The 115,041-nt window shown below is 56.7% G+C and carries 108 protein-coding genes and 1 pseudogene (1 of these 109 only partly in view); 76 read left to right on the top strand and 33 right to left on the bottom strand.

Annotated features, from left to right (window positions below; translation table 11 throughout):
- The 11 genes from livH to ugpQ all read left to right on the top strand — a co-directional run.
- A protein-coding gene (livH, locus tag PGR10_RS20055; RefSeq protein WP_015369323.1) for a high-affinity branched-chain amino acid ABC transporter permease LivH crosses the window boundary here: on the top strand, positions 1-245 show its 3' end. The gene continues 682 nt to the left of window position 1, outside the view; the window shows 245 of its 927 coding nt (coding positions 683-927); its start codon lies beyond the left edge, outside the window; its stop codon occupies positions 243-245.
- Positions 242-1,519, top strand: a complete 1,278-nt coding sequence (gene livM / locus PGR10_RS20050) for a branched chain amino acid ABC transporter permease LivM (RefSeq protein ID WP_015369324.1) — start codon at positions 242-244, stop codon at positions 1,517-1,519. The genes livH and livM overlap by 4 nt, the downstream gene beginning before the upstream one ends.
- Positions 1,516-2,283 carry a high-affinity branched-chain amino acid ABC transporter ATP-binding protein LivG gene (livG, locus tag PGR10_RS20045; protein WP_015369325.1) on the top strand — a complete coding sequence of 256 codons (768 nt, stop codon included), beginning with the start codon at positions 1,516-1,518 and terminating at the stop codon, positions 2,281-2,283. The genes livM and livG overlap by 4 nt, the downstream gene beginning before the upstream one ends.
- Positions 2,284-2,300: 17 nt before the next feature.
- Positions 2,301-3,014, top strand: a complete 714-nt coding sequence (livF, locus tag PGR10_RS20040; protein WP_086538103.1) for a high-affinity branched-chain amino acid ABC transporter ATP-binding protein LivF — start codon at positions 2,301-2,303, stop codon at positions 3,012-3,014.
- Positions 3,015-3,177: 163 nt separating this feature from the next.
- Complete coding sequence (locus PGR10_RS20035) at positions 3,178-3,399, top strand: type II toxin-antitoxin system Phd/YefM family antitoxin (protein WP_004174006.1); 222 nt, start codon at positions 3,178-3,180, stop codon at positions 3,397-3,399.
- Positions 3,396-3,764: a type II toxin-antitoxin system death-on-curing family toxin gene (locus PGR10_RS20030; RefSeq protein WP_213317315.1), complete on the top strand. Its 369-nt coding sequence runs from the start codon at positions 3,396-3,398 to the stop codon at positions 3,762-3,764. The genes PGR10_RS20035 and PGR10_RS20030 overlap by 4 nt, the downstream gene beginning before the upstream one ends.
- Before the next feature lie 297 nt (positions 3,765-4,061).
- Positions 4,062-5,378 (top strand): sn-glycerol-3-phosphate ABC transporter substrate-binding protein UgpB, encoded by a 1,317-nt coding sequence (gene ugpB / locus PGR10_RS20025; RefSeq protein WP_430923994.1) that lies wholly within the window; start codon positions 4,062-4,064, stop codon positions 5,376-5,378.
- 106 nt (positions 5,379-5,484) lie between these two features.
- Positions 5,485-6,372, top strand: coding sequence for a sn-glycerol-3-phosphate ABC transporter permease UgpA (gene ugpA / locus PGR10_RS20020; RefSeq protein WP_015369328.1), 888 nt, complete (start codon positions 5,485-5,487; stop codon positions 6,370-6,372).
- Positions 6,369-7,214 (top strand): sn-glycerol-3-phosphate ABC transporter permease UgpE, encoded by an 846-nt coding sequence (gene ugpE, locus PGR10_RS20015; RefSeq protein ID WP_015369329.1) that lies wholly within the window; start codon positions 6,369-6,371, stop codon positions 7,212-7,214. Before ugpA ends, ugpE begins: the two co-directional genes overlap by 4 nt.
- A gap of 1 nt (position 7,215) precedes the next feature.
- Positions 7,216-8,286 (top strand): sn-glycerol-3-phosphate import ATP-binding protein UgpC, encoded by a 1,071-nt coding sequence (locus PGR10_RS20010; protein WP_015703701.1) that lies wholly within the window; start codon positions 7,216-7,218, stop codon positions 8,284-8,286.
- Positions 8,283-9,023, top strand: a complete 741-nt coding sequence (ugpQ, locus tag PGR10_RS20005) for a glycerophosphodiester phosphodiesterase (protein WP_430923993.1) — start codon at positions 8,283-8,285, stop codon at positions 9,021-9,023. The genes PGR10_RS20010 and ugpQ overlap by 4 nt, the downstream gene beginning before the upstream one ends.
- Positions 9,024-9,046: 23 nt before the next feature.
- Here the strand turns inward: ugpQ and PGR10_RS20000 are convergent, their stop codons facing one another.
- Complete coding sequence (locus PGR10_RS20000; protein WP_430923992.1) at positions 9,047-9,367, bottom strand: DUF2756 family protein; 321 nt, start codon at positions 9,365-9,367, stop codon at positions 9,047-9,049.
- A gap of 124 nt (positions 9,368-9,491) precedes the next feature.
- On the opposite strand from PGR10_RS20000, the gene ggt reads away from it, so the two are divergent.
- Positions 9,492-11,237 (top strand): gamma-glutamyltransferase, encoded by a 1,746-nt coding sequence (gene ggt, locus PGR10_RS19995; protein WP_113373960.1) that lies wholly within the window; start codon positions 9,492-9,494, stop codon positions 11,235-11,237.
- 52 nt (positions 11,238-11,289) lie between these two features.
- Here the strand turns inward: ggt and PGR10_RS19990 are convergent, their stop codons facing one another.
- The 3 genes from PGR10_RS19990 to PGR10_RS19980 form a co-directional block, all read right to left on the bottom strand.
- Positions 11,290-12,186 carry a hypothetical protein gene (locus PGR10_RS19990; protein WP_430918659.1) on the bottom strand — a complete coding sequence of 299 codons (897 nt, stop codon included), beginning with the start codon at positions 12,184-12,186 and terminating at the stop codon, positions 11,290-11,292.
- A gap of 49 nt (positions 12,187-12,235) precedes the next feature.
- Positions 12,236-12,724, bottom strand: coding sequence for an N-acetyltransferase (gene yhhY / locus PGR10_RS19985; protein ID WP_430923991.1), 489 nt, complete (start codon positions 12,722-12,724; stop codon positions 12,236-12,238).
- 226 nt (positions 12,725-12,950) lie between these two features.
- Complete coding sequence (locus PGR10_RS19980; protein ID WP_213317312.1) at positions 12,951-13,598, bottom strand: bactofilin family protein; 648 nt, start codon at positions 13,596-13,598, stop codon at positions 12,951-12,953.
- A 265-nt stretch (positions 13,599-13,863) separates the two neighbouring features.
- On the opposite strand from PGR10_RS19980, the gene PGR10_RS19975 reads away from it, so the two are divergent.
- The 13 genes and pseudogenes from PGR10_RS19975 (at position 13,864) to PGR10_RS19915 (ending at position 30,994) form a co-directional block, all read left to right on the top strand.
- The gene (locus PGR10_RS19975; RefSeq protein ID WP_430923990.1) at positions 13,864-14,901 is read left to right on the top strand and encodes an oxidoreductase; all 1,038 of its coding nucleotides are present in this window, start codon (positions 13,864-13,866) and stop codon (positions 14,899-14,901) included.
- Positions 14,902-15,022: 121 nt separating this feature from the next.
- Positions 15,023-15,718: a pirin family protein gene (locus PGR10_RS19970; RefSeq protein ID WP_015369337.1), complete on the top strand. Its 696-nt coding sequence runs from the start codon at positions 15,023-15,025 to the stop codon at positions 15,716-15,718.
- A gap of 114 nt (positions 15,719-15,832) precedes the next feature.
- Complete coding sequence (gntR, locus tag PGR10_RS19965; protein WP_015369338.1) at positions 15,833-16,828, top strand: gluconate operon transcriptional repressor GntR; 996 nt, start codon at positions 15,833-15,835, stop codon at positions 16,826-16,828.
- A gap of 193 nt (positions 16,829-17,021) precedes the next feature.
- Positions 17,022-17,552, top strand: coding sequence for a gluconokinase (gntK, locus tag PGR10_RS19960; RefSeq protein WP_015369339.1), 531 nt, complete (start codon positions 17,022-17,024; stop codon positions 17,550-17,552).
- On the top strand, positions 17,552-18,892 hold the full coding sequence (gene gntU, locus PGR10_RS19955; RefSeq protein WP_015369340.1) for a gluconate transporter: 1,341 nt from the start codon (positions 17,552-17,554) through the stop codon (positions 18,890-18,892). Before gntK ends, gntU begins: the two co-directional genes overlap by 1 nt.
- Before the next feature lie 474 nt (positions 18,893-19,366).
- Complete coding sequence (gene asd / locus PGR10_RS19950) at positions 19,367-20,473, top strand: aspartate-semialdehyde dehydrogenase (RefSeq protein ID WP_015369342.1); 1,107 nt, start codon at positions 19,367-19,369, stop codon at positions 20,471-20,473.
- A gap of 237 nt (positions 20,474-20,710) precedes the next feature.
- Entirely contained in the window at positions 20,711-22,894 is a 2,184-nt protein-coding gene (gene glgB / locus PGR10_RS19945) for a 1,4-alpha-glucan branching enzyme (protein ID WP_213794140.1), read from the top strand.
- Positions 22,894-24,870 (top strand): glycogen debranching protein GlgX, encoded by a 1,977-nt coding sequence (gene glgX / locus PGR10_RS19940; RefSeq protein WP_430923988.1) that lies wholly within the window; start codon positions 22,894-22,896, stop codon positions 24,868-24,870. Before glgB ends, glgX begins: the two co-directional genes overlap by 1 nt.
- A 68-nt stretch (positions 24,871-24,938) precedes the next feature.
- On the top strand, positions 24,939-26,234 hold the full coding sequence (gene glgC / locus PGR10_RS19935) for a glucose-1-phosphate adenylyltransferase (RefSeq protein ID WP_015703688.1): 1,296 nt from the start codon (positions 24,939-24,941) through the stop codon (positions 26,232-26,234).
- Positions 26,234-27,667 carry a glycogen synthase GlgA gene (gene glgA / locus PGR10_RS19930; RefSeq protein WP_045375801.1) on the top strand — a complete coding sequence of 478 codons (1,434 nt, stop codon included), beginning with the start codon at positions 26,234-26,236 and terminating at the stop codon, positions 27,665-27,667. Before glgC ends, glgA begins: the two co-directional genes overlap by 1 nt.
- A 17-nt stretch (positions 27,668-27,684) precedes the next feature.
- Entirely contained in the window at positions 27,685-30,132 is a 2,448-nt protein-coding gene (gene glgP / locus PGR10_RS19925) for a glycogen phosphorylase (RefSeq protein WP_047047942.1), read from the top strand.
- A gap of 214 nt (positions 30,133-30,346) precedes the next feature.
- Positions 30,347-30,695: pseudogene (locus PGR10_RS19920) on the top strand (type II toxin-antitoxin system RelE/ParE family toxin).
- Positions 30,695-30,994: a helix-turn-helix domain-containing protein gene (locus PGR10_RS19915; protein WP_045394831.1), complete on the top strand. Its 300-nt coding sequence runs from the start codon at positions 30,695-30,697 to the stop codon at positions 30,992-30,994. The pseudogene PGR10_RS19920 and the gene PGR10_RS19915 overlap by 1 nt, the downstream one beginning before the upstream one ends.
- 121 nt (positions 30,995-31,115) lie before the next feature.
- On the opposite strand, the gene glpD is transcribed toward PGR10_RS19915, so the two are convergent.
- Positions 31,116-32,624, bottom strand: a complete 1,509-nt coding sequence (gene glpD / locus PGR10_RS19910) for a glycerol-3-phosphate dehydrogenase (protein ID WP_430923987.1) — start codon at positions 32,622-32,624, stop codon at positions 31,116-31,118.
- A gap of 206 nt (positions 32,625-32,830) precedes the next feature.
- Between glpD and glpE the strand changes: the two genes are divergently transcribed.
- The 3 genes from glpE to PGR10_RS19895 are packed head-to-tail and all read left to right on the top strand — an operon-like array spanning position 32,831 to position 34,821.
- Positions 32,831-33,160 carry a thiosulfate sulfurtransferase GlpE gene (glpE, locus tag PGR10_RS19905; RefSeq protein ID WP_015369349.1) on the top strand — a complete coding sequence of 110 codons (330 nt, stop codon included), beginning with the start codon at positions 32,831-32,833 and terminating at the stop codon, positions 33,158-33,160.
- 52 nt (positions 33,161-33,212) lie between these two features.
- Positions 33,213-34,043, top strand: a complete 831-nt coding sequence (gene glpG, locus PGR10_RS19900) for a rhomboid family intramembrane serine protease GlpG (RefSeq protein WP_015703685.1) — start codon at positions 33,213-33,215, stop codon at positions 34,041-34,043.
- A 19-nt stretch (positions 34,044-34,062) separates the two neighbouring features.
- The gene (locus tag PGR10_RS19895; protein WP_015369351.1) at positions 34,063-34,821 is read left to right on the top strand and encodes a DeoR/GlpR family transcriptional regulator; all 759 of its coding nucleotides are present in this window, start codon (positions 34,063-34,065) and stop codon (positions 34,819-34,821) included.
- 6 nt (positions 34,822-34,827) lie between these two features.
- On the opposite strand, the gene malT is transcribed toward PGR10_RS19895, so the two are convergent.
- Complete coding sequence (gene malT / locus PGR10_RS19890; RefSeq protein ID WP_045394833.1) at positions 34,828-37,533, bottom strand: HTH-type transcriptional regulator MalT; 2,706 nt, start codon at positions 37,531-37,533, stop codon at positions 34,828-34,830.
- 621 nt (positions 37,534-38,154) lie between these two features.
- Here malT and malP point away from each other — a divergent pair.
- Together malP and malQ are read left to right on the top strand one after the other, a co-directional pair.
- Positions 38,155-40,545 (top strand): maltodextrin phosphorylase, encoded by a 2,391-nt coding sequence (malP, locus tag PGR10_RS19885; RefSeq protein ID WP_430923986.1) that lies wholly within the window; start codon positions 38,155-38,157, stop codon positions 40,543-40,545.
- Between the two features lie 10 nt (positions 40,546-40,555).
- On the top strand, positions 40,556-42,631 hold the full coding sequence (gene malQ / locus PGR10_RS19880) for a 4-alpha-glucanotransferase (protein WP_430923985.1): 2,076 nt from the start codon (positions 40,556-40,558) through the stop codon (positions 42,629-42,631).
- Between the two features lie 238 nt (positions 42,632-42,869).
- Here the strand turns inward: malQ and gntT are convergent, their stop codons facing one another.
- The 3 genes from gntT to gntX all read right to left on the bottom strand — a co-directional run bounded on the left by gntT (position 42,870) and on the right by gntX (position 45,838).
- Entirely contained in the window at positions 42,870-44,186 is a 1,317-nt protein-coding gene (gntT, locus tag PGR10_RS19875; RefSeq protein ID WP_015369355.1) for a gluconate transporter, read from the bottom strand.
- A 343-nt stretch (positions 44,187-44,529) separates the two neighbouring features.
- Positions 44,530-45,105 carry a Fe-S biogenesis protein NfuA gene (gene nfuA, locus PGR10_RS19870; RefSeq protein ID WP_015369356.1) on the bottom strand — a complete coding sequence of 192 codons (576 nt, stop codon included), beginning with the start codon at positions 45,103-45,105 and terminating at the stop codon, positions 44,530-44,532.
- A gap of 58 nt (positions 45,106-45,163) precedes the next feature.
- The gene (gene gntX / locus PGR10_RS19865; protein WP_430923984.1) at positions 45,164-45,838 is read right to left on the bottom strand and encodes a DNA utilization protein GntX; all 675 of its coding nucleotides are present in this window, start codon (positions 45,836-45,838) and stop codon (positions 45,164-45,166) included.
- A 37-nt stretch (positions 45,839-45,875) separates the two neighbouring features.
- Here gntX and bioH point away from each other — a divergent pair, with 37 nt between their 5' ends.
- Positions 45,876-46,658, top strand: a complete 783-nt coding sequence (bioH, locus tag PGR10_RS19860) for a pimeloyl-ACP methyl ester esterase BioH (protein ID WP_430923983.1) — start codon at positions 45,876-45,878, stop codon at positions 46,656-46,658.
- Positions 46,659-46,770: 112 nt separating this feature from the next.
- Positions 46,771-47,040, top strand: coding sequence for a YdgH/BhsA/McbA-like domain containing protein (locus PGR10_RS19855; protein ID WP_015369359.1), 270 nt, complete (start codon positions 46,771-46,773; stop codon positions 47,038-47,040).
- Positions 47,041-47,139: 99 nt separating this feature from the next.
- Here PGR10_RS19855 and feoC read toward each other — a convergent pair whose 3' ends face one another.
- The 6 genes from feoC to PGR10_RS19825 form a co-directional block, all read right to left on the bottom strand.
- Positions 47,140-47,376 (bottom strand): [Fe-S]-dependent transcriptional repressor FeoC, encoded by a 237-nt coding sequence (gene feoC / locus PGR10_RS19850; RefSeq protein ID WP_430923981.1) that lies wholly within the window; start codon positions 47,374-47,376, stop codon positions 47,140-47,142.
- Between the two features lie 12 nt (positions 47,377-47,388).
- Complete coding sequence (gene feoB, locus PGR10_RS19845) at positions 47,389-49,707, bottom strand: Fe(2+) transporter permease subunit FeoB (RefSeq protein ID WP_087859060.1); 2,319 nt, start codon at positions 49,705-49,707, stop codon at positions 47,389-47,391.
- Positions 49,708-49,737: 30 nt separating this feature from the next.
- The gene (gene feoA / locus PGR10_RS19840; RefSeq protein WP_087859061.1) at positions 49,738-49,965 is read right to left on the bottom strand and encodes a ferrous iron transporter A; all 228 of its coding nucleotides are present in this window, start codon (positions 49,963-49,965) and stop codon (positions 49,738-49,740) included.
- Positions 49,966-50,353: 388 nt separating this feature from the next.
- The gene (locus tag PGR10_RS19835; protein WP_047065870.1) at positions 50,354-52,684 is read right to left on the bottom strand and encodes a Tex family protein; all 2,331 of its coding nucleotides are present in this window, start codon (positions 52,682-52,684) and stop codon (positions 50,354-50,356) included.
- A 100-nt stretch (positions 52,685-52,784) separates the two neighbouring features.
- Positions 52,785-53,258, bottom strand: coding sequence for a transcription elongation factor GreB (greB, locus tag PGR10_RS19830; RefSeq protein ID WP_015703675.1), 474 nt, complete (start codon positions 53,256-53,258; stop codon positions 52,785-52,787).
- Positions 53,259-53,343: 85 nt separating this feature from the next.
- A complete protein-coding gene (locus tag PGR10_RS19825) occupies positions 53,344-54,102 on the bottom strand; it encodes a FadR/GntR family transcriptional regulator (protein ID WP_430923980.1) in 759 nt (252 codons plus the stop codon).
- Between the two features lie 234 nt (positions 54,103-54,336).
- Here PGR10_RS19825 and PGR10_RS19820 point away from each other — a divergent pair, with 234 nt between their 5' ends.
- The 9 genes from PGR10_RS19820 (at position 54,337) to envZ (ending at position 62,872) form a co-directional block, all read left to right on the top strand.
- Complete coding sequence (locus tag PGR10_RS19820; protein WP_015703673.1) at positions 54,337-55,077, top strand: SDR family oxidoreductase; 741 nt, start codon at positions 54,337-54,339, stop codon at positions 55,075-55,077.
- Positions 55,078-55,112: 35 nt separating this feature from the next.
- The gene (locus PGR10_RS19815; protein ID WP_087859063.1) at positions 55,113-55,964 is read left to right on the top strand and encodes a fumarylacetoacetate hydrolase family protein; all 852 of its coding nucleotides are present in this window, start codon (positions 55,113-55,115) and stop codon (positions 55,962-55,964) included.
- Complete coding sequence (locus PGR10_RS19810; RefSeq protein WP_087859064.1) at positions 55,961-57,256, top strand: L-fuconate dehydratase; 1,296 nt, start codon at positions 55,961-55,963, stop codon at positions 57,254-57,256. Before PGR10_RS19815 ends, PGR10_RS19810 begins: the two co-directional genes overlap by 4 nt.
- A complete protein-coding gene (locus PGR10_RS19805) occupies positions 57,243-58,094 on the top strand; it encodes an amidohydrolase family protein (RefSeq protein WP_213794133.1) in 852 nt (283 codons plus the stop codon). The genes PGR10_RS19810 and PGR10_RS19805 overlap by 14 nt, the downstream gene beginning before the upstream one ends.
- Positions 58,078-58,854, top strand: coding sequence for an SDR family oxidoreductase (locus PGR10_RS19800; protein ID WP_087859066.1), 777 nt, complete (start codon positions 58,078-58,080; stop codon positions 58,852-58,854). The genes PGR10_RS19805 and PGR10_RS19800 overlap by 17 nt, the downstream gene beginning before the upstream one ends.
- Positions 58,851-59,198, top strand: coding sequence for an L-rhamnose mutarotase (locus PGR10_RS19795; RefSeq protein WP_087859067.1), 348 nt, complete (start codon positions 58,851-58,853; stop codon positions 59,196-59,198). The genes PGR10_RS19800 and PGR10_RS19795 overlap by 4 nt, the downstream gene beginning before the upstream one ends.
- 31 nt (positions 59,199-59,229) lie before the next feature.
- On the top strand, positions 59,230-60,453 hold the full coding sequence (fucP, locus tag PGR10_RS19790) for an L-fucose:H+ symporter permease (RefSeq protein ID WP_047079916.1): 1,224 nt from the start codon (positions 59,230-59,232) through the stop codon (positions 60,451-60,453).
- Between the two features lie 341 nt (positions 60,454-60,794).
- Positions 60,795-61,514 carry an osmolarity response regulator transcription factor OmpR gene (ompR, locus tag PGR10_RS19785; protein ID WP_001157751.1) on the top strand — a complete coding sequence of 240 codons (720 nt, stop codon included), beginning with the start codon at positions 60,795-60,797 and terminating at the stop codon, positions 61,512-61,514.
- The gene (envZ, locus tag PGR10_RS19780; protein ID WP_015369373.1) at positions 61,511-62,872 is read left to right on the top strand and encodes a two-component system sensor histidine kinase EnvZ; all 1,362 of its coding nucleotides are present in this window, start codon (positions 61,511-61,513) and stop codon (positions 62,870-62,872) included. Before ompR ends, envZ begins: the two co-directional genes overlap by 4 nt.
- 221 nt (positions 62,873-63,093) lie before the next feature.
- Here the strand turns inward: envZ and pckA are convergent, their stop codons facing one another.
- The 5 genes from pckA to PGR10_RS19755 all read right to left on the bottom strand — a co-directional run bounded on the left by pckA (position 63,094) and on the right by PGR10_RS19755 (position 69,245).
- Positions 63,094-64,713: a phosphoenolpyruvate carboxykinase (ATP) gene (gene pckA / locus PGR10_RS19775; RefSeq protein WP_045375850.1), complete on the bottom strand. Its 1,620-nt coding sequence runs from the start codon at positions 64,711-64,713 to the stop codon at positions 63,094-63,096.
- Positions 64,714-65,069: 356 nt separating this feature from the next.
- On the bottom strand, positions 65,070-65,948 hold the full coding sequence (gene hslO / locus PGR10_RS19770) for an Hsp33 family molecular chaperone HslO (protein ID WP_015703666.1): 879 nt from the start codon (positions 65,946-65,948) through the stop codon (positions 65,070-65,072).
- Positions 65,949-65,974: 26 nt separating this feature from the next.
- Positions 65,975-66,376 carry a ribosome-associated heat shock protein Hsp15 gene (gene hslR / locus PGR10_RS19765; RefSeq protein ID WP_015369376.1) on the bottom strand — a complete coding sequence of 134 codons (402 nt, stop codon included), beginning with the start codon at positions 66,374-66,376 and terminating at the stop codon, positions 65,975-65,977.
- Positions 66,373-67,056 carry a GMP/IMP nucleotidase gene (gene yrfG, locus PGR10_RS19760; protein WP_047047984.1) on the bottom strand — a complete coding sequence of 228 codons (684 nt, stop codon included), beginning with the start codon at positions 67,054-67,056 and terminating at the stop codon, positions 66,373-66,375. Before yrfG ends, hslR begins: the two co-directional genes overlap by 4 nt.
- 59 nt (positions 67,057-67,115) lie before the next feature.
- Positions 67,116-69,245, bottom strand: coding sequence for an intracellular growth attenuator family protein (locus PGR10_RS19755; protein ID WP_087859069.1), 2,130 nt, complete (start codon positions 69,243-69,245; stop codon positions 67,116-67,118).
- 285 nt (positions 69,246-69,530) lie between these two features.
- On the opposite strand from PGR10_RS19755, the gene nudE reads away from it, so the two are divergent.
- The gene (gene nudE / locus PGR10_RS19750; protein ID WP_015703662.1) at positions 69,531-70,091 is read left to right on the top strand and encodes an ADP compounds hydrolase NudE; all 561 of its coding nucleotides are present in this window, start codon (positions 69,531-69,533) and stop codon (positions 70,089-70,091) included.
- A 52-nt stretch (positions 70,092-70,143) separates the two neighbouring features.
- Here the strand turns inward: nudE and mrcA are convergent, their stop codons facing one another.
- A complete protein-coding gene (gene mrcA, locus PGR10_RS19745; protein WP_430923977.1) occupies positions 70,144-72,702 on the bottom strand; it encodes a peptidoglycan glycosyltransferase/peptidoglycan DD-transpeptidase MrcA in 2,559 nt (852 codons plus the stop codon).
- 214 nt (positions 72,703-72,916) lie between these two features.
- Between mrcA and PGR10_RS19740 the strand changes: the two genes are divergently transcribed.
- The 12 genes from PGR10_RS19740 to trpS all read left to right on the top strand — a co-directional run bounded on the left by PGR10_RS19740 (position 72,917) and on the right by trpS (position 82,875).
- On the top strand, positions 72,917-73,702 hold the full coding sequence (locus tag PGR10_RS19740) for a pilus assembly protein (protein ID WP_430923976.1): 786 nt from the start codon (positions 72,917-72,919) through the stop codon (positions 73,700-73,702).
- A gap of 2 nt (positions 73,703-73,704) precedes the next feature.
- Complete coding sequence (locus tag PGR10_RS19735; protein ID WP_430923975.1) at positions 73,705-74,244, top strand: PilN domain-containing protein; 540 nt, start codon at positions 73,705-73,707, stop codon at positions 74,242-74,244.
- Positions 74,228-74,665 carry a hypothetical protein gene (locus PGR10_RS19730; RefSeq protein WP_430921892.1) on the top strand — a complete coding sequence of 146 codons (438 nt, stop codon included), beginning with the start codon at positions 74,228-74,230 and terminating at the stop codon, positions 74,663-74,665. Before PGR10_RS19735 ends, PGR10_RS19730 begins: the two co-directional genes overlap by 17 nt.
- Positions 74,655-75,059 carry a HofP DNA utilization family protein gene (locus tag PGR10_RS19725; RefSeq protein ID WP_430923974.1) on the top strand — a complete coding sequence of 135 codons (405 nt, stop codon included), beginning with the start codon at positions 74,655-74,657 and terminating at the stop codon, positions 75,057-75,059. The genes PGR10_RS19730 and PGR10_RS19725 overlap by 11 nt, the downstream gene beginning before the upstream one ends.
- Positions 74,968-76,212, top strand: coding sequence for a DNA uptake porin HofQ (gene hofQ, locus PGR10_RS19720; protein ID WP_430923973.1), 1,245 nt, complete (start codon positions 74,968-74,970; stop codon positions 76,210-76,212). The genes PGR10_RS19725 and hofQ overlap by 92 nt, the downstream gene beginning before the upstream one ends.
- Before the next feature lie 269 nt (positions 76,213-76,481).
- The gene (gene aroK, locus PGR10_RS19715; protein WP_002920267.1) at positions 76,482-77,003 is read left to right on the top strand and encodes a shikimate kinase AroK; all 522 of its coding nucleotides are present in this window, start codon (positions 76,482-76,484) and stop codon (positions 77,001-77,003) included.
- A 53-nt stretch (positions 77,004-77,056) separates the two neighbouring features.
- Positions 77,057-78,151 (top strand): 3-dehydroquinate synthase, encoded by a 1,095-nt coding sequence (gene aroB / locus PGR10_RS19710; RefSeq protein WP_015369386.1) that lies wholly within the window; start codon positions 77,057-77,059, stop codon positions 78,149-78,151.
- Positions 78,152-78,235: 84 nt separating this feature from the next.
- Positions 78,236-79,522 carry a cell division protein DamX gene (gene damX, locus PGR10_RS19705; protein WP_430923972.1) on the top strand — a complete coding sequence of 429 codons (1,287 nt, stop codon included), beginning with the start codon at positions 78,236-78,238 and terminating at the stop codon, positions 79,520-79,522.
- 79 nt (positions 79,523-79,601) lie between these two features.
- Positions 79,602-80,429, top strand: coding sequence for an adenine-specific DNA-methyltransferase (gene dam, locus PGR10_RS19700; protein ID WP_015369388.1), 828 nt, complete (start codon positions 79,602-79,604; stop codon positions 80,427-80,429).
- A gap of 17 nt (positions 80,430-80,446) precedes the next feature.
- Complete coding sequence (gene rpe, locus PGR10_RS19695; RefSeq protein ID WP_015369389.1) at positions 80,447-81,124, top strand: ribulose-phosphate 3-epimerase; 678 nt, start codon at positions 80,447-80,449, stop codon at positions 81,122-81,124.
- Positions 81,117-81,878 (top strand): phosphoglycolate phosphatase, encoded by a 762-nt coding sequence (gph, locus tag PGR10_RS19690; RefSeq protein WP_213794126.1) that lies wholly within the window; start codon positions 81,117-81,119, stop codon positions 81,876-81,878. The genes rpe and gph overlap by 8 nt, the downstream gene beginning before the upstream one ends.
- Complete coding sequence (gene trpS / locus PGR10_RS19685) at positions 81,871-82,875, top strand: tryptophan--tRNA ligase (RefSeq protein WP_015369391.1); 1,005 nt, start codon at positions 81,871-81,873, stop codon at positions 82,873-82,875. Before gph ends, trpS begins: the two co-directional genes overlap by 8 nt.
- Positions 82,876-82,944: 69 nt before the next feature.
- Here the strand turns inward: trpS and cysG are convergent, their stop codons facing one another.
- The 3 genes from cysG to nirB form a co-directional block, all read right to left on the bottom strand.
- A complete protein-coding gene (gene cysG / locus PGR10_RS19680; protein WP_087859077.1) occupies positions 82,945-84,318 on the bottom strand; it encodes a siroheme synthase CysG in 1,374 nt (457 codons plus the stop codon).
- Between the two features lie 152 nt (positions 84,319-84,470).
- Positions 84,471-84,797: a nitrite reductase small subunit NirD gene (nirD, locus tag PGR10_RS19675; protein ID WP_015369393.1), complete on the bottom strand. Its 327-nt coding sequence runs from the start codon at positions 84,795-84,797 to the stop codon at positions 84,471-84,473.
- A complete protein-coding gene (gene nirB, locus PGR10_RS19670; protein ID WP_430923971.1) occupies positions 84,794-87,337 on the bottom strand; it encodes a nitrite reductase large subunit NirB in 2,544 nt (847 codons plus the stop codon). Before nirB ends, nirD begins: the two co-directional genes overlap by 4 nt.
- Positions 87,338-87,552: 215 nt before the next feature.
- Between nirB and PGR10_RS19665 the strand changes: the two genes are divergently transcribed.
- Complete coding sequence (locus tag PGR10_RS19665; protein ID WP_045361162.1) at positions 87,553-88,875, top strand: cytosine deaminase; 1,323 nt, start codon at positions 87,553-87,555, stop codon at positions 88,873-88,875.
- Here PGR10_RS19665 and tsgA read toward each other — a convergent pair.
- Complete coding sequence (gene tsgA, locus PGR10_RS19660; protein ID WP_015369396.1) at positions 88,872-90,050, bottom strand: MFS transporter TsgA; 1,179 nt, start codon at positions 90,048-90,050, stop codon at positions 88,872-88,874. The two genes, PGR10_RS19665 and tsgA, sit on opposite strands and share 4 nt — an antisense overlap.
- Before the next feature lie 277 nt (positions 90,051-90,327).
- Here tsgA and ppiA point away from each other — a divergent pair, with 277 nt between their 5' ends.
- The 5 genes from ppiA to argD all read left to right on the top strand — a co-directional run bounded on the left by ppiA (position 90,328) and on the right by argD (position 93,669).
- The gene (ppiA, locus tag PGR10_RS19655) at positions 90,328-90,897 is read left to right on the top strand and encodes a peptidylprolyl isomerase A (protein WP_015369397.1); all 570 of its coding nucleotides are present in this window, start codon (positions 90,328-90,330) and stop codon (positions 90,895-90,897) included.
- Positions 90,898-91,003: 106 nt separating this feature from the next.
- A complete protein-coding gene (locus PGR10_RS19650) occupies positions 91,004-91,171 on the top strand; it encodes a YhfG family protein (RefSeq protein WP_087859080.1) in 168 nt (55 codons plus the stop codon).
- The gene (locus tag PGR10_RS19645; protein WP_430923970.1) at positions 91,161-91,763 is read left to right on the top strand and encodes a putative adenosine monophosphate-protein transferase Fic; all 603 of its coding nucleotides are present in this window, start codon (positions 91,161-91,163) and stop codon (positions 91,761-91,763) included. Before PGR10_RS19650 ends, PGR10_RS19645 begins: the two co-directional genes overlap by 11 nt.
- 32 nt (positions 91,764-91,795) lie before the next feature.
- Entirely contained in the window at positions 91,796-92,359 is a 564-nt protein-coding gene (gene pabA / locus PGR10_RS19640) for an aminodeoxychorismate synthase component 2 (RefSeq protein ID WP_430923969.1), read from the top strand.
- 89 nt (positions 92,360-92,448) lie between these two features.
- A complete protein-coding gene (gene argD / locus PGR10_RS19635; protein ID WP_430918616.1) occupies positions 92,449-93,669 on the top strand; it encodes a bifunctional acetylornithine/succinyldiaminopimelate transaminase in 1,221 nt (406 codons plus the stop codon).
- On the opposite strand, the gene PGR10_RS19630 is transcribed toward argD, so the two are convergent.
- Both PGR10_RS19630 and crp read right to left on the bottom strand, forming a co-directional pair.
- Entirely contained in the window at positions 93,659-95,737 is a 2,079-nt protein-coding gene (locus tag PGR10_RS19630; RefSeq protein ID WP_015369402.1) for a YccS/YhfK family putative transporter, read from the bottom strand. The genes argD and PGR10_RS19630 overlap by 11 nt on opposite strands.
- A gap of 50 nt (positions 95,738-95,787) precedes the next feature.
- Entirely contained in the window at positions 95,788-96,420 is a 633-nt protein-coding gene (crp, locus tag PGR10_RS19625; protein ID WP_000242758.1) for a cAMP-activated global transcriptional regulator CRP, read from the bottom strand.
- A 304-nt stretch (positions 96,421-96,724) separates the two neighbouring features.
- On the opposite strand from crp, the gene PGR10_RS19620 reads away from it, so the two are divergent.
- Positions 96,725-97,129, top strand: coding sequence for an OsmC family protein (locus PGR10_RS19620; protein WP_015703648.1), 405 nt, complete (start codon positions 96,725-96,727; stop codon positions 97,127-97,129).
- Between the two features lie 62 nt (positions 97,130-97,191).
- On the opposite strand, the gene PGR10_RS19615 is transcribed toward PGR10_RS19620, so the two are convergent.
- The 4 genes from PGR10_RS19615 to PGR10_RS19600 all read right to left on the bottom strand — a co-directional run bounded on the left by PGR10_RS19615 (position 97,192) and on the right by PGR10_RS19600 (position 100,171).
- Complete coding sequence (locus PGR10_RS19615) at positions 97,192-98,061, bottom strand: phosphoribulokinase (protein WP_015369404.1); 870 nt, start codon at positions 98,059-98,061, stop codon at positions 97,192-97,194.
- Positions 98,062-98,133: 72 nt separating this feature from the next.
- Positions 98,134-98,352: a YheU family protein gene (locus tag PGR10_RS19610; protein ID WP_015369405.1), complete on the bottom strand. Its 219-nt coding sequence runs from the start codon at positions 98,350-98,352 to the stop codon at positions 98,134-98,136.
- Positions 98,349-99,371, bottom strand: a complete 1,023-nt coding sequence (locus PGR10_RS19605; protein ID WP_045375901.1) for a hydrolase — start codon at positions 99,369-99,371, stop codon at positions 98,349-98,351. The genes PGR10_RS19610 and PGR10_RS19605 overlap by 4 nt, the downstream gene beginning before the upstream one ends.
- Before the next feature lie 80 nt (positions 99,372-99,451).
- Entirely contained in the window at positions 99,452-100,171 is a 720-nt protein-coding gene (locus PGR10_RS19600) for an NUDIX hydrolase (protein WP_047043185.1), read from the bottom strand.
- A 197-nt stretch (positions 100,172-100,368) separates the two neighbouring features.
- On the opposite strand from PGR10_RS19600, the gene prs reads away from it, so the two are divergent.
- Positions 100,369-101,238 (top strand): ribose-phosphate diphosphokinase, encoded by an 870-nt coding sequence (gene prs / locus PGR10_RS19595; protein ID WP_042893909.1) that lies wholly within the window; start codon positions 100,369-100,371, stop codon positions 101,236-101,238.
- Positions 101,239-101,242: 4 nt separating this feature from the next.
- A complete protein-coding gene (locus PGR10_RS19590) occupies positions 101,243-102,733 on the top strand; it encodes a nicotinate phosphoribosyltransferase (protein WP_042893925.1) in 1,491 nt (496 codons plus the stop codon).
- 56 nt (positions 102,734-102,789) lie between these two features.
- Here PGR10_RS19590 and PGR10_RS19585 read toward each other — a convergent pair whose 3' ends face one another.
- Complete coding sequence (locus PGR10_RS19585) at positions 102,790-104,694, bottom strand: ABC transporter ATP-binding protein (RefSeq protein ID WP_015703646.1); 1,905 nt, start codon at positions 104,692-104,694, stop codon at positions 102,790-102,792.
- Positions 104,695-104,867: 173 nt separating this feature from the next.
- Between PGR10_RS19585 and kefG the strand changes: the two genes are divergently transcribed.
- From kefG to slyD, 4 genes are all read left to right on the top strand, one after another.
- A complete protein-coding gene (gene kefG, locus PGR10_RS19580) occupies positions 104,868-105,431 on the top strand; it encodes a glutathione-regulated potassium-efflux system ancillary protein KefG (protein WP_015369408.1) in 564 nt (187 codons plus the stop codon).
- Entirely contained in the window at positions 105,418-107,223 is a 1,806-nt protein-coding gene (gene kefB, locus PGR10_RS19575) for a glutathione-regulated potassium-efflux system protein KefB (protein ID WP_087859085.1), read from the top strand. Before kefG ends, kefB begins: the two co-directional genes overlap by 14 nt.
- A 13-nt stretch (positions 107,224-107,236) precedes the next feature.
- Entirely contained in the window at positions 107,237-107,437 is a 201-nt protein-coding gene (locus PGR10_RS19570) for a YheV family putative zinc ribbon protein (RefSeq protein WP_004106389.1), read from the top strand.
- Positions 107,438-107,531: 94 nt separating this feature from the next.
- Positions 107,532-108,122 carry a peptidylprolyl isomerase gene (gene slyD / locus PGR10_RS19565; RefSeq protein WP_015369410.1) on the top strand — a complete coding sequence of 197 codons (591 nt, stop codon included), beginning with the start codon at positions 107,532-107,534 and terminating at the stop codon, positions 108,120-108,122.
- 57 nt (positions 108,123-108,179) lie between these two features.
- Here slyD and PGR10_RS19560 read toward each other — a convergent pair whose 3' ends face one another.
- Positions 108,180-108,398 (bottom strand): protein SlyX, encoded by a 219-nt coding sequence (locus PGR10_RS19560; RefSeq protein WP_015369411.1) that lies wholly within the window; start codon positions 108,396-108,398, stop codon positions 108,180-108,182.
- Between the two features lie 221 nt (positions 108,399-108,619).
- Here PGR10_RS19560 and fkpA point away from each other — a divergent pair, with 221 nt between their 5' ends.
- The 9 genes from fkpA to PGR10_RS19515 all read left to right on the top strand — a co-directional run.
- Positions 108,620-109,438 (top strand): FKBP-type peptidyl-prolyl cis-trans isomerase, encoded by an 819-nt coding sequence (gene fkpA / locus PGR10_RS19555; protein WP_015369412.1) that lies wholly within the window; start codon positions 108,620-108,622, stop codon positions 109,436-109,438.
- 166 nt (positions 109,439-109,604) lie between these two features.
- Positions 109,605-110,327 (top strand): helix-turn-helix transcriptional regulator, encoded by a 723-nt coding sequence (locus PGR10_RS19550; protein ID WP_004868391.1) that lies wholly within the window; start codon positions 109,605-109,607, stop codon positions 110,325-110,327.
- Positions 110,327-110,713 (top strand): sulfurtransferase complex subunit TusD, encoded by a 387-nt coding sequence (tusD, locus tag PGR10_RS19545; RefSeq protein WP_430918608.1) that lies wholly within the window; start codon positions 110,327-110,329, stop codon positions 110,711-110,713. Before PGR10_RS19550 ends, tusD begins: the two co-directional genes overlap by 1 nt.
- Positions 110,713-111,072 (top strand): sulfurtransferase complex subunit TusC, encoded by a 360-nt coding sequence (gene tusC, locus PGR10_RS19540; RefSeq protein WP_430923968.1) that lies wholly within the window; start codon positions 110,713-110,715, stop codon positions 111,070-111,072. The genes tusD and tusC overlap by 1 nt, the downstream gene beginning before the upstream one ends.
- 7 nt (positions 111,073-111,079) lie before the next feature.
- A complete protein-coding gene (gene tusB / locus PGR10_RS19535; RefSeq protein ID WP_087859087.1) occupies positions 111,080-111,367 on the top strand; it encodes a sulfurtransferase complex subunit TusB in 288 nt (95 codons plus the stop codon).
- 124 nt (positions 111,368-111,491) lie between these two features.
- Positions 111,492-111,866 carry a 30S ribosomal protein S12 gene (gene rpsL, locus PGR10_RS19530; RefSeq protein WP_000246815.1) on the top strand — a complete coding sequence of 125 codons (375 nt, stop codon included), beginning with the start codon at positions 111,492-111,494 and terminating at the stop codon, positions 111,864-111,866.
- Between the two features lie 95 nt (positions 111,867-111,961).
- Positions 111,962-112,432, top strand: coding sequence for a 30S ribosomal protein S7 (gene rpsG / locus PGR10_RS19525; protein WP_015369416.1), 471 nt, complete (start codon positions 111,962-111,964; stop codon positions 112,430-112,432).
- Between the two features lie 96 nt (positions 112,433-112,528).
- Positions 112,529-114,643 carry an elongation factor G gene (fusA, locus tag PGR10_RS19520; RefSeq protein WP_015369417.1) on the top strand — a complete coding sequence of 705 codons (2,115 nt, stop codon included), beginning with the start codon at positions 112,529-112,531 and terminating at the stop codon, positions 114,641-114,643.
- A gap of 69 nt (positions 114,644-114,712) precedes the next feature.
- Positions 114,713-115,041, top strand: a 329-nt coding sequence (locus PGR10_RS19515) for a GTP-binding protein (protein ID WP_000031695.1), incomplete at its 3' end; no start/stop codon positions are given.

Below are 115,041 nucleotides of genomic sequence, written 5' to 3'. Positions count from 1 at the left end.
GCGTTATTAACCCCTACATCGGCTTTATGGCCGGGATGAAGGCCTTTACCGCCGCCGTGCTCGGCGGTATCGGCAGTATCCCTGGCGCGATGATCGGTGGCCTGATTCTGGGTATCGCCGAGGCGCTCTCTTCTGCCTATCTCAGCACCGAATATAAGGACGTCGTCTCCTTCGCGCTGCTGATTCTGGTGCTGTTAGTGATGCCGACCGGCATTCTGGGCCGCCCGGAGGTAGAAAAAGTATGAAACCGATGCAAATTGCGATGGCGCTGCTTTCCGCCGCGATGTTCTTTGTTCTGGCGGGCGTCTTTATGGGCGTGCAGCTGGAACTGAATGGCACCAAACTGGTGGTCGATACCGCCGCCGATATTCGTTGGCAGTGGATCTTCATCGGCACAGCGGTGGTCTTTTTCTTTCAGCTGCTGCGCCCGCTGTTCCAGAAAGCGGTTAAGAACGTCTCCGGGCCGAAATTTATTATGCCGGCGATTGACGGGTCGACGGTCAAGCAGAAGCTGTTTCTGATAGCCCTGCTGGTGATTGCCGTGGCCTGGCCGTTTATGGTGTCGCGCGGTACGGTGGATATCGCCACCTTGACGATGATTTATATCATCCTTGGTCTCGGACTGAACGTGGTGGTTGGGCTTTCCGGCCTGCTGGTATTGGGCTACGGCGGGTTTTACGCCATCGGCGCCTATACCTTTGCGCTGCTTAATCACTATTACGGTCTCGGCTTCTGGACCTGCCTGCCGCTGGCCGGCCTGGTCTCCGCGGCGGCCGGCTTCCTGCTGGGCTTCCCGGTGCTGCGTCTGCGCGGCGACTACCTGGCGATTGTGACCTTAGGCTTTGGCGAGATCGTGCGCATTCTGCTGCTCAACAATACCGAGATCACCGGCGGGCCGAACGGTATCAGCCAGATCCCGAAACCGACCTTCTTTGGTCTTGAATTTAGCCGTACCGCCCGCGAAGGCGGCTGGGATACCTTCAGCAACTTCTTTGGCCTGAAGTACGATCCCAGCGACCGGGTGATTTTCCTCTACCTGGTGGCGTTGTTGCTGGTGGTGCTCAGCCTGTTCGTTATTAACCGTCTGCTGCGGATGCCGCTCGGGCGGGCGTGGGAAGCGCTGCGTGAAGATGAAATCGCCTGCCGTTCGCTGGGCCTGAGCCCGACGCGCATCAAGCTGACCGCCTTTACTATCAGCGCCGCGTTTGCCGGCTTCGCCGGCACGCTGTTCGCCGCGCGCCAGGGCTTCGTGAGCCCCGAATCCTTTACCTTCGCCGAGTCGGCCTTTGTACTGGCGATCGTCGTGCTGGGTGGGATGGGCTCACAGTTTGCAGTGATCCTGGCGGCTATTCTGCTGGTGGTATCGCGCGAGCTGATGCGTGATTTCAACGAATACAGCATGTTAATGCTCGGTGGGTTGATGGTGCTGATGATGATCTGGCGTCCGCAGGGGCTGCTGCCGATGACGCGCCCGCAGCTGAAGCTGAAAAACGGTCAGGCGAAAGGAGAGCAGGCATGAGTCAGCCAATATTATCCGTGAACGGCCTGATGATGCGTTTTGGCGGCCTGCTGGCGGTCAATAACGTCTCCCTTGAGCTACGTCCGCAGGAAATCGTTTCCTTAATTGGCCCAAACGGCGCGGGAAAAACCACCGTTTTTAACTGCCTGACCGGTTTCTATAAACCTACCGGCGGCACTATTATGCTGCGCGACCAGCACCTGGAAGGGCTGCCGGGCCAGCAGATTGCGCGGATGGGGGTGGTGCGAACCTTCCAGCACGTGCGTCTGTTCCGCGAAATGACGGTAATTGAAAATCTACTGGTGGCGCAGCATCAACAGCTGAAAACCGGCGTTTTCTCCGGCCTGCTGAAAACGCCGGCCTTCCGTCGCGCGCAGAGCGAAGCGCTGGATCGGGCCGCCACCTGGCTTGAGCGTATCGGCCTGCTGGAGCACGCTAACCGTCAGGCCAGCAATCTGGCTTACGGCGACCAGCGCCGGCTGGAGATTGCCCGCTGTATGGTGACGCAGCCGGAGATCCTGATGCTCGACGAACCGGCGGCGGGGCTTAACCCGAAAGAGACCAAAGAGCTGGATGAGCTTATCGCCGAGTTGCGTAGCCATCACAACACCACCATCCTGCTTATCGAACATGATATGAAGCTGGTGATGGGCATTTCCGATCGCATCTACGTCGTGAACCAGGGGACGCCGCTGGCCAACGGGACGCCGGAAGAGATTCGTAATAACCCGGACGTGATCCGCGCCTATTTAGGTGAAGCATAATGGTGGTGACGCATAAGATGGAAAAAGCGATGTTAACTTTTGACAATGTTAGCGCCCACTACGGCAAGATCCAGGCGCTGCACAACGTCAGCCTGCATATCAAACAGGGTGAGATCGTCACGCTTATCGGCGCCAACGGCGCAGGGAAAACTACCCTGCTCGGTACGCTGTGCGGCGATCCGCGGGCCTCCAGCGGGCGCATTGTCTTTGACGGTAAGGATATTACCGACTGGCAGACGGCGAAAATCATGCGTGAAGCGGTGGCGATCGTGCCGGAAGGGCGACGCGTCTTTTCGCGCATGACGGTGGAAGAGAACCTGGCGATGGGCGGTTTTTTTGCCGACCGCGACCAGTTTCATACCCGCATCAAATGGGTGTATGAGCTGTTCCCGCGTCTGCATGAACGCCGTATTCAGCGCGCCGGCACCATGTCCGGCGGCGAGCAGCAGATGCTGGCGATAGGTCGCGCTCTGATGAGCCAGCCGCGCCTGCTGCTGCTTGATGAGCCCTCATTGGGGCTGGCGCCGATTATCATTCAGCAGATTTTCGATACCATCGAACAGCTGCGTGAGCAGGGGATGACGATCTTCCTGGTTGAGCAGAACGCCAACCAAGCGCTGAAGCTCGCCGATCGCGGCTACGTACTGGAAAACGGTCACGTGGTGCTGGAGGATACCGGCGACGCGCTGTTGGCCAACGAGGCGGTGCGCAGCGCCTATCTCGGCGGTTAATACATTGTAACCCGGCGTCGTTCACTTCGCCGGTTTGTAGCCCGGGCGAGGCGCTTGCGCCGACCCCGGGAGCAGATCGCACAAATACATTTAAAAGAGCCTGTTGGCTCTTTTTTTGTACATGTATGTTGTACAATAAAAGAGTACAGCTTTGGAGGTTTTTATGAGAACGGTTAACTATAGCGAAGCCCGGCAAAATCTGGCCGATGTGCTGGAAAGCGCAGTGACAGGTGTACCTGTGACCATTACCCGTCGTGGGCATAAATCAGCAGTCATCATTAGCGCAGAAGAGTTTGAACGCTACCAGGCGGCCAGAATGGATGATGAGTTCGCGGCTATCATGGCGGTTCATGGTGATGAGATCAGGGAGCTTGCGGATAAATGACGCTGCAGATTATCTCAGCGGAAGAGATAATACAGTTTCACGACAGGCTACTCCGCGTCACGCCTGGCGTTGCCGGTATGCCCGATCCGGGGCGCGCCGAAGCGATAATGTATAGGGTACTAAATAAAATTGAATATGAAGGTGTGACAGACGTGTGGCGACTCGCTGCGATGCATCTGCTGGCGATTTCTCGCGGTCATCTATTTAATGATGGTAATAAGCGTACGGCACTGTTTATCACCCTGCTTTTTTTAAAGCGAAATGGAATTATATTGTCGGCGAATCCGGACTTCGTCGGCATGACCGTCGAGGCGGCAGCAGGGCAACTTACCCTGGAACAGATTGTCGCGCGCTTGCGCGGATGACAGTTAACTCGTTGCAACCCGGCGGCGCTTCGCTTGGCCGGGCTACCCAAGCCGTTGTAGTTGTAGCCCGGGCGAGGCGCTTGCGCCGACCCCGGGAGCCGATCGCACGAATATTATCCGTGTCTCAGCTCCCACTTTACTTCCCCCATCCTTTCATCGGCTTGTCATCTCTCTGACCCGTTACTATCTTTTTTTTGTAATAAAAAAGTTATTTTTCTGTAATTCGAACATGTCATGTTACCCCGCGAACATAAAACGCGTGAAATCGCGCATCCGGAACAACAAGAGAGATAACCGATGATATCGTTACGACATACAGCTTTAGGACTGGCGCTGAGCCTGGCATTTGCCGCTCAGGCACTGGCAGTAACCACCATCCCTTTCTGGCACTCGATGGAAGGGGAACTGGGTAAAGAAGTTGATTCTCTGGCGCAACGTTTCAACGCGGCCAATCCTGATTACAAAATTGTTCCGGTGTATAAAGGCAATTACGAGCAAAGCCTGAGCGCCGGTATCGCCGCCTTCCGTACCGGCAACGCGCCGGCGATTCTGCAGGTGTATGAAGTCGGCACCGCTACCATGATGGCGTCAAAAGCCATTAAGCCGGTGTACCAGGTCTTTAGCGATGCGGGTATTAAGTTCGATGAATCGCAGTTCGTGCCGACGGTGTCCGGTTATTACACCGACTCAAAAACCGGCCATCTGCTCTCCCAGCCGTTTAACAGCTCCACGCCGGTGCTGTACTACAACAAAGACGCCTTCAAGAAAGCGGGTCTGGACCCTGAGCTGCCGCCGAAAACCTGGCAGGATCTGGCGGCTTACACCGCCAAACTGAAAGCGGCCGGAATGAAGTGCGGCTACGCCAGCGGTTGGCAGGGCTGGATCCAGATTGAAAACTTCAGCGCCTGGCACGGCCTGCCGGTCGCCACGAAAAATAACGGTTTTGACGGCACCGACGCGGTACTTGAGTTCAACAAGCCGGAGCAGGTGAAACATATCGCCCTGCTCGAAGAGATGAACAAGAAGGGCGATTTCAGCTATTTCGGGCGTAAGGATGAATCCACCGAGAAGTTCTATAACGGCGACTGCGCGATCACTACCGCCTCATCCGGCTCGCTGGCGGATATTCGTCAGTATGCGAAATTCAACTATGGCGTCGGCATGATGCCTTACGACGCCGATGTGAAAGGCGCGCCGCAGAACGCCATTATCGGCGGGGCCAGCCTGTGGGTGATGCAGGGCAAGGACAAAGAGACCTACACCGGCGTGGCGAAGTTCCTCGACTTCCTGACCAAACCGGAAAACGCCGCCGAGTGGCACCAGAAAACCGGCTACCTGCCGATTACCACCGCGGCCTACGATCTGACGCGCCAGCAGGGCTTCTATGATAAGAATCCAGGTGCTGATATCGCCACCCGCCAGATGCTGAACAAGCCGCCGTTGCCGTTCACCAAAGGCCTGCGACTGGGCAACATGCCGCAAATTCGCACCATCGTCGATGAAGAGCTGGAGAGCGTGTGGACCGGCAAGAAAACCCCGCAACAGGCGCTGGATTCCGCCGTTCAGCGGGGGAATCAACTGCTGCGCCGTTTCGAGCAAGCAACCAAATCGTAATCTGTAACTTGCCCGGTGGCGCTGCGCTTACCGGGCCTACGATGTGCCCTATGTAGGCCGGGTAAGGCGTAGCCGCCACCCGGCATTGTTCAGGAATAAAATCTTCATGTCATCATCCCGTCCGGTATTCCGCTCGCGCTGGCTGCCCTATGTTCTGGTCGCGCCGCAGCTGATTATCACCCTGATTTTCTTTATCTGGCCCGCGGGCGAAGCGCTGTGGTACTCGCTGCAGAGCGTCGATCCGTTTGGCCTTTCCAGCCAGTTTGTCGGCCTGGATAACTTCGTCACGCTGTTCCACGACCCGTACTATCTGGACTCTTTCTGGACGACCATAAAATTCAGCACCCTGGTAACCGTCAGCGGCCTGCTTATTTCGCTGTTTTTTGCCGCGCTGGTCGACTATGTGGTGCGCGGCAGCCGCTTTTATCAAACGCTGATGCTGCTGCCGTATGCCGTGGCCCCCGCCGTCGCGGCGGTGCTATGGATCTTCCTCTTCAATCCCGGACGCGGGCTGATCACGCATTTCCTCGGCGAATTGGGTTACGACTGGAACCACGCGCAAAACAGCGGCCAGGCGATGTTCCTGGTGGTCTTCGCCTCGGTCTGGAAGCAGATAAGCTACAACTTCCTGTTCTTCTTCGCCGCGCTGCAGTCGATCCCGCGTTCGCTGGTTGAGGCCGCCGCCATCGACGGCGCCGGGCCGATTCGCCGCTTCTTTAAGCTGGCGCTGCCGCTGATTGCGCCGGTGAGTTTCTTCCTGCTGGTGGTCAACCTGGTTTACGCCTTCTTCGACACCTTCCCGGTGATCGATGCCGCCACCGCCGGCGGCCCGGTGCAGGCGACCACCACCCTAATCTACAAAATTTATCGCGAAGGTTTCGCCGGGCTCGATCTTTCCGCTTCCGCCGCGCAGTCGGTGGTGCTGATGTTCCTCGTCATTATCCTGACGGTGGTGCAGTTCCGTTACGTTGAAAGTAAGGTGCGTTACCAATGATTGAGAACCGTCGCGGGCTGACGATTTTCAGCCACACCATGCTGATTCTGGGCATTGCCGTCATTTTATTCCCGCTGTACGTCGCCTTCGTGGCGGCGACGCTGGATAACAAATCGGTGTTCGAAACGCCGATGACGCTGATTCCCGGAGGGCATCTGCTGGAGAACATGAAGACCATCTGGGTGAACGGGGTCGGCGTCAACAGCGCGCCGTTCTGGCTGATGATGCTCAACAGCTTCATCATGGCGTTCGCCATTACGGTCGGCAAAATCGTGGTGTCGATGCTTTCGGCATTCGCCATCGTCTGGTTCCGCTTTCCGCTGCGTAATCTGTTCTTCTGGATGATCTTTATCACCCTGATGCTGCCGGTCGAGGTGCGTATTTTTCCGACGGTGGAAGTGATCGCCAACCTCAAAATGCTCGACAGCTATGCCGGGTTAACGCTGCCGTTAATGGCTTCGGCTACCGCCACCTTCTTGTTCCGCCAGTTCTTTATGACCCTGCCGGACGAGCTGATTGAAGCGGCGCGTATCGATGGCGCTTCGCCGATGCGCTTCTTTCGCGACATCGTGCTGCCGCTGTCGAAAACCAACCTCGCCGCGCTGTTCGTTATCACCTTTATCTACGGCTGGAACCAGTATCTGTGGCCGTTGCTGATTATTCAGGATGTGAATCTTGGCACCGCCGTCGCCGGTATTAAAGGCATGATCGCCACCGGCGAAGGTACTACCCAGTGGAATCAGGTGATGGCGGCGATGCTGCTGACCCTGATCCCGCCGGTCGTCATCGTTTTAGCCATGCAGCGCGCGTTTGTGCGCGGCCTGGTCGATAGTGAGAAATAAAATGGCTGGTTTAAAACTACAGGCAGTAAGCAAAAGCTGGGATGGCAAAACCCAGGTAATTCAACCGCTGACGCTGGACGTGGCGGACGGGGAGTTTATCGTCATGGTCGGCCCGTCGGGCTGCGGGAAATCAACGCTGCTGCGGATGGTTGCCGGACTTGAACGAGTGACCAGCGGCGATATCTGGATTGATCGTAAACGGGTGACCGAGATGGAGCCGAAGGATCGCGGTATCGCGATGGTGTTCCAGAACTATGCGCTTTATCCGCATATGAGCGTGGAAGAGAACATGGCGTGGGGTCTGAAGATTCGCGGCATGGGTAAGGGATTGATTGCCGAGCGCGTGCAGGAGGCGGCGCGTATTCTTGAGCTGGATGGCCTGCTCAAGCGCCGCCCGCGGGAACTGTCCGGCGGTCAGCGCCAGCGCGTGGCGATGGGCCGCGCCATCGTGCGTGACCCGGCGGTATTCCTGTTCGACGAACCGTTGTCAAACCTCGATGCCAAGCTACGCGTGCAGATGCGTCTGGAACTGCAACAGCTGCATCGGCGCCTGAAAACCACCTCGCTGTATGTCACCCACGATCAGGTCGAAGCGATGACCCTTGCCCAGCGGGTGATGGTGATGAATAAGGGTATTGCCGAGCAGATCGGCACGCCGGTCGAAGTGTACGAAAAGCCCGCCAGCCGCTTTGTGGCAAGCTTTATAGGCAGCCCGGCAATGAATCTGCTGGAGGGGCGGGTGAGCGATGACGGCGGCCGCTTTGAGCTGGAAGGCGGCATACAACTACCGATGAATCACGAGCATCGACGCTACGCCGGGCGTAAAATGACTCTCGGTATTCGCCCGGAGCACTTTATTTTAAGCTCGCAGGCGCAAGGCGGCATCCCGCTGCTGATGGATACGCTGGAAATTTTAGGTGCCGATAACCTCGCCCACGGGCGCTGGGGCGAGCAGAAGCTGGTGGTCAGATTGCCGCATCAGCAGCGCCCGGCGGGCGGCAGTACGCTATGGCTGCATCTGCCATTGGAACATCTGCACCTCTTTGATGGTGAAACAGGACAACGCGCATGAGTAACTGGCCTTATCCCCGCATCGTCGCCCATCGCGGCGGCGGTAAACTGGCGCCGGAGAACACCCTGGCGGCTATCGACGTCGGCGCCCGCTTCGGGCACACGATGATTGAATTTGACGCCAAGCTGTCGAAGGACGGGCAGATCTTTCTGCTGCATGACGATAATCTCGAACGCACCAGCAACGGCTGGGGCGTGGCGGGCGAGCTGGCGTGGGACGATCTGCTGAAGGTTGATGCCGGCAGCTGGTTCAGCCGCGAGTTTAAGGGCGAACCGCTGCCGCTGCTCTCCCAGGTAGCGGAGCGTTGCCGTCGTCACGGCATGATGGCGAATATCGAAATTAAGCCGACTACCGGGCAGGGGCCGCAGACCGGCAAAGTGGTGGCGCTGGCCGCGCGCGATCTGTGGGCCGATATGACCGCGCCGCTACTCTCATCCTTTGAAATTGACGCGCTGGAAGCGGCGCAGGAAGCCGCGCCCGAGCTGCCGCGCGGGCTGCTGCTGGATGAGTGGCGCGATGACTGGCGCGAATTGACCGCCCGGCTGGGCTGCGTGTCAATTCATCTCAATCACAAGCTGCTGGATGCGGCGCGGGTGGCGAGCCTGAAACAGGCCGGCCTGCATATTCTGGTGTATACGGTCAATAAACCCCAGCGCGCCGCCGAGCTGCTGCGCTGGGGCGTAGACTGCATCTGCACCGATGCTATTGACGTCATCGGGCCGAATTTCCAGCCTTAAGGCTGATTTGCGGCGGACGATCTTTACGGGTTAGTCTGCCGCAGCATCCCGCCGTTGTTGTTCGGCAGTACCTGCGGCTGCGAATTGAGATTGCCGCCCTGCACCGCGCGCTGCTGATTGGTCTGCAGCTGATTTTGCAAATGCTGTTGCTGCATATGCGTCTGATTATTCAGATTCTGCTTCAGCATGCTTTGCTGCTGCTGTTGCTGCACCTTCATCTCATTTTGCATACGCTGCTGGCTGGGTACCACATAACCCGGCTGGTTAGGGTTGTTATCGATGTTGATCGGCTGTGCTAAAACGCCGAGCGGCATCAGCGCCGCCAGGAATAAAATCGCTTTCATTGTTTTCTCCTCCCGTGCGTGGGATCACTTAAGTGTACCTCGAATTCGCCATAACAATGATTTTTTAGGAGTTATCAACCAGGCTTAAGCCGGGAGATAAAACCTACCTTTCAGGAGTAAGACAATGATAAAAACAACAATATGGCGTCAGGTGGTCATCGCAGCGTTACTGGCGGGGGGCAGCTTTACCGTCGCCGCCAATCCGCCGCCCCCGCCGCCGGTCTCGTATGGCGTTGAGGAAGACGTGTTTCACCCGGTGCGCGCCCAGCAGGGGATGGTGGCCTCGGTGGATGCGCTGGCGACCCGCGTCGGCGTAGATATTCTGCGTCAGGGCGGCAACGCCGTCGATGCAGCGGTTGCCGTTGGCTATGCGTTGGCGGTTACGCATCCGCAGGCCGGTAATATCGGCGGCGGCGGCTTTATGATGCTGCGAACTAAAGACGGTAAAACCACGGCGATCGATTTCCGCGAGATGGCCCCGGAACAGGCCACCCGCGATATGTTCCTTGATGAACATGGCAATCCTGACAGTAAAAAATCGCTGACTTCACATCTCGCTTCCGGCACGCCAGGCAGCGTCGCGGGCTTCTCCCTCGCGCTGGAAAAATACGGCACCATGCCGCTGAATAAGGTGGTCCGCCCGGCAATTAAGCTGGCGGAAGAGGGGTTTATCGTTAATGATGCGCTGGCTGACGATCTAAAAACCTACGGCAGCGAAGTGATCCCGCAGCATGAAAACAGCAAAGCGATTTTCTGGAAGAACGGCGAGCCGCTAAAAAAAGGCGACCGGCTGGTGCAAAAGAATCTGGGGAAAAGCCTGGAGCTGATTGCCGAGCACGGCCCGGACGCCTTCTATAAAGGGGCCATCGCCGACCAGATTGCCGGCGAGATGAAAAAACACGGCGGGCTTATCACCAAAGCCGATCTCGCCAACTACAAGGCCGTGGAGCGTACGCCGATTAGCGGTGAATATCGCGGCTATGAGGTCTACTCCATGCCGCCGCCGTCCTCTGGCGGGATCCACATCGTGCAGATCCTCAATATCCTCGAAAACTTCGATATGCAGAAATATGGTTTTGGCAGCGCCGACGCCATGCAGGTAATGGCGGAGGCGGAGAAACACGCCTATGCCGACCGTTCTGAATATCTCGGTGACCCTGACTTCGTCAAAGTGCCGTGGCAGGCGTTGACCAGCAAGGCTTACGCCAAAGCGATTGCCGCCGAGATTGACGTGAACAAGGCGAAGCCTTCCAGCCAGATCCGTCCGGGCAAGCTGGCGCCGTATGAAAGCAACCAGACCACCCACTTCTCGGTAGTCGATAAAGACGGCAATGCGGTGGCGGTCACCTATACGTTGAATACCACCTTTGGCACCGGCATCGTGGCCGGCGACTCCGGAATTATACTCAACAACCAGATGGATGATTTCTCGGCGAAGCCCGGCGTGCCTAACGTTTATGGTTTAGTCGGCGGCGACGCCAACGCGGTAGGGCCGAAAAAGCGTCCGCTGTCGTCGATGTCGCCAACTATCGTGGTAAAAGACGGGAAGACCTGGCTGGTGACCGGTAGCCCGGGCGGTAGCCGTATTATTACCACCGTGCTGCAAATGGTGGTCAACACCATTGATTTCGGAATGAACGTCGCGGAGGCCACCAATGCTCCGCGCTTCCATCACCAGTGGCTGCCGGATGAGCTGCGGGTGGAGAAAGGTTTTAGCCCCGATACCGTGAAGTTGCTGGAAGCGAAAGGACAGAAAGTCGCGCTGAAAGAGGCGATGGGTAGTACCCAGAGCATTATGGTGGGGCCGGACGGTACGCTGTATGGCGCCTCCGATCCGCGTTCGCCCGGTGATTTGACCGCGGGGTATTAAGTCTTAGCGCTATCCCGGCTTGCGCTATGCTTTGCCGGGATAGTTATGAGGGTTAGGGCTGCGGAGAATACTGTCGGTCGGCCGTGGACCAGCGAAAAATCGTTTTATGCTTATCGATGACATTAACAAGCTGCAAATCATGAAAACCATCGGATGTGGTCGGCAAAATTTTAAGGATTGATTTACTCTCGCTGATATCGTGTTTTCGGGTGCCGTCGTCATTCCATTCGCCAGCGATATCCGCATACTGGTAGACCAAAGCGGCAAAGATATTGATTATCTTATCGCCTTTAATTATGTATAGCTCCAGTACTTCATAAAAGGCGCCGCCGCCGGAGTAGGCGTTTGAATAGCCACCGCGGACGCCAAATGCCATGGTATCTGGCGCGATTCGGTAAGGCGCCAGATCGAGTTTGCTGTAATATTGTAAGGGTTGTAGCGTTTCGTCATCGGCTTCGCGTGCCACCCTTTTCGACCACAGAGAAAGCTTGTCCAGTGCCTCTTCGGTGCGTGCAATCGGCTGTAGCCGCTGGTTTTGCCAGCGAAAAACACCGAGGAACAGCTTATTGACGCGTCTGCTGTTGTCATCTTCAGGGCAGCTGGCGCTGCCATATTTTTTAAGTTTTTGGGCATCTTCCGCCGTATCGGCAAAACAAGCGATACCAATATATGTGCCATCTTTTCCCCAAGGTTTAGCGCCCGTTATGATCAATCGATCGACACTCTCTTCTGGGGCAACCCATTGTATCCATTCTTTTTCTTCTAACCCTGCGGGCAAGGTGCCAAATCCATTTTCTGGAGCTGTTCCTGTCATTTGCTCAGCGTAAATCAGTTTCCCTTCTGAAGAATGAATGGCATCCGGTACGGCATCGAGATTATTTACGGTAATTGCAAAAGCTGGCGCCATGAAAGTCAGTAACGCCAGCGTAGCGGTGGGAAGAAACTTCATTATGCATCCTTGCAGTTAAGCGTTAAGTCTTGAGGTTATCCTGTCCAGCTTATTTTATGCGCGCCATATAATACGCATCCACATACTCACCGTTGCGCAGCGCATAGCGCCTGCCGGTGCCTTCGATCTCAAAGCCGTACTTCTTATACACCGCGACCGCCGGGGCGTTATCGGCAAAGACGGTGAGCTCGATGCGATCGACCCGCAGCCAGTTGTCGCACATATCAATCATGGTACGCATCAGCGCGCTGGCGACGCCGCGGTTATGCCAGCGCGAATCTACGCTGATACCAAAATCGGCGACGTGGCTACGGCGGGGGCGTTGGACGACGGCAATGCATAAATGCCCCACGACTTGCCCATCGATACAGGCCACCAGCTGCTTCACGCCGGGAGTATCGGTTAGCCGCTCCCGCCACATATGCTCCGATGGATGAGGAACCTGTAGCGTGTTGTGATACACCTCCGGCTGGGCGTGAATTTGACGAATCGCGTCAACATCTTTCGGTTCAGCATGGCGTATCACGATGTCACTCATTCCTTGTTCCTCATTTGGTTAAAAAGACCCTTTAAACATCACTGACTCCGGCGTTCGAGTCAACACGCATTATTTGCAAAAAAATGTAGACAAGTGCGAATGAGAATGATTATTATTGTCCTGCATTCAGGGAGACCCTTGCGGAAAGCCTGAAAGCACGACATTGCTCACATTGCTTCCAGTATTACTTTAGCCAGCCGGGTGCTGGCTTTTTTTTGCGCTCATTTCAGGCGTGTTGCGATTTGGCGGATTTCACCGCTTCTTCTGCGACCAGGCCGACGATATTGTTTTTATTTTTGCTCTCCGCCGCGGCCAACACTTCGGCGCTGCCGGTAAAGAGGCCGCCCTTTTTAATCGCCAGCGTGCGATAGGCGAGGGTGCCGTCGAGGTTGCCATGTTCCTCAATAGCGATGCTATCGCCACGGCACTGGCCATGTACCTTGCCGTCGACGATCAGCTCCCGGCAGCTGATATTGCCCTCCACGTGACCCTCGCGCATCACCTTAATCAGATGTTCTTTGGCCTCAATGTTGCCGGTGACCTGGCCATGGATATAAACATGGCCGCAGGCGACGATATTGCCGACAAAATGCACCCCGCTGGCGATCACCGTGGTTTCCTGTTTTTTGACGCTTGCTGTTTCTGGCTCTGCTGCCGCCACGGTTGGCGCAGCGACTTCAGCAGCCTGCGCTTCGGTTTTATTTTTCTTCATAAACATAGCGTTAATTTTTTCCCGTTGGGTATGAATAAGGAAAGCGAAGAGGGTACAGGCGGCCGCCAGGCGCGCCAGCGCGGTCTCATCGCTAAACCAGGCGATCAGTGCGAGAAGCCAGAAAAAAATGGCGCAGTTTATGGCGAAATACGTTTTTTCCATCAGCAGCGGCTGGCTACTCCGTTAGTCTTTAGCAACGTCCTGGTTTTGCCCTTCACTTATCCGCAGTTTCGTCATTGGGATCAAGACTTTCTGTTGAAAAATGGCGTTTTAATGGCTTATTAATCAATCTCTTATTAAAAATTACGTATGAGTGATAACCGAAATATTTTGCCGGTGAATTTTCCTGCGTAGAGGAAAAGGGGGATGAAGTGAGCCGCCTGCTTGCGCTATGGTTAAAGGCAGCACATCAACTAAGGACAGCGTTATGATTCTGCACTGCGCATTTATTGGCTTTGGTAAAAGCACGACCCGCTACCACCTTCCTTACGTCCTGCATCGCAAAGACCGCTGGCACGTCGCGCATATTTATCGCCGCAGCGCCAGGCCGGAAGAACAGGCGCCGGCGTATTCCCATATCCACTTCACCAGCGACCTCGATGAAGTACTGAACGACCCGCAGGTCAAGCTGGTAGTGGTCTGCACCCATGCCGATAGCCACTTCGAATACGCGAAGCGGGCGCTGGAAGCAGGGAAAAACGTACTGGTTGAAAAACCCTTCACCCCGACGCTTGCAGAGGCGAAGACCCTGTTCGCGCTGGCGAAAAGCAAAGGGTTGACGGTAACGCCTTACCAGAACCGCCGCTTCGACTCCTGTTTCCTGACCACCAAAAAGGTGATTGAAAGCGGTAAGCTCGGCGAGCTGGTGGAAATTGAAAGTCATTTTGATAACTACCGACCGGTGGCGGAAACCCTCCAGGGGGGACCGCAAAGCGGCGATTTCTACGGCCTCGGGGTGCATACCATGGACCAGATCATTTCGCTGTTTGGTCGCCCGGATCATGTTTCCTACGATCTGCGATCACTACGCAATAAAGCCAATCCCGATGACACGTTTGAAGCTCAACTGTTTTATGGCGACCTGAAAGCGATCGTCAAAACCAGCCATCTGGTGCAGATTGACTACCCGAAATTTATCGTTCATGGCCATAAAGGCTCGTTTGTGAAATACGGCATTGACCAGCAGGAGACCAGCCTGAAGGCCAACATTATGCCGGGCGACGCGGGGTTCGGCGCTGATGATAGCGTGGGGCAACTGGTGTACATCAACGAGGCGGGCGTGGCGGTACGTGAAGAGGTGCCGCTGGAAACCGGCGACTACGGACGAGTGTATGACGCGCTGTATGACACCCTCGTTAACGGCCAGCCGAATTACGTCAAGGAATCTGAAGTTCTCACCAATATGGAGATTCTGCAGCGCGGCTTTGAACAGCCTTCTCCGGCTACTATTACCCTCGCGAAATAAGAAAATCTGGCTCCTCGTCGCTTGTTCATATTTTTTGAACAGAGGAGTCAATTTTCACCCTCTATGATCGCCGGCGGAATGGGTCCACACTTACTCCATCGAAAACATACGGGGGTGCAACATGATCTACTTACGCAAAGCTAACGAACGTGGCCACGCTAACCATGGCTGGCTGGATTCCTGGCATACTTTCTCTTTCGCCAACTACTACGACCCGAACTTTATGGGGTTCTCCGCGCTGCGCGTGATTAACGATGACGTAATCGACGCCGGCCAGGGGTTTGGCACCCATCCGCACAAAGACATGGAAATCCTGACTTATGTGCTGGAAGGCGCGGTTGAGCACCAGGACAGCATGGGTAACAAAGAGCAGGTTCCGGCTGGCGAGTTCCAGATTATGAGCGCGGGTACCGGCGTACGTCACTCTGAGTACAACCCGAGCAGCACCGACCGCCTGCGTTTGTATCAGATCTGGATTATTCCAGAAGAAACCGGCATTACGCCGCGCTACGAGCAGCGCCGCTTTGATGCCGCGCAGGGCAAACAGCTGGTACTGTCGCCAGATGCGCGCGAAGGGTCGCTGAAAGTGCATCAGGATATGGAACTGTATCGCTGGGCGCTGCTGAAAGATGAGCAGTCGGTTCACCAGATTGCCGCGGAACGTCGCGTGTGGATCCAGGTAGTGAAAGGCGAAGTGACGATTAACGGCACTAAAGCCACCACCAGCGATGGTCTGGCGATTTGGGACGAGCAGGCGATTTCGGTTCACGCCGACAGCGATAGCGAAATTTTGCTGTTCGATCTGCCGCCGGTTTGATAGTTATCTGAGCCAGGTTAAATAAATTGCGCAACCTTCTCCAACATCGGGGAAGGTTGCGCTTTGTCCGTGATAAACTGAGAAAATGTTTCCCAGCCGATCACAGTCAGGACGATGAAAAAGAAAAGACCCGTACTTCAGGATGTAGCCGATCTTGTCGGCGTGACCAAAATGACGGTCAGTCGCTATTTACGTAACCCGGAACAGGTTTCTGAGGCCCTGCGTGGCAAGATTGCCGTTGCACTCGATGAGCTGGGTTATATTCCCAATCGCGCTCCTGATATTCTCTCCAACGCCACCAGCCGCGCCATCGGCGTGCTGCTACCCTCGTTAACCAACCAGGTCTTCTCGGAAGTGCTACGCGGCATTGAAAGCGTCACCGACGCCTTCGGCTATCAAACCATGCTGGCGCACTACGGCTATAAGCCGGAGATGGAAGAGAAGCGTCTCGAATCAATGCTTTCCTGGAACATTGACGGCCTGATCCTCACTGAACGTACTCACACGCCGCGGACGCTGAAAATGATTGAAGTCGCCGGCATTCCGGTGGTTGAGCTGATGGACAGCCAGTCGCCGTGCCTCGACATTGCCGTCGGTTTCGATAACTTCGAAGCGGCGCGGCAGATGACGGCGGCGATTATCGCCCGCGGCCACCGCCACGTTGCTTATCTCGGCGCGCGTCTTGATGAACGTACTATCATCAAACAGAAGGGGTACGAGCAGGCGATGCTCGATGCCGGCATGACGCCCTACAGCGTGATGGTGGAGCAATCTTCTTCTTACTCGTCGGGGATTGAGCTGATGCGTCAGGCGCGCCGCGAATATCCGCAGCTCGACGGTATCTTCTGTACCAACGATGACCTCGCGGTCGGCGCGGCGTTCGAGTGCCAGCGTCTGGGGCTGAAAATCCCGGACGACATGGCGATAGCCGGTTTCCACGGTCACGATATCGGTCAGGTGATGGAGCCGCGTCTCGCCAGCGTACTGACCCCGCGCGAGCGCATGGGCCGCATCGGCGCCGAGCGTCTGCTGGCGCGCATCCGTGGTGAGACGATTACCCCTAAGATGTTAGATTTAGGTTTCACATTGTCACCGGGTGGATCTATTTAAACCGACAAGTTTGAAGTAGATCACACATATTCACATCTGGCACGAATGGTTATTGCTTCTCCCAGGGTCCGGCATGACAATGTTACCGATAACAGTTACCCGTAACACTCGCCCGTAATCATTAACCAGTACGCCGCTTTCGCGCTGTATCAGTCAGCCCCGGCGCGGCGTACCAGTCCAGTGGGAGGACGCTTTGAGCACGACTAACCATGATCACCACGTCTATGTCCTGATGGGCGTTTCCGGCAGTGGTAAATCCGCCGTCGCCAGCGAAGTGGCGCATCAACTGAAAGCCGCGTTTCTCGATGGCGATTTTCTGCATCCGCGCAGCAACATCACCAAGATGGCTTCCGGCGAGCCGCTGAACGACGATGACCGCACCCCGTGGCTGCAGGCGTTGAATGACGCGGCATTTGCCATGCAGCGTACCAACAAAGTTTCGCTGATCGTCTGCTCGGCGCTGAAAAAAAGCTACCGCGACATTCTGCGCAAAGGCAACCCGAACCTCTCCTTTATCTACCTGAAAGGCGACTTCGATGTGATTGAAAGCCGTCTGAAGGCGCGTAAAGGGCACTTCTTCAAAACCCAAATGTTGGTGACGCAGTTTGAAACACTGCAGGAACCAGGCGCTGACGAAAGCGATGTGCTTATCGTCGATATCGACCAGTCACTGGAAGGCGTGGTCGCCAGCACCATTGAGGTGATTAACAAAGGCAGTAACTAGTGAGTACTTTAACGCTTGTTTTAACAGCAGTCGGCTCGGTATTGCTGCTGCTGTTTTTAGTCATGAAGGCGCGTATGCACGCCTTCGTGGCTTTGATGGTGGTTTCTATTGGCGCAGGTCTCTTTTCCGGTATGCCGCTGGATAAAATCGCGGCGACGATGGAAAAAGGGATGGGCGGCACGCTGGGCTTCCTGGCGATAGTCGTCGCGCTGGGCGCGATGTTCGGTAAAATTTTGCATGAAACCGGCGCGGTCGACCAGATTGCGGTGAAAATGCTGAAGTCCTTCGGCCATAACCGCGCGCACTATGCGATTGGTCTTGCCGGTCTTATCTGCGCGCTGCCGTTGTTCTTTGAAGTGGCGATCGTGCTGCTGATTAGCGTCGCGTTTTCCATGGCGCGCCATACCGGCACTAACCTTGTGAAGCTGGTGATCCCGCTGTTCGCCGGCGTAGCCGCCGCCGCGGCATTCCTGCTGCCGGGGCCTGCGCCGATGCTGCTGGCTTCGCAGATGCACGCCGATTTCGGCTGGATGATCCTGATTGGCCTCTGCGCCGCTATTCCGGGGATGATTATCGCCGGTCCGCTATGGGGTAACTTCATCAGCCGCTACGTTGAGCTGCATATTCCTGACGATATCAGCGAACCGCATCTCGGCGAAGGCAAAATGCCGTCCTTCGGCTTTAGCCTCTCGCTGATCCTGCTGCCGCTGGTGCTGGTCGGCCTGAAAACCATCGCCGCGCGCTTTGTGCCGGTGGGATCCACCGCCTATGAATGGTTCGAGTTTATCGGCCACCCATTCACCGCGATTCTGGTTGCCTGCCTGGTAGCGATTTACGGCCTGGCGGTACGTCAGGGGATGGCGAAAGATCGCGTGATGGAGATCTGCGGCGCGGCGCTGCAGCCGGCGGGGATTATTCTGCTGGTGATTGGCGCAGGCGGCGTCTTCAAGCAGGTGCTGGTGGACTCCGGCGTCGGCCCGGCGCTCGGCGAAGCGCTGACTGGCCTGGGTCTGCCGATTGCGATTACCTGCTTCGTGCTGGCGGCTGCCGTGCGTATTATTCAGGGCTCCGCGACCGTGGCGTGCCTGACGGCGGTCGGCCTGGTGATGCCGGTCATTGAGCAACTGAACTACAGCGGCGCGCAAATGGCGGCTCTCTCCATCTGTATCGCAGGTGGTTCGATTGTGGTGAGCCACGTAAACGATGCCGGCTTCTGGCTGTTCGGTAAGTTCACCGGCGCCAGCGAAGCGCAGACGCTGAAAACCTGGACGATGATGGAAACCATCCTTGGCACCACCGGCGCCATTGTCGGGATGATTGCTTTCCAGCTGCTGAGCTAAGTAAAAATAATTTCCCCGGACGCCACCACGGTATCCGGGGGAAAAACCAGGGTAATACCGCTTACCCTGGATTCTCTTCGGTAACACGCTTTTTTCCCCTCTTTTCCACTTCCTTTTGCCGTGAATATCAGCTCTACGACAATGATCGTATTGCTCGTCAGGCCTTGCGGCACAAGGCTTTGTTCGTTTTTTTTCGCAAGCGTGAAAGCGATATTTTTCGCGCTGAATCCATAATCAGGATCAATAAAATAGCGACGGAAAATATTCCATTACGCGGGTTATTTGCCCGATAATCTTTACGCTTTTTATGACTACCAGCGACGGTAGGCGGAGTGTGGGATAAGTTGCTTTTCTGATTGGCGCGCAATCATTGATTAATTTCACTTGCGACTTTAGCTGCATTTTGTAATGTGAAGGACATCCCAGTTGGAAACTGGCCTGGCACTAACAGCACACACCTCGCAGGAATACGTTATGAAAAATGTTGGTTTTATCGGTTGGCGTGGAATGGTCGGCTCTGTTCTCATGCAACGCATGGTGGAAGAGCGTGATTTCGACGCCATTCGCCCTGTTTTCTTCTCCACCTCTCAGCTGGGTCAGCCCGCGCCGTCATTCGGCGGCAGTACCGGGGGGACGCTTCAGGATGCATTTGATCTGGAAGCGCTGAAGGCGCTGGACATTATTGTTACCTGCCAGGGCGGCGATTACACCAACGAGATTTACCCGAAGCTGCGCGAAAGCGGCTGGCAGGGGTACTGGATTGACGCGGCGTCTTCGCTGCGCATGAAAGACGATGCGATCATTATTCTCGACCCGGTTAACCAGGATGTGATTACCGCTGGCCTGAATAACGGCATCAAAACCTTCGTCGGCGGCAACTGTACGGTGAGCCTGATGCTGATGTCCCTCGGCGGCCTGTTTGCCCATGACCTGGTGGAGTGGGTCAGCGTGGCGACCTACCAGGCGGCTTCCGGCGGCGGCGCGCGCCATATGCGCGAACTGCTGAGCCAGATGGGCCAACTGCATGGCCACGTGGCGAGCGAGCTGGCGAACCCGGCGTCCGCGATTCTCGATATCGAGCGCAAAGTGACGTCGCTGACCCGCAGCGGCGACCTGCCGGTCGATAACTTTGGCGTGCCGCTAGCGGGCAGCCTGATCCCATGGATCGACAAACAGCTTGATAACGGCCAGAGCCGCGAAGAGTGGAAAGGCCAGGCGGAGACGAACAAAATTCTCGCCACCGCGTCGCCGATCCCGGTCGATGGTCTGTGCGTGCGCGTCGGCGCGCTGCGCTGCCACAGCCAGGCGTTTACCATCAAGCTGAAGAAAGATGTTTCTATCCCGACCGTTGAGGAACTGCTGGCCGCGCATAACCCGTGGGCCAAAGTGGTGCCAAACGATCGCGACATCACCATGCGCGAGCTGACCCCAGCCGCGGTGACCGGCACCCTGACCACCCCGGTAGGGCGCCTGCGTAAACTGAACATGGGTCCTGAGTACCTGTCGGCCTTTACCGTCGGCGACCAGCTGCTGTGGGGCGCCGCCGAACCGTTGCGCCGCATGCTACGACAGCTGGCGTAAACGCAGGACAAACGATAAGGGGTGTGGATACACCCCTTTTTTTTGCGTAATACAAGGAGTAAACGCGGATGTTGGATTTTTCCCCACGGAGGTAACGCAGCCTTGGCTATGCTTTAAGTAAGGAGTTCCTTACCTGAAGGTGGGACGGAGCAGGAGGATGCACGTTGGTGCTGCGCCGTTCAGGTCAAAAAAGTCGCCGGGTACAGGAAAGGGCGACACTTACAACAGGATGAAAGCATGTCGAATCGAATCGATAGAGACGTGATTAATGCGCTTATTGCAGGTCATTTCGCGGATCCCTTTTCCGTGCTTGGCATGCACCGCACCGAGGCGGGGCTGGAAGTTCGCGCATTATTACCAGATGCCACCGAAGTGTGGGTTATTGAACCGAAAACCGGGCGTAAAGTCGGCAAACTCGAATGCCTCGACTCGCGCGGATTCTTTAGCGGCCTCCTGCCGCGGCGTAAAAACGCTTTTCGCTACCAGCTGGCTGTCACCTGGCACGGACAGCAAAACCTGATTGACGACCCTTACCGTTTCGGCCCGCTGCTGCAGGATGTTGATGCCTGGCTGTTGTCCGAGGGGACGCACCTGCGCCCTTACGAAACTCTGGGCGCGCACGCCGACACCATGGATGGCGTCACCGGTACGCGCTTTTCGGTTTGGGCGCCTAATGCCCGGCGGGTTTCCGTAGTGGGGCAATTTAACTACTGGGATGGTCGACGCCATCCGATGCGCCTGCGCAAAGAGTCTGGTATCTGGGAACTCTTCATCCCCGGCGCGCTTAATGGCCAGCTGTATAAATTCGAGCTGATCGATGCCCACGGCAATCTGCGCGTCAAAGCCGACCCTTACGCCTTTGAGTCGCAAATGCGCCCGGAAAGCGCGTCGCTTATCTGCGATTTGCCGCCCAAAGTCGAACAGCCGGCGGAACGCAAAGCCGCGAACCAGTTCGATGCGCCGATCTCTATCTATGAAGTGCACCTCGGTTCCTGGCGCCGCCATACCGACAATAACTTCTGGCTAAGCTACCGCGAACTGGCGGACCAACTGGTGCCCTACGCAAAATGGATGGGCTTCACCCACCTTGAACTGCTCCCGGTGAACGAACACCCGTTCGACGGCAGTTGGGGCTACCAGCCGACCGGCCTCTACGCCCCGACACGCCGCTTCGGCACCCGTGAAGATTTCCGCTATTTCATCGATGCCGCCCACGCAGCAGGCCTTAACGTGATCCTCGATTGGGTTCCGGGCCATTTCCCGGCGGATGACTTTGCGCTGGCCTCATTTGACGGCACCTCGCTGTATGAACATAGCGATCCGCGCGAAGGTTATCACCAGGACTGGAATACCCTTATCTATAACTACGGCCGCCGCGAAGTCAGCAATTACCTGGTGGGTAACGCGCTGTACTGGATCGAGCGCTTCGGCATTGACGCGCTGCGCGTCGACGCGGTGGCGTCGATGATCTACCGCGACTACAGCCGTAAAGCGGGCGAGTGGATCCCTAACGAATACGGCGGGCGGGAAAATCTCGAAGCGATCGAGTTTCTGCGTAACACCAACCGTATTCTCGGCGAGCAGACGCCAGGCGCGGTAACGATGGCGGAAGAGTCCACCGATTTTGCCGGCGTGACGCGCCCGCCCGCCGACGGCGGCCTCGGCTTCTGGTTCAAATGGAATCTCGGCTGGATGCACGACACGCTGGACTATATGAAGCTCGATCCGGTTCATCGTCGCTACCATCACGACAAAATGACCTTCGGCATGCTCTACAACTACACCGAGAACTTCGTGCTGCCGCTCTCCCACGATGAAGTGGTGCACGGCAAAAAATCGATTCTCGACCGCATGCCGGGGGACGCATGGCAGCGCTTTGCCAACCTGCGCGCCTATTACGGCTGGCTGTTCGCCTTCCCGGGCAAAAAGCTGCTGTTTATGGGCAATGAATTTGCCCAGGGCCGCGAGTGGAACCACGACGCCAGTCTCGACTGGCATCTGCTGGAGGGCGGCGACAACTGGCACCATGGCGTCCAGCGGCTGGTGCGCGACCTGAACCACACCTACCGCCACCATAAAGCGCTGCATGAACTTGATTTCGATCCCTACGGCTTCGAATGGCTGGTGGTCGATGATCATGAGCGTTCGGTATTTATCTTTGTGCGCCGCGATAAAGCCGGCAATGAGATTATCGTCGCCAGCAACTTCACCCCGGTGCCTCGCCACAACTATCGTTTCGGCATTAACCAGCCGGGACGCTGGCGCGAAGAATTGAACACTGACTCGATGCATTATCACGGCAGTAACGCCGGAAATGGCGGCGTGGTTGAGAGCGAGCCCGTCGCCAGCCATGGTCGTCAGCATTCGTTGTCGATTACCCTGCCGCCGCTGGCGACCATCTGGCTGGTACGGGAGGCCTGATGACGACGCTTGCCGCGGGAAAACCGGCGCCTTTGGGCGCCAGCTATGACGGCAAAGGGGTAAACTTCACCCTGTTTTCCGCCCACGCCGAGCGGGTGGAGCTCTGCGTGTTCGACCAGCAGGGCAACGAGCGGCGCTACGACCTACCGGCGCGCAGCGGCGACATCTGGCACGGCTGGCTGGCCGATGCGCGTCCGGGGCTACGCTACGGTTATCGGGTGCACGGGCCGTGGGATCCGGCGCAGGGGCATCGCTTCAATCCGGCCAAGCTGCTGCTCGACCCCTGCGCGCATCAGGTGGCGGGCGAACTGCTGGACGACGAGCGTTTACATGGCGGGATGCATGAAGCGGATGCCCGCGATAGCGCAGCCATTGCGCCAAAGTCGCAGGTAGTCGATCTGCATTACGACTGGCTCGGCGATAAACCGCCGCGCACGCCGTGGGGCGAAACGGTCATTTATGAAGCCCACGTCAAAGGGTTGACCTGGCTGCATCCGGAGCTGCCTGAGGCGATCCGCGGCACCTATCAGGCGCTGGGCCACCCGTTGATGATCGACTATTTCCGCCGCCTGGGTATTACCGCGCTGGAGCTAATGCCGGTAGCGCAGTTCGCCAGCGAACCCCGCCTGCAGCGGATGGGGCTGAGCAACTACTGGGGCTACAACCCGCTGGCGCTGTTTGCGCTGGAGCCGCGCTACGCCAGCCAGCCGCAGCGGGCGCTCGATGAGTTCCGCGATGCGGTGAAAGCGCTGCACGCGGCGGGTATTGAGGTGATCCTCGATATCGTGCTGAACCATAGCGCGGAAATCGATCTTGAAGGGCCGACAGTCTCCCTGCGCGGTATCGATAACCGCAGCTATTATTGGATCAGGGACGACGGCGATTACCACAACTGGACCGGCTGCGGTAACACGCTCAACCTCAGTCATCCTGGCGTGGTGGAGTATGCCCTGCAGTGCCTGCGATTTTGGGTTGATGAGTGCCACGTTGACGGTTTTCGCTTCGACCTGGCGTCGGTGATGGGGCGCACACCGGAATTTCGTCAGGACGCGCCGCTGTTTGAGGCCATTCGCCGCGACCCGGTATTGTCGGCGCTCAAGCTGATTGCCGAACCCTGGGATATTGGCCAGGGCGGTTATCAGGTGGGGAACTTCCCACCGCTGTTTGCCGAATGGAACGACCATTTTCGCGATACCGCGCGCCGTTTCTGGCTGCAACAAAACGTGTCGTTGGGTGACTTCGCTCAGCGCTTCGCCGCCTCCAGCGACCTCTTTGCCCGCGATGGCAAGCGGCCTGCGGCGACGATCAATCTGATCACGGCGCATGATGGATTCACCCTACGTGATTGCGTCTGTTTCAATCAGAAACACAATCAGGCAAACGGCGAAGAGAATCGCGATGGGACTAACAATAACTACAGCAACAATCATGGTATAGAGGGATTAGAAGCCAATCTTGCCGTGATTGAGCGGCGGCGCGATAGCGTACATGCGCTCCTGACCACGTTGCTGCTGTCGCAAGGAACGCCGATGCTGCTGGCGGGCGATGAGCATGGCCATAGTCAGCACGGAAACAATAATGCGTACTGTCAGGACAATGCTTTGACCTGGCTGGACTGGCGGCGGGCAAATCACGGATTAACCGCGTTTGTCGCCGCGCTTATCCACCTGCGTCGGCGCATTCCGGCGTTAACCCGTAATCAGTGGTGGCAGGAGCATGACGGCAACGTGAGCTGGCTCAATCAGCGCGGAGAACCGTTAAACGCCGACGAGTGGCAGCATGGCGCCGCGCGGCTGCAAATCCTGTTATCCGATCGCTGGTTGATCGCGCTGAATGCCACCGCTGAGGTGGCGGATATGATTTTACCCGCGGGGGAGTGGCGCGCCGTTCCTCCATTCGCCGGAGAGGATAATCCGGTCATCATGGCTGTCTGGCATGGGCCCGCGCACGGAGTTTGCGTATTTCAAAGGTCATAGTCCCTGGGGGTTTTCGGCGCGTTCATGATGAATGCGCCGTGAAGCAGGGGAATCAAAAGGAGTTAATCATGGTTGGGCTTGAAAAGAACGATCCGTTGATGCTGGCGCGTCAACTTCCTCTCAAATCGGTGGCGCTGATCCTTGCTGGCGGGCGTGGTACCCGGCTTAAGGATTTAACCATTAAGCGCGCGAAGCCTGCCGTCCACTTTGGCGGTAAGTTCCGTATTATCGACTTCGCGTTATCTAACTGTCTTAACTCAGGTATTCGCCGCATCGGCGTGATTACCCAATACCAGTCGCATACCCTGGTGCAGCATATCCAGCGCGGCTGGTCTTTCTTCAGCGAAGAGATGAATGAGTTTGTCGATCTGCTACCGGCGCAGCAGCGGGTACACGGTGAAAACTGGTATCGCGGTACCGCCGATGCGGTGACGCAGAACCTCGACATTATTCGTCGTTATAAAGCCGAGTATGTGGTGATCCTCGCCGGCGACCACATCTACAAACAGGATTACTCGCGCATGCTGATCGACCATGTCGAAAAAGGCGCGCGCTGCACCGTCGCCTGCATGCCGGTGCCCATCGAAGAAGCATCCGCTTTTGGCGTGATGGCGGTTGACGAAAGCGAGAAGATCATCGAGTTCGTCGAGAAACCGGCCAACCCGCCGGCGATGCCGAACGACGCCACCCGCTCGCTTGCCAGTATGGGCATCTATGTCTTTGATGCGGATTACCTTTATGAACTGCTGGCCGCCGACGATCTCGACGAAAACTCCAGCCACGACTTCGGCAAAGATATCATCCCGAAAATTACCGAAGCTGGCATGGCTTATGCACATCCTTTCCCGCTCTCCTGCGTGCAGTCCGACCCGCAAGCCGAGCCGTACTGGCGCGATGTGGGTACGCTGGAAGCCTACTGGAAGGCCAACCTCGACCTGGCCTCGGTGACGCCGGAGCTGGATATGTACGACCAGCACTGGCCTATCCGTACCCACATGGAATCGCTGCCGCCGGCGAAGTTCGTCCAGGACCGCTCCGGCAGCCACGGCATGACGCTGAACTCGCTGGTTTCCGGCGGCTGCATTATCTCGGGCTCGGTGGTGGTGCAGTCGGTGCTGTTCCCGCGAGTGCGGGTGAATTCGTTTTGTAACATTGATTCGGCAGTCTTATTGCCGGATGTCTGGGTCGGGCGCTCGTGCCGCCTGCGCCGCTGCGTGATAGATCGCGCCTGCGTCATCCCGGAAGGGATGGTCATTGGGGAGAATGCGGAAGAAGATGCCAGCCGCTTCTATCGTTCAGAAGAAGGGATCGTGCTGGTTACGCGCGACATGCTGCGGAAACTGGGGCACAAACAGGAGCGATAATGCAGGTTTTACACGTATGTTCAGAGATGTTCCCGTTGTTAAAAACCGGCGGTCTGGCTGACGTTATTGGCGCGCTGCCTGCGGCGCAGATAGCAGACGGCGTGGATACCCGCGTGCTGCTGCCGGGGTATCCGGATATCCGCCGCGGGATTACCGACGCGCAGGTTGTCACCCGCCGGGATACCTTTGCCGGGCGCATCACCCTGCTGTTCGGCCATTTTAACGGCGTCGGTATCTATCTGATCGACGCGCCGCATCTCTACGATCGTCCGGGGAGCCCGTATCACGACGCCAACATGAACGCCTATACCGACAACGTGCTGCGCTTTGCGCTGCTCGGCTGGGTGGGGAGCGAAATGGCCTGCGGGCTGGATCCATTCTGGCGCCCGGAGGTGGTGCACGCTCATGACTGGCACGCGGGCCTGACGCCGGCTTACCTGGCGGCGCGCGGACGGCCGGCGAAATCGGTGTTTACGGTGCACAATCTCGCCTACCAGGGGATGTTTTACTCCTGGCATATGAATGAGATAGAGCTGCCGTGGTCGTTCTATAACATGCACGGCCTCGAATTTAACGGTCAGATCTCGTTCCTCAAAGCCGGGCTGTACTATGCCGACCATATCACGGCGGTGAGCCCAACCTACGCGCGGGAAATCACCGAACCGCAATATGCCTACGGCATGGAAGGGCTGCTGCGCCAGCGCCAGCACGAGGGCCGCTTGTCCGGCATCCTTAACGGCGTCGATGATAGTATCTGGAATCCGCAAAGCGATCTGCTGCTGGCGGCGCGCTATGACCGCGATAGTCTGGAAGAGAAAGCCGAGAATAAACGGCAGCTGCAAATCGCCATGGGGCTGAAGGTGGATGACAAAGCGCCGCTGTTCGCCGTGGTGAGCCGCCTGACCAGCCAAAAAGGGCTTGATCTGGTGCTGGAGGCGCTGCCGGGCCTGCTGGAGCAGGGCGGGCAACTGGCGCTGCTGGGCGCCGGCGATCCGGTACTGCAGGAGGGCTTCCTCGCCGCCGCCGCCGAACATCCGGGCCAGGTCGGCGTGCAGATTGGCTATCACGAGGCGTTTTCGCACCGCATCATGGGCGGCGCCGATGTGATTCTGGTTCCCAGCCGCTTTGAACCATGCGGCCTGACTCAGCTGTATGGCCTGAAATACGGCACCCTGCCGCTGGTGCGCCGCACCGGCGGTCTCGCCGATACCGTGGCCGACTGTTCGCTGGAAAACCTCGCCGACGGCGTCGCCAGCGGCTTTGTCTTTGAGGACAGTAACGCGGTGTCGTTGCTGCGAGCCATCCGGCGCACCTTTGTGTTGTGGTCGCGGCCATCGCTGTGGCGCTACGTTCAGCGTCAGGCGATGAATATGGACTTTAGCTGGCAGGTGGCGGCGAAATCCTATCGTGAACTCTATCAACGCTTGATGTAATCACAGGAGCTATGGCTATGAATGCACCCTTTAGTTATGCATCACCGACGCTGAGCGTTGAGGCGTTAAAGCATTCTATCGCGTATAAGCTGATGTTTATCATCGGCAAAGATCCGGCGATCGCCAACAAACACGAATGGCTGAACGCCACCCTGTTCGCCGTTCGCGACCGCATGGTCGAGCGCTGGCTGCGTTCAAACCGCGCCCAGCTGTCGCAGGAAGTGCGGCAGGTTTACTATCTGTCGATGGAGTTTTTGATTGGTCGCACCCTCTCTAACGCGCTGTTGTCGTTAGGGATTTATGAAGATGTGAATAATGCGCTGGCCGATATGGGGCTCGATCTGGAAGAGCTTATTGATGAAGAAAACGACCCCGGTTTAGGCAACGGCGGTTTAGGGCGCCTGGCCGCCTGCTTCCTCGATTCTCTGGCGACGCTGGGCCTGCCGGGCCGCGGCTACGGTATCCGCTACGACTATGGGATGTTCAAGCAGAACATCGTCGACGGGCGGCAGAAAGAGTCGCCGGATTACTGGCTGGAGTACGGCAACCCGTGGGAGTTCGAACGCCACAATACGCGCTATAAAGTGCGTTTCGGCGGCCGCGTGCAGCAAGAAGGGAAAAATACCCGCTGGATAGAGACCGAAGAGATTATCGCCGAAGCCTACGATCAGATTATCCCCGGTTTCGATACCGACGCCACCAACACTCTGCGGCTGTGGAGCGCGCAGGCCAGTAGCGAAATCAACCTCGGTAAATTCAACCAGGGCGACTACTTCGCGGCGGTGGAAGATAAGAACCACTCCGAGAACGTTTCGCGGGTGCTGTACCCGGATGATTCCACCTATTCCGGGCGCGAGCTGCGCCTGCGTCAGGAGTATTTCCTGGTCTCGGCGACGGTACAGGATATCCTCAGCCGCCACTACCAGCTGCACCGCACCTACGACAATCTGGCGGCGAAAATCGCCATTCACCTCAATGACACTCATCCGGTGCTGTCGATCCCTGAGCTGATGCGTCTGCTGATCGATGAGCACAAATTTAGCTGGGATGAAGCCTTCGAGGTGACCTGCCAGGTCTTCTCCTATACCAACCATACGTTGATGAGCGAAGCGCTGGAGACCTGGCCGGTCGATATGCTGGGGAAAATCCTGCCGCGCCATCTGCAGATTATCTTCGAGATTAACGATTACTTCCTCAAGACGCTGCAGGAGCAGTATCCCAACGATACCGCGCTGCTCAGCCGTACCTCCATCATTGATGAATCTAATGGTCGCCGGGTACGTATGGCATGGCTGGCGGTTGTCGTCAGCCATAAAGTCAACGGCGTATCCGAGCTGCATTCGCGCTTAATGGTCGAGTCGCTGTTTGCCGAGTTTGCGAAGATTTTCCCGATGCGTTTCACCAACGTCACCAACGGCGTTACGCCGCGGCGCTGGCTGGCGTTGGCAAACCCGCCGCTGTCGCAGGTGCTGGATGAGAATATTGGCCACACCTGGCGCACCGATTTAAGCCAGTTGAGCGATCTGCTTCAGCATATTGATTACCCGACGGTGAACCAGGCGGTGCGCCGCGCCAAGCTTGAGAATAAGCAGCGGCTGGCGAACTATATCGCCCAGCAGTTGAACGTGGTGGTCAATCCCAAGGCGCTGTTTGATGTGCAGATCAAACGTATCCACGAATATAAACGCCAGCTGATGAATATCCTGCACGTCATCACCCGCTACAACCGGATCAAAGCCGATCCGCAGGCGGAGTGGGTGCCGCGGGTGAATATCTTCGCCGGTAAGGCCGCGTCGGCCTACTATATGGCGAAGCATATTATTCATCTGATCAACGATGTGGCGGCGGTGGTGAACAACGATCCGCAGATTGGCGATAAGCTAAAAGTGGTGTTTATCCCTAACTACAGCGTGAGCCTGGCGCAGCTGATTATCCCGGCGGCAGATCTCTCCGAGCAGATTTCGCTGGCGGGAACGGAAGCCTCCGGTACCAGTAATATGAAGTTTGCGCTCAACGGTGCATTGACCATTGGTACGCTGGATGGCGCTAACGTCGAGATGCTGGAGCACGTTGGCGAAGACAATATCTTTATCTTCGGTAATACCGCGGAACAGGTGGAAGCCCTGCGCAGCAACGGCTATAAACCGCGCGATTACTATGAGCAGGATGAGGAGCTGCATCAGGCGTTGACGCAGATTGGCACCGGCCTGTTCAGCCCGTCGGAGCCTGGCCGTTACCGCGACCTGCTGGATTCGCTGATTAACTTCGGCGACCACTACCAGGTACTGGCGGACTATCGCAGCTACGTTGATTGCCAGGATAAGGTGGACGAACTGTACCGCCATCCGGAGGAGTGGGCCAATAAAGCGATGATGAACATCGCCAATATGGGCTATTTCTCATCCGACCGCACGATCCAGGAGTACGCCAAACATATCTGGCATATCGACCCGGTTCGTTTGTAATCGGTTAAGCATCAGCAAAACGGGGCCAGTGGCCCCGTTTCTGTTTGTGTAGTAAACGTTTTATTCGGAAAAGTGCCGGGAGGGATTCAGGCTATTGCGGGAATATACTATTGACGTGAATTTGCCAGCAGTACGATAAATGCTCAAATAGTTTACGTTCATAGCCTAATAGCTATAATGTTGATGATAGCCTTTAGGCTATGAGGGATCGTCTATGTGGGATGTAGAAACGACGGATACGTTTGATACCTGGTTCGAATTACAAAGCAGAGCTTTAAAAGAGGATATGTTGGCCACGATGCTTATCCTGTCTGAGTTTGGTCCGCAGCTTGGGCGTCCGTATGTTGATACGGTAAAAGGTTCAAAGTTTCAGAATATGAAAGAACTTCGGGTTCAGCATCATGGGCTCCCGGTCCGCGCCTTTTTTTGCTTTTGATCCTCTTCGGAAAGCTATCGTTTTATGTGCGGGCAATAAGGATGGCATGAATGAGAAACGTTTTTACAAAGAGATGATTACCCTGGCTGATAGAGAATTCAGCCAGCACCTGACTAAGGAGCGATAATGGGCACGCTAAAAGAACTCATGGCGAAACAGAGTCCTGAAAGCCAGCAGCGTATTGCAGCGAAAGCGGCAGAGATACGTCAGTCTGTCGCTTTAAACTTGCTTCGCGAAGAGTTACAAATTTCACAAACGGAGATGGCTGCGGCTATGGGGGTTAAGCAGCCAACGATCGCTAAAATGGAACAGGCTGATAACGACCCGAGGCTTTCGACCCTAAAGCGCTACATTGCGGCCTTGGGTGGGGAACTAAGTATAAATGTCACGTTGCCGACTGGAAAAAAAGTCTCGTTTAATTTGTGAATCGGTAACCCGGGTCAGGCGCAAGCCGTAGATACGGTTATTGCCCGGCGGCGCTACGCTTGCGCGGGCCTACAGACTGTAATGTAGCCCGGGCCAGGCGTAAGCCGCCGCCCGGGGTATATTAGGATGCTAACGACAGTTCAGACTTTCCCGTATGTTGCGCCAGCCACTTGCTGATGCGCGCCTGCTGCTCGGCATTCAGCCACATACCCTGCTTGGTACGGCGCCAGATAGCGTCATCCAGGCTGCGAACCCACTCGTGTTCGACCAGGTACTTCAGCTCGGCTTCATAAAACTCGTGGCCAAAATCTTCTCCCAGATCGGCAAGCGAAGTCGCTTCGCCAAGGATCCACTCGCTGTTGCTGCCGTAGGTGCGGGCATAGTGGCGGGCCATTGATTCGCTGATAAATGCGAAGCGACGGCGCAGTTTCGCCGCGTAGTCGTCGCGGTCGCCGCCGATATCGCCGCCGGGCAGAACGGCGGTTTTGGTCCACGCCGGGCCAATCCCCTGATAATACGGCGTCAGTTTTTCCAGCGCATGTTCCGCCAGTTTGCGGTAGGTAGTAAGCTTGCCGCCGAATACCGACAGCAGCGGCGCCTGACCGTTCTCATCGTGAATATCGAGCGTATAGTCGCGGGTAATCGCCTGCGGTGAGTCGGACTCATCGTCGCACAGCGGACGCACGCCGGAGTAAGTCCAGACGATATCGTCGCGCGACAGCGTCTTTTTAAAGTGCGCGTTGTAGACGTTCAGCAGGTAGTTGATCTCTTTATCATCGATCGCTACTTCTTTCGGATCGCCGTTGTACTCGACGTCGGTGGTGCCGATAATCGAGAACTCATCCATCCACGGGATGACAAACACGATACGTTTATCTTCGTTTTGCAGGATATAGGCCTGCTTCTGGGTGTGCACGCGCGGCACCACGATATGGCTGCCTTTGATCAGGCGAATGCCATACGGCGAGCGCAGATGCATGCCTTCATCGAAGAAATGTTTCACCCACGGGCCGGTAGCGTTAACCAGACCGCGCGCGTGCCAGGTGAATTTTTCGCCGCTATCGATATCTTCCGCTTCCACCACCCACAGGCCGTTTTCGCGTTTTGCCGAGATAGCGCGGGTGCGGGTGCGAACCTCGCCGCCTTTACGTACCACCATCTGGGCGTTGGCAAGAACCAGACGCGCATCGTCGACCCAGCAGTCGGAATATTCGAAACCGCGCACGATTTCCGGCTTAAGTACCGATTCCGCGCCAAAGCGCAAACCGGTCGAGCCCGGCAGGCTGGTGCGTTTGCCGAGGTGATCGTATAAAAACAGACCGATACGAATCATCCACGCCGGGCGCAGATGCGGGCGATGAGGTAAGCGGAAGCGCATCGGGAAGGCCAAATGCGGCGCCATTTTTAATAACACCTCGCGCTCCGCCAGCGCTTCGCTGACCAGGCGGAATTCGTAGTGCTCCAGGTAGCGCAGGCCGCCGTGAATCAGTTTCGAGCTGGCGCTTGAGGTGGCGCAGGCAAGGTCTCTCGCTTCCAGCATCAGCACGGATAAACCGCGCCCGGCGGCGTCTGCCGCGATACCGGCACCGTTGATGCCTCCGCCTATCACAATCAGATCTTTGATTTCCACGCTCACACCTCGTTCGCTTTCGTTTAAGCTCATAAATGTTCGATATCGCTCACTATAGCAAACAAACGCGCTTTTGGTAACATCAAAAAAACATTTCAGAGTGATGCATGTAACATATTGGCGTTTATTTACCGCCTGACGGTACACTAGCGGGTAAAATCAGGGTCGGTCATCGCCCGTCATGAAGTGCAATAGAGAAGAGAATCATGGAACAATTTGAATGTATCAATGTAGAAGAAGCGCATCAGAAACTGCATCAGCAGAAGGCGGTGCTGGTCGATATCCGCGACCCGCAAAGCTATGCCATGGGGCACACGCCGGGCGCGTTTCATCTGACCAACGATACCCTGGGCGCTTTTATGCGTGATAACGATTTTGAGACGCCGGTGATGGTGATGTGCTACCACGGCAACAGCAGCAAAGGCGCCGCGCAGTATTTACTGCAGCAGGGCTTCGAGAACGTCTACAGCGTCGACGGCGGTTTTGACGCCTGGCATCGTCATTTCCCGGCGGAAGTCGCGCACGGCTCGCTATAAGCGCGGTACGGTATATACTAGCCCCCTTTGTGTGGAATAAGCGATCCGCTGTATGTTAATGATTACCTCTTTTGCCAACCCGCGCGTGGCCCAGGCGTTTGTCGACTATATGGCGACGCAGGGGGTCATCCTGACTATCCAACAGCACACGCAGAGCGATGTCTGGCTGGCAGATGAAAGTCAGGCCGCGCGGGTGCAGGCCGAGCTGGCCCGTTTTCTCGAAAACCCGGCCGACCCGCGCTATCTCGCCGCCAGCTGGCAATCGGGGCATACCAATAGCGGATTGCATTACCAACGCTTTCCTTTTTTAGCTACCCTGCGTAACAACGCCGGGCCGTTTACGTGGGCGATTTTGCTGGCCTGTATCCTGGTCTTCATTCTGCAAAACGTTCTGGGCGATCAGACGATGATGATCTGGCTTGCCTGGCCCTACGATCCTTCGCTGAAATTCGAAGCCTGGCGCTACCTTACCCATGCTTTCATGCACTTCTCGCTGATGCATATTCTGTTTAACCTGCTATGGTGGTGGTACCTCGGCGGTGCGGTGGAGAAGCGCATCGGTAGCGGCAAACTGGTGGTGATTACCATTATCAGCGCTCTGCTGAGCGGATTCGTCCAGCATCAGGTTAGCGGCCCGTGGTTCGGCGGTTTGTCGGGGGTAGTCTATGCGTTAATGGGCTATGTCTGGCTGCGCGGCGAGCGCGACCCGCAGAGCGGTATTTATCTGCAGCGTGGTCTGATCCTCTTCTCTTTAGTGTGGTTAGTGGCTGGATGGTTTGATGTTTTCGGCATGTCGATCGCCAATGGCGCGCACGTGGCGGGCCTGGCAGTCGGGCTGGCGATGGCGTTTGTCGATACGCTAAATGTGCGAAAACGAACGTAGAGATTCCCAGGGATATTTCATGAAACAAACACAACGTCATGACGCGATTATCGAGCTGGTAAAAAAACAGGGATACGTCAGTACCGAAGAGCTGGTGGAGCAGTTTGCCGTCAGCCCGCAGACTATCCGTCGCGATCTGAATGATTTAGCGGAACAAAAAATGATCCTGCGCCACCACGGCGGCGCGGCGATGCCTTCCAGCTCGGTCAACACCTCGTGGCACGACAGGAAAGCAACCCAGACGGCGGAAAAAGAGCGTATCGCGCGGAAAGTGGCGAGCGAAATACCCGACGGCGCAACCCTGTTTATCGATATCGGCACAACGCCGGAAGCGGTGGCCCACGCGTTGCTCGATCATAATGACCTGCGGATTGTGACCAACAATCTCAACGTCGCGAATACGCTGATGGTGAAAGACGATTTTCGCATTATCCTCGCCGGCGGCGAGCTGCGCAGCCGCGATGGCGGGATCATCGGCGAAGCGACGCTCGATTTTATCTCCCAGTTCCGTCTCGACTTCGGCATTCTTGGTATAAGCGGTATTGATAGCGACGGTTCGCTGCTGGAGTTTGATTACCATGAAGTGCGCACCAAGCGGGCGATTATCGAAAACTCGCGCCACGTGATGCTGGTGGTGGATCACTCGAAGTTTGGGCGTAATGCGATGGTGAACATGGGCAGCATTAGTATGGTCGATGCGGTTTATACCGATATCATGCCGCCCGCAGGCGTGCTGAAGGTGATTAAAGACAACAACCTGCAGCTGGAGCTGTGCTAAACAGCGTTATACCCCGTATCCCATCATTTTGAGCAACCGCTGGGCATGCTGAACGGCATCCTGGCGGTGCGCGACGCCCAGTTTCTGATACAGATTGCGAATATGCGTTTTAATCGTGGTGGCCGCAACATCCAGTTCGCCGGCGATCTGCTCGTTGCTGTAACCGGAATAGATAAGCCCTAACACCTGCCATTCGCGCTGGGTCAGCGGACTGGTGCGGATAAGCTCCGGCACTTCCGGGTGGTTCAGCAGCCGTTCGACGAAGCTCTCGTCGAAGTGGGCGAATTTATGTCGATGATGCTGGTTAATATCGCGCAGGATGCGCTGCGCGCGGTGCTGTTCCAGCTCCGGCAGCGTATTCAGTTGAATCAGCTGGCGCAGCTGCTGGGCCATGGCTTCGCCTTCAATCACGAAGTGGTTGATAAAGCCGGTGCGGTTAGCCAGGGTTAAGGCTTCCATTAACACTTTTTGCGCCTCGCCCTTGCGGTCCGCCTGCCAGTACAGCTGGTTCAACAGCAGCAGGTTACGGTTGATATCGCTCATCAGCCGCAGCGAGCGGGCGTTTTCATTTAACTCTTCCAGCACCATTTCGGCGGAATCAAAATCACCGAGCAGGATCTGCGCGCGGGCAATGTTGCGCCACTGGCTTTGCAGGAAGTGGTTATTGGCGAATTCAGGTTTCGGCGTCTGGCGCAGCCAGTTGGCCGCTGCGGTTTTATCACCGGTCATCTGCCAGTAGATCACCCGCACTTTATCGGCGTTGGAGACCCAATCGCTGTGATAATGGCCGTTGCCCAGTAGATTTTCGAGACGGTTTAACAAGCTGCGGGCGTTGTCGAGATCGCCGCGCGCAAGCGAGCACTGCACCATTAACGCCAGGCATTGCAGCTGCTGCTGCGGCTGGTAGTTTGCCAGCACCGCGATGCCGCTACGGGCGCTTTCTTCAGCTTCATCAAGACGCGCCCACGCCCATAGCAGCTGCGCGCGGATGCGCAACAGGAACTCATGCATCGGCAGCTGTTCAAGATGCTGATCGCGGATAAGCTGGAAAGCTTTATCCTGAATCTCCCATGCCGCCTGCAGGAAGCCCTGGGCAAACAGAATTTCGCTCTGCTGAATCATGCTCCACAGGGCGTAGTGCCAGACGTCATGACGGCGAGCCATCTGTTCTGTTTGCTGCATCACCGCCAGCGATTTACTCAGGTGGCCTTTGCAGTGCAGCACTTCGCCGTGGACGGAAGTGGCGACGATGCGGCTGTAATAGCTCGCCAGCGGCAGCTCATCCAGGGCCACCATTGCCAGGCGCTCGGCTTCGTCCTGATCGCCGGCGTTGATAGCGACCTGCGCGCGCAGGGCGTTGAAATCGCCGTGCATCGCGGTGTCCATTTCGACATCCATCTCCTGCTCGGCGCGGGCCAGCAGGGTATTCACTTCGCTATAGCGATGCTGGCTCTGCATCAGCCAGGCCTGCAGCAGGATCAGCCGCGGATTTTCCAGCAGGTTCGACCACGGCAGCGCCGCCAGCGATTGTTCCAGCAATCCTAGCTCGCTATGGTTGAACATGCCCCAGGCGTGGTTGAGCAAAATATCGCGCAGCATGGCGGCATCGCCAGCGGCAAGCGCATGATGGATGGCTTCGGTGGGGAACCCCTGCGCCATCCACGCTTCGGCGGCGGCGCGGTGAATTTCCGGTAGCTCGGTGGCCATTTCCCACTGACAGCGCTGGCGCAGGAAGTTGCCGAATAGCGGGTGATAGCGGAACCACTCGCCGGAGTCATCCATCCGGTGCAGAAACAGCCCCTGACGTTCGATCTCTTCCAGCTGCATCTGGCCGTTCTCTTCGCCGGTGACGCGGACGATAAGCGCGTCATTCATCGAGCGCAGCAGCGAGCTTTTTAACAAGAAGCTGCGGGTACGGGCATCGACATTATCCAGCACTTCATCGACCAGATAGTCGGAAAGGTGGCTGGCGTTAATGCCGGCGAGACGACGGGCGGAGTGCTGGGCGGAGGTATTTTTCTGCCGGGCGGAGAGGGCGATGAGCTGCAGGGCGGTGGCCCAGCCGGCGACGTCATCGCACAGGCGGCTGCTGTCATCGGCTTCAATGGGGGAGGCGAGGCGGCAGTCAAAGAACTGTTTCGCCTCCTGATGAGTAAAGGCCAACTGTTGGCTGCCGATTTCCAGTAACTGCTCGCGCACCCGCAGGTTGGCGATCCCCAACTGCGGCAGGTTGCGCGACAGCACTACCAGCGTCATGGTCTCTGGCTGATGGCGCAAGAAGAAGCGCATGGCATCGTGGATCACCGGATTGGTGATCAGGTGATAGTCATCAATGACCAGGTACAGCGGGCGCTGCCAGTCGGCAAGCTCAATAAACAGCTGCGCAAACAGCGACGGCAGGCTGGCGTACTGGCGCTTTTGCACCATGGCTTCGCTGGCGGCGCAGTGGCCGCCTGTCGCCTGTTGAATCGCCGCAATCAGATAGCTGGCGAAGCGCTCTTGTTGATTATCGCCTTCATCGAGCGAAAACCAGCCAAGGTCATGCTTACCCGATGCCCACTGCGAAACGAGCGTGGTTTTGCCGTAACCTGCCGGGCTGGTCACCAACGCGAGACGATAATTGTTCGCGCCGGAAAGTTTCGCCAGCAACCGTTCGCGAACCACAGTGTGTTCAAGACGGGATGGACGACTTAATTTTGACGGAATCAACATAGTTCACTTTTTCGCTGTGCAAGAAAGGGATGGGGATTTTTTTTGCGCTTCGTAATTAATGACTCCTAAGGTCGGTGATAATGAAAGTTATTGCAAGTTATGTCCAAAATTGATGCTCTTGAATTTGCTCTCGGTCACAATTTCTCGCTTCGGTTTTTAATTAGCTTTAAACCGGTACCAGAACGCGTCATGCCTCGGTTTACGACGGTTTCGTCCGGGACGAAATTACTTTACCCGGCATTTTTTGTAGTTGATTGTTTTTATTAAATTATCGTCAGTGGATTCTTAGGTTTAATCTATTTCACGTATTTTTGTCATGGCATCTTTTTATTCTGTCAGTAGTTTATTTTTTATTTCACGATAATGGCACGAGCGAATTTTGCTTTGCGCTATGAATTGCGCTGTAACAAATTTGCCGGGCGTTGCGCTGGCGAAATTATTGTTCTACACGCGCAATAGGGCGGCGAATTCCCGTCGACGAGCTAACGTTAAAGTGGCCGCGATCACAATTTTCGCTCATCCCCGCTACTCCTCCCTGTCTAATCCCCCTCGGGAGGAGGCAGCGGCCTCGGGAGGTCGGCACACTAAGGCTAACGTTTTAGTAAAGGACCAGGATTTCTTATGTCACAGACTTCTTTTAACCAGGCTCAGTTTCAGGCTGCACTGACGCGTCAGTGGCAGCGTTTCGGTTTATCGTCAGCCGCAGAGATGACCCAACGCCAGTGGTGGCGTGCGGTCAGCGGCGCGCTGGCGGAGCTTTTGGCGGCGCAACCGGCGGCGGAAGCCGTTAAAGGACAGCGCCACGTTAACTACATTTCGATGGAGTTCCTGATCGGTCGCCTGACCGGTAATAACCTGCTCAACCTGGGCTGGTATGAAGGGGTGAGCGAGACGCTGAAGGCGTACGACATCCAGCTGACCGACCTGCTGGAAGAAGAGACCGATCCGGCGCTGGGCAACGGCGGCCTGGGCCGTCTGGCGGCCTGCTTCCTGGATTCTATGGCCACCGTTGGTCAATCGTCGACCGGCTATGGCCTGAACTATCAGTACGGCCTGTTCCGTCAGTCCTTTGCCGACGGTCAGCAGATGGAAGCGCCGGACGACTGGGGACGCGGCAGCTATCCGTGGTTCCGCCACAACGAAGCGCTGGATGTACAGGTGGGCATCGGCGGTAAAGTTAGCAAAAGCGGCGAATGGCAACCGGCTTTCGTGATTACCGGCGAAGCCTGGGATCTGCCGGTGCTTGGCTATCGCAATAACGTCGCGCAGCCGTTGCGCCTGTGGCAGGCAAAACATGCCCATCCGTTCAACCTGACCAAATTCAACGACGGCGATTTCCTGCGCGCGGAGCAACAGGGCATCGACGCGGAAAAATTGACCAAGGTGCTGTATCCGAATGACAACCACCTGGCGGGGAAAAAACTGCGCCTGATGCAGCAGTACTTCCAGTGCGCCTGCTCGGTGGCGGATATTTTGCGTCGCCACCATCTGGCTGGCCGCAAGCTGCATGAGCTGGCGGATTATGAAGTGATCCAGTTGAACGACACCCACCCGACCATCGCCATCCCGGAGCTGCTGCGCGTGCTGATTGATGAGCACCAGATGAGCTGGGACGATGCGTGGGCCATCACCAGCAAAACCTTCGCTTATACCAACCATACGCTGATGCCAGAAGCGCTGGAGTGCTGGGATGAGAAGCTGGTCAAGGCGCTGCTGCCGCGCCACATGCAGATAATCAAAGAGATTAACGACAGATTTAAACTGCTGGTGGAGAAAACCTGGCCGGGCGATAAGCAGGTGTGGGCGAAGCTGGCGGTGGTGCATGACAAACAGGTTCGCATGGCCAACATGTGCGTGGTGAGCGGCTTTGCGGTGAACGGCGTCGCGGCGCTGCACTCCGATCTGGTGGTGAAGGATCTGTTCCCGGAATATCACCAGCTGTGGCCGAACAAATTCCATAACGTGACCAACGGCATTACGCCGCGTCGCTGGATTAAACAGTGTAATCCGGCGCTGGCTGCCCTGCTTGATAAGACGCTGAAGAAAGAGTGGACCAACGATCTCGACCAGCTGATCAAGCTGGAGAAATACGCTGACGATGCCAAATTCCGTCAGGTTTATCGCGACATTAAGCAGGCGAATAAAGTGCGTCTCGCTGAGTTCGTGAAGCGGCGTACCGGGATCGACATCAACCCACAGGCGATTTTCGATATCCAGATTAAGCGCCTGCACGAATACAAACGCCAGCACCTCAACCTGCTGAATATTCTGGCGCAGTATAAAGAGATCCGCGAAAACCCGCAGGCCGACCGCGTACCGCGCGTCTTCCTGTTTGGCGCTAAAGCCGCGCCGGGCTACTACCTGGCGAAGAATATTATTCTGGCGATCAACAAGGTGGCCGAGGCGATCAACAACGATCCGCTGGTGGGCGATAAGCTGAAAGTGGTCTTCCTGCCGGATTACTGCGTATCGGCGGCGGAAATGCTGATCCCGGCGGCGGACGTCTCCGAGCAGATTTCCACGGCGGGTAAAGAGGCCTCCGGTACCGGCAACATGAAGCTGGCGCTGAATGGCGCATTGACCGTCGGCACCCTTGATGGCGCCAACGTTGAGATCGCCGAGCAGGTTGGCGAGGACAATATCTTTATCTTCGGCCATACCGTGGAAGAAGTTAAGGCGTTGAAGGCGAAAGGCTACGATCCGCTGAAATGGCGTAAGAAAGACAAGCTGCTGGACGCGGTGCTGAAAGAGCTGGAAAGCGGTAAATATAGCGGCGGCGACAAACACGCCTTTGATCAGATGCTGCATAGCCTGCTGCAAGGCGGCGATCCGTACCTGGTGCTGGCTGACTTTAGCGCTTACGTCGCGGCGCAGAAGCAGGTGGATGAACTGTATCGCGACCAGGAAGCCTGGACCCGCGCGGCGATCCTCAACACCGCGCGCTGCGGCATGTTCAGCTCCGACCGTTCTATTCGTGATTATCAGCAACGTATCTGGCAGGCAAAACGCTAAGGACAGGCCTATGGAGAATAAACGCCTTGATAACGCCGCGCTGGCGGCGGGGATCAGCCCCAGCTATATCAATGCGCACGGGCAGCCGCAGTCGATCGCGGCGGCCACTAAACAACGCTTGCTGGATGCGATGCATCGTACCGCCACTGCCGCGAAAGCGGCGGTAGAGCCGCTGCCCAGCGTCAAGGTTTTTACCCACGGTAAAAAAATGCAGCTGCCGGTCGCGGGGAGCGGGACGTTTCACTGGCTACTGACGACCGAAGAAGGTAAGCAGTATCAGGGTGAGACGCGCGGCGGCGAAACGCTCACCCTGCCGGGGAGATTGCCGACGGGCTATCACACCCTAACCCTCACGCGGGACGGCGAACGCTGGCATTGCCGGGCGATCGTCGCCCCGGCGCGCTGCTACGAACCGCAGGCGCTAAAAGAGGGCAAAAAGCTATGGGGCGCCTGCGTCCAGCTCTACACCCTGCGTTCTGAGAACAACTGGGGCATCGGCGACTTCGGCGATCTACGCGCCATGCTGCCGGAAATCGCCCGTCGCGGCGGCGCGTTTATCGGCCTCAACCCGATTCACGCGCTCTATCCGGCGAACCCGGAGAGCGCCAGCCCGTACAGTCCGTCATCGCGCCGCTGGCTTAACGTCATCTATATCGACGTCAACGCGGTGGAAGATTTCCAGCGTAGCCCTGCCGCGCAGGCATGGTGGCAGCTTGCGGAAACCCAGCAGGCCTTGCAGGCCGCGCGGCAGACCGCTGATGTCGATTATACCGCCGTCACAGCGCTGAAGCTGACCGCGCTGCGTCTGGCGTGGGCCGAGTTTTCTACGCGTGAAGATGAGCAAATGGCGGAGTTCCGCCAGTTCGTGCTACGCGAGGGCGAAAGCCTCTACTGGCAGGCGGCGTTTGATGCGCTGCATGCGTGGCAAAGTCAGCAGGATCCGATGCGCTGGGGCTGGCCGGCATGGCCGGAGGCGTATCAGAGTACGAGCAGCCCGCAGGTGAAAACTTTCTGTGCGGAACATGCCGATGAGGTGAGCTTCTATCTGTGGCTACAGTGGCTGGCTTATACGCAGTTCGCCGCCTGTTGGCACACCAGCCAGCAGGACGGGATGCCGATTGGCCTGTATCGCGATCTGGCGGTCGGGGTCGCCGAAGGCGGATCGGAGACGTGGTGCGATCGCGAGCTGTATTGCCTCAAGGCTTCCGTCGGCGCGCCGCCGGACATCCTCGGTCCGCTGGGACAAAACTGGGGCCTGCCGCCGATGGATCCGCATGTGATGGCTGCCCGCGCCTACGAGCCGTTTATCGAACTGCTACGGGCGAATATGCAAAACTGCGGCGCATTGCGTATTGACCACGTGATGTCGGTGCTGCGCTTGTGGTGGATACCGTATGGCGAAACCGCCGACCATGGCGCCTATGTGCAGTATCCGGTGGATGACCTGCTGGCGATCCTGGCGCTGGAGAGCCAGCGGCACCGCTGCATGGTCATTGGCGAAGACCTCGGAACCGTACCGGTCGAGATCGTCGGCAAGCTGCGCAAAAGCGGCGTTTACTCGTATAAAGTGCTCTATTTCGAAAATGGCCCTGATAAAACGTTCCGCGCGCCGAAGGCCTATCCGCAGCAGTCGATGGCGGTCGCGACGACCCACGATCTCCCGACGCTGCGCGGTTATTGGGAGAGCGGCGATTTAACGCTCGGGAAGACGCTGGGCCTGTATCCGGATGAAGTGGTGCTGCGCGGCTTATATGCCGATCGCGAGCAAGCAAAGCAGGGGTTGCTGGATGCGCTGCATCGGCACGGCTGTTTGCCGAAGCGCGCCGGGCATAAAGCCTCGCTGATGGCGATGACCTCAACGCTTAATCGCGGGATGCAGCGCTACATCGCCGACAGCAACAGCGCCCTGCTTGGACTGCAGCCGGAAGACTGGCTGGAGATGGCTTCACCGGTCAACATCCCGGGCACCAGTACCGAGTATCCCAACTGGCGGCGTAAGCTTACCGTGACGCTCGAGCAGATGTTTGCCGATGCGCAGGTGAATAAGTTGATTAAAGACCTGGATAAGCGCCGCAAAGCCCGTTAATCCAGCGAGAATTCCCCGGTGGCGCTGCGCTTACCGGGGCTACGGTTGAGAGCCGAAGAACAAAAAGGGAACGAGGATTACACCACCATCCCCAGGACCGTAGGTCGGGGCCATCCGACAAAAACGGTACCGCGGGTAGCCAGGATAAGGCGCTTTGCGCCGCTATCCGGGAAACGAAGAACAAAAAGGCCGGGGCGCATGATGCGCACCCGGCCTTTTTTATCTCAGGGAACGAGGGTTACACCACCATCCCCAGCAGCAGACAACCAACCAGGCCGCACACGGAAATGATGGTTTCCAGTACCGACCAGGACTTGATGGTCTCGCCAATGGTCAGGTTGAAATACTCTTTGAACAGCCAGAAACCTGGATCGTTCACGTGCGAGAAGATAACGCTACCGGAACCCACGGCGATAACCATCAGCTCCGGGCTAACGCCGGTGGTGGCAATCAGCGGCGCGGCGATACCACCCGCGGTGATAGCGGCAACGGTCGCTGAACCCAGCGCAATACGCAGCACCGCGGCGATAGACCACGCCATAAACAGCGGTGACATATTGGATTCGTGCATGATAGAAGCGATGTACTTATCCATGCCGCTATCCACCAGCACCTGCTTAAAGGCGCCGCCGCCGCCGATGATCAACAGCATCATGGCAATAATTTTAATAGAGGAGGTCAGCGTATCGTTGATCTGCTCCATGGAACGGCCGCGGTTCAGGCCGAAAGTGAACAGCGCGATCAGCACCGCAATCAGGGTCGCCATCACCGGGTCGCCGAAGAACTCGGCAACGGGCAGGAAGGCGTGGCCCTTCGGCAGAACCATCTCGGCGACGGCGCGCATCGCCATCAGGATCACCGGTACCAGAGAGGTCCAGACGCTGACGCCAAAGCCCGGCATCTCTTCTTCGGTGAAGGTTTTCGGGTTGTGCAGGCCTTCCGGGATCGGCTTATCAATACCTTTCAGGAAACGGGCGAAAACCGGACCGGCAAGAATAACCGTCGGGATAGCCAGAATCGTACCGTAGAGCAGCGTTTTGCCCATATCGGCGTGGAAAATTGTCGCGATAGCGGTCGGGCCAGGGTGCGGCGGCAGGAAACCGTGGGTGACGGAGAGCGCCGCGGCCATCGGTACGCCAACGTACAGCAGCGGGATACGCGCGGAGGCGGCGATGGTAAAGACCAGCGGCAGCATCAGCACGAAACCGACTTCATAGAACAGGGCGAAACCGACGGTGAAACCGGTCAGTACAACGGCCCATTGAATATGTTTTTTACCGAATTTATCAATCAGGGTGGTGGCGATACGCTGCGCGCCGCCGCAGTCCGCCAGCATTTTACCGAGCATGGCGCCGAAGCCCATGATCAGCGCGAGGCTGCCGAGCGTGCCCCCGACGCCGTTTTTGATGGATACGATGACTTTATCCAGAGGCATACCCTGCATTAATCCGACGGCGAGCGCCACCAGAACCAGAGCGATGAAGCCGTTCATTTTGAAACGGATCATCAGCAACAATAACAGGGCAACCCCGATAGCTACGATGACTAATGGCATGATTTACCTGGCCTTAACTTGTTATGGGTAACGTTAAAGTCTGAACATCTACAGTATCCGTTCCGCAGAGGAACAAGGATGTCTTGCACCGTAAAGCTGGCATATTCCTGACCCAGAGAAAGGATAGCTGGCTATTTTTTTGTCGGTGGTGCTTGTCGTGGATGATACGGGTAACATGTGAGCTTTGAGAATGCCCTGAACCGGGTAAATTTTAAATATGAGACTTAAGTCATACTCTCTGCCGGGTTTTTGCCGTGCCGGCTAGTCAGAAATGTTGTGCGGTAACATGCGGGAAGGAGAAGTCACCCGGCAAGCGGTTGTTGCCGGGCGAGAAGGCGGAAGCTTAGTAGTAGGAGTGCTCGCCGCGCTGGTGTTCGGTCAGGTCGCGCACGCCTTTCAGCTCCGGGAATTCGTTCAGCAGCTGCTTTTCGATCCCTTCTTTCAGGGTCACGTCGACCATCGAGCAGCCGTTGCAACCACCGCCGAACTGCAGGATAGCCAGACCGTCTTCGGTGATTTCCATCAGCGAGACGCGACCGCCGTGACCGGCCAGCTGTGGGTTGATCTGCGACTGCAGCAGGTACTCCACGCGCTCCATTAGCGGGGCATCGTCGGAAACCTTACGCATTTTGGCGTTCGGCGCTTTCAGCGTCAGCTGGGAACCGAGTTGGTCAGTGACGAAGTCGATTTCAGCATCTTCCAGATAAGGCGCGCTGAGTTCATCAACATACGCGGTCAGCTGTTCAAATTTCAGCGCCGTGTCGGTGTCTTCCACCGCATCCGGTGGGCAGTAGGATACGCCGCACTCAGCGTTTGGGGTGCCGGGATTAATCACAAATACGCGAATTTGCGTCCCTTCTTCCTGATTTGCCAGCAGTTTGGCAAAGTGCGCTTGTGCAGCATCGGAAATACGGATCATAGCGTTGGCCTAATAGTTGACTATTTTACTGGGTTATAATACGCCCATCAGCGGGGGTCTACAAGGTACGGCACACACACCATACCTGAACCGTCGCGGCGCCGTTTCGCAAAAGCAGGCGGGAAATCTCGGCGACGGTGCTTCCGGTTGTGACGACATCATCCACAATGGCGATATGGTGGCCCCGAACGGATAATTCAACCTGGAAAGCATTTTTCAGGTTCTGCTTACGTAATCTGGCGCTTAACTGATGCTGTGTTGCGGTACGCCGGATTCGCTTCAACGCATCGCCGCGCCAGGCGCAACCCATCCAGCGCGCCAGCGGGCGGCATAGCGCCTCGCTTTGGTTAAATCCCCGACGCCAGTGGCGGCGTTGCCAAAGAGGCACGCTGATAATCCGGTCCACTGGCGGCAGCCCGCGGTTAAGGCGCAGGCGCAAAATAAGCAGTCGCGCCAGCGCTGGGGCGAGTTCCGGACGAGGCCCGAACTTTAACTGATGCACCAGTCCGCTTAGCGCAGGGGTATAGCTATTCACCGTCACCAGCCGCTGCCAGGGCGGCGGTTTTTGCAGGCAGCGTCCACAGGGTAAGGCGGGCGCCAATGCGGGTAAACCGCACTGCGGGCAGAGTGATTGTGAGATGAGCTGCGAGGCGGTGCAGCGCGAGCAAATCCCCCAGTGAGCGATGGCCAGCGGCATTTGGCATAGCCAGCATAAGCTGTGTGCTGTTAGCATAATTCCCCTCATAGTGATGGAAAGAGAACAGTAACTGATGAATGACATCTGGTGGCAAACCACGGGCGAAGGAAATTGTCATCTTGTGCTGCTGCACGGATGGGGGCTGAATGCCAACGTGTGGGATTGCATTACGCCGGAACTGGCTACGCATTTTACCCTGCACCTGGTGGATCTACCGGGCTATGGCCGCAGCGGTGGTTTTGGCGCCTTAACGCTTGAAGAGATGGCGCAGCAGGTCGTTGCAAAAGCGCCGGAGCAGGCCATCTGGCTTGGCTGGAGCCTGGGCGGGTTGGTAGCGAGCCTGGTGGCGCTGCAGCATCCGCAACGCGTGCAGGCGCTGGTGACCGTCGCTTCTTCGCCGTGTTTTGGCGCGCGCGACCAGTGGCCGGGGATTAAACCGGAAGTGCTGAGCGGCTTCCAGCAGCAGCTTAGTGAAGATTTCCAGCGTACCGTCGAGCGTTTTCTCGCCCTGCAGACCATGGGTACCGAAAGCGCGCGCCAGGACGCCCGTGCGCTGAAAAGCACCGTTCTGTCGCTGCCGATGCCGCCTGCTGAGGTTCTCAACGGCGGGTTGGAGATTCTCAAAACCGCCGATTTGCGTCAACCGCTCGCCGCGCTGACCATGCCGTTTTTGCGCCTCTATGGTCGTCTGGATGGGCTGGTGCCGCGTAAAATCGTTCCGCTATTGGATGAGCTGTGGCCGCAAAGTGAGTCTATCATTTTCGAAAAGGCGGCCCATGCGCCGTTTATTTCACATCCCCAGCCATTTTGTGAGCCTCTGATCGCGTTGAAAAAGCGGCTGAATAATTATTTTTAGCGCCGCGTGGTAAATCATCAGGATCGGGCAATACTTAGGTTGTTGCGGCGGTTGATTATTTCGTTTTTGCCGCCGCAAACTAAAAATAACAACCTTATGGAGAGTAAAGGCTATGAAACTTGTTACAGGTATTGTTGCATCTCTGGTGATTGGCTCCCTCTCTTTTGGCGCGTTCGCGGCGAAAGAGATCCAGAAAGATGAAGTCGCGAAGATGAATCTGACCAAGGTCGGTAGCATCACGACTTCCCGTACCACGTCGCCGATGGACGCGAAGCGCGATCTGTCGAAGAAAGCGGATGAGTTGGGTGGTAAGTACTTCGTGGTGATTGCCGGCGAGAAGAACGAGAAGACGGTTCACGCGAACGCCGACGTGTATAAGTAAGCCCGATTTTCCCTGCCAGGCGCAACCTGGCAGGGCTCCAGCTCAACGTCGTTGGGTAGCCCGGATACGGCGCAACGCGCCGCCATCCGGGATGTCTATTCAGCGCAAAGACCACCACTCCCGCAGGCAGGCTTTCCCTTCAGGGCAGCTTTTACAGCTGCCTGAAAGGCAGCCATCGGCATCTTCGGTCTTTCTGACGACTTTCCCCATCGCTTCCAGGCGGCTCAACATGGCGTCGATCAGCGGTCGCGGCGTATGCAGGCGGGCGCTCAGCTGTGCGGCTTCCATTCGCCCCTGCAGGGCCAACATATCGCGAACGTCAATTAACGATGCCATGATGATTGCTCCTTAGTGGCAGTCGCCGGCCGGACTCTGGCAGCAAGAAGTCGGGGTTTTACGCGTCGCCAGCAGCGAAACGTCTACCCGGCTCCGCGCCCGACGCAGCAGGCCAAAGACCACGACGTTAAACAGAATCACCGCCAGAATACACACCAGGCTGTAGCGCGGGTGCTGGCTAAAGCTCACGGTCTGGTAGTACAGCGTTGATAGCGAGTAGGCGATATTCAACCCCCACAGCACCGAGAACATCATCCAACCGCGGCTGGACTCACGGGCAATCGCCCCCATCACGGAAATGCATGGAATATAGAGCAGGACGAAGATCAGGTAGCTGTACGCGGCGGCGGCGCTGCCGAATTTACTGCCCATCACGCCCATTGCGCCGGTTTCCATTTCGCCATCGCCTTTGCTTGCTTCAATCGGGTTCGCCAGCACGCTCAGGCTAAAGGTGTCTTTCAGCCCCTGCCAGGTTTCATCGACGGCGGCTAACAGCTCGTCGCCAAGGCTAAACTCCTGTGGGTTAAACTCTTCATTCTGGATATCTTCCGCGGTGTAGAGGGTATTCAGCGTACCGACCACCACTTCTTTCGCCATCGCGCCGGTAAACAGGCCGACGGTTGCCTGCCAGTTATCTTCGTGCACGCCAATGGGCTTAAACACCGGGGTAATCACCCGGCTGACCGAAGCCAGCGCCGAGTCGTTGATGTTATCGACCACTTTGCCGCTGAGCGAGAAGCTGTTCAGCGCGCTGAGGAAAATACTGACGATGACAATCACCTTACCGGCGCGCAGGACGAAGCCTTTCAGGCGCTGCCAGGTCTGGATAACCAGGCTCTTGATGTGCGGTACGTGATACACCGGCAGCTCCATCACAAACGGCGAGGCTTCGCCGCGCATAATGGTGTATTTGAGCATCAGGCCGGTGAGGATCGCCATCACGATGCCCAGCACGTACAGTGAGAAGACCGCCAGCGCGCCGTTCTGCCCGAAGAAGGCAGCGGCGAAGACCGCGAAAATCGCCAGTCGCGCGCCGCAGGACATAAATGGCGCCATCATGATGGTCATTAGCCGTTCACGTGGCGCATCCAGCGTACGGGCGCCCATTACCGAAGGCACGTTACAGCCGAAACCGACGATCAGCGGCACGAAGGATTTCCCCGGCAGGCCTAACGCCTGCATCAGGCGGTCCATCACGAAGGCCGCGCGCGCCATATACCCGGAGTCCTCAAGGAAAGAGAGGAACAGGTACATCATGCCGATTTGCGGCACCAGCGGCAGCACGGTATTGATACCGCCGCCCAGCCCTTGCGCGAGGAATACGGTCAGCCAGTCCGGGAAGTGCAGGGTGTAGCCCAGCCACTGGATGCCGTGAATGAAGATAGCCACCGAACCGGCGTCGAAAATCGGCTGCAGGGCGCCGCCGATGTTGATAGCCAGCAGGAACATCAGGTACATCACGAACAGGAAGATCGGTAAGCCGAGGAAGCGGTTAAGGATAATTTTATCCATCGCCGTGGTGAAGCGGCTCGGCTCTGCGGTCAGGGTGTTACTGACGGCATCGCATACCGCGGCGATACTTTGATAGCGGGCATCGGCGATATACAGTGCCGGATCGTCCATCTCGCCGCTCAGGTTGGCCAGCGCCAGATCGAGTTTGTCGGCGGCGTTGCCGGCGAAGGCGCGGCTATAAATATCGCCTTCCAGCATCTGCAGCCCCAGCCAGCGGCGCTGACGCAGCGGCATATCAGCAGGCATCGCCTGCGCCAGCATATCGGCTTCGCGTTGCAGGGATTGCGGATAGTGCACCAGTTCCAGCGGCTGATTTTTCTCATGGCGGTCAAGCGCCATTTTTAGCGCTTCGATACCGCGGCCGCGGGTGGAGACCAGCGGTATCACCGGGCAACCGAGACGGGCCGCTAACGCGTCGACGTCGATGCGGATTTGCTGCTTTTCGGCAATATCGAGCATGTTTAGCGCGACGACGCAGGGAATACCCAACTCCAGCAGCTGCAGAGTCAGATAGAGGTTCCGTTCCAGGTTCGAGGCGTCGATGACGTTAATCAGCAGGTCGGCATCGCCGCTGAGAATATAGTGACAGGCAATCTGTTCGTCGAGCGACGTCTGCGAGGAGATGGTGGTCAGCGAATAGGTGCCCGGCAGGTCGACCAGGGTGACCTGGTGGTCGGTGGTGGTGAAGGCGCCTTCTTTACGCTCAACGGTGACCCCCGCCCAGTTACCCACCCGCTGGCGCGCGCCGGTTAGTTGATTAAATAACGTTGTTTTGCCGGAATTAGGATTACCAATTAAACCAACGGTTAATTTTTTCATTTTTTCAGACTCTTAGTGCTGGGTCAGGTGTTATTGCGCAACCGCTTCCAGTTCAATTAACGCGAGGTCTTTTTTACGTAATACCAGGCTCACGCGCCGGGTCTCAATATGAATAGGATCGCCCAGCGGCGCCACGCGTACGACATGAAACGAAGAGCCGGGCAACATTCCCAGGGAGAGCAGTTTCTGCCGATAAGCCGGGCTAATATCGCGGGAAAAACCGGTGATTTTCCACACACTATCAGGAGTGAATTGCATAGGGCCTACTTGTTATCGCTAACCGAAAAGAGAATTTCCATACGCGGCGGTTAAAGCGGCGCTGGGGGCTATAGCCAACGAAGAAGAATAAAATTTAACTGATAACGATGATAATGAGAATGGTTTGTATCATCAATACATGACAAGGATAATAAATGCGGTTTTCCTGGGAATTTGCTTATTTTTTGATATGACGCAAGAACGCTGCTGTAGTCAAAAATAAGGGAAAAATTAATTTCTTCACTTAATGTTTAATAAAGGTTTCATTGGTTAACAGAATGAAACTTTATAAATTTCGAACTTATTGAAAGGTTACTGGAATATATTAATCGAGGCTCAGGCATTAAAAAGCGGAAAATTGCCCCTCGTATAGAGGGGCAGGGAAGGATTAGCGTTTTTTGCCCATCGCGGCGGCCAGCGCATCCATCATCGCGCTGTTGCCGGCTGGCTGAGCATCGCGACCGCGCGGCTTCGCCGCTTTTGCCGCCGGGCGGTTACCCTGCGGGCGATCGTTGCCGCCGCCGCGGCGCGCGTTGCTGTCGCCCGGTTGTTCATCCAGGCGCATCGTTAACGCGATGCGTTTACGCGGCAGGTCCACTTCCATCACCTTCACTTTGACGATATCGCCCGCTTTGACCACGGTATGCGGGTCTTCAACGAACTTATTCGACAGCGAAGAGATATGGACCAGGCCATCCTGGTGCACGCCGATATCGACGAAGGCGCCAAAGTTGGTAACGTTGGTGACCGCGCCTTCCAGAATCATCCCCGGCAGCAGGTCGTTCATCGTCTCAACGCCGTCGGCGAACTGGGCGGTTTTAAACTCAGGGCGCGGATCGCGGCCCGGTTTTTCCAGCTCTTTGATGATATCGGATACCGTCGGCACGCCGAACTTATCATCGGTAAAATCAGAGGCTTTCAGGTTGCGCAGCTCGCTGCTGTTGCCCATCAGATCTTTCAGCGCCTGCTGGGTTGCGGCCAGAATACGCTCGACCACCGGGTAGGCTTCCGGGTGAACGGTTGAGGCGTCCAGCGGGTTATCGCCGTGGTTAATACGCAGGAAGCCTGCGCACTGCTCAAAGGCTTTCGGCCCCAGACGGCTTACTTTCAGCAACTGCTGGCGGTTATGGAACTGGCCGTTCTCGTCGCGCCAGGCGACGATATTCTGCGCCATCATGCGGGTCAGGCCGGCAACGCGGGTTAACAGCGCCACCGAGGCGGTGTTAAGGTCAACGCCGACGGCGTTAACGCAGTCTTCCACCACCGCATCCAGCTTACGCGCCAGCTGCGTCTGACTAACGTCATGCTGATACTGACCGACGCCGATTGATTTCGGATCGATTTTCACCAGCTCGGCCAGCGGATCCTGCAGACGGCGGGCGATAGAGACCGCGCCGCGTAGGGAAACGTCGAGGTCCGGGAACTCCTGCGCCGCCAGTTCGGAAGCCGAGTAGACCGATGCGCCGGCTTCGCTGACGATCACTTTCTGGGCGGTTACTTTCGGGAACTGTTTTTGCACGTCGAGGAAGAAACGCTCGGTCTCGCGCGAAGCGGTACCGTTGCCGATAGCCACCAGCTCAACGTTATGTTTCTCGCACAGCGCCGCCACGACGACGGCGGCTTTAGCCGCCTGGCCGGTGTGCGGGTAGATGGTATCGGTGGCCACCAGTTTGCCGGTGCCGTCGACTACCGCCACTTTTACGCCGGTACGCAGGCCCGGATCGAGCCCCATGGTGGCGCGCAGGCCGGCAGGCGCGGCCATCAGCAGGTCATGGAGGTTACGGGCGAATACGTTAATCGCTTCGTCTTCCGCGCGTTCGCGCACGGTGCCCATTAATTCGGTTTCGAGGTGCATCAGCACCTTGATGCGCCAGGTCCAACTGACGACGCCTTTGCGCCAGCTGTCCGCCGGGGCATTATTCAGGCGCAGGCCGAGATGATCGATAATGATCTGCTCGCAGTGGCTCTCTTTCGGCGGCTCGTCAAACTGCGGGTCGGCGTTGAGCGACAGCTGCAGCACGCCCTCATTGCGCCCGCGGAACATCGCTAGCGCGCGGTGCGACGGCACGGAAGCGATCGGTTCATGGTGGTCGAAGTAATCGCGGAATTTAGCGCCTTCTTCTTCCTTGCCGCTGACGACGCTGGCCACCAGGTGGGCGTTTTTCCACAGATAATCACGCACCTTCGCCAGCAGGGCGGCGTCTTCCGCGAAACGCTCCATCAGAATATAGCGCGCGCCGTCGAGAGCGGCTTTACTATCCGCCACGCCTTTATCGGCATCGATATAGTTTGCCGCTTCGGTTTCCGGATCGTGGGAAGGCTCATTCCACAGCAGATCGGCCAGCGGTTCGAGACCGGCTTCAATAGCGATTTGCCCACGGGTGCGGCGTTTGGGTTTGTACGGCAGGTAGAGGTCTTCGAGCTCGGTTTTGCTGAGGGTGGCGTTGATGGCTTTTTCCAGCGCTTCGTTGAGCTTGCCCTGTTCGCCGATCGATTTGAGGATCGCCTGGCGGCGGTCTTCCAGTTCGCGCAGATACCCGAGGCGAGTTTCCAGATTACGCAGCTGCGTGTCATCCAGACCGCCGGTGACTTCCTTACGATAACGTGCAATAAACGGCACGGTGTTCCCTTCATCAAGCAGGCGAACGGCAGCTTCTACCTGTTCGGCTCTGGCCTGAAGTTCACCCGCAATAATGCGGCAGAGCGAATCATTCATCATCGGTTTTATTCATCATTAGGGTCAAAAATCAGGGGATAGTTATACGGGGTGACAGGCTAAAATGCCAGCCGCGACCGGGTTCTCTCGGAATGTTCCGGCGCTATTTCACGTATTCAATTTCATTGACGTACCAGCTGGCTTCGCCCGCCGGAGTGTTAACGATAGCCAGGTCGCCCACCTCTTTCTTTAGTAAGGCGCGCGCCATTGGCGAATCGATAGAGATATAGTCTTTGCGGCCGAAGATTTCATCGTAGCCGACAATGCGAAAGCGCTTGGTATCGCCATCGTCGTTCTCGATTTCCACCCACGCGCCGAAGAACACTTTGCCTTCCTGCTGCGGGGAATAATCGACGATTTTGAGATTTTCCAGACACTTGGTGAGATAACGCACCCGGCGGTCAATTTCGCGCAGGCGCTTTTTATTGTACTGATAATCGGCGTTTTCGCTGCGGTCGCCAAGACTCGCCGCCCAGGTCACTTTCTTGGTGACTTCCGGGCGCTCTGTACGCCACAAGTAATCCATCTCTTGCTTCAGTTTTTCATACCCTTCACGGGTGATCAGCGGCGTTTTCATCTGTGGTTCATCCAAAATAATCTCGTCCCGCCGTACCTTAACCAGCCGTTTCGGCAAGGTAAAGCGGTGGGCGAAGAAATCGCGGCTACTGGCTGCGGGTAAAAATGGTAATCACCTGATCAATATGATTTTTCATTGCTTTCTTTGCCGCACGGACGTCGTGGGTCTCAATGGCTTCAAGGATCGCGCGATGCTCTTGTTCCGAGCGATGCGGCATATCGTCCGGCGTATAGTGGCGCTGCAGCATGCGGAACATACTGCCGTAGCGGTGGCCGAGTAGGTGGCCGATGATAAACGCGTACGCCGGGTTACCGCTGGCCTGAGCGATACGGATATGGAACAGGCGATCGCCGGGATGGGTGGTTGAACCGGCACGGTTATCGCGACAGTTCTGTTCAAAGGCCTCGCGGATAGCGGCCAGCTCCTCGGGGCTGGCATGGCGCGCCGCCAGCGCGGCGGTTTCCGGTTCTATTAACAGACGCGCCTGCAGCAGAGAAAATGGCGGTAGTTCGGCGTTAAAATCGAGGTCTATGTTGAGTTCGTCGTCGATCTCCGTCCACTGGTCGCGACCGGCCTGCGCCATCACCGGCTCTTTGGTGGCGGCGAGCGGCGTCTGCGATTTGACGATTACCCCGTTGCCGACGCGCACGTCCACCAGGCCAATCACCTCCAGCGCAATCAGCGCTTCACGTACCGATGCGCGGCTGACGTTCAACTGCTGGGCTAAATCTCGCTCAGACGGGAGACGACTGCCGGGCGGAAATTCGTTGTTCTCAATTAATCGCTTGAGTTGGTCTGCTATCTGTCTGTAAATCCTTGGGTTTTCCAGTCTGGTAATCGGCATGTTTCACCTTTGCTCATGCGATAGACAGTGATAAAGCGCACAAATATTGGCCAGCACACTTGAGTGTTTGTTAGTCGAGTGTAATTAATTGGTTAACCAATGTGCCGTTTGTGGCCGTTTTTGCAACATCTAAGCTTCACGATAGCGGGTTATGCCTGACTTGTCATGCGAAAGGTCAGGCCTTTGACTACCATCAATGGCCTGACCATTAGTCCTTTAGACCAGGGGAGAGAAATGGAACTAACCGGAAAACGCGTTCTGATTACCGCCGCAGGGCAGGGGATTGGCAACAGCTGCGCGCGGCTATTTGCCGCCGCTGGCGCGGAAGTGATTGCCAGCGATATCAACATTGCCGGATTGAGCGATATCCCCGGCGTACAGCCGCTGCAGCTGGATGTCACCCGCGCCGACGCCATTGCCGCCGCTGCGGAAACGCTGGGCCCGCTGGATGTCTTGTTCAACTGCGCCGGGGTGGTGCATAGCGGCAGCATTCTTGAATGTAGCGAGCGGGAGTGGCAGTTCGCTCTCGATCTGAATGTCACCGCCATGTTCCACACGATTCGCGCCTTTTTGCCGGCGATGATCGCCCGCGGCGGCGGCTCGATTATCAACATGTCATCGGTGGCTTCCAGCGTGAAAGGGGTACCAAACCGCTTCGCCTACAGCGCCAGTAAAGCGGCGGTCATTGGCCTGACCCGCTCGGTCGCCGCAGATTTCGTCACCCAGGGCATTCGTTGTAATGCGATTTGTCCGGGCACCGTCGATTCACCTTCGCTGCGTGGACGTATTGCCGAGCAGGCTCGCGAACAAGGGTTGAGCGAAGAGGCGGTTTATGAGGCGTTTGTCGCCCGCCAGCCTATTGGCCGCATTGGCAAGCCGGAAGAGATCGCCCAGCTGGCGCTGTATCTGGCTTCCGACGCCAGCGCCTACACCACCGGTACGGTACAGATTATTGACGGCGGCTGGAGCAACTAACCGCGCGGCGCTTTATTTCACTATCAGGAAAACGCATGAAATTACTCCGTTTTGGCAATCCCGGCAGCGAGCGTCCGGGCGTACTCGACAACGACGGCCGCCTGCGCGACCTATCGAACTATGTGACCGATCTGCGCGGCGACGCGCTGCTGCCGGAGAGTCTGGCGCGTCTGCGCCAGCTGGATCTCTACAGCCTGCCGCTGGTTGAAGGCAATCCGCGTATCGGCGCCTGCGTTGGCGGTATCGGTAAATTTATCTGCATCGGCCTGAACTATGCCGATCACGCCGCAGAGACCGGCGCCGATATTCCGCAGGAACCGGTGGTATTCAGCAAGTGGACCAGCGCGGTGGTCGGGCCGAACGACAACGTGATTATCCCGCGTGGTTCGCAAAAGACCGACTGGGAAGTCGAGTTAGGGGTGGTGATTGGTAAAGGCGGGCGCTATATCGACGAGCGCGACGCCATGCAGCACGTTGCTGGCTACTGCGTGATTAATGACGTCTCCGAACGTGAGTATCAAATCGAGCGCGGCGGCACCTGGGATAAAGGCAAAGGCTGCGACACGTTCGGGCCGACCGGCCCCTGGCTGGTGACCGCCGATGAAATACCCGACCCTAACTCCCTTAACCTGTGGCTGGAGGTTGACGGCAAACGCTATCAGGACGGCAACACTCGCACCATGATTTTCAAAGTGCCCTATATCATCAGCTACCTGAGCCGCTTTATGAGCCTGCAGCCGGGCGATGTCATCTCTACCGGCACGCCGCCGGGGGTGGGTATGGGCCAGAAACCGCAGCCGGTCTATCTACGCGCCGGCCAGACTATCCGTCTGGGCATTGAAGGGTTGGGCGAACAGCAGCAGCTGACCGTGGAGGACAAACAATGACGCAAATTACCGCCCTGCGGGTAGAGGATATCCGCTTTCCCACCTCGCAGCAGTTGGACGGCTCCGATGCGATGAATCCCGACCCGGATTACTCCGCCGCCTACGTGATCCTCGAAACCGACAATCCGCAGCTCACCGGTCACGGGTTGACCTTCACCATTGGCCGCGGCAACGAAATTTGCTGCGCGGCGATTCAGGCGCTGGAGCATTTAATCGTCGGCGAGCAACTCGAGACGATCGCCGCCGATATGGGCGCCTTCTGGCGGCGCTTTACCAGCGATAGCCAGCTGCGCTGGATTGGCCCGGACAAAGGGGCGATTCACCTGGCGACCGGCGCGGTGGTCAATGCAGTGTGGGATCTGTGGGCGAAGGCCGAAGGCAAACCGGTCTGGCGACTGGTTGCCGATATGAGCCCGGCCGAGCTGGTGCGCTGCATTGATTTTCGCTACATCACCGACTGCATTACCCCGGAGGAGGCGCTGCGCCTGCTGGAAAGCCGTGAGGAGGGTAAAGCCCAGCGGCTTGAACAGCTACAGGCGCAGGGTTATCCGTGTTACACCACGTCAGCGGGCTGGCTGGGTTACGGTGATGACAAACTGCGTCGTCTTTGTCAGCAGGCGGTGGACGCCGGTTTCTCGCATATCAAGCTGAAGGTTGGGCGCGATATTGAAGATGATATCCGCCGCGTGCGCATTGCCCGTGAAGTGATTGGCCCCGAGCGGAAACTGATGATTGACGCCAACCAAGTATGGGAAGTGGATGCCGCGATTCCATGGGTCAAAGCGCTGGCCTTCGCCAACCCGTGGTTTATCGAAGAGCCGACCAGCCCGGATGATATCGAAGGTCACCGCAAGATCCGCGAGAACATCGGCGCGGTGAAGGTCGCCACCGGCGAGATGTGCCAGAACCGGATTATGTTCAAACAGTTCATTATGCGCGGCGCGATTGACGTGGTGCAGATCGATGCCTGCCGGTTAGGCGGCGTCAACGAAGTGCTGGCGGTGATGCTGATGGCGGCGAAGTACAACCTGCCGGTTTGCCCGCACGCCGGCGGCGTCGGACTGTGCGAATACGTCCAGCACCTGTCGATGATTGACTACCTGTGCATCGCCGGTACCCATGAAGGGCGGGTGATCGAGTTTGTCGACCATCTGCACGAGCACTTCCTGCACCCTTGCGAAATCCGCGGCGCAGCTTATATGCCGCCGCAGGCGCCGGGCTACTCGATTGAAATGCATCAGGCTTCTATCGAGCAGTACCGCTACCGTGGAGAAGCGCATGTTGCGCATTGATGCCCACCACCACTACTGGCGCTATCAGCCACAGGATTACCCGTGGATTGATGACGACATGCCGCAACTGCGCCGGGATTTTTACCCCCCGCAGCTCCAGCCGCTGCTGGCACAGCACCGGCTCGATGGCGCGGTGGTGGTGCAGGCGCGTCATGACGAAAACGAAACCGCCTGGCTGGTGGCGCAGGTTTCTCAGGCGGTTGGCGTATGCGGCGTGGTGGGCTGGCTGGATATTACCGCCGCGGATCTCGAGGACAAGCTGACGCAGTGGCGCGACCAGCTGTGCGGGTTGCGCCATCAGGTGCAGGATGAAGCCGACCCGGCAGCGTGGCTTGAGCGCGAGGCGGTCTCCCGCGGCATGCGGCGACTACAGCAACGCGGCTATAGCTGGGATCTACTGGTTACCCATCATCATCTCGCGGCGGCGGCACGCTTTGCCGCCCGCCACGATGATCACTGGCTGGTACTCGACCATTTCGGCAAGCCGGATATCGCGCGCGGCGCGGCCCACTGGGCCGAACAGGCGAGGCCGCTGGCCGCATTACCGCATGTGGTGGGCAAACTTTCCGGCCTGGTGACCGAAGCCGGGCGCGGATGCTGGACCGAGCAGCAACTGCTGCCTTTCTTCGACGCCGCGCTGGAGTTGTTTGGCCCGCAGCGGCTGATGTTTGGTTCCGACTGGCCGGTATGCCTGCTGGCGGCGGAGTACCACCAGGTTTACCAGCTGTGCGAAACGGCGCTGGCCCCGCTGACGGAAACGCAGCGGTCAGCTATCTGGGGCGGCACTGCCTGTCGGGTTTATGGTTTAACGGAGGCGAAGCGTGGATCTATTTCTTAAAGACAAAGTGGTTATCGTCACCGGCGGCGGCTCGGGGATCGGCGCGGCCGTGACGCAACTGCTGGCGGAAGAGGGCGCGGTGCCGGTCATCGTCACTAATGCCCAGCCAGAGCAGGGGTTTATGGATGGGCTGAAGCAAATCGCGCCGCAAAGTGAGCTGATTATCGCCGACCTGTGCCAGGAGGCTGAATGTGCCGCGGCGGTAGGCCAGGTGCTGGCGCGCTTTGGCCGCATTGATGCGCTGGTGAATAACGCTGGAGTGAACGATGGCGTAGGGCTTGAGGCCGGGCGTGAGGCGTTTCTCGGATCGCTTGAGAAAAACCTGATCCACTACTACCAGATGGCCCACCTGTGCCGCGAGGCGCTGGAGGCGGCGCGGGGCGCTATCGTCAATATCGCCTCGAAAACCGCGCTCAGCGGCCAGGGCGGCACCAGCGGCTATACCGCGGCGAAAGGGGCAGTGCTGGCATTAACCCGTGAATGGGCGGTATCGCTGCGCGAGAGCGGCGTGCGGGTTAACGCGGTGGTGCCGGCGGAAGTGCTGACGCCGCAGTACCAGCGCTGGATAAATACCTTCCCCGATCCACAGCGGCAGATGGCGGCGATTAACCAACGCATTCCGCTGGGCAAACGCATGACCACGCCGGAAGAGATCGCCAATACCGTGGTGTTTCTTATCTCCTCGCGCGCGTCGCACACTACCGGGCAGTGGCTGTCGGTGGACGGCGGGTATTTGCATCTCGACAGGGCGCTGTCATGAGCGCCGCGCGGCGGCTGTGTCAGGCGCTGGATTTAGTCGATTCGGCGCAGAAAATTGCCGAATACCAGCGTCTGCATGAACGTATCTGGCCGGAAGTCGCCGGGCATCTACGCGACCATGGCGTGCTGGATATGGAGATTTACCGGCTCGGCACGCGGCTGTTTATGGTGATGGAGGTCGCCGGGGATTTCGATGGCGAACGCTTTGCTCAACACAGCCTGAACCACCCGGTCATTCAGCGCTGGGAAGCGCTGATGTGGCAATACCAGGTTCCCACCCCCTGGACGCCGGCAGGCGAAAAATGGGTGTCGATGGAGCGCATATTCTCTTTGCAGGATCAATAAAACAACTCTGTACTCTACTGAGGATCTCACCATGCTAGTGAATAAAACGGCGGAGCCGCTGGCGGCCCGCGCCGGGGCGACCCCTAATCTGCGCTGGGCATTTATGCTAGTCACCAGCCTGTTCTTTATGTGGGGGCTCTCTTACGGCCTGCTCGATGTTCTCAATAAACATTTTCAGGAGACCCTGCACGTCACCAAAGCGCAGTCCGGTTTACTGCAGGCGGCCTATTTTGGCGCCTACTTCCTGGTGGCGCTGCCCGCCGGCTATTTTATGGATAAACGCGGTTATAAAGCGGGGATCCTGGTCGGTTTGTGCCTGTATGCGCTTGGCGCGCTGCTGTTTGTGCCGGCGGCGAGCGTGAATAGCTTTGCGCTGTTCCTCTTCGCACTGTTTGTGATTGCCTGCGGATTAGGCTGCCTTGAGACCGCGGCGAACCCTTATGCGACGGTACTTGGCGACAGTAAAGGCGCCGAGCGGCGGTTGAATCTGGCGCAGTCGTTTAACGGACTGGGGCAGTTTATTGGCCCGCTGATCGGCGGCACGCTGTTCTTTTCAGCCACTCAGAGCAATACCGGCGACCAGAGCTCGGTAAAAATCACCTATGTCGCTATCGCCGTACTGGTGCTGGCTATCGCGCTGCTGTTCCGCCGCACGCCGATGCCGGATATTCGCGAAGAGGAGGGCAGTCAGCAAGAAGCGGCGCAGGGGCTGTGGCAGCATCGCCACTTTACCGGCGGGGTTATCGCCCAGTTCTTTTATGTTGCCGCGCAGGTCGGCGTGGGTGCGTTCTTTATCAACTATGCGACCGAGCACTGGCATGGCGTGACAAACCAGCACGCTTCCTATCTGCTGTCGATTGCGATGATTAGCTTTATGGTCGGTCGTTTCTTCAGTACCTGGCTGATGGGGCGGGTGCAGGCGGCGACGCTGCTGATGGTTTACTCGCTGGTCAATATCGTGCTCTGCGGTTTGGTGATGATGAGCATTGACGGCGTGTCGGTGGTGGCACTCATTGCGGTCTTCTTTTTTATGTCGATTATGTTCCCGACCATTTTTGCGCTGGGCGTTAAAAACATGGGCAGCCATACCAAACGCGCCAGCTCATTTATGATTATGGCCATCGTCGGCGGGGCGATTATGCCTTACTTCATGGGGGCGCTGGCCGACCGCTACAGCACCGCGCTGGCCTATGGGTTGCCGCTGCTATGCTTCCTGGTGGTGCTGTGGTACGGCATGAGCCAACGACGCGCGTAAACGGTAAAATTAGCTAAAAAGGCGGAGGAGACCCTCCGCCTTTTTCTTTTTTGTCGCGCCGGTGGTAAATTTTGCTCAGAATGACGGGTTTACCCTAAATAATTCGAGTTGCAGGAAGGCGGCAAGTGTGTGAATCCCCAGGAGCATAGATAACTATGTGACTGGGGTGAGCGCACGCAGCCAACGCACGTGCAACTTGAAGAATGACGGGTATAAATTGCTGTTTAATATGCTTTGTAACAATTTCGACTAGAATATATACCAGATTTGGCTGGTCGTATTAGCGTGGGTTTTTAAGAATACGCACTAACGATTGCAGTGAACCTTTGGGAGTACAAACAATGCAAGAGAATTATAAGATTCTGGTTGTGGATGACGATATGCGCCTGCGCGCGCTGCTGGAACGTTATCTGACCGAGCAGGGCTTCCAGGTTCGTAGCGTGGCGAACGCTGAACAGATGGATCGCCTGCTGACCCGTGAATCCTTCCACCTGATGGTGCTGGATCTGATGCTGCCGGGCGAAGATGGTTTATCTATCTGCCGCCGTCTGCGTAGCCAGAGCAACCCGATGCCGATCATTATGGTGACGGCGAAAGGGGAAGAAGTGGACCGTATCGTGGGCCTGGAAATCGGCGCCGATGACTACATTCCTAAACCGTTTAACCCGCGCGAACTGCTGGCCCGTATCCGCGCCGTGCTGCGCCGCCAGGCGAACGAGCTGCCGGGCGCGCCATCGCAAGAAGAAGCGGTGATCGCTTTTGGCAAATTTAAACTGAACCTCGGCACCCGCGAGATGTTCCGTGAAGATGAGCCGATGCCGCTCACCAGCGGTGAGTTCGCGGTATTAAAAGCGCTGGTGAGCCATCCGCGTGAACCGCTGTCCCGCGATAAGCTGATGAACCTTGCCCGCGGCCGCGAGTACTCGGCGATGGAGCGTTCCATCGACGTACAAATCTCCCGCTTGCGCCGCATGGTGGAAGAGGATCCGGCGCACCCGCGCTACATCCAGACCGTTTGGGGACTGGGCTACGTCTTCGTGCCGGACGGTTCTAAGGCATGAAGCGCGTGCGTTTTTCGCCGCGAAGCTCATTTGCCCGCACCCTGTTACTGATCGTCACCCTGCTGTTCGTCAGCCTGGTGACGACTTATCTGGTGGTGCTGAATTTCGCGATCCTGCCGAGCCTGCAGCAGTTTAATAAGGTGCTGGCATACGAAGTCCGTATGCTGATGACCGATAAACTGCAGCTGGAAGACGGCACCCAACTGGTGGTACCGCCGGCGTTTCGCCGCGAAATTTACCGCGAGCTGGGGATTTCGCTCTATTCCAATGAGGCGGCGGAAGACGCAGGCCTGCGCTGGGCGCAGCATTATGAATTCTTAAGCCAGCAGATGGCGCACCAGCTTGGCGGGCCGACCGAAGTGCGGGTGGAGGTCAACAAAAGCTCGCCGGTGGTGTGGCTGAAGACCTGGCTTTCGCCGAATATCTGGGTGCGGGTGCCGCTGACTGAAATCCATCAGGGCGATTTCTCGCCGCTATTCCGTTATACGCTGGCGATAATGCTACTGGCCATTGGCGGCGCGTGGCTATTCATCCGTATCCAGAACCGACCATTGGTCGATCTGGAGCACGCCGCGTTGCAGGTCGGGCGTGGGATTATTCCGCCGCCGCTACGCGAATACGGCGCGTCGGAAGTGCGTTCGGTGACCCGCGCCTTCAACCATATGGCCGCCGGGGTCAAACAGCTGGCGGACGACCGTACGCTGCTGATGGCCGGGGTCAGCCACGATTTGCGCACGCCGCTGACGCGGATCCGGCTGGCGACGGAGATGATGGGCGAGCAGGACGGCTATCTCGCCGAGTCGATCAATAAAGATATCGAAGAGTGCAACGCCATCATCGAGCAGTTTATTGATTACCTGCGCACCGGCCAGGAGATGCCGATGGAGCTTGCGGATCTCAACGCCGTGTTAGGCGAAGTCATCGCCGCCGAAAGTGGCTACGAGCGGGAAATCGCCACCGATCTGCAGGCCGGAGAAATTCCGCTGCGTCTGCATCCGCTGTCGATCAAACGCGCGTTAGCCAATATGGTGGTGAACGCAGCACGTTACGGTAAGGGCTGGATTAAAGTCAGCAGCGGCAGCGAAGCCAGCCGTGCCTGGTTCCAGGTGGAAGATGACGGCCCGGGGATTAAACCGGAACAGCGCGAACATCTGTTCCAACCGTTTGTGCGCGGCGATAGCGCCCGTAGCACCAGCGGCACCGGGCTGGGGCTAGCGATAGTGCAACGTATTATCGACAATCATAACGGTCGCCTGGAGATTGGCACCAGCGAACGCGGCGGCCTGCTGATCCGCGCCTGGCTACCAATTCCGGTGCATCGCGCGCTGTCGCCGGCGAAGCCTGCGAAAGAGAGTTGATTAGCGTATAAATATAAAAAAGCCGGGCATCGCCCGGCTTCAGACTGCTGACAAAGAAGGAAAAAGCGTGGTTTTTCCTTCTTTGTGGTTATCAGCCGAAAATCAATAAATTGATTTTCCTTGTTATTTGTCTCTTGCAATCTGTAAGTCCAATGGTTGCATGAGGTTTGTTATCAATCTCAAGCCGGGCATCGCCCGGCTTTGTTGTCTCTGCGACCTGATTAACGCTTCGGACCGGCCGCAACCAGCGCAGCGCCGGCCGGGGTATCGGTATATTTCTCGAAGTTCTCAATAAACAGTTTCGCCAGCTGATCGGCTTTCTCCTGCCACTGCTCCGGAGAACCGTAGGTATTACGCGGGTCGAGGATATGGGTATCGACGCCCGGCAGCTCGGTTGGGATCTGCAGGTTGAACATTGGCAGGGTGAAGGTTTCGGCGTTATCCAGCGAACCGTCGAGGATGGCGTCGATAATCGCGCGGGTATCTTTAATCGAGATACGCTTGCCGGTACCGTTCCAGCCGGTGTTGACCAGGTAAGCCTGGGCGCCGGAAGCCTGCATGCGTTTTACCAGCACTTCAGCGTACTGCGTCGGGTGCAGCGACAGGAACGCGGCGCCGAAGCAGGCGGAGAAGGTTGGGGTCGGCTCGGTGACGCCGCGCTCGGTACCGGCCAGCTTGGCGGTAAATCCAGACAGGAAGTGGTACTGGGTCTGGTCAGCGGTCAGGCGTGAAACCGGCGGCAATACGCCAAAGGCGTCGGCGGTCAGGAAGATAACCTTGGTGGCGTGACCGGCTTTCGACACCGGCTTAACGATATTTTCGATATGGTCGATCGGGTAGGAGACGCGGGTGTTCTCGGTCTTCGAACCGTCATCAAAATCGATGGTGCCGTCAGCCAGTACCACGACGTTTTCCAGCAGCGCATCGCGGCGGATCGCGTGATAGATATCCGGCTCGTTGGCTTCCGACAGCTTAATGGTCTTCGCGTAGCAGCCGCCTTCGAAGTTAAATACGCCGTCATCATCCCATCCGTGCTCGTCATCGCCAATCAGGCGGCGTTTCGGGTCGGTGGAGAGGGTGGTTTTGCCGGTGCCGGACAGGCCGAAGAACACGGCGACGTCGCCTTTTTCGCCGACGTTAGCGGAGCAGTGCATCGAAGCGATGCCCTGCAGCGGCAGCAGGTAGTTCATGATGGAGAACATCCCTTTCTTCATTTCGCCGCCGTACCAGGTGCCTCCGATAAGCTGGATGCGCTCGGTCAGGTTGAAAGCCACGAAGTTTTCGGAGTTCAGACCCTGCTCTTTCCACTGCGGGTTGGTGCACTTCGCGCCGTTCATGACGATAAAGTCCGGCTCGAAGGCCGCCAGCTCTTCTTCGCTCGGGCGAATGAACATGTTCTTAACAAAGTGTGCCTGCCAGGCGACTTCAGTAATAAAGCGCACGCTGAGGCGGGTGTCGGCGTTGGCGCCGCAGAAGGCGTCGACGATAAACAGGCGTTTGCCCGACAGCTGGTGAGTCACCAGGCCTTTCAGGTGCTGCCAGGTTTCCTGGGAGAGCGGCTTGTTGTCGTTTTTGCCATTGCCTTTATCAGACCACCACACGGTATCGCGAGTGGTATCGTCACGGACGATATATTTATCTTTCGGCGAACGGCCGGTGAAAATGCCGGTATCGACGGCGATGGCGCCAAGATTGGTTAATACGCCACGCTCATAACCTTCCAGTTTCGGGTCGAGCTCTTCCTGATACAGCGTATCGAAGCTCGGGTTGTGGACAATTTCCTGGACGTCATTGATACCGTAAGCCTTGAGATCCTGCGGGGTTAAACTATTAACGCGCATGTCACTGCTCCTTAGCCAATATGTACTGCTTTAAATTGTAGGGTTTCTTTCAGGGAATAGACCGCGACCAGGCTCATAGATTTACGTATCTCGACAAACGCCTTTCTTACGAAAAACACAGTGACTCCTGTCACGAAGTGCGCGTGATTATCTCAGGAAAACGGCCGTAGGTGGCGATAGATGTTTCCGAATGGTTAAAAAGTAATTAAAAAAACTGCTGAAATGTGAATGTAATCGCTTTCTTGAAAGAAAGTTACGTAACTCTTTCAGTGAAAATCGATTCAACACGCGGTCGAAATAGTTGACGCCAGGCGCGTCGGGTCAGAAAAACCCGGCAACGCCCGGCGAGAGGGCGATTAGTGTACCTGCGGATCCGCCGGCGAGGCGTTATTGCGGATCTCAGCGATATCCATCGCGTTAAACAGGTAATGATTACCGCAGTAGTCACAATGCATATCAATTTCGCCTTCGTCGGCGAGGATGCTGTCGACTTCTTCATCCGGCAGCGTCTTCAGCGCATCGGCGCAGCGCTGGCGAGAACAGGTGCATTTGAACTCGACGTCTTGCGGGTCGTATACCGTCACCTCTTCCTCATGGTACAGGCGCCATAATACATCGGTCGCCGGCAGGGTGAACAGCTCTTCCGCCTTGATGGTCTCGGTCAGGGTCGCCAGATGCTCGAAGTCGTTAAGCTGCGCGTCCTGAGCCGGCATCACCTGCAGCAGCATGCCGCCGGCTACCGCTTTACCGTCGTGCTCGCCGGTACGAATGAACAGACGAGTCGGCAGCTGTTCGGAACGCTGGAAGTAATCTTCCAGGCATGCCGCCAGGGTATCGCCTTCCAGGCCAACAACGCCCTGATAGCGTTCGCCTTCCTGTGGAGAGATGGTAATGACCAGGTAGCCGTTGCCGACCAGCGTTTTCAGGTCCGCGCCTTCCGGGATTTCGCCCTGAACGCGAGCGACGCCGCGCAGCTGCTGCTGGTTATTGCCGTTGATCACCGCCAGCGAGAGCGGGCCGTCGCCCTGCAGCTGAACGGTAATATCGCCGGCGAACTTCAGCGTGGCGGTCAGCAGGCTGGTGGCGACCAGCAGCTCCGACAGCACGGTTTTCACCGGCTGCGGGTAGCTATGGTTGGCCAGGATCTGTTCCAACGTGTCCGATACGGTGACCAGTTCACCGCGCACGGCATAGTTTTCAAACAGATAACGATGTAATTGATCGTGTTGAGTCATAATCATCTCTCTTGCTGGCGGCAGCGCTATTCGCTGTCGCCGTGTTTAAATCTCATCAGGTCGCGGCGCTCTTTTTTGTCCGGACGTCTGTCTGGGTGCGGCATCGTGAGCGCATTCAGCTTACGCGCCAGCGCCACTTTTTCGCGTTTCTCGATACTCTCTGCCGTCTCTTCATAAAGCATGACGGCTTCGCTGGCTGGCCTGCGCTGTTCGGTAACGCTTTTGACGATAACGGTGCGCTCGTCGTTGCCCTGGCGCAGGGTCAGGGTGGCATTCAGCTCGACGATTTTGCTCGGCTTACTACGTTGTCCGTTATAGTGCACCTTGCCGCCTTCAACCATCTCGCGGGCAATGGCGCGGGTTTTATAAAAGCGGGCTGCCCAAAGCCATTTGTCCAGCCTGACGCTTTCAGCGGGCTTATCTTTCATGGCCTCTCCTCCGGAGTCAGGGAAGGGATCAGCCGCCGGTAATCGTTCACGCCAGGATGGCGGGCATACTGTTTTTCCGCCAGGCCGGAATCCGGATTGGTGACGCCCAGGCAATAACGAATGCCGAACTGCGCCGCCGCGTCCAGGATAGCCTCGCTGTCATCGACAAACAGCGTTTTGCGCGCATCAAGGCCGGTTTCTTCCGCCACCGCGCGCCACAGGCGCTGATCCTCTTTCGGATAACCAAATGTGTGGGTGGAAAGTAATAAATCAAGGTGCGCGTCCAGACCGGTGTGCTTGAGCTTCACCGCCAGATTATGCGGGTGCGCGTTGGTCAGCAGGATGCGGCGCTTGCCGCTGGCCCGCAGCGCATCAAGGAATGGCACGGTATCTTCCCGCAGTTTTGCCCGCGGCCCCTGTTCGCTGGTCATCGCACAAATATCCAAACCCAGTCGCTCGCTCCAGTAATCAAGACAGTACCAGTTTAGCGTATGCTGCACGGCGTGATACTCCTGGTGCATTGCCGCTTTGGCTTCCTGCAGGTTGAGTCCGCGCGCGGCGCCCCAGGTTTCCGGGACCAGTTTTTGCCAGAAGTAGTTGTCGAAGGCGAGGTCGAGCAGCGTGCCATCCATATCCAGCAGAACGGTATCAACCTCCTGCCACGCGATATTGATTTGCATGGTGAGTCTCCAGCGAGGGGGAAATGCGCGACAGGGTATCACACCCTGTCGCGCAGGAATTAATCTTGATGATCCGGGGAAGGGATGAGAACCGGATTCAGGCAGCTTTCATAATATTTTTGAATTTCTTCCATGCGCTGGCGCTGGCGCTGATAGCGGCGGATCGCCTGCACGCCGTGCCACGACATACAGCCAAGCATCGCCAGCAGCAGCAGAGTGGTGCCAAGATAGCGCCACAGCCCGCTGCGATCGGGAATGCGGTGCAGGTTGATATGCTGGGTGCCATTGGCGTCGGTATAAAGATTGGTGACAATCCCCTCCGCATGGAATGGCGTGTGCATCAACATGCCTGCCAGACGCTGCAGCTCGCCCCACTGCTCGTGGGCGGGATAATCGTACAGGCTGATAGCCGGCCACGGCTGATTGACCAGTTCGCTGCCTTCATCGCTGGCGATCAGGAATCCGCCAGGGGCCGGGCTATTTAGCGCCTGCGCCGCGCGGGAGGTTTCACGCATCACAAACGGCGCGGTGGAGGTCGTCACCAGATTCTCCAGCGATTCGGCGCTCACCGGGCGCAGCAACACGTTCACTCCATCGAGCTTACCGGCGGTGGCGCGTTTGGTTAGCGCTTCCCAGTTGCGGGTATTGCCAAGGTTGACCAGCGCGTTCTTCAGACGCACGCAGTCATCTTTCGCCGAGCAGAGCTCGTTGGTTTTCAGCACGATATCGCCGAAGTCATCCAGCAGCACCATTCCTGATTTCTGAATTGCCGAACGTAATGCCGGGCTAACGTGCGAATCGTCGTCCGGGTCAGGATGCAACTGGCGCTGTACCGCCTGGACCAGCGCCGTGGCCTTACCGACGATATCGGATTCCGGCAGCGGCAGGGGAGGCGCATCGTTCCAGATGATCTGCGAACAGTCGAACGGCGTAAACGGCGAGGCTTCTTTCGCGCTCCAGGCGCCCGGCGTGCGGATGTTGCACATCCCGGTACCTTTTAATTGCAGCGTGTCGCCAATACGCACTTTCGCCTTCTCAAGCTGGCCGACGGTGGTGGCTTCGATGGTCTGCGCCCCCTTAAGCCAGGAGAGCGTGAATTTAAAGGGCATATTCAGCGGGACGCTAATCCACAGCATGATGACGACCAGCAGCGCGCCGGCGGCGATAATCGCGCTGCGTAGCCAGTACTGCAGCGGGAAGTTTTTCACTTCATCGTGCAGCGACAGGAAGCGCCCCTGGCGAACCACATGGCGGTTAAGATAAATATCAATATCGGTTTGCTGCCCCAGGTCCTGGGCGATCCATGGTTGCCAGTGGCGCGGATAGATAAGGTCGATAATCCCCAGCGAAATATTATTGACGTGTTCCTGGTCGTTCTCGCCAAACAGCCCCCAGCGTTTCGGCATTCCGCGCAGGCAGTGGATCTCGCGTAGCGAACCGGCCAGCGGCGGCGCATAGATGCCCCATAAGCCCGCAGCCAACAACAGTACGCCGCCGCCGAGCAGCCACGGCGCAAAGACGTCAGGGGAGATTAGGCAGCAATAGAACAGCAGGAAGGCTGCGACGATCATGATCCCTTCGCGCAGGCTGTCAGGACGGCTGAGGGCATGCTCTTCCTGAGTTTCCTGGCGGATGTTCAGCAGCTCGACCTGCTCGCTCTCCTCACCGCGAATCGACGCCTGGGTAGCTGATGCGCGTTCAAGCGCGTAGCCGCGGGCTTCCTGCGGATAGTCGCGCAAGGTGTGGTCGTTGAGAACAATCACCAGCGGCAGGCTGTCGGTTGGGATCAGCGAGACGCTGTTTTCGTCGTTGATATGCTGTTCCCAGAACGGCGGCAGGTGAACCTCCACCGAGTCGAGGAAGTATCGCCATTTGTTGGGCTCATCAGACGAAATGCCATAGCGGGTGACGGCGCGGGTGACGGTATAAACGGTGTCGCTCTGCTCATTCAGTTTCAGGGCGACAGGCGCCACGCTGGCGCCGGTCGCCGGTACCTGTTGCGACTGGCTGAGGCCATCGAGATACTTTTCGACCGCCTGGCGTTCATCATCAGAAAGCTTGCGGGTCGTCGCGTCGCTAAAGGCTTGCAGTAAGGGGAGGCGACGACGTCTGGCATGAGATCGATACCACCACCCGATAAGCAAGACACAGAGTAGCAGAGCTGTGAAAAAGGTCAGAAAGGTGCCCATGCCCATCCCATCGTCATAGTAATTTTAATTGTTTATCGGCACATGTTGTCTAATGCAGGAAATTTTATTGTGCAATGCAGCAGCATGTAAGCTTATCAAAAACGGGAAAACTCAGGAATCGGTAAATTCTCAAAACAAATTCAACCTATTGACTTTTTTATCTTTATGAATCTTTGCATTGCAAGCAAAACGTTGCAACTATGTAAATTAGTGGCAATTTGGATTGCCGAAACCGTGCTGCGTATCGCACAATGACTTCTGTAATCACAGCATAGACCGATGACAATGAGCAAATCATTACAAAAACCCACCATTCTCAACGTTGAAACGGTAGCGCGTTCGCGTCTTTTTAATGTTGAAAGCGTGGACCTGGAGTTCAGCAACGGCGTGCGTCGCGTTTATGAACGCATGCGGCCCACCGCGCGTGAAGCCGTAATGATTGTGCCGATTGTTGACGACCACATTATTTTAATCCGCGAATATGCGGTCGGCACCGAATCCTACGAACTGGGTTTCTCCAAAGGGCTTATCGACCCCGGCGAGACGGCCATGGAAGCCGCCAACCGCGAGCTGAAAGAAGAGGTGGGTTTCGGCGCCCGTCAATTGACCTTCCTGAAGAAACTCAGCATGGCGCCATCTTATTTCTCCAGCAAAATGAATATTATGGTTGCGGAAGATCTCTATCCGGAATCGCTGCCGGGCGATGAGCCGGAACCGCTACCGCAGGTGCGCTGGCCGCTGTCGCAGCTGATGTCGCTACTGGAAGAAGAAGACTTCAATGAAGCGCGTAACGTCAGCGCGCTGTTTCTGGTGCGTGAATGGCTACAGGCGCAGGGGCGTTTGTAGTTATAAGCGTCTCATCCGGACATAAAAAAAGCGCCTGCAGGCGCTTTTTTTATTAGAACAACTCGTGGGTTTCGCCACCGCTATCGGTAATGGTGGTGCCAACTTCGCGCACCGCCTGATGGGTTGGCTGCGTGCCCTCGATGAAGTACTCGGCGCGGCTGTTGCCGCCGTTAGCCAGTTGACCTGTGCTACGGTCGATATTCACCGTCACAATACCCGGCGGCGGCGTTAACGGCTCTTCCGGCACGCCTTCCAGCACCCGTTTCATAAAGTCATCCCAGGCCGGTTGGGCGCTTTTAGCGCCGCCTTCATAACCCGAAATCTGATCTTTAATCGCGCCGGAAGCGGTGGTACGGCCCAAATCGCGGCGGTGGTCATCGAAACCAATCCACACCGACGTCACGACGCCCGGGCCGTAGCCGGAGAACCATGCGTCTTTTGAGCTGTTGGTGGTACCGGTTTTGCCGCCGATATCATGACGCTGCAGGTCGCGGCCCGCACGCCAGCCGGTGCCCATCCAGCCCGGTTCGCCGAAAATATTGGTATTCAGCGCGCTCTTAATCAGGAAGGCCAGCGGCGTGTTAATAACATGCGGGGCATACTCCGGCGCGCCGCTTTGCGCGACCAGCGACTGATTAGCCTGCTCAAGCTGCGGCTGCGGCGGAACGTCGCCGTTTTGCGGCTCCTGAGAGGTGGCGACCTCTTCGACATCCTGGTTTTCCAACACGTTGGATTTCGGCGTATCGCCGTAGATCACCGGCGAATTACACTGCGGACAGGCGACCTTAGGCCGCTCTTCAAACAGCACGCCGCCCTGGTCGTTCTCGATCTTGCTAATGAAGTACGGGTTAATCAGGAAGCCGCCGTTAGCCATTACCGAGTAGCCGCGGGCGACCTGTAGCGGAGTAAAGGAAGTGGAACCCAGCGCCAGTGATTCGGTATGGACGATGTTCTGCGCCGGGAAGCCGAAACGCTGCAGATACTCTGCCGCATAATCGACGCCCATTGCGCGCATCGCGCGCACCATCACCACGTTCTTCGACTGGCCTAATCCCTGACGCAGACGAATAGGGCCGGCGTACTGCGGCGGCGAGTTTTTCGGCCGCCAGTCGGAGCCCGCGCCGGCATCCCAGCGGGAGATCGGCACATCGTTAAGCATACTGGCGAGGGTTAAGCCTTTGTCCATCGCCGCGGTATAAAGGAATGGCTTGATATTGGAGCCAACCTGACGCAGCGCCTGGGTAACGCGGTTGAACTTACTCTGATTGAAGTCAAAGCCGCCGACCAGAGCGATAATCGCGCCATTTTGCGGGTTGATAGATACCAGCGCGGAGTTCACTTCCGGCACCTGCGACAGCCACCATTTGTCGCCCTCTTTGCGCACCCAAATCTGCTGCCCGGTCTGAATGACGTCGGTCACTTTGCGCGGCGTCGAGCCTTGTTGCGTATCGGAAACGTAGCGACGCGCCCAGCGGACGCCATCCATCGTTAACGCCACCGACGTGCCGTTGCCCAGCAACGCGACTGCTTCCTGCGGATTCGCGGAGGTGACTACCGCCGGCGCCAGCGGGCCGACGCCCGGCAGTTTTTTCAGCGTATCGAGGATTTTTTTGTTATCCCACGGGGTCTCGCCAACTTTCCACAGCACGTTGGCCGGGCCGCGGTAGCCGTGGCGCATGTCGTAATCGAGCACGTTTTTACGCACCGACTGCTGGGCGGCCTGTTGGTTTTTACGCGTGATGGTGGTGTAGACGCGATAGCCGTCTTCGTAGGCCTGCTCGCCGTAGCGGTTGACCATCTCCTGACGCACCATCTCGCTCAGATACGGGGCGGAGAAGGCGATTTCCGGCGTATGGTAGCTGGCGTCAATCGCCTCGCTGCGCGCCTGATCGAACTGTGCCTGGGTGATATAGCCTTCGCTTAACATTCGCGACAGCACCACGTTGCGACGCGCGGTCGCGCGGTCCAGCGAATAGAGCGGGTTAAAGGTGGAAGGCGCTTTCGGCAGACCGGCGATAACCGCCATTTCGCTCAGCGTCAGCTGATCGACCGTTTTACCGAAGTAAACCTGCGCGGCGGCGCCGACGCCATAGGCGCGGTAGCCGAGGTAAATTTTATTGAGGTAAAGATCGAGAATTTCGTCTTTATTCAGCAGCTGTTCGATGCGGATTGCGAGGAAAACTTCTTTGATCTTACGCGTTATTGTTTTCTCCGGGCTGAGGAAAAAGTTACGCGCGAGTTGCTGAGTAATAGTACTGGCGCCCTGCGAGGCATGGCCTGAGAACATCGCTACGCTCGCGGCGCGGAAAATCCCCACCGGATCGACGCCATGATGCTCATAGAAGCGGCTATCTTCAGTCGCGATAAACGCTTTTATCAGCTCCGGCGGCATCTGCTGCAGAGTGACGGGGATGCGGCGCTTTTCGCCATACTGCGCAATGAGCTCGCCGTCCGCGCTATAGACCTGCATCGGGATCTGCAGACGCACATCCTTTAAGGTCGCGACATCGGGGAGTTGCGGCTCTATAAATTTGTAGAGGCCATAAATCGAGCCTGCTCCCAGCAGAACGCAACAAACTGCAAGGATAAAAAGATACTTTACGAACTTCACCGGAGAATTCCCATTTAGTTTTATTTGGGCAGTTTATAAACAAACGCGCGGTAGTATAAAGGCAAGCCAGGAGCATTGATATACCCCCACGGGGCGGCTTGCTGGCGCTATGCCTTCCGGACGGCGTGTCGATCGACGCTAAAAGCCCCCATTTCGCCACATGGTATATCCAGGCTGCTCCTTGAATCGCAATCGCGGATAAGGAGATCTAAGCATGACTTTCAGAAATTGGCGTATAGGAATTCACATTCAACAGGATAGCGTCGCCATCGTGGCGCTGTTGTACGAACGCGGGCGCTGGGTGTTGCGTCGCTGGTGGCGAATTCCGCTGCCGCCCGGCCTGGTGGTGCAGGGCAGCATCATTGACCTTAATGAGGCGGTGAAGCGGTTACGTGATTGGCGCCGCGAGCTGCCGCTACAACATCAGGTGTGCATTGCGCTTCCTGCCAGCCGTACGCTGCAAAAGCAGCTGCCTGCGCCACAGGTGTCGCTACGTGAAAGCGAAAGAGCGACATGGATAACGGGCACGATGGCGCGTCAGCTGGAAATGCCTGCCTCTTCGCTGTGTATCGATTACGCCGCCCGCGCGGCTAACGACGGCTGGCAGGCGACGGCGGCTCAGCGTTTGGATATCGACAGCCTGCGTCAACTGGCGCGGCGGCTGAAGCTGCGCCTGACGGCGATCGTGCCGGATGCGGCTGCTCTCACTTCTTTTTTCCCCTGGCTTACTGGCGCTGCTCAGGGCCTGGTCTGGCAGGGGGACGCGCAGTGGTTATGGGCGACCCAGGAGCGCTGGGGCTATTGTCCATGCGCTGAAGTCCCCTCTTTCTCCCACTTAACCTCGCGCCTCAATGATGAACAGTTCCAGCTCTGTAGCAGCCTGCCGTTGGCGGAAAATAGCTTTGATTGCTGGAGCGTGCTCCACCGCCTGCAGCCGCCGCTACCCGCCTGCGGCGATCGCTTTGCTATCGCGCTTGGTTTGGCGCTGGGGGGTAAATAACTATGGCGCAGCAGATTAATCTTCTGCCGTGGCGCGAGACGCGACGGCGGCAAAGCTTGCGTATGGGCGGGCTGCTGGCGGTGGCGATGGCGCTAAGCATTATCGCCCTGACGATAGCGACGCGCACGTTACGTCAGATAGACGTGGCGCAGCAGGTAATGCGCACCCAGGCCGACCATCTGCTTTATTCCGCGTTGTTACAACGCGAGCGGGAGATGGGCGAGGAAATACAGCGCGGTGAGCGGCAGGCACGGCGAGCGCAGCGGCGGGCGGCGACGCGTGCCTGGCAGCCGCGACTGTTATCGCTGGCCGCACTATTACCGGAGCGGCTGTGGCTGACCGGGCTGGACTACCAGCCGCAGGGCATCACTCTTTACGGTCTGGCGTTGAACCTCAAGGCGGTGGCGGCGCTGGAACAGGCGCTTGGCAAGCTGGAGGGCTTTCAACCGGTTACACCAGGGGCGACGCGGCGTGATGCACAGGGGCGCTGGGCATTCAGCTTTTTCCTTGCTGGAGAAACTACCGATGCGGTTAGCGATTGAACGCCTGCTGGCGCTGAGCGGATGGCCGTTAGCGTTACTCTGCGGCGCAGTGTTGGCTGCGGCAATGTATCTGGCGTTTTCGCTTGCTGCTGTCAGCGCTTCGCAGCCTGCGCCGCCGCCCCTACAGACGCAATGGCGGCGAGTATTGCCGCTGCGCGCCACGCTGCAGCAACGCGTGGTTCATGATTGGACGGCCCGACGTTTTTCACCGCTGGAACCACCCGTGGCCGGTATCTTGTTACAGGCCTGGCAACCGCGAGGGCACGGCGGCGAGATGCTTGCTGTGGTTGACTGGCAGGCGTTGCCGCCGCTGTTTGCCTGGCTTGCCGACTGCGGGGTACACCCTGGCGCTTTTTCATTGAATATCGAAAAAGGGGCGTTGCAGTTGTCGCTACAGCTGGAGAAGGACGATGAACCATAAAGGATACTTGCTGCTGTTGTTTTGCCCGCTGCTGGCAGGGGCGCGGGATCCTTTTTTACCGGTCGAGGATCGCTGCCAGACCACGCAGCTGACACAGTGGCGATACGGCGGCGGAACTGGCCGTCCGGCGCTGTGGCTGGGCCTTATTCAGGAGCGCACCGGTCAGTGGCGGCGTGTACGAAGCAACGATGTTTTGCCTGGCGGTTGGCGAATTCGACAGCTAACGGCAGAAACATTAACTCTGGAGGCCAGCGCCGGGTGCGAACCCGCACGCTGGGTCTGGTCACGAAAGGGAAGCCAACATGATGCGAAGGATAAGTCTGCTGCTACTTCTGCCGCTGCCGCTGCTGGCCGCGGCGGCGAAAAAAGAACCGCCGGTGTCGTTGGTGGTTGATGATGTACCGGTGGTTCAGGTACTGCAAAGCCTGGCGGAAATGCAAAATCTTAATGTAATCGTGGCGCCGGAGGTCAGCGGTACGCTGTCGCTTCACTTAAACAGCGTTTCCTGGCGACAGGCGCTCCAGTCGGTTCTCGATAGCGCCGGGCTGACAATGGCCCGGCAGGGCACGGTGTTGTACATCCATACACAGGCGTGGCAGCAAGCAAAACGAGCGCAGCTGGAAGCCGAGCAGGCTAAACGCTGGCAGAATCTGCCATTACGCAACCACAGTATCCCGCTGCGCTATGCCGACGCAGACGAACTGGCGAAATCCGGGGGCAAGCTGTTGAGCGCCCGTGGCACGATGACCGTCGATCGGCGAACTAATCGTCTGTTAATCCGCGACGACGATCGTCATCTGCCGGCGCTGAAGGCGTGGGCTGAAGAGATGGATCTGCCGGTCGGGCAGGTGGAGCTGGCGGCGCACATTGTGTCAATGAGCGCGACCAGCCTGCGCGAGCTTGGCGTGAAGTGGAGCCTGGCGGAGGCCAGCAGCACGCCGGGGATGGGGAAAATGACCAACCTGAGCAGCAATCTGGCGGTGTCAGACGCAACCACCCGCGGCGGCTTTAATATCGGCCGGATTAACGGGCGGTTATTGGAGCTGGAGCTTTCCGCGCTGGAGCAAAAGCAGCAGGTGGACATCATCGCCAGTCCGCGCCTGCTGGCGTCGCATATGCAACCCGCTAGTATCAAACAGGGCAGCGAAATCCCCTATCAGGTCTCCAGCGGAGAAAGCGGCGCCACCTCGGTTGAGTTTAAAGAGGCGGTCCTGGGGATGGAAGTGACGCCGACGGTGCTACAGCAGGATCGCGTGCGCCTGAAGCTGCGCATTAGCGAAAATACGCCAGGCCAGGTTCTGCAGCAGGAAAACGGCGAAGCGCTGGCAATTGATAAGCAAGAGATTGAAACCTTAGTCGAGGTGAAAAGCGGCGAGACCCTGGCGCTGGGCGGTATTTTTTCACAGAAGAATAAGTCGGCGCGCGACAGTGTGCCGTTGCTTGGCGAAATCCCCATACTCGGGCAGCTGTTTCGCCATGATGGTAAAGATAATGAACGACGTGAACTGGTTGTCTTCATCACGCCGCGGATTCTGGCAGTACATTAAGCGGGTTTTTCATGCTAAACACGTTTCAGGTGTTTGACGCGGGGACGGATTTAGCATACAAGGGGTACCGATTTGAGAGTCGGGTACGACATCAATCCTCCCTTTATGTCCGGTGATTTTATTCTGTTGCCAAACCAGCCGGAGTATTGAGATAATTTTTAGTCTGACTCTCGCTCTATTGCATATGAGGTTTCAGTTCATGTCCTGCTGCGCTGGGTGTCTGCGAAGCGGGTTTATCATTAACGAATAGTCTTAGTAGTACCGAAAAAATGGCAGAGAAACGCAATATCTTTCTGGTTGGGCCTATGGGTGCCGGCAAAAGCACTATTGGGCGCCAGTTAGCCCAACAGCTCAACATGGAATTTTACGATTCTGATCAAGAGATTGAGAAACGCACTGGCGCAGACGTCGGCTGGGTCTTCGATGTCGAAGGCGAAGAAGGCTTCCGCGATCGTGAAGAAAAAATCATCAATGAGTTGACGGAAAAACAGGGAATCGTACTCGCCACTGGCGGCGGCTCAGTAAAATCCCGTGAAACGCGTAACCGTCTCTCCGCCCGCGGCGTGGTGGTCTACCTGGAAACAACGATCGAAAAACAACTTGCTCGTACGCAGCGCGATAAAAAGCGTCCTTTATTACAAGTAGATGCGCCGCCACGTGAAGTTCTTGAAGCGTTGGCAGATGAACGTAATCCACTGTATGAAGAGATCGCCGATGTGACTATCCGCACCGACGATCAAAGTGCGAAAGTCGTTGCAAACCAGATTATTCATATGCTGGAAAGCAACTGATTCTGGCTTAATAAAGTGCGTCAGAGTAAAGCAACTGAGGTGGACGTCGCGTTATGGAGAAGCTGACTGTAACTCTCGGGGAACGTAGTTACCCGATTACCATCGCGGCTGGTTTGTTTAACGATCCAGCTTCTTTTCTGCCACTGAAATCAGGCGACCAGGTCATGCTGGTCACCAATGAAACGCTGGCGCCGCTTTATCTTGATACCGTTCGCTCCGTACTGGAGCAAGCGGGTGTCAACGTCGACAGCGTGATCCTGCCGGATGGCGAGCAATATAAAAGCCTGGCGGTGATGGATACGGTATTTACCGCGCTGTTGCAAAAACCACATGGCCGCGACACCACACTCGTGGCGCTCGGCGGCGGCGTGGTTGGCGATTTAACCGGTTTTGCCGCTGCGAGCTATCAGCGCGGCGTACGTTTTATTCAAGTTCCCACCACGCTGCTTTCGCAGGTGGACTCTTCGGTTGGCGGCAAAACGGCCGTAAACCATCCCCTCGGTAAAAATATGATTGGCGCCTTCTGGCAGCCGGTTTCCGTGGTCGTCGACCTTAATTGCCTCAAAACCTTGCCGAAGCGCGAGCTCTCCTCCGGCCTGGCTGAGGTCATTAAGTACGGCATTATTCTTGACGGCGAGTTCTTCTGCTGGCTTGAAGACAACATCGATGCGCTGATGGCGCTGGATGAATCGGCGATGGCGTACTGTATTCGCCGTTGTTGTGAGCTAAAAGCCGAAGTTGTCGCTGCCGACGAGCGCGAAACCGGGTTACGTGCTTTACTGAATCTGGGACATACATTTGGCCATGCTATCGAAGCTGAAATGGGCTACGGTAACTGGCTACATGGCGAAGCTGTGGCGGCCGGAATGGTCATGGCGGCGCATACGTCCGAGCGTTTAGGGCAGTTTAGCGCGCAGGATACGCAGCGTATGATTGCGCTGTTGCAACGTGCAGGGTTGCCGGTACGCGGGCCGCAGGAAATGTCTGCAGAAGCGTATTTGCCTCACATGATGCGTGATAAAAAGGTACTGGCAGGCGAAATGCGCCTGGTATTACCGCTCGCTATAGGAAAGAGCGAGGTCCGCGGCGGAGTGTCGCACGATGTAGTTCTTGGCGCGATTGCTGATACTCAGCAGGCGCAACAATAAGAAGGTCTAGCCGCGTCCGCGCGGCGTTATCATTTCGGGCAACATGCAATAATCGTGAGCATAAGCCTTTTAGTGGGGTGTTAAATGGATGATTTCAAACCAGAAGACGATATGAAAGCCGATCGCAACGATCGTCGTGCTGGTCGTTCCCGTCAGTCTTCCGAGCGTGACGCCGATCCGCAGATCAATTTCGACGATCTCGATCTTGAGGCCGATGAAGGCCGTCCGACGCGCGCGAACAAAGCCCGTCGTGAACGCGATGAAGAAGAGTACGAAGAGGACCTCGAGTCCGAAGAAGAAGTAGAAGAAGAGCAGCAGGTTGAACGCCGTCCGCGTAAACGCAAAAAGGCCCCTGCTAAACCGGCTTCCCGCCAGTATGTCATGATGGGCGTCGGGGTGCTGGTACTCCTGCTGCTGATTGTCGGCGTGGGTTCGGCGCTGAAATCGCCATCTTCTTCCAATGAATCCGCTTCTGGTGAGAAGAGCGTTAACCTGTCAGGCGATCAAAGCATGACCGCTGACCAGAACAACAATGCCGCGCAGCCGGCCGATCAAACTGCGGGCAACACCAACCAGCAACAGCCGCAGGACGTTTCTCTGCCGCCGATCGCCTCCAATCCGACTCAGGGTCAACCCGCCTCCGAGCCGCAGGGCCAGCAGCGTGTGGAAGTTCAGGGCGACCTGAATAACGCGCTGACTCAGCAGCAGGGTCAACTGGATAGCGCCGTTGCTAACTCCACCTTACCGACCGAACCTGCGACCGTTGCGCCGATGCGTAATGGCGCCGCGCCGCGTCAAACGACCGAACGCCAGACGGCCGCCACGCCGCGTCCTGCTGAGCGTAAACAGGTGGTGATTGAACCGAAACCGCAAAGCAAGCCGCAGGCTACCGCCAAAGCGCCGGTTGAAACCAAACCTAAACACGTAGAGAGCGCGCCGGCGGCTACCGCCAGCAAGCCTGTCGCCACTGCGCAGACTAAACCGGCTGCGACAACCGCGCCAACGGCTACTGCGCCTGCCGCCACTACCTCCGCCCCGGCGGCCACTGCGCCTGCAGCGACCGCAGCGGCTGGCAGCAAAACGGCTGGCGATGTTGGCTCGATGAAGTCTGCGCCGTCTGGCAACTATACGTTGCAGCTCAGCAGCTCCTCTAACTACAACAACCTGAACAACTGGGCGAAGAAAGAGAAGCTGGAAAAATATGTTGTCTATGAGACGACTCGCAACGGTCAACCGTGGTATGTGCTGGTCAGCGGCATCTACGCTTCGAAAGATGAAGCGAAACGTGCTGTCGCCACGCTCCCTGCGGATGTTCAGGCGAAAAATCCATGGGCAAAACCGCTGCACCAGGTACAAGCTGACCTGAAGTAATGCCGCGAGTAGTCTTAAGCGCAGGATGCTGTCGGAGCGATTTCTCCACAGCCGGAGAAAGTGTAATTAGTTAGGCAGCATGAAAAAGAATCGCGCTTTTCTGAAGTGGGCGGGGGGGAAATACCCCCTGCTCGACGATATTAAAAAGCATTTGCCGGAAGGTGAATGCTTGATTGAGCCCTTCGTGGGCGCCGGGTCGGTATTCCTGAATACCGACTTTTCTCGTTATATCCTCGCGGATATCAATAGCGATCTGATCGGTCTGTATAACATCGTCAAATTGCGCACCGACGAATACGTCAGCGCCGCACGTGAGATGTTTACGCCGGAAAACAACGCCGCGGAGCGTTACTATCAGTACCGTGATGAATTCAACCAGAGTCAGGATCCCCTGCGTCGCGCGGTGCTGTTCCTGTATCTGAATCGCCACGGCTACAACGGTCTGTGCCGCTACAACCTGCGCGGCGAGTTCAACGTGCCGTTTGGCCGCTATAAAAAGCCCTATTTCCCCGAGGCTGAGCTCTATCACTTCGCCGCAAAGGCGCAGAACGCCGAGTTTTACTGCGAATCTTATGAAGAGTGTATGAAGCGCGCCGATAGCCGGGCGGTGGTCTATTGCGATCCGCCGTACGCGCCGCTGACGGCGACGGCGAATTTTACCGCCTACCACACCAACAGCTTCAACCTTGATCAGCAGGTACTGCTGGCGAAAAAGGCGGAATCGTTGATGAAAAAGCGGATCCCGGTGCTTATCTCAAACCACCGCACGCCGCTGACGCAGGAGTGGTATAAAAACGCGGCGGAAACGCATATTGTGAAGGTTCGGCGCAGCATCAGCAGCAACGGTGGTACGCGTAAAAAGGTGGACGAGCTCTTAGCGCTGTATCGTCCGCCGAAGACCAAATAAATTTCAAGGAGATGCGGATGAAGCAGTATTTGATTGCCCCTTCGATTCTGTCGGCTGATTTTGCCCGTTTGGGCGAGGATACCGCTAAGGCATTGGCGGCGGGCGCGGATGTCGTACACTTCGACGTCATGGACAACCACTACGTGCCTAATCTGACGATTGGCCCGATGGTGCTGAAGTCGCTGCGCAACTACGGCATTACCGCGCCGATCGATGTGCACCTGATGGTAAAGCCGGTCGACCGCATCATTCCTGATTTTGCCGAAGCCGGCGCCAGTATTATCACTTTCCACCCGGAAGCCTCTGAACACGTCGACCGCAGCCTGCAACTTATCAAGGAGCACGGCTGTAAAGCGGGGCTGGTATTCAACCCGGCAACGCCGCTGAGTTACCTCGATTACGTTATGGATAAGCTGGATGTGATCCTGCTGATGTCGGTTAACCCAGGCTTTGGCGGCCAGTCCTTTATTCCGCACACCCTTGAAAAACTGCGTCAGGTGCGTCAGCTTATCGATCAATCCGGCTACGATATTCGCCTTGAAGTCGATGGCGGCGTGAAAGCCAGCAACATTGGTGAAATTGCCGCCGCCGGTGCGGATATGTTTGTCGCCGGTTCGGCGATCTTCGGCCAGCCGGACTACAAAAAAGTTATTGATCAAATGCGTAGTGAATTAGCGAAGGTTAGTCATGGATAAATTACAGGCCATCCGCGGCGTGGCATTTGACCTGGACGGCACGCTGGTCGATAGCGCGCCGGGTCTAACCGCCGCCGTTGATAGCGCGCTTTACGCGCTGGAACTGCCGGTGGCAGGTGAAGAACGCGTCGTGACCTGGATTGGCAACGGCGCAGACGTCCTGATGGAACGGGCGCTAAACTGGGCTCGCCAGGAGCGCGCCACGTTACGTGCTGCGATGGGCAAACCTTCCGTCGACGATCATGATATACCGCAAGACGAGCAGCTACGCGTTTTGCGTAAACTGTTCGACCGCTATTACGCCGAAGCGGCGGAAGAAGGCAGTTTCTTGTTCCCGTCGGTGGCCGATACGCTCGGCGCGCTGTATGCCAAAGGCCTGCCGCTGGCGCTGGTCACTAACAAACCAACGCCGTTCGTGGCGCCCTTGCTCGAGGCGCTGGATATCGCGAAATACTTTAGCGTGGTGATCGGCGGCGACGATGTGAAGAATAAAAAGCCGCATCCGGATCCGCTGCTGCTGGTGGCGGAAAAGCTCTCTCTGACGCCTGCCGAACTCTTGTTCGTCGGGGATTCGCGCAATGATATTCAGGCGGCGAAAGCGGCGGGTTGCTGCTCTATCGGTCTGACTTACGGCTACAACTACGGCGAGCCGATAGCGCTGAGCGAGCCGGATTTTATCTTTGACCAATTTAATGAACTCTTGCCCGCTCTTGGGCTACCGTACAGTGAAACTCAGGAATTAAAAAATGACTAAGCCCATCGTTTTTAGTGGCGCACAGCCCTCAGGTGAATTGACCATTGGCAACTATATGGGTGCGCTGCGTCAATGGGTAAACATGCAGGATGACTATCACTGTATTTACTGCATCGTTGACCAGCACGCGATCACCGTGCGTCAGGATCCGCAGAACCTGCGTAAAGCAACGCTGGATACGCTGGCGCTGTATCTGGCCTGCGGTATCGATCCGCAAAAGAGCACCATTTTCGTCCAGTCTCACGTGCCGGAACACGCACAGCTGGGCTGGGCGCTCAACTGCTACACCTATTTCGGCGAACTGAGCCGCATGACCCAGTTTAAGGACAAGTCCGCGCGCTACGCCGAAAACATCAACGCCGGTCTGTTTGACTACCCGGTACTGATGGCCGCTGACATCCTGCTGTACCAGACCAACCAGGTACCGGTAGGCGAAGATCAGAAACAGCATCTTGAGCTGAGCCGCGACGTCGCGCAGCGCTTTAACGCTATCTATGGCGATATCTTTAAAGTGCCTGAGCCGTTTATTCCTAAGTCCGGCGCGCGCGTTATGTCGTTGCTGGAACCGACCAAAAAGATGTCCAAGTCCGATGACAACCGCAACAACGTCATTGGTCTGCTGGAAGACCCGAAATCGGTGGTTAAGAAGATCAAACGCGCGGTGACCGACTCCGACGAGCCGCCGGTAGTCCGTTACGATGTGCAAAACAAAGCGGGCGTTTCCAACCTGCTGGATATCCTCTCCGCCGTCACCGGCCAGAGCATTCCGGAACTGGAACAGCACTTTGAAGGTAAAATGTACGGCCACCTGAAAGGCGAAGTCGCCGAAGCCGTTTCCGGTATGCTGACCGAGCTGCAGGAGCGCTATCACCGTTTCCGCAACGACGAAGCGTTCCTTAATCAGGTGATGAAAGAGGGCGCCGAGAAGGCCAGCGCGCACGCTTCTAAGACCCTGAAAGCGGTATATGAAGCGATTGGCTTTGTCGCTAAGCCGTAATAAGGCTCGCTGAAGGTAAAAAAAACCGGGATTATCCCGGTTTTTTTGTGTCTGTCAGAGCGCATTAGCTTAATGGTTAGAAAACCAGTTCAGCTTGTCGCGTAGCGCCACCACGCGGCCCACGATAATCAACGCCGGGCTGGCCATCTGCTGCGCCAGAATATCCAGCCGATCCAGGGTGCCGGTGACGACCTTCTGGTTGACCGCGGTGCCGTTCTCGACGATGGCGGTCGGCATATCCGCCGCCATGCCGTGGGCGATCAGCTTTTCGCGGATCGCCGGCGCCTGGTTTAGCCCCATATAGAACACCAGCGTCTGTTTTTCCGCCGCCAGATTTTGCCAGTCGAGATCGCTACCGGTTTTCAGATGGCCGGTGATTAGACGTACGCCCTGGGCGAAATCGCGGTGGGTGAGTGGAATGCCGGAGTAGGCCGAGCAGCCGGAGGCGGCGGTGATCCCCGGCACCACCGAGAACGGAATACCTGCCGCGCAGAGGGTCTCCAGCTCTTCGCCGCCGCGGCCAAAAATAAACGGATCGCCGCCTTTCAGGCGTACAACACGTTTGCCGCTTTGCGCTTCGCGCAGCAGGATTTGGTTAATCTCCTCCTGCGGCACGCAGTGATAGCCCGCACGTTTGCCGACAAACACCCGATCGGCATCACGGCGCACCAGGTTCATAATGTCGTCGGAGACCAGTCGGTCATAAACCACCACATCGGCCTGCTGGATCTGCTGCAGTCCCTTGAGAGTGAGCAGCCCGGCATCGCCCGGACCGGCGCCAACCAGCACCACTTCGCCACGATGTTCCAGCGGCTCATTCAATAATCGTTCCGTGGTATTGGCAACGGCCTGACGATCATCGTTCGCCAGCGATTGGGCGAGGCCATCGTTAACAAACAGCTTTTCCCAGAAGCGGCGGCGCTCGCCGACGGTAGCGAACTGTTTTTTCACCCTTGAGCGCAGCTGCCCGGCATAGCGGGCGATTTGTCCGAGATGCAGCGGCAAGAGCGATTCGAGCTTTTCACGCAGTAGGCGCGCCAGCACCGGCGAGGTACCGCCGGAAGACACGGCGACCATCAGCGGCGAGCGGTCGATAATTGACGGCATGATAAAGCTGGCCTGACGGGGCGCATCCACCACGTTGCAGAAAATACGCCGTGATTCAGCGGCCTCGCTGACCTGCTGATTAACGACATCATCGTCGGTGGCGGCGATCGCCAGCCAGCAGTTATCGAGCAGCGCAGGATTAAAATCGCCCTGCGCCAGCGTCAGCATTTGCGCCTCGGCCCACACCTGAAACTGCGGAGTAAACCGGCGTGAGTTGACCGTTAACCTGGCACCTGCGTCGAGCAACAGACGCGCCTTGCGTTCAGCGACATCGCCGCCGCCGACCAGCAAGCAGTCGCGATCGCGTAGTTGGCAAAAAATAGGTAAGTGGTCCACGGCAGATCCTCACGGCAAGGGGGGAATGGGAATGCGGTCGTAGCATAGCAGCAGAGGGATTCACGGAGATATGAATTTTGCCGCCTCTACTTATTAGTGGTCATAAGCTGATGATATGGTTCCCCCCGCGGCGCGGAGGGAACCATGCGGCATCAGGCTTTCAGCTGCACTTTGCCATCTTTAACACGGGCTTCGTAGTGGGCGATGGAGTGGCTCTCATCTTCCATGCACAGCCCGTCGCTGAGACGGAAGCGCTGCTTTTTCAGCGGACTGGCAACCCACAGCGCGCCGTCATGCTCAGCGATAATCCCTCGGGACAGCACGCTGGCATTGAAGAACGGATCGATATTGCTGATGGCGAACACTCTGTCGTCATGGTACGGACGAAAGATAGCCACCTGCTGTTGCCCCAGCAGCGCGCAGACGCCGGTCGCCGGCAGGATGTCGTCAATTTTGCAGATGTTTACCCACTGGCTCATACGTTTTCCTCCACCAGCGTGACCGGGATGCGCTCATAGGGCGTGGCCGGGCGATGCTGGTCACGTTCCGGCACCACCTGAACGTTCGGGTCGCGCTGGTCGCTGTTGATAAAGTGTTTGAAGCGCGTCTGCGCCGCCGGGTTATTGACGGTCTCGGTCCATTCGCAGACGAAAGCGGCGCGCAGGCGAGCCAGCTCTTCTTCAAGGTGATCGTTCAGGCCCAGCTTATCGTCGATGATGACGCTGCGCAGATAGTCGATGCCGCCTTCCATGTTGTCCAGCCACGGCGCGGTACGGGTCAGCTTATCGGCGGTGCGGATGTAGAACATCATAAAGCGGTCGAGATATTTGATGAGCGTATCGCGATCGAGGTCCGCGGCCAGCAGATCGGCGTGGCGTGGTTTCATCCCGCCGTTACCGCACACGTACAGGTTCCAGCCTTTCTCGGTGGCGATGATCCCAACGTCTTTACCCTGCGCTTCCGCGCATTCACGGGTACAACCGGAGACGCCGAACTTCATTTTGTGCGGGGTACGGATACCTTTATAGCGGTTTTCCAGTTCCACGCCGAAGCCGACGCTATCGCCGACGCCGTAGCGGCACCAGGTACTGCCGACGCAGGTTTTCGCCATACGTAACGCTTTGGCGTACGCATGGCCGGTTTCGAAGCCGGCTTCAATCAGCTGGCGCCAGATTTCCGGCAGGTCGTCTTTTTGCGCGCCGAACAGGCCGATACGCTGGGAGCCGGTGATTTTGGTATACAGATTAAATTCGCGCGCGATGCGACCGACGGCAACCAGGCCTTCTGGCGTAATTTCGCCGCCTGCGGAGCGCGGGATAACCGAGTAGGTGCCATCTTTCTGGATGTTGGCGAGGAAGTTATCGTTGGTGTCCTGCAGCGGCGTGTGTTGTGGTTTGAGGATGTACTCATTCCAGCAGGAGGCCAGCAGGGAACCGACGGTCGGCTTACAGACTTCACAGCCGTAGCCCTGACCGTGTTTTTCCAGTAGTTCGTCGAAGGTTTTGATGCCTTCCACGCGGATCAGGTGGAACAGCTCCTGGCGAGAGTAGGCGAAGTGCTCGCACAGATTGTTGTTCACTTCGATACCCTGTTTCGCCAGCTCGGCGTTGAGCACCTGCGTCACCAGCGGAATACAGCCGCCGCAGCCGGTTCCGGCTTTGGTTTCCGCTTTCAGCGCCGCCACGGTGTGGCAGCCTTTATTGATAGCGGCGATCAGGTCGCCTTTGCTGACGTCGAAGCAGGAACAAATCTGCGCGCTGTCCGGCAGTTTATCCACGCCGATAGACGGCTTGCCGCTGCCGGCGTGGGCCGGGAGGATCAGCGAATCCGGGTTTTCCGGCAGCTCAATGGAATTCAGCACCAGCTGCAGCAGGTTGCCGTAATCGCTGGTGTCGCCGACCAGTACCGCGCCGAGCAGGGTTTTGTTATCTTCGCTGACGATAAGACGTTTGTAGACTTCTTTGCTTTCGTCGAGATAGACGTAGCTACGCGCGCCCGGCGTGCGCCCGTGGGCGTCGCCGATACCGCCAACGTCAACGCCGAGCAGCTTCAGCTTGGCGCTGAGGTCGGCGCCGGTGAACAGATTGTCGTTGCCGAGGATATGGTCAACGGTAACCTGCGCCATTTTGTAGCCCGGGGCGACAAGACCATACACGCGGTTATTCCAGCTGGCGCATTCGCCGATAGCGTAGATATCCGGGTCGGAGGTCTGGCAGCTATCGTTGACCATGATGCCGCCGCGCTGGGCGACGGCGAGACCGCACTGGGTAGCCAGCTTGTCGCGCGGACGGATACCGGTAGAGAAGACGATGAAATCGACCTGCAGTTCGCTACCGTCGGCGAAGCGCATCGTTTTGCGCGCGTCGGTACCCTGCTGAACGATCTCTTTGGTGTTTTTGCTGGTGTGAACTTTCACTCCCATGCTTTCGATCTTACGCTTCAACTGCTCGCCGCCCATCTGGTCGAGCTGCTCGGCCATCAGCATCGGAGCAAACTCGATCACGTGGGTTTCCACGCCGAGATTTTTCAGCGCGCCAGCCGCTTCCAGACCGAGCAGGCCGCCGCCGACCACCGCGCCGCGTTTGCTGCGACGGGCGCAGGATTCAATGGCGTTAAGATCTTCAATAGTACGATAGACGAAGCAATCCTGGGTTTCCGCGCCTTTAATCGGCGGGATCCACGGGTATGAGCCAGTCGCCATAATCAGCTTATCGTAGAAAACGGTACGGCCAGCGCTGGAGTGGATAACCTTTTCCTGACGGTTGATGGTAATCGCGCGTTCGCCGACCAGTACTTTGACGCCGTGTTTCTCATAGAAACCTTCGCGTACCAGCGACAGCTCTTCCGCAGTGTGATGGGAGAAGTAAGACGACAGGTGGACACGGTCATAGGCGATACGCGGCTCTTCACAGAACACGGTAATGTCGAATTGTCCGGCAGGCGCCTTATCAAGAAGCTCTTCGATAAAGCGATGGCCGACCATGCCGTTACCGATAATAGCGATTCTGACTTTGCTCATTTTTGCCTCGATTTCTTTTCTATTACCGCCTACCTTAACGATTCAGCTACTACACTCATTGATACAAATCAATTTAGAACTTACCTACCACTTAATGAGTATATTCATGATTTATAATGATTTTTCTAAGTGATGGAAAAATCAGGCTTTTCCGTTCTGTTCTTTTTATGTACAAAGACAGCGGAAGAAATAAGCAATATTCAGGGGAGCAAACTATGTCGACAACGCCGCTGTGGTTAATTCAGAACGTCCATCTGCCAAAGAGGGAAGGGTTGTGGCAGATTGCGATTGATAAAGGGCGATTCGGCGACATCACGCCGATGGGAGAGGCACGCAGCGAAAGCTACGAAGTGCTTAACGCCCGCGGCGGATTGGCCATTCCGCCGTTTATCGAACCGCACATTCATCTTGATACCACGCAGACGGCGGGAGAACCGAACTGGAACCAGTCTGGGACGCTGTTCGAAGGGATTGAGCGTTGGGCCGAGCGTAAAGCGCTGCTAAGCCATGAGGATGTGAAAGCCCGCGCGTGGAAAACCCTGCGCTGGCAAATCGCTAACGGCATCCAGTTTGTCCGCACCCATGTCGATGTTTCCGACCCAACGTTGACCGCGCTGAAAGCGATGCTGGAAGTCAAACAAGAGGTAGCGCCGTGGGTCGATTTGCAGATAGTCGCCTTCCCCCAGGAAGGGATTTTATCCTACCCCAATGGTGAGAGTTTGCTGGAGGAGGCGTTACGGCTGGGCGCCGATGTGGTTGGGGCGATCCCGCATTTCGAATTTACTCGTGAATACGGGGTGGAATCGCTGCATATCGCCTTTCGTCTGGCGCAGAAATACCAGCGTCCGCTGGATATCCACTGCGATGAAATTGACGATGAACAGTCGCGCTTTGTCGAAACGGTCGCCGCGCTGGCGTTAAAAGAGGGAATTGGCCCCCGGGTGACCGCGAGCCACACCACCGCGATGCACTCCTACAATGGCGCTTATACCTCGCGTCTGTTCCGCCTGTTAAAACTCTCGGGCATTAACTTCGTCGCCAACCCGCTGGTCAATATTCATCTGCAGGGGCGCTTTGATGACTACCCGAAGCGGCGCGGCGTGACGCGGGTCAAGGAGCTGATGGCGGCCGGCATTAATGTCTGTTTTGGCCACGATGATGTGTTCGACCCGTGGTATCCGTTGGGAACCGGCAACATGTTACAGGTGCTGCATATGGGGCTGCACGTTTGCCAACTGATGGGCTATCAGCAGATTAACGACAGTCTACAGCTGATTACCCACAACAGCGCCAGAACCTTTGGTCTCAATGATTACGGCATTGCTACCGGCAACCCGGCCAATCTGGTGATCCTGCCTGCTGAAAACGGTTTTGAAGCCGTACGCTGCCAGGTGCCGGTGCGTTGGTCAATTCGTCAGGGAAGGGTCATTGCAACTACGCAGCTGGCGCAGACGTGGATACAGACCGATAAAGGCGGCGAGGAGTTGTTTTTTACCAAAAATAGCCCCTTTGCCGAAGCAAAGGGGCCTAAGGCTTAGTGCGCCGATGCGTTCTGACGGTGGCGGGAAACGAAGCCAAGGAGCAGACACATCACGAATACCACGGCATAGAGTCCGTTCGCGGTGTGCAGCGCGGCCAGCGGGCCGCTAGCCGCGACGATCGGCCCGGTCACCACGAAAGTCAGCATGGTGCCGATGGTGCCGCAGGTCAGAATAAAGTTCACCAGCTTCGGCGAAGCGACTTTAGTCTGCTGCGAGCCCAGGGTGATGATCGAGGTATAGATGGCGCTGGAGAAGAAGCCAAGGGTCAGGATGAACCACGGCATATGCTCCGGCGAACCGTTAATGAACAGATACATCAGGACTGTCGCCAGGCCCGCCAGCACGGTCAGGATGCGCTGCAGGTCGAAGAAGCGCAGGATGAAGCTGAACGACCACATACCGATCATATAGGACATCCAGAAATCGCTGACCAGCTTACCGGCGTCGCCGAGGCTCATGCCGAGGCCTTTGGCATATTCCGGTACCCAGGAGATAAAGCCCAACTGGCCGAGGATGTAGCATAGCGCGGCGATGGAAAGGAACAGCACGCCGATGCCCCATTTCTCTTTCACCACCGGCTGGCTGTTTTCCGCCAGCGCTTTGTTGCCAAGCACCGGGAACTCACAGCCGAAAGTCAGCACGAAAATAGCAACGTAGACCAGGCCGATACAGGCGTAAACCCAGTACCACTCGATGCTGCGCGCCAGCAGAACGGCGGCGACCATCGGGAAGATCATCCCTGCCATGCTGAAGAAGGAGTCCGTGAACAGCAGACGCGCGCCGCGCTGGCGGCCTTCATACATGTGGGTAATCAGGAAAGTACCGATCGACATGGTGATCCCGCTGACCAGACCGAGCACGAACATCGACGCGGAGAACAGCGTCAGGCTGTGGCCGAACATCAGCCCGGCGATAGCTAACAGCATCAGGATAAAGCCGAAGCGCAGCTGGGTTTTCAGCGGCACGATCTCCATCAGCCAGGCATTGAGGAAGATAGAAATCAGAATACCGGCATTGAGGAAGGTAAAGGTGTTACTCATACTGGACACCGGCAGATGGAAATAATCCGCGATGTTCCCCATCACCATCCCGGTGACGATCACCAACGCGCCGGTCAGGGCGTAGGAGAAAAAGCTGATCCATGTGAGCTTGATACGATTGCTGTTAGTCATGACAGGCCTGTGAATAGATAGGTAAAGCGCGTTGACGCTGCGCCGGGCGCACAGATTTTATTCATTCAAGTGATGAAGGCAAACGTTTATATTGAAATGTAGAGCTTATTGCATGGTTTTGTGTGACCTTGATCACATTAATAAGATTGCTCACCCCTGAGTCAGTTCGTAACAAGTGTTTCAGCTAAGTAAAATTAGGTAAAAGGCTAGCCCGCTATGCAAAGGCTCTTTAGAATCAAGGCACTTGCTTTTTACTCTGCTCCGTTAAGGAATTTCCATGCTCAAATCCACTCTGGCGGCGATGGCTGCCGTATTCGCCATTTCAGCATTCTCCCCCGCCATGGCGGCCAAGGGCGACCCGCACGTACTGCTGACCACTTCTGCTGGCAACATCGAGTTGGAGCTGAATAGCCAGAAGGCGCCGATTTCTGTCGATAACTTCCTGAAGTACGTGAACAGCGGTTTCTATAACAACACGACCTTCCACCGGGTGATCCCGGGCTTTATGGTGCAGGGCGGCGGTTTTAATGAGCAGATGCAGCAAAAGCAGCCGAACCCGCCGATTAAAAACGAAGCCGACAATGGCCTGCGTAATACCCGCGGAACGATCGCCATGGCGCGTACCGCCGATCAGGACAGCGCGACCAGCCAGTTCTTCATCAACGTGGCCGATAACGCCTTCCTCGACCACGGCCAGCGCGATTTTGGCTACGCGGTATTTGGTAAAGTGGTGAAGGGAATGGACGTCGCCGACAAAATTTCTCAGGTTCCGACCCACAACGTCGGCCCGTACCAAAATGTTCCGTCCAAACCGGTCGTCATTCTCTCGGCGAAAGTACTGCCGTAACCCTCTTCTGGCGCGGGCGGTCCGCCTGCGCCCAGCTTGCCTCTCTGCGTAACCCGAAATTGCTGCTTATACTTGTGGCACACAGGGGACGATAAGGGAGGCGACCATGCGTTTACTCACCGATAAGCAAAAATCCCGGCTCTGGGAACAGACCCGCAATGCCAATTTTCAGGCCAGCCGACGCCTTGAAGGCGCGACGGTACCGCTGGTTAGCCTGACGGCTGAGGAAGCGCTGGCGCGTATTGTCGAGCTGAGGAGGCGTCATGAGCGATAAATATGGCGACGACCGCGACCCCTATCTCTATCCGGCGTTGGATGTGCTGCGCAACCGGCTGGGTATTCATCAGGCGCAACGGCTGGAACAAACGGCTTGGGAATTCACTTCGCTGCGCGCGGCGACGATCCCGTTGGGCCCGCGCGGCCGCGGCTTACCGCATCTCTGCGCCATTCACCGGCAACTTTATCAGGATCTCTTTGACTGGGCGGGTAAGCTGCGGGAGATCGATATCTACCAGGGCGATACGCCGTTTTGCCACTTCGCGTGGATAGAGAAAGAGGGTAACGCGCTGATGCGCAAGCTGGAAGAAGAGGACTATCTGTGTGAACTCCCCTGGGAGACCTTCGTCGAGCGCCTGAGCTGGTACTACGGCGAAATCAATGTCCTGCACCCGTTCCGCCTTGGCAACGGTCTGACGCAAAGGATCTTCTTCGAACAGTTGGCCATTCACGCCGGCTACCTGCTCGACTGGCGGGGCATCGATCCGGATGCGTGGAGCCAGGCTAACCAGCTGGGCGCGATGGGCGACCCGGAGCCGCTGGAGCGGATCTTTCGTAAAGTGGTAAGCGAAGCGCGGGAATCTGAGTAGAATAGCCCGGTTTTGTTTTTTCCGGAGCCGCTATGATCCTGCTAATCGATAACTATGACTCTTTCACCTGGAATCTGTACCAGTACTTTTGCGAACTGGGAGCGGAGGTGCTGGTTAAGCGTAACGATGAGCTCACCCTGGAAGAGATAGCGTCGCTGACGCCGGAGAAAATCGTTATTTCGCCGGGCCCCTGCACGCCCGATGAGTCCGGTATTTCGCTGGACGTTATCCGCCGCTATGCCGGGAAAACACCGCTGCTCGGCGTGTGTCTGGGTCATCAGGCCATCGCCCAGGTCTTCGGCGCTAGCATCGTGCGCGCCGCTCAGGTCATGCATGGTAAAACGTCGCTTATTGAGCACAACGGCGAGGGCGTTTTTAAGGGGTTAAACAACCCGCTTACCGTTACGCGCTACCATTCATTAGTTATCGACCCGCCAACTCTTCCCGATGATTTTATCGTTACCGCCCGCAGCGCCAGCGGTGAAATCATGGGTATCCGCCATCGCCAGTGGGATCTCGAAGGCGTGCAGTTCCACCCGGAGAGCATTCTTAGCGAACAGGGACACCACTTGCTGGAAAACTTCCTTAAACGCTGATTTGTAGTTGCCATGAAGTGATTTATTATGCATATTTTGTGATTAAAACATCGCAATCATTGCACATTACACAGAAGGATGGGCATCACATGGCAACAGAGCAACCGGCAATCACCCGCGCCACATTCGATGAAGTCATTCTGCCGATTTATGCACCGGCGGAGTTTATTCCGGTGAAGGGGAAAGGCAGCCGCGTTTGGGATCAGCAGGGCAAAGAGTACATTGATTTTGCCGGCGGGATTGCGGTGACCGCGCTGGGCCACTGCCACCCGGCGCTGGTGGCGGCGCTGCACGAGCAGGGCGAAACCCTGTGGCACACCAGCAACGTTTTTACCAACGAGCCGGCGCTGCGCCTGGGTCGACAACTGGTGGACGCCACTTTTGCCGAACGCGTGGTGTTTATGAACTCCGGAACGGAAGCCAACGAAACGGCGTTCAAGCTGGCGCGTCATTACGCAATTACTCGTCATAGCCCGTACAAAACCAAAATCATCGCTTTCCATAATGCCTTCCACGGACGGTCGCTGTTCACCGTCTCGGTTGGCGGTCAGCCGAAATACTCTGATGGTTTCGGGCCGAAACCGGCAGATATCGTGCATGTCCCCTTTAACGATCTCGAGGCGGTGAAAGCGGTGATCGATGACCATACCTGCGCGGTGGTGGTTGAGCCGATTCAGGGCGAGGGCGGAGTGATGGCGGCGACGCCGGCGTTCCTGCAGGGGCTGCGCGAACTGTGCGACCAGCATCAGGCGCTGCTGGTATTTGATGAAGTGCAGTGCGGTATGGGCCGTACCGGTTCGCTGTTCGCCTATATGCATTACGGCGTGACCCCGGATATCCTGACCAGCGCGAAAGCGCTCGGCGGCGGTTTCCCGATTAGCGCGATGTTGACCACCAATGAAATTGCCAGCGCCTTCCATGCCGGTTCCCATGGCTCCACCTACGGCGGCAATCCGCTGGCCTGCGCGGTGGCGACCGCGGCTTTCAACCTGATTAACACGCCGCAGGTGCTGGAGGGCGTGAATGCCAAACGGGCGCTGTTTGTCGAACACCTGCAGCAGATCGATGCGCAGTTCGATCTGTTCAGCGACATCCGCGGCATGGGGCTGTTAATCGGCGCCGCGCTTAAGCCGCAGCATCATGGACGCGCGCGCGATTTCCTCTATGCCGCGGCCCAGGCCGGGGTGATGGTGTTAAACGCCGGCCCGGACGTGATGCGCTTTGTGCCGTCGCTGGTGATTGATGATAGCGATATCGCCGAAGGGATGGCGCGCTTTGCGCAGGCGGTTAAAAACGTGCTTAGCGCCTAGTCGTGCGTAGCCAGATGCCGTGATGCGGACGCTGACGCCATGCCACCGACGAAATGGTGTGCATGGTGTTCAGATGGCCGAGGATCCGCTGCAGATGCTGCTCAAGGGTGCTGAGCGGCCCACGCAACACTTCCCCGTCCTGGGATTCCATAATATTTACATCGCCCGCGCTGCCCGGCCCGTCTGAATCCAGACGCTGCTGACAGCGCTGCAGCGCAATTTCACAAGATTCCAGATACCGCTGCGCCAGGTCAGGCGTTAGCATCGTATGCTCGCGCGCCAGCGTGGTCATGGCGTTGATATGCTCAACGATAAACTGGCTATGGGTTACCCACAGCTTCATATCTTCCAGATAGTGCGAGTTAAAGCCCGGTTCCTGCATCGCCTGGTTAAGCGAGTTATACAGGGCGTTGTGCGCCTGGTTGACGCGCATACGCTGGTAGGCCAACGCCGGGGCCTGCGGATCGGCGCTAAGGATCAGCCGAATAGCCTCCTGATCGGCCTCCAGGGCATCATGGGCGTTTTTACGCAGCAGGCCGCTCTGCCATTGCGGCCATAGCCAGACCATTCCGCCAAAGGCGATCAGACAGCCAATGATGGTATCGATAAAGCGGGCGACGATGAACTGCTCGCCGTTAAGCGTTAGCAACTGCAGGGTATATACCGCGGTGACGGTAAAGCCCACCATCGCCCAGCCGTAGTGTTTACGGATGATGAGATAGCTCAGCAGCGTGATGAACAACATACCGCTTAACGTGTAGCTCTCCGGTACGTGGAAATGTAGGGTCAGCCAGGCGATCACCAGGCCCGCCAGGGTGCCTGCCGCCCGGTGGACAATTCGCACGCGGGTGGCGCCGTAACCGTTTTGCGTCACGAACAGCACGGTCATCAGGATCCAGTACGGCTTCGGCAGATGTAGGGCGCTGCCCATCAGGCTGGCGATGCTCAACATGACGCTGATGCGCGCGGCGTTGCGCAGCGCTGGGGATTTCAATGACAGGTAGTTCTTCAGCGCCGGTAGTAGCGGTAGGCGCCGTTCTTTATCCGCCATCAGGTTACGTGCGTACAGCGGGCGCTGGGTACGCAGCACACGGGCGATACGACTGAAGTGCCAGGCGCAGAACTGCCCAACCGGATTATCGGGGTGCTGATAGGCGATTTTTTCCAGCGCGCCGATTTGCTTATCCATCTGGAAGCGGCGCGGGTAGCGGTGGTAGAGAATATCATCCGCCAGCACGCGCAGACGCGCGGCGACGGTCTGCGCGTTCCAACGGATGACAGCTTCCGCATGGCTGCGCTCCACCAGTTTTTGTACCTCTTCCGGCTGGTGCAGGCTCACTGAAATATGTTCCTGCAGATCCAGCCCAACCTGGAACGCGCGCAGTAGTCGCTTATGATCGCTACGCTGGTTGGCGGCTAACATATGCATCTGCTGATAGCACTGGGTAATTAAATCGACCACCTTCTGCTGGCGGGTAAGCAGCGGCGGCAGGGAGGTCGTCGGGTCAGTGTGCTGCGTCAGGAGGCTATATTTGGCTTCGCAATAATTAGCCAGTTCTCGGTAAAGCAGGCTTAACGACTCGCGCAGCGGCTGCTCTCGCCAGAGCCAAAACCAGAACCAATTAAAGAGTCCGTACCACAAGGTTCCCAGCGCATAGATAAGCAGCGGCTCCCAGATGGGCATATTGCCGGCCAGGCTTAAGGTAAAAATGGCGGCGATTAGCGATGCCGGCAACAGGCGAGCGTGTAGCGAACTGATTTCCGCCGTCACGCCGAGTATCAGCGCCAGCGCGCTGAGGATAAGCGGCAAAGGGATGTCGCGCGCCAGAAGCAATTGCACAATCAGGCTGCTGCCGGCAAATAGGCAGCCGCCAACGATCAGGCGTTTGAAAAAGCGTTTATGCGGGGTGTCGAGACCGGCGATATTGCAACAGGCGGGAACTAAAGAGAACAGCAACCCTTGCTGCAGATGGCCGAGCAGAAGCCCGATGGCCACAGGTAGACACAGCACCAGCGTTTGCCGCAGTGCATAGTTGACTTCCGGGTGGTAAATCAGCCTGCGCCACATGGGAGAAACAAAAACGGCGTACTGCGCGGAGCAATACGCCGTTTAGCGACTTAACGGGTACCGTAGACGACGATAGTTTTACCGTGTGCGGAGATCAGGTTTTGATCTTCCAGCATCTTCAGAATACGGCCGACGGTTTCACGAGAGCAACCGACGATCTGGCCAATTTCCTGGCGGGTGATTTTGATCTGCATCCCGTCCGGGTGAGTCATGGCATCAGGCTGTTTCGCCAGATTCAGTAAGGTCTGAGCGATACGGCCCGTCACGTCGAGGAAAGCAAGGTTACCGACTTTCTCGGAAGTGACCTGCAGACGACGCGCCATCTGCGAAGAGAGGCGCATCAGGATGTCCGGGTTCACCTGGATTAACTGACGGAATTTTTTGTAAGAGATCTCGGCCACTTCACATGCGGTTTTCGCACGTACCCAGGCACTACGTTCCTGACCTTCTTCAAACAGGCCTAATTCACCGATGAAATCGCCCTGGTTGAGGTAAGAGAGGATCATCTCTTTACCTTCTTCATCCTTGATGAGTACAGCCACGGAGCCTTTTACGATGTAGTAAAGCGTTTCCGCTTTCTCACCCTGGTGAATCAGCGTGCTCTTTGATGGGTACTTATGAATGTGGCAATGAGACAAGAACCATTCAAGGGTAGGGTCTGTTTGCGGTTTGCCAAGCACCATGCGCGGTTATCCTCTGTTATAAGCTATCTCCGGACGCCGACACTACACGGCATCCGGGCATGCAATCGTATTTTTCCCTATGCCTGGGAAGCTGGCTGCTCAATTTATGCAGCCTGTAATGTGAACTCCTCAGCATACATGCGGTACATCAATGTATTACTGTAGCATCCAGACTGTTTTAGCATAGCTTTCACCGCATGTCTCCTGGTGTCTCGCTTCAGCATGACCCAGGTCGCCTTCCGTTGCGAGATTTGTTATGTGCGCGTAATCTGTCAGGAAAATTGCAACAGCGGAGTTAAATTTTATGCAAGCGCGTGTGAAATGGGTGGAAGGTCTAACCTTCATCGGTGAGTCGGCCTCCGGCCACCAGATTTTAATGGATGGCAACTCCGGGGACAAAGCGCCCAGCCCGATGGAGATGGTGTTAATGGCGGCGGGCGGCTGTAGCGCAATTGACGTGGTGTCTATCCTGCAAAAAGGGCGTCAAAACGTCACTAACTGCGAAGTGAAGCTGACCTCTGAACGCCGTGAAGAGGCGCCGCGCCTGTTCACCCATATCAATCTGCACTTTATCGTCACCGGTAAAGAGCTGAAGGATGCGGCGGTGTCCCGTGCGGTGGATTTATCCGCGGAGAAGTACTGCTCGGTGGCGCTGATGCTGGAAAAGGCGGTCAACATCACCCATTCTTACGAAGTGATCGAAGCCTGAGACGAATTGATGTAGCGGGACGCTAACCCCGGCAGCACGGCGACCGGGGTTTTATTTTACCCTTAACTAATGGTTTTGCCTTCCATCAAGCGCTCGACCAGCGGCGCCATAATGAGCTCCATCGCCAGCCCCATCTTACCGCCCGGTACCACCAGGGTGTTCATATGCGAGATAAACGACCCCTGTAGCATCGCCAACAGCCAGGGATAATCAATCCCCTGCAAATTGCGGAAGTGAATCACCACGAAGCTTTCGTCGAGCGATGGAATGCCTTTGGCGGCAAACGGATTCGAGGTATCCACCGTCGGCACGCGCTGGAAGTTGATATGGGTACGTGAGAACTGCGGGGTGATGAAATTGATGTAGTCCTCCATCGAACGCACCACCGAGTCCATCACCGCTTCGCGCGAATGGCCTCGTTCGCTGGTATCGCGAATGAGCTTCTGAATCCATTCGAGGTTGACGATCGGCACCACGCCGACCAGCAGGTCGACATGTTTCGCCACGTCATGCTGCGGCGTCACCACGCCGCCGTGGAGCCCCTCATAAAACAGCACGTCGGTCGGTTCAGGCAGCGGCTGCCACGGGGTAAAGGTGCCGGGAACCTGATTCCAGGGAACCGCTTCATCATAGGTATGGAGATATTTTCGCGACTGGCCCTTGCCGAATTCGCCGTACTCTAAAAAGGTGCGTTCAAGCAGGCTGAAGTCGTTGGCTTCCGGGCCGAAGTAGCTGATGTGTTTGCCCTGATCGCGCGCTTTGCGGATCGCCATGTCCATTTCCGGGCGAGTGTAGCGATGGAAGCTATCCCCTTCGACCTCCGCGGCATGCAGGTTCAGCTGCGAGAAAATTTTGCGAAACGCGAGGCTGGTGGTGGTGGTGCCCGCGCCGCTGGAGCCCGTGACTGCGATCACTGGATGTTTGGCAGACATAACAACTCCCTGATTAAGTGATGGTGTGTCGCCGTATCGCGCCAGGCTCTCGCGGTTAGAGGGGCATGGCGCTTAGCCGTTAAACATCTTGCGGGGCATGATGTTGACCGTCTCGTGCAGTTCTGACCACACCAGCACGGCCTCCCCGGTTTTAAGCTGCTGTTTTACATCGGCGACTTTATCGGCAAGCGAACGTTCATGTTCACCATAATCGGTGCCTTCGCGCAACACAAAGCTTTCAATCAGATTATCCAGCGTTTCGGGATCGAGATCCTGCCAGGGAATAATCATGCCTGTCCTCCCAGCCAGCGGGTTAACCAATCCGGAATACGTTGCTCCAGCCACATCTGCGGTTTTCGCAGCGTACCGCCGACAAAGCCAACGTGGCCGCCTTGTTCCGTGAGCTGATATTCGACGTTTGCCGGCAGCTGTTCCTGCGGCGGGATGGAATGATGGTCCATAAACGGATCGTCTTTTGCGTGAATGATCAGCGTCGGCTTGGTGATATCGCTTAAGCGCGGCATCGCGCTGCACTGTCGGTAATAGTCTAGCGCATCGGCGAAACCGTGGATTTTGGCGGTGATCATGTCGTCGAATTCGCGGATGCGGCGCATGCTTTTGAGCTGGCGAAGATCGACCGGCAGCGAGCCCGGATAGGCTTTTAGCTTGCGCGCGGCGTTAGCTTTCAGCAGGTTGAGCAGGTAACGCTGATAGACGCGCGAAAATCCTTTATCCATATGGTAGCTGCAGGCTTCCAGCATAAAGGGCGCCGAAACAATGACGGCCGCATCGAGCGGAATATTGTCGCCTTCTTTCGCCAGCAGACAGCCCAGCATGTTACCGCCAAGCGAATAGCCTACCGCTGCCGTCGGCGCAGCGCCGAACTCACGCTGCAGCCAGTGCAGGAACCAGGTGCCATCTTCCGTTTCGCCAGAATGGTAAATACGACTGTTACGATTCGGCTCGCCGCTGCAGCCGCGAAAATGCATCACCACCCCGAGCCAGCCGCGCTGCATAGCGGCGTGAATCAAACCGTGGGCGTAAGGGCTGTGCAGGCTGCCTTCCAGACCGTGAAAAACCACCAGGCGCGGTTTGTGGCGCGCGCCGGCGGGGTCTTCGCTCCAGGCCAGATCGACGAAATCGCCATCCGGCAGCTCAAGGCGCTGCCAGTGCGGCGTAAATCGGAGCTTGCGGCGGATGATCCGCGGCAGCATGGTTTGCAGATGACGATTGCCCACGCCGCGCATCGGATGGAATTCGCGCGAATCGTTATCGGGGGGCGTCACTGCTGTCGGGGTTATTTCAACCATAGTACCAGGATTATTAAGAAACTTTTAGAACACTATACCGCGCATAAAAGTGGGCGGTTAGCCAATATGTGGTCTTGCGGCTAATCGGCAAGCAGATTGCGCGAGAAGAGGTGGATATCCGCACCGGGCTTGAGCCGCCACAATCGCGCCTTTCGCGCCCCTGTCGCCAGCGTTTCTCCGGTTTCTTCGAACATGCCGGAGGCCTCAAAACGGCGGATTAGGCTTTTACGCTGAATCGGCTGGCCGAGGATGATTTCGGTCGCTTCCTGCAACTGGCCGTGGGTAAAGGTATCCCCCAAACAGTAAACAGGCAATAACGAATACATCGTTTTCTGGCGCAGGCGCTCCAGCGCGGCGCTGACTATCTGCCGATGATCGAAGGCAAGGTGATACTCATCAAGCTGCTGGACCGGCACCCAGCGGGCGTCGCTGACGCTGGCGATATGCGGCTGACAATCGACCCAGGCGATTAGCGCGAACCAGGCAACGGTCAGGCTCCAACCGCGCGGATCGCGGTCCGGTCCGGAAAAGGTACCGAACTGCTCCAGCCATGACGGGGAAATGCCGGTTTTTTCCGTCAGCTTCCGCAGCGCCGTAGTGCGGGTGGACTCATCGTGGGCCATATCGATAAATCCGCCGGGCAGCCCCCATGCGCCTTGCTGTGGAGGATTCGCGCGTTCAACCAACAGTACGCACAGCGCTCCCTGATGAAGGGTAAACAGCACGCTGTCGACGGTCACCAGCGGTGAAGGAAAACGGCTGGCGTCGTAGTGGTTGAGGTAATCGGCGTCGGTGGTCATAACATGCTCGCTGCGCAATAAGAACGCCGACAAGTGTACCAGCCCCCTTCAGAGCGGCAAGTGGCTATTTTTTCCTTCTATCTTTCAATGGGTTAATTCTTTTTCGTCGCGGAACGATATTTAATGCTTGCATGAATAGTGTCTTAAGGACATTATCAATTGTGTCCAAGAGACATAATTTAGGCGAGGAGGCCATCATGAGCGAAAAATTCACACTTTTGCTGGACGATACAGCGGTAACCCTTGCCAGCGGCGTCTTCCCTGATGGCGCAGGCTGGCTGAAAGTGACCGGTGAGCTGCCGGCCTCCGCCGCGTTAATGCGCATCCGGGCGGTCGCGCTACGTGATATGAATGATTTTATGCTGCTGGCCCAGTTGGTGGAGGCCGTTCGCCATGTGACCGATGTCGCCTTCAGCCATCTGGAGCTGCCATGGCTGCCGTGGGCGCGCCAGGATCGCCATATGGTGCCAGGCGACAGCTTTGCGCTGAAAGTTTTTGCACAGCAGCTGAATACACTGGGATTCGACAAAATTGTGGTCCTCGACCCGCATAGTGAGGCCGCGGCGGCGGCGGTAAACAACCTGGTCGCGATTAGCCAACAACAGTGCCTGCTGCAGAACTCCCATCTGCGACGTGCCATCGCCGCCGGGGAGTTAATGCTGGTGGCGCCGGATGCTGGAGCGTTAAAGAAAATTCAGTATGTCGCTAAAGCCTGTGGCGCCAGCGAGTTTGCGATCCTCAGTAAGGAGCGAGATGTCGCTAGCGGCGCGTTAACAGGCTTTTCGCTGCTGGCCGGAGAGGTGGCGGGTAAAGCGGTACTGATCGTTGATGATCTTTGCGATGCCGGTGGAACGTTTATCGGCTCGGCGCAGGTCCTGCGTGACGCCGGCGCGCGTAGCGTTAGCCTGTACGTGACGCATGGCGTCTTTTCTAAAGGCATTACGCATCTATTGAATAATGGCATCGATGCTATTTACTCCACCACCTCTTATGCCTCTGCGGCTTTAGTCCATCCACAGCTGGAACTGATTGATATTGAAACCATTTACCGCGCTTATTGGGGATAACAAAATGAAAATGAATCCGATTCTGGCTATCGATGGTTATAAAGTTTCCCATCGCGTTCAGTATCCACAGGGGACGACTAAGGTCTATTCGAATTTTACGCCGCGCGGCGACCGTTTCTTTCAGTCGCCGCTAGCGGATGGCAAGTTGGTATTCTTCGGCTTACAGGGTTTTTTACAGTGGTTCCTCATCGATCTGTTTAACGAGGGCTTTTTCGCTCGTCCGGAAGAGGAAGTGGTCAGCGAGTATAAGCAGGTTATGGACGGCTACCTGGGACGGGATAGTGTCGCGGTAGATCATATCCGCGAGCTGCATCAGCTAGGCTACCTGCCGCTGCACATCAAAGCGCTGGATGAAGGCACGAAAGTGCCGATGAAGGTACCGGTTTTAACCATCACCAATACCCTGCCGCAGTTTTTCTGGCTGGTGAACTATCTGGAGACGGTCCTTTCGGCAGAACTGTGGAAAACGTCGACTAATGCCACTATCGCGCATCACTATCGTCTGATCTGCGAACGCTGGGCGGAGCAAACCTGTAGCGATCTGACACATCTGGATTTTCAATGCCACGACTTTTCGTTTCGCGGCATGTCCGGGCTACATGACGCCGCACAGTCTGGCAGCGGGCATCTGATTAGCTTTAAAGGGACGGATAGCCTGCCTGCGCTGCTCTACGCTCGTGATTACTATACTCGGGGTGAAGAAGACACGATCGGCGCCAGCATCCCCGCTACCGAGCATAGCGTGATGTGTATGGGCGAGCGGGCTCGGGAGATAGAAACTTTTCGCCGGCTCATCGCTGACGTCCACCCGCAGGGGTTTGTCTCTATTGTTTCCGATACCTGGGATTACTGGCAGGTACTGACCGAGTATACCCGCGAACTGAAAGCCGTCATTATGCAACGCCAGGGACGTGTGGTATTCCGACCGGACAGCGGCGATCCGGTGGCTATCCTCTGCGGCACTGCCGCCGATGATGATACCCGCAGCGATCGTCGCGCCGAGGAGAAAGGTTCGGTTGAGGTGCTGTGGGAAATCTTTGGCGGGACGATTAACGAGAAGGGGTATAAGGTGCTGGACCCCCACGTAGGTCTGATTTATGGCGATTCTATTACGCTTGCGAGAGCGGATGAGATCCTGCGTCGCCTGGAAGCTAAAGGCTTTGCCAGCGCTAACGTGGTATTCGGGGTGGGTTCATATACCTACCAGTACAATACGCGTGATACTTTCGGCTTTGCGATGAAAGCCACCTGGGGGGAAGTGAATGGCGAAGGAAGAGCGCTCTTTAAGGAGCCAAAAACCGACAACGGCCTGAAACGTTCTGCGCGCGGGCTGTTACGCGTAGCGCGCGATGCCAGCGGCGAGCTACGGCTGCATGACGATCAAAGCCAGGAGCAAGAAGGTCAGGGAGAGCTAACCACTCGTTTCCTTGATGGCCAGCTGTTTGGTTACGAATCATTGTCACAGATCCGCGCCCGGCTGGCGGCGCAGCGTTGATGCCAGGCGAATGAAAAAAGGCGGGATATCCCGCCTTTTGTTGTCACTGTCTTGCATTAACCTTCCTGCAGCATCCGCTCCAGCTGTTCCTGCGCGTCCAGCCACGCCATTTCACACTCTTCGAGCCCTGATTTGGCGCTCGCCTGCTGCTGCAGGCACGCGGTTAATTCCGCTTTGCGCGAGGCGTCATATAACTCGCTGTCGCCCAGTTTCTCTTCCGCCTGCGCCAGCTGCGCGTTGAGTTTATCCATCTCTTTTTCCAGCCGGGCGATCTCTTTACGCAGCGGTTGCGTTTGCGTGCGCAGTTCGGCTTCGCGGCGTTTTTGATCCTTACGCGCCTGCGCGCTGTTGCCGTTATCCTTCGGCGCTTCAGAGGCCTGGTTTTCCTGCTTCTGCGAATCACTCAGCCACTGCTGATAATCTTCCAGATCGCCATCAAACGGCTCAACTTTACCGTCGTGTACGAGGTACAGATCGTCAGTAGTGGAGCGGATCAGGTGACGATCGTGCGAGACCACGACCAACGCCCCTTCGAAGTCGATCAGCGCTTCGGTTAAGGCCTGACGCATATCAAGATCAAGGTGGTTGGTCGGTTCATCGAGCAGCAGTAGGTTAGGGCGCTGCCAGACGATTAACGCCAGCACCAGGCGCGCTTTTTCACCGCCGGAGAAACGGCGGGTCTCTTCGCTGACTTTATCCCCCTGGAATCCAAAGCCGCCGAGGTAGTCGCGCAGTTTTTGTTCCAGCTCCTGCGGCGCCAGGCGGGCCAGATGCTGTATCGGCGACTCATCGGCGCGCAGGAATTCGAGCTGATGCTGGGCGAAGTAACCGAGCTTAATCCCTTTCGCCAGGCCAATTTCACCGGACAGCGGCTGTAACTCACCGGCCAGCAGCTTAATCAGCGTTGATTTACCGGCGCCGTTGCGCCCCAGCAGACCGATACGCGAACCGGGCACCAGGTTCAGCTTGATGGAGTCGAGAATAATCCGTTCGCCGTAGCCGGCGCTGACTTTTTCCATCTTGAGTAACGGGTTCGGCAGGCTTTCCGGCGCGCGGAAGCTGAAGTGGAACGGGTTATCGACGTGCGCCGGAGCGATAAGCTCCATGCGCTCAAGCATTTTGATACGGCTCTGTGCCTGCTTCGCTTTGGTGGCCTTGGCGCGGAAGCGGTCGATATAGCTCTGCAAGTGGGCTACGCGCTGCTGCTGGCTTTCATACATGGCCTGCTGCTGCGACAGACGGGTCGCGCGCTGGATTTCAAACGAGCTGTAGTTACCGGTGTATTCGAACATCGTTTGCTGTTCGATATGAATAATTTTATCGACGATCGGATCGAGGAAATCACGATCGTGGGAAATCAGGATCAGCGTACCGGTATAGCCTTTCAGCCACTTTTCCAGCCAGATCACCGCATCAAGATCGAGGTGGTTGGTCGGTTCGTCGAGCAGCAGCAGGTCGGAACGGCAGATCAGCGCCTGCGCGAGGTTTAAGCGCATACGCCAGCCGCCGGAGAAATCACTGACCGGCCGCTCAAGCTGCTCGTTACTGAAACCAAGGCCGTGTAGCAGGCTGGCGGCGCGGGAACGAATCGTCCAGGCGTCAATGGCATCCAGCTTACCGTGAACGGTAGCGATGGCGTGGCCGTCGTCGCGCTCATTGGCCTGCTGTAAATCGGCTTCCAGCTTGCGGAACTCGCGATCGCCATCAATAACATAATCAATAGCCGGTTGCGGCAGGGCCGGCGTTTCCTGATTAACCCACGCCAACTGCCAGTTGCTCGGGAAGGTCATGGAGCCGCCGTCGGCGCTTATCTCGTTTTTCAAAAGCGAAAGCAACGTAGATTTACCGCAGCCGTTTTTACCCACCAGACCGACCTTCTGGCCAGGATTGATGGTGGCGGTGGCGTTGTCCAGCAGGACGCGTACGCCGCGACGAATTTGTAACGAGGAGAAAACAATCATAAGGCGCCGTATGTTCAGACTATGTTAATTTGTCTTTATGATAATGTAGTGTGGAAGCGAAACGCTCCATAGGGCCGCAATGGTAGCCCAAAATGAAGACGATAGACAAAGTCATTCTGGTTGCGTCGAGACGCAGCCGCTTCGCAAGCCGCCAGATGACGTTCGGGAGGGGAATGATGTCTCAGACAGCGAAAGTGTTGCTGCTGTATGCCCACCCAGAATCTCAGGATTCCGTGGCCAACCGGGTTTTGCTTGAACCGGCCTTACAGTTGCCGAATGTCACCGTGCACGATCTTTATGCGCACTATCCAGATTTTTTTATTGATATCGCCCATGAGCAGGATCTCCTGCGTCAGCATCAGGTGATTGTTTTCCAGCATCCGCTGTATACGTGGAGCTGCCCGGCATTGTTGAAAGAGTGGCTGGACCGGGTGCTGAGCCGCGGCTTCGCCAGCGGCGCGGGAGGGAATCAACTGGCGGGAAAGTACTGGCGCAGCGTGATCACCACCGGCGAGCCGGAGAGCGCTTACCGCCGCGATGCTAACCGCTATCCGATGAACGATATTCTGCGCCCTTTTGAGTTAACGGCCGGCATGTGCCGCATGCACTGGCTGAGTCCGATTATTGTCTACTGGGCGCGCCGACAGCGGCCGGAAGATTTGCAAAGCCACGCCCGCGCGTATCGCGACTGGCTCGCGAATCCTGTTGCAACAGGAGGCGTCAATGGCGGGAGCTGATTTGCTATTAGCAGGGGTACTGTTTTTGTTTGCCGCCGTGGTGGCGGTACCGCTGGCGGCCCGGCTGGGCATTGGCGCCGTACTCGGTTACCTGCTGGCCGGGATTGCGATTGGCCCGTGGGGGCTTGGCTTTATTAGCGATGTGGATGAAATTCTCCATTTTTCCGAGCTGGGCGTTGTATTCCTGATGTTCATCATCGGCCTTGAGCTCAATCCGGCCAAACTGTGGCAACTGCGCAACTCGATATTCGGCGTCGGCGCGGCGCAGGTGTTGTTTAGCGCGGCGATCCTTGGCGGATTGCTGGTGGTCACCGGGTTTTCGTGGCAGGCGGCCGTGGTGGGCGGTATTGGGTTAGCAATGTCCTCTACCGCGATGGCGCTGCAGCTGATGCGCGAGAAGGGAATGAGCCGTAACGAATCCGGCCAGCTTGGATTTTCAGTACTGTTATTTCAGGATCTAGCGGTGATCCCGGCGCTGGCGCTGGTCCCGCTGCTCGCCGGACACGGCGACGATAACTTTAACTGGATGTCGGTAGGGATGAAGGTGCTGGCATTCGCCGGCATGCTGATTGGCGGTCGTTTTCTGCTGCGTCCGGTATTCCGTTTTATCGCCGGTTCCGGCGTGCGCGAGGTCTTCACCGCCGCCACGCTGCTGCTGGTGCTGGGCTCAGCGTTGTTTATGGATGCCCTGGGGCTGTCAATGGCGCTGGGGACGTTTATCGCGGGCGTGCTGCTGGCGGAAAGCGAATATCGCCACGAGCTGGAAATTGCTATTGAGCCGTTTAAAGGCTTGCTGCTGGGGCTATTTTTTATCTCCGTCGGCATGGCGCTGAATCTTGGCGTGCTGTACACCCATTTGCTGTGGGTCGCGCTAAGCGTTGCCGCGCTGGTGGCGGTTAAAGCGTTGGTGCTTTATGTATTGGCCCGGGTATACGGTTTGCGCAGCGCCGAGCGCACGCAGTTCGCCGGAGTATTAAGCCAGGGCGGCGAGTTCGCCTTTGTTCTCTTTTCCATGCCGGCTTCGCAGAAGCTGTTCCATAACGATCAAATGGCGCTGCTGCTGGTTACCGTAACCTTATCAATGATGACCACGCCGCTCCTGATGAAGGTCATTGATAAAGTGCTGTCGCGACGGCTTAACCCGGCGGAGGATACCGATGAGGCGCCGTGGGTCGAGGATGATAAGCCACAGGTGATTATCGTCGGCTTCGGGCGTTTTGGTCAGGTGATCGGGCGTCTGCTGATGGCTAATAAAATGCGTATTACCGTGCTTGAACGCGATATCAGCGCGGTCAACCTGATGCGCAAATATGGCTACAAAGTCTATTTCGGCGACGCGACGCAGCTTGAGCTACTGCGTTCGGCGGGGGCGGAAGAGGCGCAGTCGATTGTGATTACCTGCAACGAGCCGGAAGATACCATGAAGCTGGTGGAGATGTGCCAACAGCATTTTCCCCACCTGCATATTCTGGCCCGAGCGCGGGGGCGCGTAGAAGCGCATGAGTTATTACAGGCTGGCGTGACGCAGTTCTCGCGAGAAACCTTCTCCAGCGCCCTGGAATTGGGGCGCAAGGCGCTGGTGACTCTGGGAATGCATCCGCATCAGGCGCAGCGCGCGCAGTTGCACTTTCGACGCCTCGATATGCGAATGCTGCGCGAGTTAATGCCGGTGCATACTGATACTGTACAGATATCTCGCGTGCGGGAAGCCCGGCGCGAGCTGGAAGAGATTTTTGAGCGTGAAATGCAGAAAGAAAGCCGGCAGTTGGACGGCTGGGACGAGTTTGAATAGAAGGTAGAGCAAAATGGCGGTACGTAAACGTTTTATTGCCGGCGCAAAATGTCCGGCGTGCCAGGCGCAGGATTCACTGGCGATGTGGCGCGAGAATAATGTCGATATTGTTGAGTGCGTTAAGTGCGGACATCAGATGCGCGAGGCCGATAAAGAGGTCCGCGAACACGTTCGCAAAGAAGAGCAAGTGATCGGCATTTTTCATCCGGACTAGCGTTATCTGTCGCCTTTTTTTAAGCTAGAGGGTACACGGCTGCAGAATTCCGCTACAATCTGCGCCACTATTCTTCCCATGCTCAGGAGATATCATGAAAGTAGCAAAAGACCTGGTGGTCAGCCTGGCCTATCAGGTACGTACAGAAGACGGTGTGTTGGTTGATGAGTCTCCGGTGAGTGCGCCGCTGGACTACCTGCATGGTCACGGTTCCCTGATTTCCGGCCTGGAAAACGCATTAAACGGCCACGAAGTGGGCGATAAATTTGATGTCGAAGTCGGCGCGAATGACGCGTACGGCCAGTATGACGAAAACCTGGTTCAGCGCGTTCCTAAAGACGTCTTCATGGGCGTTGACGAACTGCAGGTTGGCATGCGCTTCCTGGCTGAAACCGACCAAGGTCCGGTACCGGTAGAAATCACTGAAGTCGGCGACGATTTCGTGGTGGTTGACGGCAACCACATGCTGGCTGGCCAGAATCTGAAGTTCAACGTAGAAGTTGTCGCCCTGCGCGAAGCCACTGCAGAAGAGCTGGAACACGGTCACGTACACGGCGCTCATGGCCACGATCACGATCATGACCACGGTCATGACGGCTGCTGTGGCGGCCACGGCCACGATCATGGTCACGACCATGAACATGGCAAAGGTGGTTGCGGTAACGGCGGTTGCGGTTGCCACTAATGGCGTCGCGTTCGCGCGAATAGCCAAAAAAGCGGGGAGACCCGCTTTTTTTACGTCTCAATAATGCGGAGGCGGCGTCTCTTCAGACTGTGACGCGATGTGCGACGGCTGTGTCGCTTTCAGTTTTTCGATCATCAAGCGCATATGTTCGCGCATTTTTGCCATTTCTATTTCATGCGCCGTGACGGTTTTGTTGAGGTCCTCGATGGTGATCTCCTGAAACGCCAGTCGGCTTTCCAGTTCCGCCAGACGCGTCTCCATTGTGCTATCGTTCATAGGTCGCCTCTTCTGTCTTGTTTGCGGGCGGATTCTACTCAAGTTTCCGCGTTAACGCAGCATCGTAACGTCAGAGAGGAAACTAATTCATACAAAAATAGTCTGAAATGAGGCGATATTCAGGTAGGTCCGTATGTAGATTTGTTCTGCAACGTTCTATAGTACGTTTTTTGCTTTTTATGATAACCCTGGGGTGAGATGCCCCGGCCCTGGAGAAATGGATGAAATCACTGTTTAAAGTAACGCTGCTGGCGACCACGATGGCCGTTGCCCTGAATGCACCGCTGACCTTTGCTGCCGATACCGCAGCGAAAGCTGCACCGGCGGCGGACAGCAAATCGGCATTTAAAAATGACGATCAAAAATCCGCTTATGCGCTGGGTGCATCCCTCGGCCGTTACATGGAAAACTCCCTGAAAGAACAAGAGAAGCTGGGTATCAAACTGGATAAAGACCAGCTGATCGCCGGCGTGCAGGATGCGTTTGCCGATAAGAGCAAACTGTCCGACAAAGAAATTGAAACCACTCTGCAGTCCTTTGAGACCCGCGTGAAAACCGCCGCTCAGCAGAAGATGGAAAAAGATGCGACCGAGAACGATGCTAAAGGCAAAGCGTTCCGTGACGCCTTCGCTAAAGAGAAGGGCGTGAAAACCTCTAAATCCGGCCTGATGTATAAAGTCGAGAAAGCCGGTACCGGCGATGCGCCGAAAGACAGCGATACCGTCGTGGTGAACTACAAAGGTACGCTGATCGACGGTAAAGAGTTCGATAACTCTTACACCCGCGGCGAGCCGCTCTCTTTCCGTCTTGATGGCGTTATCCCAGGCTGGACCGAAGGCCTGAAAAACATCAAAAAAGGCGGCAAAATCAAGCTGGTCATCCCACCGGATCTGGCTTACGGCAAAACTGGCGTTCCGGGTATCCCGGCTAACTCTACGCTGGTATTCGATGTAGAACTGCTGGACATCAAACCGGCTCCGAAGGCTGATGCTAAGCCAGAAGCCGCTGCCGAAGCACCGGCTGCAGACGCTAAGAAGTAATCTGCCATAAGCCGCCGCCTTCAGGGGCGGCGGCTTTTTTATTGGCAGCAGATATAATTAAAACTGGAAAATTCCTCAGGCGCTGTATTACTTTAGATAGCTTAATAATGATGATGAGCCTGCCCTGACGATAACGACAGGCTCCTGAAAAGGAGTGCTTTTTTACATGTCCAGGTCGCTTTTAACCAACGAAACCAGCGAGCTTGACCTGCTGGATCAACGTCCTTTCGACCAGACCGACTTCGATATCCTAAAATCCTATGAAGCGGTGGTGGACGGGTTAGCGATGCTCATTGGTTCCCATTGTGAAATCGTGCTGCACTCACTGCAGGATTTAAAATGCTCCGCTATTCGTATTGCTAACGGTGAACACACCGGCCGCCAAATTGGCTCGCCGATTACCGATCTGGCGTTACGTATGCTGCACGATATGACGGGAGCAGATAGCAGCGTATCGAAGTGCTATTTTACCCGCGCGAAAAGCGGCGTGCTGATGAAATCGGTGACTATCGCTATTCGCAACCGGGAACATCGGGTGATTGGTCTGCTGTGTATCAACATGAACCTTGATGTCCCGTTCTCGCAGATTATGAGCACCTTTATTCCACCGGAAACGCCGGAAGTGAACTCTCAGGTTAACTTTGCCTCGTCGGTGGATGATCTGGTGGCGCAAACGCTGGAGTTCACCATTGAAGAGGTGAATGCCGATCGCAACGTATCGAATAACGCGAAAAACCGCCAAATCGTGCTGAATCTATACGAGAAAGGCATCTTCGATATCAAAGATGCGATTAACCAGGTAGCCGATCGCCTGAATATCTCTAAACACACGGTGTACCTCTACATCCGCCAGTTTAAAAGCGGTGATTTCCAGGGGCTCGATAAGTAATGCGTTTTGCCATCACCGTAACCGGGCCTGCCTACGGTACTCAGCAGGCCAGTAGCGCGTGGCAGTTTGCGCAGGCGGTTATTAACGCAGGGCATGAACTGGCCTGCGTATTTTTCTATCGTGAAGGGGTCTACAACGCTAATCAGCTGACGGCCCCCGCCAGCGATGAGGTAGACCTGGTGCGTCACTGGCAGCGCCTGCATGATGAACATGCCGTTGCGCTGCACATTTGCGTGGCAGCCGCGCTACGTCGCGGCGTGACCGATGAACGCGAAGCGCAGCAGCTTGGCTTGCCGGCGCATAATCTGCAGCCGGGATTCACCTTAAGCGGGCTAGGCGCACTGGCTGAAGCGTTGTTAACCTGCGATAGAATGGTGCAGTTCTGATGAAACGCGTGGCTTTCGTATTTTCTTCCGCGCCGCACGGCAGCGCAGCTGGTAGGGAAGGGCTGGACGCCTTACTGGCGACCTCGGCCCTCACCGACGACCTCGGCGTCTTCTTTGTCGGCGACGGCGTGTTTCAGATTATCCCTGGCCAGCAGCCGGGAAAAATCCTCGCCCGTGATTATATCGCCACCTTCAAGCTGTTATCGCTGTATGACATCGAACAGTGCTGGTTATGCGCGGCGTCTGCCCGCGAACGCGGCCTGGCCGCCGATACGCCGTGGGTGGTGGATGTAGAAAGCCTCGAGCCAGAGTCGCTGCGCGCCCGGCTTGATGAGTTCAACGTGATTCTACGATTCTGAGGCCCAGATGCTCCACACTCTAAGCGTCTCTCCATGGCATGTCGATATCGACGCGATGCTGCGTCTGGTGAAGGCAGGCGACGATCTGCTCCTGCTCTCCGATGGCGTGGTCGCGGCGATTGACGGCGGCCGTTTCCTTGAAATCCTGCAATCCGCCCCCATAACCCTACATGCTCTGCAAGACGATATCGAAGCCCGCGGGCTGGCTGGTCAAATTGCGGACAGTGTCGTCAGGGTTGACTATACTGATTTCGTCAGTCTTACGGTCAAACATGAAGGTCAGTTGGCCTGGTAATGGCGGGATCGTTGTATATTTCTTGACACCTTTTCGGCACCGCCCTAAAATTCTGCGTCCTCATATTATATGAGGCGATTTATTACGTGTTTACGAAGCAAAAGCTAAAACCAGGAGCTATTTAATGGCAACAGTTAACCAGCTGGTACGCAAACCACGCGCGCGCAAAGTTGCAAAGAGCAACGTGCCGGCGCTGGAAGCCTGCCCGCAGAAACGTGGCGTATGTACTCGCGTATATACCACCACTCCTAAGAAACCGAACTCCGCACTGCGTAAAGTTTGCCGTGTGCGTCTGACTAACGGTTTCGAAGTCACCTCCTACATCGGTGGTGAAGGTCACAACCTGCAGGAGCACTCCGTGATCCTGATCCGTGGCGGTCGTGTTAAAGACCTTCCGGGTGTTCGTTACCACACCGTTCGTGGTGCGCTTGACTGCTCCGGCGTTAAAGACCGTAAGCAGGCTCGCTCCAAGTACGGCGTGAAGCGTCCTAAGGCTTAATGGTTCTCCGTTAAGTAAGGCCAAACGTTTTATATTAATGTCAAACTAAACTCTTTGAGTTTTGGACAATCCTGAATTAACAACGGAGTATTTCCATGCCACGTCGTCGCGTCATTGGTCAGCGTAAAATTCTGCCGGATCCGAAGTTCGGATCAGAACTGCTGGCTAAATTTGTAAATATCCTGATGGTAGATGGTAAAAAATCTACTGCAGAAACTATCGTATACAGCGCGCTGGAGACCCTGGCTCAGCGCTCTGGTAAAACTGAACTGGAAGCCTTCGAAGTTGCGCTCGAAAACGTGCGCCCGACTGTCGAAGTTAAGTCCCGCCGCGTAGGTGGTTCTACTTATCAGGTTCCAGTTGAAGTACGTCCGGTTCGTCGTAATGCCCTGGCAATGCGTTGGATCGTTGAAGCTGCTCGTAAACGCGGTGATAAATCCATGGCTCTGCGCCTGGCGAACGAACTCACTGACGCTGCAGACAACAAAGGTACTGCAGTTAAGAAACGTGAAGACGTTCACCGTATGGCCGAAGCCAACAAGGCGTTCGCACACTACCGTTGGTAATCCCTTCGGAGTCATAGTCACCAGGCGGGCGTTTCAGATGAGTCGCCCGCTCTGGATAACTTAACTGAACGCCTAAAGAAATAAACGAGGAATCAAATGGCTCGTACAACACCCATCGCACGCTACCGTAACATCGGTATCAGTGCGCACATCGACGCCGGTAAAACCACTACTACCGAACGTATTCTGTTCTACACCGGTGTAAACCACAAAATCGGTGAAGTTCATGACGGCGCCGCTACCATGGACTGGATGGAGCAGGAGCAGGAACGTGGTATCACCATCACTTCCGCTGCGACTACTGCATTCTGGTCTGGTATGGCTAAACAGTATGAACCGCACCGTGTAAACATCATCGACACCCCGGGGCACGTTGACTTCACTATCGAAGTAGAACGTTCCATGCGTGTTCTTGATGGTGCGGTAATGGTTTACTGCGCAGTTGGTGGTGTTCAGCCGCAGTCTGAAACCGTATGGCGTCAGGCAAACAAATATAAAGTTCCACGCATTGCGTTCGTTAACAAAATGGACCGCATGGGTGCGAACTTCCTGAAAGTTGTTGGTCAGATCAAAACCCGTCTGGGCGCGAACCCGGTTCCGCTGCAGCTGGCAATTGGTGCTGAAGAAGGTTTCACCGGTGTTGTTGACCTGGTGAAAATGAAAGCCATCAACTGGAACGAAGCTGATGCAGGCGTTACCTTCGAATACGAAGATATCCCGGCTGACATGCAGGAACTGGCTGACGAATGGCACCAGAACCTGATCGAGTCCGCTGCGGAAGCTTCCGAAGAGCTGATGGAAAAATACCTGGGTGGCGAAGAACTGACTGAAGAAGAGATCAAAAAAGCTCTGCGTCAGCGCGTTCTGAACAACGAAATCATCCTGGTAACCTGTGGTTCTGCGTTCAAGAACAAAGGTGTTCAGGCGATGCTGGATGCGGTAATTGATTACCTGCCATCCCCGATCGATGTTCCGGCAATCAACGGCATCCTGGACGACGGTAAAGATACCCCGGCTGAGCGTCACGCAAGCGACGAAGAGCCGTTCTCTGCACTGGCGTTCAAAATCGCTACCGACCCGTTCGTTGGTAACCTGACCTTCTTCCGTGTGTACTCCGGTGTGGTTAACTCTGGTGATACCGTACTGAACTCCGTGAAAGCTGCACGTGAGCGTTTCGGTCGTATCGTTCAGATGCACGCTAACAAACGTGAAGAGATCAAAGAAGTTCGCGCGGGCGATATCGCTGCCGCTATCGGTCTGAAAGACGTAACCACTGGTGACACCCTGTGTGACCCGGATGCGCCGATCATTCTGGAGCGTATGGAATTCCCTGAGCCGGTAATCTCCATCGCCGTTGAGCCGAAAACCAAAGCTGACCAGGAAAAAATGGGTCTGGCTCTGGGTCGTCTGGCTAAAGAAGACCCGTCATTCCGCGTATGGACTGACGAAGAGTCTAACCAGACCATCATCGCCGGTATGGGTGAACTGCACCTCGACATCATCGTTGACCGTATGAAGCGTGAATTCAACGTTGAAGCGAACGTCGGTAAACCTCAGGTTGCTTACCGCGAAGCGATTCGCCAGAAAGTTACCGATGTTGAAGGTAAACACGCCAAGCAGTCTGGTGGTCGTGGTCAGTACGGTCACGTTGTGATCGACATGTACCCGCTGGAGCCGGGCTCTAACCCGAAAGGTTACGAGTTCATCAACGACATTAAAGGTGGTGTAATCCCTGGCGAATACATCCCGGCCGTTGATAAAGGCATCCAGGAACAGCTGAAAGCTGGTCCGCTGGCTGGCTACCCGGTAGTTGATATGGGTATCCGTCTGCACTTCGGTTCTTACCACGACGTTGACTCCTCTGAGCTGGCGTTTAAACTGGCCGCTTCTATCGCCTTTAAAGAAGGCTTTAAGAAAGCGAAACCAGTTCTGCTTGAGCCGATCATGAAGGTTGAAGTAGAAACTCCGGAAGAGAACACCGGTGACGTAATCGGTGACTTGAGCCGTCGTCGCGGCATGCTGCGCGGTCAAGAATCTGAAGTAACTGGCGTTAAGATCCACGCTGAAGTTCCGCTGTCTGAAATGTTCGGATATGCAACTCAGCTGCGTTCTCTGACCAAAGGTCGTGCATCATACACCATGGAATTCCTGAAGTATGATGATGCGCCGAACAACGTTGCTCAGGCCGTTATTGAAGCCCGTGGTAAATAATCCACAGGATTAAAACCTAAGTCCCGTGCTCTCTCCTCAGGGGAGAGCACTATAGTAAGGAATATAGCCGTGTCTAAAGAAAAATTTGAACGTACAAAACCGCACGTCAACGTTGGTACTATCGGCCACGTCGACCATGGTAAAACTACTCTGACCGCTGCAATCACCACCGTACTGGCTAAAACCTACGGCGGTGCTGCTCGCGCATTCGACCAGATCGATAACGCGCCGGAAGAAAAAGCTCGTGGTATCACCATCAACACTTCCCACGTTGAATATGACACCCCGACTCGCCACTACGCACACGTAGACTGCCCGGGCCACGCCGACTATGTTAAAAACATGATCACCGGTGCTGCTCAGATGGATGGCGCGATCCTGGTTGTTGCTGCGACTGA

The sequence above is a fragment of the Klebsiella sp. 141198 genome (assembly GCF_050600785.1).
Classification (GTDB): Bacteria; Pseudomonadota; Gammaproteobacteria; order Enterobacterales; family Enterobacteriaceae; genus Klebsiella; species Klebsiella aerogenes.
This window is presented reverse-complemented; position numbering and strand designations above follow the sequence as displayed.

Bases quoted from the DNA above. Each gene is read 5' to 3' on its own strand.
- PGR10_RS19755 (WP_087859069.1), bottom strand. From the start codon at position 69,245: ATGGGCACCTTTCTGACCTTTTTCACAGCTCTGCTACTCTGTGTCTTG.
- slyD (WP_015369410.1), top strand. From the start codon at position 107,532: ATGAAAGTAGCAAAAGACCTGGTGGTCAGCCTGGCCTATCAGGTACGT.
- PGR10_RS19590 (WP_042893925.1), top strand. From the start codon at position 101,243: ATGAAAATGAATCCGATTCTGGCTATCGATGGTTATAAAGTTTCCCAT.
- ggt (WP_113373960.1), top strand. From the start codon at position 9,492: ATGATAAAAACAACAATATGGCGTCAGGTGGTCATCGCAGCGTTACTG.
- bioH (WP_430923983.1), top strand. From the start codon at position 45,876: ATGAATGACATCTGGTGGCAAACCACGGGCGAAGGAAATTGTCATCTT.
- malQ (WP_430923985.1), top strand. From the start codon at position 40,556: ATGGAGAATAAACGCCTTGATAACGCCGCGCTGGCGGCGGGGATCAGC.
- glpG (WP_015703685.1), top strand. From the start codon at position 33,213: ATGTTAATGATTACCTCTTTTGCCAACCCGCGCGTGGCCCAGGCGTTT.
- PGR10_RS19820 (WP_015703673.1), top strand. From the start codon at position 54,337: ATGGAACTAACCGGAAAACGCGTTCTGATTACCGCCGCAGGGCAGGGG.
- glgB (WP_213794140.1), top strand. From the start codon at position 20,711: ATGTCGAATCGAATCGATAGAGACGTGATTAATGCGCTTATTGCAGGT.
- PGR10_RS19665 (WP_045361162.1), top strand. From the start codon at position 87,553: ATGTCGACAACGCCGCTGTGGTTAATTCAGAACGTCCATCTGCCAAAG.
- malT (WP_045394833.1), bottom strand. From the start codon at position 37,533: ATGTTGATTCCGTCAAAATTAAGTCGTCCATCCCGTCTTGAACACACT.
- PGR10_RS19815 (WP_087859063.1), top strand. From the start codon at position 55,113: ATGAAATTACTCCGTTTTGGCAATCCCGGCAGCGAGCGTCCGGGCGTA.
- livG (WP_015369325.1), top strand. From the start codon at position 1,516: ATGAGTCAGCCAATATTATCCGTGAACGGCCTGATGATGCGTTTTGGC.
- crp (WP_000242758.1), bottom strand. From the start codon at position 96,420: ATGGTGCTTGGCAAACCGCAAACAGACCCTACCCTTGAATGGTTCTTG.
- rpe (WP_015369389.1), top strand. From the start codon at position 80,447: ATGAAGCAGTATTTGATTGCCCCTTCGATTCTGTCGGCTGATTTTGCC.
- aroK (WP_002920267.1), top strand. From the start codon at position 76,482: ATGGCAGAGAAACGCAATATCTTTCTGGTTGGGCCTATGGGTGCCGGC.
- ugpA (WP_015369328.1), top strand. From the start codon at position 5,485: ATGTCATCATCCCGTCCGGTATTCCGCTCGCGCTGGCTGCCCTATGTT.
- PGR10_RS19645 (WP_430923970.1), top strand. From the start codon at position 91,161: ATGAGCGATAAATATGGCGACGACCGCGACCCCTATCTCTATCCGGCG.
- PGR10_RS19835 (WP_047065870.1), bottom strand. From the start codon at position 52,684: ATGATGAATGATTCGCTCTGCCGCATTATTGCGGGTGAACTTCAGGCC.
- gntX (WP_430923984.1), bottom strand. From the start codon at position 45,838: ATGCTAACAGCACACAGCTTATGCTGGCTATGCCAAATGCCGCTGGCC.
- PGR10_RS19725 (WP_430923974.1), top strand. From the start codon at position 74,655: ATGAACCATAAAGGATACTTGCTGCTGTTGTTTTGCCCGCTGCTGGCA.
- pabA (WP_430923969.1), top strand. From the start codon at position 91,796: ATGATCCTGCTAATCGATAACTATGACTCTTTCACCTGGAATCTGTAC.
- PGR10_RS19990 (WP_430918659.1), bottom strand. From the start codon at position 12,186: ATGAAGTTTCTTCCCACCGCTACGCTGGCGTTACTGACTTTCATGGCG.
- nirB (WP_430923971.1), bottom strand. From the start codon at position 87,337: ATGAGCAAAGTCAGAATCGCTATTATCGGTAACGGCATGGTCGGCCAT.
- PGR10_RS19650 (WP_087859080.1), top strand. From the start codon at position 91,004: ATGCGTTTACTCACCGATAAGCAAAAATCCCGGCTCTGGGAACAGACC.
- fucP (WP_047079916.1), top strand. From the start codon at position 59,230: ATGCTAGTGAATAAAACGGCGGAGCCGCTGGCGGCCCGCGCCGGGGCG.
- dam (WP_015369388.1), top strand. From the start codon at position 79,602: ATGAAAAAGAATCGCGCTTTTCTGAAGTGGGCGGGGGGGAAATACCCC.
- feoA (WP_087859061.1), bottom strand. From the start codon at position 49,965: ATGCAATTCACTCCTGATAGTGTGTGGAAAATCACCGGTTTTTCCCGC.
- kefG (WP_015369408.1), top strand. From the start codon at position 104,868: ATGATGTCTCAGACAGCGAAAGTGTTGCTGCTGTATGCCCACCCAGAA.
- ugpE (WP_015369329.1), top strand. From the start codon at position 6,369: ATGATTGAGAACCGTCGCGGGCTGACGATTTTCAGCCACACCATGCTG.
- nirD (WP_015369393.1), bottom strand. From the start codon at position 84,797: ATGAGCCAGTGGGTAAACATCTGCAAAATTGACGACATCCTGCCGGCG.
- PGR10_RS19970 (WP_015369337.1), top strand. From the start codon at position 15,023: ATGATCTACTTACGCAAAGCTAACGAACGTGGCCACGCTAACCATGGC.
- nfuA (WP_015369356.1), bottom strand. From the start codon at position 45,105: ATGATCCGTATTTCCGATGCTGCACAAGCGCACTTTGCCAAACTGCTG.
- PGR10_RS19615 (WP_015369404.1), bottom strand. From the start codon at position 98,061: ATGTCTGCCAAACATCCAGTGATCGCAGTCACGGGCTCCAGCGGCGCG.
- damX (WP_430923972.1), top strand. From the start codon at position 78,236: ATGGATGATTTCAAACCAGAAGACGATATGAAAGCCGATCGCAACGAT.
- envZ (WP_015369373.1), top strand. From the start codon at position 61,511: ATGAAGCGCGTGCGTTTTTCGCCGCGAAGCTCATTTGCCCGCACCCTG.
- nudE (WP_015703662.1), top strand. From the start codon at position 69,531: ATGAGCAAATCATTACAAAAACCCACCATTCTCAACGTTGAAACGGTA.
- PGR10_RS19550 (WP_004868391.1), top strand. From the start codon at position 109,605: ATGTCCAGGTCGCTTTTAACCAACGAAACCAGCGAGCTTGACCTGCTG.
- PGR10_RS19810 (WP_087859064.1), top strand. From the start codon at position 55,961: ATGACGCAAATTACCGCCCTGCGGGTAGAGGATATCCGCTTTCCCACC.
- feoB (WP_087859060.1), bottom strand. From the start codon at position 49,707: ATGAAAAAATTAACCGTTGGTTTAATTGGTAATCCTAATTCCGGCAAA.
- tsgA (WP_015369396.1), bottom strand. From the start codon at position 90,050: ATGACTAACAGCAATCGTATCAAGCTCACATGGATCAGCTTTTTCTCC.
- PGR10_RS19730 (WP_430921892.1), top strand. From the start codon at position 74,228: ATGCGGTTAGCGATTGAACGCCTGCTGGCGCTGAGCGGATGGCCGTTA.
- gph (WP_213794126.1), top strand. From the start codon at position 81,117: ATGGATAAATTACAGGCCATCCGCGGCGTGGCATTTGACCTGGACGGC.
- asd (WP_015369342.1), top strand. From the start codon at position 19,367: ATGAAAAATGTTGGTTTTATCGGTTGGCGTGGAATGGTCGGCTCTGTT.
- PGR10_RS19610 (WP_015369405.1), bottom strand. From the start codon at position 98,352: ATGATTATTCCCTGGCAGGATCTCGATCCCGAAACGCTGGATAATCTG.
- gntR (WP_015369338.1), top strand. From the start codon at position 15,833: ATGAAAAAGAAAAGACCCGTACTTCAGGATGTAGCCGATCTTGTCGGC.
- hslO (WP_015703666.1), bottom strand. From the start codon at position 65,948: ATGACTCAACACGATCAATTACATCGTTATCTGTTTGAAAACTATGCC.
- yrfG (WP_047047984.1), bottom strand. From the start codon at position 67,056: ATGCAAATCAATATCGCGTGGCAGGAGGTTGATACCGTTCTGCTGGAT.
- livF (WP_086538103.1), top strand. From the start codon at position 2,301: ATGGAAAAAGCGATGTTAACTTTTGACAATGTTAGCGCCCACTACGGC.
- PGR10_RS19740 (WP_430923976.1), top strand. From the start codon at position 72,917: ATGACTTTCAGAAATTGGCGTATAGGAATTCACATTCAACAGGATAGC.
- PGR10_RS19585 (WP_015703646.1), bottom strand. From the start codon at position 104,694: ATGATTGTTTTCTCCTCGTTACAAATTCGTCGCGGCGTACGCGTCCTG.
- PGR10_RS19600 (WP_047043185.1), bottom strand. From the start codon at position 100,171: ATGACCACCGACGCCGATTACCTCAACCACTACGACGCCAGCCGTTTT.
- PGR10_RS20035 (WP_004174006.1), top strand. From the start codon at position 3,178: ATGAGAACGGTTAACTATAGCGAAGCCCGGCAAAATCTGGCCGATGTG.
- kefB (WP_087859085.1), top strand. From the start codon at position 105,418: ATGGCGGGAGCTGATTTGCTATTAGCAGGGGTACTGTTTTTGTTTGCC.
- tusB (WP_087859087.1), top strand. From the start codon at position 111,080: ATGCTCCACACTCTAAGCGTCTCTCCATGGCATGTCGATATCGACGCG.
- PGR10_RS19895 (WP_015369351.1), top strand. From the start codon at position 34,063: ATGAAACAAACACAACGTCATGACGCGATTATCGAGCTGGTAAAAAAA.
- greB (WP_015703675.1), bottom strand. From the start codon at position 53,258: ATGAAAACGCCGCTGATCACCCGTGAAGGGTATGAAAAACTGAAGCAA.
- glgA (WP_045375801.1), top strand. From the start codon at position 26,234: ATGCAGGTTTTACACGTATGTTCAGAGATGTTCCCGTTGTTAAAAACC.
- fusA (WP_015369417.1), top strand. From the start codon at position 112,529: ATGGCTCGTACAACACCCATCGCACGCTACCGTAACATCGGTATCAGT.
- PGR10_RS19915 (WP_045394831.1), top strand. From the start codon at position 30,695: ATGGGCACGCTAAAAGAACTCATGGCGAAACAGAGTCCTGAAAGCCAG.
- PGR10_RS20000 (WP_430923992.1), bottom strand. From the start codon at position 9,367: ATGAAAGCGATTTTATTCCTGGCGGCGCTGATGCCGCTCGGCGTTTTA.
- PGR10_RS19560 (WP_015369411.1), bottom strand. From the start codon at position 108,398: ATGAACGATAGCACAATGGAGACGCGTCTGGCGGAACTGGAAAGCCGA.
- PGR10_RS20010 (WP_015703701.1), top strand. From the start codon at position 7,216: ATGGCTGGTTTAAAACTACAGGCAGTAAGCAAAAGCTGGGATGGCAAA.
- fkpA (WP_015369412.1), top strand. From the start codon at position 108,620: ATGAAATCACTGTTTAAAGTAACGCTGCTGGCGACCACGATGGCCGTT.
- rpsG (WP_015369416.1), top strand. From the start codon at position 111,962: ATGCCACGTCGTCGCGTCATTGGTCAGCGTAAAATTCTGCCGGATCCG.
- PGR10_RS19975 (WP_430923990.1), top strand. From the start codon at position 13,864: ATGATTCTGCACTGCGCATTTATTGGCTTTGGTAAAAGCACGACCCGC.
- PGR10_RS19620 (WP_015703648.1), top strand. From the start codon at position 96,725: ATGCAAGCGCGTGTGAAATGGGTGGAAGGTCTAACCTTCATCGGTGAG.
- prs (WP_042893909.1), top strand. From the start codon at position 100,369: ATGAGCGAAAAATTCACACTTTTGCTGGACGATACAGCGGTAACCCTT.
- PGR10_RS19855 (WP_015369359.1), top strand. From the start codon at position 46,771: ATGAAACTTGTTACAGGTATTGTTGCATCTCTGGTGATTGGCTCCCTC.
- PGR10_RS19570 (WP_004106389.1), top strand. From the start codon at position 107,237: ATGGCGGTACGTAAACGTTTTATTGCCGGCGCAAAATGTCCGGCGTGC.
- aroB (WP_015369386.1), top strand. From the start codon at position 77,057: ATGGAGAAGCTGACTGTAACTCTCGGGGAACGTAGTTACCCGATTACC.
- livM (WP_015369324.1), top strand. From the start codon at position 242: ATGAAACCGATGCAAATTGCGATGGCGCTGCTTTCCGCCGCGATGTTC.
- hslR (WP_015369376.1), bottom strand. From the start codon at position 66,376: ATGAAAGATAAGCCCGCTGAAAGCGTCAGGCTGGACAAATGGCTTTGG.
- ugpB (WP_430923994.1), top strand. From the start codon at position 4,062: ATGATATCGTTACGACATACAGCTTTAGGACTGGCGCTGAGCCTGGCA.
- yhhY (WP_430923991.1), bottom strand. From the start codon at position 12,724: ATGAGTGACATCGTGATACGCCATGCTGAACCGAAAGATGTTGACGCG.
- tusC (WP_430923968.1), top strand. From the start codon at position 110,713: ATGAAACGCGTGGCTTTCGTATTTTCTTCCGCGCCGCACGGCAGCGCA.
- PGR10_RS19605 (WP_045375901.1), bottom strand. From the start codon at position 99,371: ATGGTTGAAATAACCCCGACAGCAGTGACGCCCCCCGATAACGATTCG.
- glgP (WP_047047942.1), top strand. From the start codon at position 27,685: ATGAATGCACCCTTTAGTTATGCATCACCGACGCTGAGCGTTGAGGCG.
- rpsL (WP_000246815.1), top strand. From the start codon at position 111,492: ATGGCAACAGTTAACCAGCTGGTACGCAAACCACGCGCGCGCAAAGTT.
- ompR (WP_001157751.1), top strand. From the start codon at position 60,795: ATGCAAGAGAATTATAAGATTCTGGTTGTGGATGACGATATGCGCCTG.
- argD (WP_430918616.1), top strand. From the start codon at position 92,449: ATGGCAACAGAGCAACCGGCAATCACCCGCGCCACATTCGATGAAGTC.
- feoC (WP_430923981.1), bottom strand. From the start codon at position 47,376: ATGGCATCGTTAATTGACGTTCGCGATATGTTGGCCCTGCAGGGGCGA.
- PGR10_RS19805 (WP_213794133.1), top strand. From the start codon at position 57,243: ATGTTGCGCATTGATGCCCACCACCACTACTGGCGCTATCAGCCACAG.
- ugpQ (WP_430923993.1), top strand. From the start codon at position 8,283: ATGAGTAACTGGCCTTATCCCCGCATCGTCGCCCATCGCGGCGGCGGT.
- hofQ (WP_430923973.1), top strand. From the start codon at position 74,968: ATGATGCGAAGGATAAGTCTGCTGCTACTTCTGCCGCTGCCGCTGCTG.
- PGR10_RS19630 (WP_015369402.1), bottom strand. From the start codon at position 95,737: ATGTGGCGCAGGCTGATTTACCACCCGGAAGTCAACTATGCACTGCGG.
- PGR10_RS20030 (WP_213317315.1), top strand. From the start codon at position 3,396: ATGACGCTGCAGATTATCTCAGCGGAAGAGATAATACAGTTTCACGAC.
- malP (WP_430923986.1), top strand. From the start codon at position 38,155: ATGTCACAGACTTCTTTTAACCAGGCTCAGTTTCAGGCTGCACTGACG.
- tusD (WP_430918608.1), top strand. From the start codon at position 110,327: ATGCGTTTTGCCATCACCGTAACCGGGCCTGCCTACGGTACTCAGCAG.
- glgX (WP_430923988.1), top strand. From the start codon at position 22,894: ATGACGACGCTTGCCGCGGGAAAACCGGCGCCTTTGGGCGCCAGCTAT.
- PGR10_RS19825 (WP_430923980.1), bottom strand. From the start codon at position 54,102: ATGCCGATTACCAGACTGGAAAACCCAAGGATTTACAGACAGATAGCA.
- PGR10_RS19735 (WP_430923975.1), top strand. From the start codon at position 73,705: ATGGCGCAGCAGATTAATCTTCTGCCGTGGCGCGAGACGCGACGGCGG.
- PGR10_RS19795 (WP_087859067.1), top strand. From the start codon at position 58,851: ATGAGCGCCGCGCGGCGGCTGTGTCAGGCGCTGGATTTAGTCGATTCG.
- glgC (WP_015703688.1), top strand. From the start codon at position 24,939: ATGGTTGGGCTTGAAAAGAACGATCCGTTGATGCTGGCGCGTCAACTT.
- PGR10_RS19980 (WP_213317312.1), bottom strand. From the start codon at position 13,598: ATGGAAAAAACGTATTTCGCCATAAACTGCGCCATTTTTTTCTGGCTT.
- glpE (WP_015369349.1), top strand. From the start codon at position 32,831: ATGGAACAATTTGAATGTATCAATGTAGAAGAAGCGCATCAGAAACTG.
- ppiA (WP_015369397.1), top strand. From the start codon at position 90,328: ATGCTCAAATCCACTCTGGCGGCGATGGCTGCCGTATTCGCCATTTCA.
- gntT (WP_015369355.1), bottom strand. From the start codon at position 44,186: ATGCCATTAGTCATCGTAGCTATCGGGGTTGCCCTGTTATTGTTGCTG.
- trpS (WP_015369391.1), top strand. From the start codon at position 81,871: ATGACTAAGCCCATCGTTTTTAGTGGCGCACAGCCCTCAGGTGAATTG.
- pckA (WP_045375850.1), bottom strand. From the start codon at position 64,713: ATGCGCGTTAATAGTTTAACCCCGCAGGATCTCAAGGCTTACGGTATC.